General features: G+C 71.8%; 70 protein-coding genes and 1 pseudogene (3 of these 71 only partly in view). 50 read left to right on the forward strand and 21 right to left on the reverse strand.

Going from position 1 to position 115,343, the window contains the following annotated elements; genetic code table 11:
• Positions 1-9, forward strand: the final stretch of a protein-coding gene (locus tag CG740_RS16925) for a phosphopantetheine-binding protein (RefSeq protein WP_159030314.1). Its footprint begins 249 nt before the window's first position; only the last 9 of its 258 coding nucleotides appear in the window; its start codon lies beyond the left edge, outside the window; it ends in the stop codon at positions 7-9.
• On the forward strand, positions 1-1,556 hold the 3' portion of the coding sequence (locus tag CG740_RS16930; RefSeq protein WP_100575970.1) for an AMP-binding protein. It extends 31 nt beyond the left edge of the window; the window shows 1,556 of its 1,587 coding nt (coding positions 32-1,587); its start codon lies beyond the left edge, outside the window; the stop codon is at positions 1,554-1,556. The genes CG740_RS16925 and CG740_RS16930 overlap by 40 nt, the downstream gene beginning before the upstream one ends.
• Before the next feature lie 97 nt (positions 1,557-1,653).
• Complete coding sequence (locus tag CG740_RS16935; RefSeq protein WP_100575971.1) at positions 1,654-22,704, forward strand: SDR family NAD(P)-dependent oxidoreductase; 21,051 nt, start codon at positions 1,654-1,656, stop codon at positions 22,702-22,704.
• Positions 22,701-23,957 carry a hydroxymethylglutaryl-CoA synthase family protein gene (locus tag CG740_RS16940; RefSeq protein WP_100575972.1) on the forward strand — a complete coding sequence of 419 codons (1,257 nt, stop codon included), beginning with the start codon at positions 22,701-22,703 and terminating at the stop codon, positions 23,955-23,957. Before CG740_RS16935 ends, CG740_RS16940 begins: the two co-directional genes overlap by 4 nt.
• A 61-nt stretch (positions 23,958-24,018) precedes the next feature.
• Positions 24,019-24,312 carry a phosphopantetheine-binding protein gene (locus CG740_RS16945; RefSeq protein ID WP_199846479.1) on the forward strand — a complete coding sequence of 98 codons (294 nt, stop codon included), beginning with the start codon at positions 24,019-24,021 and terminating at the stop codon, positions 24,310-24,312.
• Positions 24,309-25,610, forward strand: a complete 1,302-nt coding sequence (locus CG740_RS16950; protein ID WP_199846480.1) for a beta-ketoacyl synthase N-terminal-like domain-containing protein — start codon at positions 24,309-24,311, stop codon at positions 25,608-25,610. The genes CG740_RS16945 and CG740_RS16950 overlap by 4 nt, the downstream gene beginning before the upstream one ends.
• Before the next feature lie 101 nt (positions 25,611-25,711).
• Complete coding sequence (locus CG740_RS16955) at positions 25,712-26,950, forward strand: cytochrome P450 (RefSeq protein ID WP_100575973.1); 1,239 nt, start codon at positions 25,712-25,714, stop codon at positions 26,948-26,950.
• Positions 26,951-27,028: 78 nt separating this feature from the next.
• Positions 27,029-28,345 (forward strand): MalY/PatB family protein, encoded by a 1,317-nt coding sequence (locus CG740_RS16960; RefSeq protein ID WP_100575974.1) that lies wholly within the window; start codon positions 27,029-27,031, stop codon positions 28,343-28,345.
• Between the two features lie 280 nt (positions 28,346-28,625).
• On the opposite strand, the gene CG740_RS16965 is transcribed toward CG740_RS16960, so the two are convergent.
• A complete protein-coding gene (locus CG740_RS16965; RefSeq protein ID WP_100575975.1) occupies positions 28,626-29,315 on the reverse strand; it encodes a Crp/Fnr family transcriptional regulator in 690 nt (229 codons plus the stop codon).
• Positions 29,316-30,144: 829 nt separating this feature from the next.
• On the opposite strand from CG740_RS16965, the gene mtnA reads away from it, so the two are divergent.
• The 3 genes from mtnA to mtnC are packed head-to-tail and all read left to right on the forward strand — an operon-like array spanning position 30,145 to position 33,164.
• Positions 30,145-31,854, forward strand: coding sequence for an S-methyl-5-thioribose-1-phosphate isomerase (gene mtnA, locus CG740_RS16970; RefSeq protein WP_100576084.1), 1,710 nt, complete (start codon positions 30,145-30,147; stop codon positions 31,852-31,854).
• A 12-nt stretch (positions 31,855-31,866) separates the two neighbouring features.
• Positions 31,867-32,445 carry a 1,2-dihydroxy-3-keto-5-methylthiopentene dioxygenase gene (locus tag CG740_RS16975; RefSeq protein WP_100575976.1) on the forward strand — a complete coding sequence of 193 codons (579 nt, stop codon included), beginning with the start codon at positions 31,867-31,869 and terminating at the stop codon, positions 32,443-32,445.
• Complete coding sequence (gene mtnC, locus CG740_RS16980; protein WP_100575977.1) at positions 32,442-33,164, forward strand: acireductone synthase; 723 nt, start codon at positions 32,442-32,444, stop codon at positions 33,162-33,164. The genes CG740_RS16975 and mtnC overlap by 4 nt, the downstream gene beginning before the upstream one ends.
• 107 nt (positions 33,165-33,271) lie before the next feature.
• Here the strand turns inward: mtnC and CG740_RS40975 are convergent.
• Positions 33,272-33,469: pseudogene (locus CG740_RS40975) on the reverse strand (DUF1203 domain-containing protein); the annotation flags it as partial.
• Positions 33,470-34,534: 1,065 nt separating this feature from the next.
• Here CG740_RS40975 and CG740_RS16995 point away from each other — a divergent pair.
• The 5 genes from CG740_RS16995 to CG740_RS17015 all read left to right on the forward strand — a co-directional run bounded on the left by CG740_RS16995 (position 34,535) and on the right by CG740_RS17015 (position 40,180).
• Positions 34,535-34,942, forward strand: a complete 408-nt coding sequence (locus CG740_RS16995; protein ID WP_159030315.1) for a DUF6507 family protein — start codon at positions 34,535-34,537, stop codon at positions 34,940-34,942.
• Positions 34,939-37,227: a hypothetical protein gene (locus tag CG740_RS17000; protein WP_100575980.1), complete on the forward strand. Its 2,289-nt coding sequence runs from the start codon at positions 34,939-34,941 to the stop codon at positions 37,225-37,227. Before CG740_RS16995 ends, CG740_RS17000 begins: the two co-directional genes overlap by 4 nt.
• A complete protein-coding gene (locus tag CG740_RS17005; RefSeq protein WP_234376302.1) occupies positions 37,224-38,243 on the forward strand; it encodes a hypothetical protein in 1,020 nt (339 codons plus the stop codon). The genes CG740_RS17000 and CG740_RS17005 overlap by 4 nt, the downstream gene beginning before the upstream one ends.
• 106 nt (positions 38,244-38,349) lie before the next feature.
• Positions 38,350-38,691, forward strand: coding sequence for a hypothetical protein (locus CG740_RS17010; protein WP_199846481.1), 342 nt, complete (start codon positions 38,350-38,352; stop codon positions 38,689-38,691).
• A 58-nt stretch (positions 38,692-38,749) separates the two neighbouring features.
• The gene (locus tag CG740_RS17015; protein WP_199846482.1) at positions 38,750-40,180 is read left to right on the forward strand and encodes a DUF6177 family protein; all 1,431 of its coding nucleotides are present in this window, start codon (positions 38,750-38,752) and stop codon (positions 40,178-40,180) included.
• A 91-nt stretch (positions 40,181-40,271) separates the two neighbouring features.
• Here the strand turns inward: CG740_RS17015 and CG740_RS41895 are convergent, their stop codons facing one another.
• Positions 40,272-40,526: a type I restriction enzyme endonuclease domain-containing protein gene (locus tag CG740_RS41895; RefSeq protein ID WP_100575981.1), complete on the reverse strand. Its 255-nt coding sequence runs from the start codon at positions 40,524-40,526 to the stop codon at positions 40,272-40,274.
• Between the two features lie 215 nt (positions 40,527-40,741).
• Here CG740_RS41895 and CG740_RS17025 point away from each other — a divergent pair, with 215 nt between their 5' ends.
• From CG740_RS17025 to CG740_RS17040, 4 genes are all read left to right on the forward strand, one after another.
• Positions 40,742-41,137, forward strand: coding sequence for an immunity 7 family protein (locus CG740_RS17025; RefSeq protein WP_100575982.1), 396 nt, complete (start codon positions 40,742-40,744; stop codon positions 41,135-41,137).
• Between the two features lie 526 nt (positions 41,138-41,663).
• Positions 41,664-43,826 carry a HelD family protein gene (locus CG740_RS17030; RefSeq protein WP_199846487.1) on the forward strand — a complete coding sequence of 721 codons (2,163 nt, stop codon included), beginning with the start codon at positions 41,664-41,666 and terminating at the stop codon, positions 43,824-43,826.
• A gap of 471 nt (positions 43,827-44,297) precedes the next feature.
• Positions 44,298-45,143: a metallophosphoesterase family protein gene (locus CG740_RS17035; RefSeq protein ID WP_100575984.1), complete on the forward strand. Its 846-nt coding sequence runs from the start codon at positions 44,298-44,300 to the stop codon at positions 45,141-45,143.
• Entirely contained in the window at positions 45,140-45,916 is a 777-nt protein-coding gene (locus CG740_RS17040; RefSeq protein ID WP_100575985.1) for a 4'-phosphopantetheinyl transferase family protein, read from the forward strand. Before CG740_RS17035 ends, CG740_RS17040 begins: the two co-directional genes overlap by 4 nt.
• A gap of 117 nt (positions 45,917-46,033) precedes the next feature.
• Here CG740_RS17040 and katG read toward each other — a convergent pair whose 3' ends face one another.
• The gene (katG, locus tag CG740_RS17045) at positions 46,034-48,265 is read right to left on the reverse strand and encodes a catalase/peroxidase HPI (protein ID WP_100575986.1); all 2,232 of its coding nucleotides are present in this window, start codon (positions 48,263-48,265) and stop codon (positions 46,034-46,036) included.
• Positions 48,266-48,930: 665 nt separating this feature from the next.
• On the opposite strand from katG, the gene CG740_RS17050 reads away from it, so the two are divergent.
• The 5 genes from CG740_RS17050 (at position 48,931) to CG740_RS17070 (ending at position 52,154) form a co-directional block, all read left to right on the forward strand.
• On the forward strand, positions 48,931-49,383 hold the full coding sequence (locus tag CG740_RS17050; RefSeq protein WP_100575987.1) for a Fur family transcriptional regulator: 453 nt from the start codon (positions 48,931-48,933) through the stop codon (positions 49,381-49,383).
• Between the two features lie 94 nt (positions 49,384-49,477).
• Entirely contained in the window at positions 49,478-49,867 is a 390-nt protein-coding gene (locus CG740_RS17055; protein ID WP_100575988.1) for a cell division protein SepF, read from the forward strand.
• Positions 49,868-49,978: 111 nt separating this feature from the next.
• The gene (locus CG740_RS17060) at positions 49,979-51,145 is read left to right on the forward strand and encodes an AAA family ATPase (protein ID WP_100575989.1); all 1,167 of its coding nucleotides are present in this window, start codon (positions 49,979-49,981) and stop codon (positions 51,143-51,145) included.
• Positions 51,142-51,537 carry a nucleotide pyrophosphohydrolase gene (locus CG740_RS17065; RefSeq protein WP_100575990.1) on the forward strand — a complete coding sequence of 132 codons (396 nt, stop codon included), beginning with the start codon at positions 51,142-51,144 and terminating at the stop codon, positions 51,535-51,537. Before CG740_RS17060 ends, CG740_RS17065 begins: the two co-directional genes overlap by 4 nt.
• 125 nt (positions 51,538-51,662) lie before the next feature.
• The gene (locus CG740_RS17070; protein ID WP_100575991.1) at positions 51,663-52,154 is read left to right on the forward strand and encodes a DUF6099 family protein; all 492 of its coding nucleotides are present in this window, start codon (positions 51,663-51,665) and stop codon (positions 52,152-52,154) included.
• A gap of 155 nt (positions 52,155-52,309) precedes the next feature.
• On the opposite strand, the gene CG740_RS17075 is transcribed toward CG740_RS17070, so the two are convergent.
• Positions 52,310-52,675 carry a hypothetical protein gene (locus tag CG740_RS17075; RefSeq protein ID WP_100575992.1) on the reverse strand — a complete coding sequence of 122 codons (366 nt, stop codon included), beginning with the start codon at positions 52,673-52,675 and terminating at the stop codon, positions 52,310-52,312.
• A 249-nt stretch (positions 52,676-52,924) separates the two neighbouring features.
• Between CG740_RS17075 and CG740_RS17080 the strand changes: the two genes are divergently transcribed.
• From CG740_RS17080 to CG740_RS17110, 7 genes are all read left to right on the forward strand, one after another.
• The gene (locus tag CG740_RS17080; RefSeq protein WP_100575993.1) at positions 52,925-53,854 is read left to right on the forward strand and encodes an LLM class F420-dependent oxidoreductase; all 930 of its coding nucleotides are present in this window, start codon (positions 52,925-52,927) and stop codon (positions 53,852-53,854) included.
• A 2-nt stretch (positions 53,855-53,856) separates the two neighbouring features.
• A complete protein-coding gene (gene mmuM / locus CG740_RS17085) occupies positions 53,857-54,849 on the forward strand; it encodes a homocysteine S-methyltransferase (RefSeq protein WP_100575994.1) in 993 nt (330 codons plus the stop codon).
• Between the two features lie 411 nt (positions 54,850-55,260).
• A complete protein-coding gene (locus CG740_RS17090) occupies positions 55,261-56,841 on the forward strand; it encodes a 3' terminal RNA ribose 2'-O-methyltransferase Hen1 (protein ID WP_100575995.1) in 1,581 nt (526 codons plus the stop codon).
• The gene (locus tag CG740_RS17095) at positions 56,838-59,507 is read left to right on the forward strand and encodes a polynucleotide kinase-phosphatase (protein WP_100575996.1); all 2,670 of its coding nucleotides are present in this window, start codon (positions 56,838-56,840) and stop codon (positions 59,505-59,507) included. The genes CG740_RS17090 and CG740_RS17095 overlap by 4 nt, the downstream gene beginning before the upstream one ends.
• A gap of 233 nt (positions 59,508-59,740) precedes the next feature.
• Entirely contained in the window at positions 59,741-60,973 is a 1,233-nt protein-coding gene (locus CG740_RS17100; RefSeq protein ID WP_100575997.1) for an arginine deiminase, read from the forward strand.
• A gap of 102 nt (positions 60,974-61,075) precedes the next feature.
• On the forward strand, positions 61,076-62,095 hold the full coding sequence (gene argF, locus CG740_RS17105) for an ornithine carbamoyltransferase (protein ID WP_100575998.1): 1,020 nt from the start codon (positions 61,076-61,078) through the stop codon (positions 62,093-62,095).
• A 144-nt stretch (positions 62,096-62,239) separates the two neighbouring features.
• Positions 62,240-63,682, forward strand: coding sequence for an amino acid permease (locus CG740_RS17110; protein WP_100575999.1), 1,443 nt, complete (start codon positions 62,240-62,242; stop codon positions 63,680-63,682).
• Between the two features lie 36 nt (positions 63,683-63,718).
• On the opposite strand, the gene CG740_RS17115 is transcribed toward CG740_RS17110, so the two are convergent.
• Positions 63,719-64,159, reverse strand: a complete 441-nt coding sequence (locus CG740_RS17115) for an ATP-binding protein (RefSeq protein WP_100576000.1) — start codon at positions 64,157-64,159, stop codon at positions 63,719-63,721.
• A gap of 269 nt (positions 64,160-64,428) precedes the next feature.
• On the opposite strand from CG740_RS17115, the gene CG740_RS17120 reads away from it, so the two are divergent.
• The gene (locus tag CG740_RS17120) at positions 64,429-65,256 is read left to right on the forward strand and encodes an enoyl-CoA hydratase family protein (protein ID WP_100576001.1); all 828 of its coding nucleotides are present in this window, start codon (positions 64,429-64,431) and stop codon (positions 65,254-65,256) included.
• The gene (locus CG740_RS17125) at positions 65,241-67,556 is read left to right on the forward strand and encodes a bifunctional salicylyl-CoA 5-hydroxylase/oxidoreductase (RefSeq protein WP_100576002.1); all 2,316 of its coding nucleotides are present in this window, start codon (positions 65,241-65,243) and stop codon (positions 67,554-67,556) included. Before CG740_RS17120 ends, CG740_RS17125 begins: the two co-directional genes overlap by 16 nt.
• 24 nt (positions 67,557-67,580) lie before the next feature.
• Here the strand turns inward: CG740_RS17125 and CG740_RS17130 are convergent, their stop codons facing one another.
• Both CG740_RS17130 and CG740_RS17135 read right to left on the reverse strand, forming a co-directional pair.
• Positions 67,581-68,414, reverse strand: a complete 834-nt coding sequence (locus tag CG740_RS17130) for a PaaX family transcriptional regulator (protein WP_100576003.1) — start codon at positions 68,412-68,414, stop codon at positions 67,581-67,583.
• A 4-nt stretch (positions 68,415-68,418) separates the two neighbouring features.
• On the reverse strand, positions 68,419-70,035 hold the full coding sequence (locus tag CG740_RS17135) for an AMP-binding protein (protein WP_100576004.1): 1,617 nt from the start codon (positions 70,033-70,035) through the stop codon (positions 68,419-68,421).
• Between the two features lie 132 nt (positions 70,036-70,167).
• On the opposite strand from CG740_RS17135, the gene CG740_RS17140 reads away from it, so the two are divergent.
• Both CG740_RS17140 and CG740_RS17145 read left to right on the forward strand, forming a co-directional pair.
• The gene (locus CG740_RS17140; RefSeq protein ID WP_100576087.1) at positions 70,168-71,277 is read left to right on the forward strand and encodes an acyl-CoA dehydrogenase family protein; all 1,110 of its coding nucleotides are present in this window, start codon (positions 70,168-70,170) and stop codon (positions 71,275-71,277) included.
• Positions 71,274-71,672 (forward strand): RidA family protein, encoded by a 399-nt coding sequence (locus CG740_RS17145; protein ID WP_100576005.1) that lies wholly within the window; start codon positions 71,274-71,276, stop codon positions 71,670-71,672. The genes CG740_RS17140 and CG740_RS17145 overlap by 4 nt, the downstream gene beginning before the upstream one ends.
• Before the next feature lie 52 nt (positions 71,673-71,724).
• Here the strand turns inward: CG740_RS17145 and CG740_RS17150 are convergent, their stop codons facing one another.
• Positions 71,725-73,113: an aminopeptidase P family protein gene (locus tag CG740_RS17150; protein ID WP_100576006.1), complete on the reverse strand. Its 1,389-nt coding sequence runs from the start codon at positions 73,111-73,113 to the stop codon at positions 71,725-71,727.
• 191 nt (positions 73,114-73,304) lie between these two features.
• On the opposite strand from CG740_RS17150, the gene CG740_RS17155 reads away from it, so the two are divergent.
• A complete protein-coding gene (locus CG740_RS17155) occupies positions 73,305-74,213 on the forward strand; it encodes a dihydrodipicolinate synthase family protein (RefSeq protein WP_100576007.1) in 909 nt (302 codons plus the stop codon).
• 20 nt (positions 74,214-74,233) lie between these two features.
• Positions 74,234-75,235, forward strand: a complete 1,002-nt coding sequence (locus tag CG740_RS17160) for a proline racemase family protein (RefSeq protein WP_100576008.1) — start codon at positions 74,234-74,236, stop codon at positions 75,233-75,235.
• A gap of 13 nt (positions 75,236-75,248) precedes the next feature.
• On the opposite strand, the gene CG740_RS17165 is transcribed toward CG740_RS17160, so the two are convergent.
• On the reverse strand, positions 75,249-76,196 hold the full coding sequence (locus CG740_RS17165) for a methionyl-tRNA formyltransferase (protein WP_100576009.1): 948 nt from the start codon (positions 76,194-76,196) through the stop codon (positions 75,249-75,251).
• A 263-nt stretch (positions 76,197-76,459) separates the two neighbouring features.
• Here CG740_RS17165 and CG740_RS17170 point away from each other — a divergent pair, with 263 nt between their 5' ends.
• From CG740_RS17170 to CG740_RS17205, 8 genes are all read left to right on the forward strand, one after another.
• Positions 76,460-77,824, forward strand: coding sequence for a lysine N(6)-hydroxylase/L-ornithine N(5)-oxygenase family protein (locus CG740_RS17170; RefSeq protein ID WP_100576010.1), 1,365 nt, complete (start codon positions 76,460-76,462; stop codon positions 77,822-77,824).
• A 195-nt stretch (positions 77,825-78,019) separates the two neighbouring features.
• The gene (locus CG740_RS17175; RefSeq protein WP_234376317.1) at positions 78,020-79,078 is read left to right on the forward strand and encodes a FecCD family ABC transporter permease; all 1,059 of its coding nucleotides are present in this window, start codon (positions 78,020-78,022) and stop codon (positions 79,076-79,078) included.
• 14 nt (positions 79,079-79,092) lie between these two features.
• Positions 79,093-80,154: a FecCD family ABC transporter permease gene (locus tag CG740_RS17180; protein ID WP_199846484.1), complete on the forward strand. Its 1,062-nt coding sequence runs from the start codon at positions 79,093-79,095 to the stop codon at positions 80,152-80,154.
• 40 nt (positions 80,155-80,194) lie between these two features.
• Positions 80,195-81,040 carry an ABC transporter ATP-binding protein gene (locus tag CG740_RS17185; RefSeq protein WP_100576012.1) on the forward strand — a complete coding sequence of 282 codons (846 nt, stop codon included), beginning with the start codon at positions 80,195-80,197 and terminating at the stop codon, positions 81,038-81,040.
• Positions 81,041-81,149: 109 nt separating this feature from the next.
• On the forward strand, positions 81,150-82,205 hold the full coding sequence (locus CG740_RS17190; RefSeq protein WP_100576013.1) for an iron-siderophore ABC transporter substrate-binding protein: 1,056 nt from the start codon (positions 81,150-81,152) through the stop codon (positions 82,203-82,205).
• A gap of 2 nt (positions 82,206-82,207) precedes the next feature.
• Positions 82,208-83,995: an ABC transporter ATP-binding protein gene (locus tag CG740_RS17195; RefSeq protein WP_100576014.1), complete on the forward strand. Its 1,788-nt coding sequence runs from the start codon at positions 82,208-82,210 to the stop codon at positions 83,993-83,995.
• Between the two features lie 57 nt (positions 83,996-84,052).
• Positions 84,053-94,978, forward strand: a complete 10,926-nt coding sequence (locus CG740_RS17200) for a non-ribosomal peptide synthetase (RefSeq protein ID WP_100576015.1) — start codon at positions 84,053-84,055, stop codon at positions 94,976-94,978.
• A complete protein-coding gene (locus tag CG740_RS17205; protein ID WP_100576016.1) occupies positions 94,965-96,665 on the forward strand; it encodes an ABC transporter ATP-binding protein in 1,701 nt (566 codons plus the stop codon). The genes CG740_RS17200 and CG740_RS17205 overlap by 14 nt, the downstream gene beginning before the upstream one ends.
• An 82-nt stretch (positions 96,666-96,747) precedes the next feature.
• On the opposite strand, the gene CG740_RS17210 is transcribed toward CG740_RS17205, so the two are convergent.
• Positions 96,748-97,890: an alpha/beta hydrolase-fold protein gene (locus CG740_RS17210; protein ID WP_100576017.1), complete on the reverse strand. Its 1,143-nt coding sequence runs from the start codon at positions 97,888-97,890 to the stop codon at positions 96,748-96,750.
• Between the two features lie 193 nt (positions 97,891-98,083).
• On the opposite strand from CG740_RS17210, the gene CG740_RS17215 reads away from it, so the two are divergent.
• The 3 genes from CG740_RS17215 (at position 98,084) to CG740_RS17225 (ending at position 99,462) form a co-directional block, all read left to right on the forward strand.
• Positions 98,084-98,296: an MbtH family protein gene (locus CG740_RS17215; RefSeq protein ID WP_100576018.1), complete on the forward strand. Its 213-nt coding sequence runs from the start codon at positions 98,084-98,086 to the stop codon at positions 98,294-98,296.
• A gap of 111 nt (positions 98,297-98,407) precedes the next feature.
• On the forward strand, positions 98,408-98,650 hold the full coding sequence (locus CG740_RS17220; protein WP_100576019.1) for a hypothetical protein: 243 nt from the start codon (positions 98,408-98,410) through the stop codon (positions 98,648-98,650).
• A 287-nt stretch (positions 98,651-98,937) separates the two neighbouring features.
• On the forward strand, positions 98,938-99,462 hold the full coding sequence (locus tag CG740_RS17225) for a GNAT family N-acetyltransferase (protein WP_107488366.1): 525 nt from the start codon (positions 98,938-98,940) through the stop codon (positions 99,460-99,462).
• A 63-nt stretch (positions 99,463-99,525) separates the two neighbouring features.
• On the opposite strand, the gene CG740_RS17230 is transcribed toward CG740_RS17225, so the two are convergent.
• The 7 genes from CG740_RS17230 to CG740_RS17260 form a co-directional block, all read right to left on the reverse strand.
• Positions 99,526-100,680, reverse strand: coding sequence for an acetylornithine transaminase (locus CG740_RS17230; protein WP_100576089.1), 1,155 nt, complete (start codon positions 100,678-100,680; stop codon positions 99,526-99,528).
• Between the two features lie 44 nt (positions 100,681-100,724).
• The gene (argB, locus tag CG740_RS17235; RefSeq protein ID WP_234376319.1) at positions 100,725-101,537 is read right to left on the reverse strand and encodes an acetylglutamate kinase; all 813 of its coding nucleotides are present in this window, start codon (positions 101,535-101,537) and stop codon (positions 100,725-100,727) included.
• 158 nt (positions 101,538-101,695) lie between these two features.
• On the reverse strand, positions 101,696-102,847 hold the full coding sequence (argJ, locus tag CG740_RS17240; protein WP_100576020.1) for a bifunctional glutamate N-acetyltransferase/amino-acid acetyltransferase ArgJ: 1,152 nt from the start codon (positions 102,845-102,847) through the stop codon (positions 101,696-101,698).
• Entirely contained in the window at positions 102,844-103,884 is a 1,041-nt protein-coding gene (argC, locus tag CG740_RS17245; protein ID WP_100576021.1) for an N-acetyl-gamma-glutamyl-phosphate reductase, read from the reverse strand. Before argC ends, argJ begins: the two co-directional genes overlap by 4 nt.
• 158 nt (positions 103,885-104,042) lie before the next feature.
• Positions 104,043-104,825 carry a DUF2470 domain-containing protein gene (locus CG740_RS17250; protein ID WP_100576022.1) on the reverse strand — a complete coding sequence of 261 codons (783 nt, stop codon included), beginning with the start codon at positions 104,823-104,825 and terminating at the stop codon, positions 104,043-104,045.
• 160 nt (positions 104,826-104,985) lie between these two features.
• Positions 104,986-106,512, reverse strand: coding sequence for a helix-turn-helix domain-containing protein (locus CG740_RS17255; protein WP_100576023.1), 1,527 nt, complete (start codon positions 106,510-106,512; stop codon positions 104,986-104,988).
• 816 nt (positions 106,513-107,328) lie between these two features.
• Entirely contained in the window at positions 107,329-108,315 is a 987-nt protein-coding gene (locus tag CG740_RS17260; RefSeq protein WP_100576024.1) for an NAD-dependent epimerase/dehydratase family protein, read from the reverse strand.
• 455 nt (positions 108,316-108,770) lie between these two features.
• Here CG740_RS17260 and acnA point away from each other — a divergent pair, with 455 nt between their 5' ends.
• Entirely contained in the window at positions 108,771-111,500 is a 2,730-nt protein-coding gene (gene acnA, locus CG740_RS17265) for an aconitate hydratase AcnA (RefSeq protein WP_100576025.1), read from the forward strand.
• A gap of 87 nt (positions 111,501-111,587) precedes the next feature.
• Here acnA and CG740_RS17270 read toward each other — a convergent pair whose 3' ends face one another.
• From CG740_RS17270 to CG740_RS17280, 3 genes are all read right to left on the reverse strand, one after another.
• Positions 111,588-112,523: an FG-GAP repeat domain-containing protein gene (locus CG740_RS17270; RefSeq protein WP_100576026.1), complete on the reverse strand. Its 936-nt coding sequence runs from the start codon at positions 112,521-112,523 to the stop codon at positions 111,588-111,590.
• 253 nt (positions 112,524-112,776) lie between these two features.
• Positions 112,777-113,718, reverse strand: coding sequence for an FG-GAP repeat domain-containing protein (locus CG740_RS17275; RefSeq protein WP_100576027.1), 942 nt, complete (start codon positions 113,716-113,718; stop codon positions 112,777-112,779).
• 160 nt (positions 113,719-113,878) lie between these two features.
• A protein-coding gene (locus tag CG740_RS17280; RefSeq protein ID WP_100576028.1) for a GH92 family glycosyl hydrolase crosses the window boundary here: on the reverse strand, positions 113,879-115,343 show its final stretch. The gene runs 2,363 nt beyond the window's last position; the window shows 1,465 of its 3,828 coding nt (coding positions 2,364-3,828); its start codon lies beyond the right edge, outside the window — the gene reads right to left on this strand; it ends in the stop codon at positions 113,879-113,881.

Raw genomic sequence — 115,343 nt, forward strand, 5'->3', positions numbered from 1 at the left:
ACGCCGTGACCGGCAAGCCGCTGGAGGGCTGGTTCCAGGACGGCCTGGCGCTCAACCCGCACGGGCCGGCGCTCCGCATACTCGACCGCAGCTGGACCTACACCGAGGTGGACCGTACGGCGCGGTCCTGGGCGGCGGCGCTCAGCGCGCGGCACGGGCCGCCCCGATCCGTGGCCGTGCTGGCCGCGAAGACGCCCGAGGCGTACATCGGCCTGCTGGCGGCGCTCTACGCGGGCGCGACCGCCGTGCCGCTCAACCCGGAGAACCCGCCCGCCCGCAACGGCGCCGTACTGCGGGCCGCCGGGTGCGAGGCGGTCGTCGCCGACCCGGCCGGCGCGGCCGGGCTGGCGGAGGTGATCGCCGGGGCCGCGGTGCACTCGGTCCTGGCGCCGGAGGAGCTGCCCGGCGCACTCCCGTCCCTGCGGGTCACCCCCAACGACGCGGAGGCGGCCGGGTTCGTCACGCCGCCGCGCGCGCCCGACGACATCGCCTACACCCTCTTCACCTCCGGCTCGACCGGGACACCCAAGGGCGTGCCCATCAGCCACGCCAACGTCTCGTCCTTCCTGCGCTCGTCGCTGCCCCGCTACGGCGTGCGGACGGACGACTGCTTCAGCCAGGTGCACGAGACCACGTTCGACCTGGCATTGGCCGACATCTTCCCGGCCTGGGCGGGCGGGGCCTGTGTGTGCGTGCTCTCCCGCCTCCAGGCGCTGGACCCGGCGCGCTGGGTGCGCCGTTACGGTCTCACCGTCTGGCACAGCACCCCCAGCCTGGCACGCGGCCTGCAGCGCAAGAGACTGCTCGCGCCCGGCAGCCTCGCTGGACTGCGGCAGTCGGTGTTCGCGGGCGAAGCCCTGATGACCGACACCGCCAGGTACTGGCAGCGGGCCGCGCCCGACGGGGTGATCGACAACATCTACGGTCCCACCGAACTCACCATCGCCTGCTCGGCGTTCCGCTTCGACCCCGCCGTCCCGGACGCCCAGTACGGCGCGACCGTGCCCATCGGCACGCCCAACGACGGCATGGAGGCAATCCTGCTGGGCGCCGACGGCGAGACCACCTCAGGGCTCGGGGAACTGTGCCTCACCGGCGGGCAGATGTTCGCCGGCTACCTCGACCCGGCCCAGAACGAGGGCCGTTTCCTCCAACGCGCGGGACGGCGCTGGTACCGGACGGGCGACCAGGTGCGCGCCGACGACGCGGTGGGTTTCGTCCACCTCGGTCGCGGCGACTCACAGGTGAAGATCAACGGCTACCGGGTCGAGGTCGGCGAGGTGGAGGCCGCGCTGCGCGAAGTCTCCGGCGCGGACGCGGCCACGTTCGCCGTCGACGCCCCGTCGGGAGCGGTGCTCGCCGCCTACGTCCTGTGCGACGCGGAACCCGACCTGAAGGCGCTGGTGGAGCAGATGGCCACCCGGTTGCCGGCCTACATGCTGCCCCGGTACGTGTGGTGGCGCCCGGAGGCGCCGCTGAACGCCCACGGCAAGACGGACCGGAACCGGTTGCGCGAGGAGGCGGCCCGCGAGGTCGCCGACCGCGCTCAATTCTGAGCAGGCGGGTCCGGGCCGGCTGCCTAGGGTCGGACCCCGCACGATCGCGATGTGACCACTGCCCGCGGGCGTGGGGTGAACGAGGGGATGTGCGGTCATGAACGACAGCCCGATCGAGTGCCAGTTCTTCCTGCCCCACGACGACTTCGTCATGCGGCACCACCGCATCCACGGGGTGTCGGTGATGCCGGGTGCCACCTTCCTCGACATCGTCTACCGCATCCTGCGGACGCAGGGGTACGACCCGGCGCGCGCGGTGCTCAGGAACATCCTGTTCACCGCCCCGATGGCCACAGAACCCGGGCACGACCTCGAGGTCCGGATCACCGTCGGAAGCCCCGACGGGGACGGGTCGCGGCCGGTCGCCGCCGACAGCAAGGTGGCGGGGGAAGCCGGCGCGGTTCGGGACGGCGGCTGGCGTCACCACTTCTCGTGCCGGCTGGAGTTCACCGACGAGCCCGCTCCCGGGCCCATCGACCCGCGGGCGCTGCTGGCGGGCCGCACCGGCGGCAAGGACATGGCGGACCTGTACCGCCAGGCCAGGGACGAGCACATCGAGCACGGGGCGCCGATGATGGGCTTCGGCCCGATCCACCAGGTCGGCCCCGGCCTGCTCGCCCGGTTGGAACTCGACCCCGGATACCGCGCACAGGAGGGCGAGTTCCACATCCACCCCGCGAAGCTGGACGCCGCCACCCTGGTCGCGTTCGGGCAGCTTCCGCCACCGGACGGCAATCCGTTCATCCCCGTGCACCTGGAGGAGTTCCGGGCGCCGCGCGCACTACAGGGCCCGTGCTGGATCCACGTGCCGGGGCCCGAGACCACCGCCCCGTCCGGCGACGTCATGCACAGCGACTGCCTGATCTACGACGAGCAGGGCAGGTTCGTCGCCCGCTTCCTGAAGCTGACGTGCAAGCGGGTGCGGAACGCCACGCTGATCACGCGGCTGCTCCACGACCCCGAAGGCACCGGAACGGAGTCGCGGGCGGTGTCCGCCGCGGCCGCGTCCCCGGCTTCCGCTGCCCCGGCCGCCGTCGCCTCACCTTCCGCCGCGCCGGTCGCCGATTCCGCAGCGCGCATGGGGGCGCACCTCCAGGCGATGATCGGCCGACTGCTCGGCAGGCCGCCCGGATCCGTCGACACCACCACGGGCTTCTACGAGCTCGGTCTCGACTCCATCACCATGCTCTCCATCAGCGCGGACCTGGAGAAACTGGTCGGCAGCCGGTTGTACCCCACCCTGCTGTTCGAGTACAGCGACATCGCCGGTCTCGCCCGGCACCTCGATGAGACCTACCCCTCCGCCGTCCTCCCCGAGCCGCCGGAGCAGGCCGGGAACACCCCGTCCGACGGACCTGCCTCGCGGGGCGAACTCCGGTGCTTCCGCGCCGAATGGGCGCCGCGCCCGTTCGGACCGTCGCCGTCGGACGTTCCCGGCGACCTGCTGGTCGTCACGGCCGACCCGGCCCTGCCCGCCGAGCTGCGCCGGCGTGCCGGGGCGGGACGCCGTACCGTCCAGGTGAGTTCAGGACCGGAATACACCAGGACCGGCCCCGACGCGTACCGCCTGCGCACCGGTAGCCGCGCCGACTTTGGGCGGCTGCTCACCGAACTGCGCGCCGACGGGGTCGAACCGGCGCTGCTCGCGGTGTTCCCGGCCCCGGCAGCACACCCCTCGACCCGGACCGAGGACGGTTACGACGCCGTCTGGGCCCTGGCGGCGGCCGTCTCGGAGAACCGCCCCGCGCACGACTGCCGGCTGCTGGTCCTGCACACCCGCCCCGACGGCGAGGAGGTGCCGCAGCACTCGGCGCTCGCCGCGCTGGCCCGCGGCATCACCGCGGAGACCCCCTGGCTGCGCTGCCGCAGCAGTTGTGTGGACGGCACGGCGTCGGTCGGTGAGCTCGCCGCGCTCCTGCTGGCCGAGGCGGCGGACGGCCGGGACGACAGCGAGACGTTCCACCGGCGCGGCGGTGCGGATGGTGGATTCACCAGGACGACGCGGCAGCTCGTCCCCTACCGGCCCGCCGATCCCGACGGGACGGAACTCGCCGAGGGCGCCGTCTGCCTGATACCCGGCGGCGCGGGCGGCGTCGGCGCGCTGCTCGCCGAACACCTGGCCGCCACCCGCCGGGCCCGGATCCTGCTCTGCGGGCGCCGCCCGGCCGACGCGGCCGTCACCGGACTCCTGGACCGGTGCACGGCGCTCGGCGCGCAGGCCCACTACGTCCAGGCCGACATCACGCAACGCGCGGGCGCCGACGCGGCCGTCGCGCGCTGCCGTGAACTCTTCGGGCGCGTCGACGCCGTACTGCACTGCGCGGGAACCACCGCTGACGGCGTCTACTTCCGGAAGGATCCCGCAGAGACCTTGCCCGTCCTCGCGGCGAAGCTGGCCGGCACCCTGCACCTCGACGGCGCCACCGCCGACTGCGGCCTGCGGCTGTTCCTGCTGTTCTCCTCCCTGTCAGCCGTTGTGCCCAACCCCGGCCAGTGCGACTACTCCTACGCCAACGCGTTCCTCGACGGCTTCGCCGAATGGCGCGCGGCCAGGAGCGACCGCGAGGGTGTCTCCCGGTCCGTCGCGTGGCCCTACTGGGCCGACGGCGGGATGCGGGTCGACCCCGCCGCACTCGACCGCGCCGCGGCCTCCGGAGTGCACCCCATGCCCGGCCGCGACGCCCTCGCGCTGTTCGAACGATGTCTTGGCGACGGGCCGTCGCGGGTGGTGGCGGTGTACGCGGAGCCCGGTGCCGTCCGTACCGGGCTGCTCGCCCCCGCCGATGCCCCGGACCTCGTCGCGACGCCTACGCATTCCGGTGCCGGTGCCGGTGCCGGTGTGCCGCCAGGGGAGGCCCGTGCGACCACCGCGCACCGCGCCGTCGGCGGTGACGTCGCGATCATCGGCCTGGCCGGACGCTACCCCCAGGCCCCTGACCTGGAGACGTTCTGGGCGAACCTCGCCGCGGGCCGGGACTGCGTCACCGAGGTGCCGGCCGAGCGGTGGGACCACGAGGAGATCTTCGATCCGGAAGTCGGGAAACCCGGCAGGACTTACGGCCGCTGGGGCGGGTTCCTCGACGGTGTGGACCGCTTCGATCCGCTCTTCTTCGGGATCTCCCGCCGCGAGGCCGAGCGGATGGACCCCCAGGAGCGGCTGTTCCTGACCATCGCCTGGCAGTGCCTGGAAGACGCCGGCTACCCGCCCGCCGCGCTCGCGTCCGAACAGATCGGCGTCTTCGCCGGGGTGATGTGGAACGACTTCCAGTTCGTACGGGACGCCGGGGACGGGGTCGCGCCCGTCGCGATGCACTCCTCCATCGCGAACCGCGTCTCCTACACCTTCGACCTGTCCGGCCCCAGCATGGCCGTCGACACCGCGTGTTCGTCCTCGCTGACGGCGGTGCACCTGGCGGTCGAGAGCATACGCAGGGGCGAGAGCACCCTCGCGCTCGCCGGTGGTGTGAACGCCATCCTGCACCCGCAGAAGTTCCTGCAACTCGCGCAGGGCCAGTGGCTCTCGCGTGACGGCCGGTGCCGGGCCTTCGGCGCCGGGGGCACAGGCTACGTGCCGGGCGAAGGCGTCGGAGCCGTCCTGCTCAAGCCGCTGGACCGGGCGCTGGCGGACGGTGACCACATCCACGGTGTCATCAAGGCGAGCCGGCTCAACCACAGCGGCCGCACCAGCGGATTCACCGTGCCCAGCCCCGTCGCCCAGGCGGCCCTGGTCCGCTCCGCGATCGAGAACGCCGGAGTGGACACGGCGACCATCGGCTACGTCGAGGCGCACGGCACCGGGACCTCACTCGGCGACCCCGTCGAACTGGAGGGGCTGCGGCGGGCGTTCGCGGCGCTCGAACCCGCTCCCGTCCACCGCACCTTCGGCTCGGTCAAGACCAACATCGGACATCTGGAGAGCGCGGCGGGCGTCGCTGGCCTGACCAAGGTGCTGCTCCAGTTCCGCCACCAGGCCCTCGCCCCCTCCCTGCACGCCGACGATCTCAACCCGCAACTGGACTTCCGCGACGCCTCCTTGAGCGTGCAGCGCGAGGCGTCGCCCTGGCCGCGTCCCGCGTCCGGGCCGCGCAGGGCCGGTCTCAGCGCGTTCGGCGCCGGCGGCTCCAACGCCCACCTGGTACTGGAGGAGGCTCCCGGCGACGCCGGACCCCGGCCGCCGGCTGCGGGACCGGAGCTGTTCGTCCTGTCGGCACGTGACGAGGAGGCGCTGCGCGCCCGGGCCCGCGCGTTGCTGGCCTTCCTGACCCCGGTACGCGACGACGCGGCCCGTGCCGAGCGGCACGCCGACGCGGTACGCACCCGCGTACGGTCGACGGTCGCCGAGCGGCTCGGCGTCGACGCCGGTTCCCTCGGCGGCGGCGAGACCCTGGAGGACCTGGGTCTCGACCCGGCGGGGCTGCTGGCCCTGGCCGTCGCGGTGGCGGGTGGGGTCGACGGGGGACCGGCGGACCGGTTCCACGCGTTCCTCGCCCCCGGAACCACCGTGGCCGGCTTCGCCGACGCGTGCGCGGCCGAGGCCGCCGCCGACTCGCAGGGGCAGCTGCCCCGCATCGACGATCTGGCGCACACCCTGAGGGTCGGCCGGGCGGCGATGCGCACCCGCTTCGCCGTGGTGACCGACGGACTGCCCGGCCTGCGGGCCGCCCTGGAACGCCTCGTGTCAGGAGAGGACGCCGGGCCTGCCGAGTTCCGGGGTACGGCGACCACGACGGGCACGGGCGTGGAATGGGACGGCGGGGGCCAAGGCCCGGTCGGCCGCGAGGAGTTGGAGAAGCTGGCCGAACTGTGGGTCGCGGGGGCCGCGACCGACTGGTCGGGCCTGGGCGCGCGGGCGGGGCAGAGCGAGCCGCGGCGTGTCGTGCTGCCGGGCTATCCGTTCCGCGAGGAGCGGTGCTGGCCGGGCGGCTGGCAGGCGTCGGCCGCCCTTGAGGCGCAGTCGGAACAGCGGCCGCAACAACAGCCACGGCCACAGCCGCAACCGCGGCCGCAGGTGGCGGCAGCCGGGACCGACGGGCTCGTGAGCGACGGAGAGGGCAGCGGCGACATGCGGGACGACGACGGTGTGGAACTGTGCGAGCTGGAGCACGGTGTGGCCCTGGTACGCCTGGCGGCGCCCATGTTCACCGACCGGTTGCTGCGTCAGCTGCGGGATGCATTCGCGACGATCGACCGGCGTCCCGGCATCCGTGCCGTGGTCGTGACCGGCACGGATGCCGTGTTCAGTATGGGGGCCACGCCCGAGGCGCTCGAAGGGCTGGCCGGCGGCCGGGGCAGCTTCACCGACCAGGCCTTCCTCTACGAAGGGCTGCTGCGCTGCGAACGGCCGGTCGTCGCCGCGATCCAGGGCCATGCGTCGGGGGGCGGGCTGGCCTTCGGGCTGTACGCGGATCTCGTCGTCATGGCCGAGGAGGGCGTCTACAGCGCCAACTTCGTGAACTACGGGTTCACTCCCGGCATGGGCGCCACCTACATCCTGGAACGCAGGTTCGGTGCCGCGCTCGCCGCCGAAATGATGCTGACGGGCGCCGCGATGAGCGGCGGAGAGCTGCGCGGCCACGGAGCGATGGTCACCGTACTGCCGCGCCAGGAGGTGCTCGCCGCGGCGCTGGACCGCGCCAGGGCGCTGGCGGACAAGCCCGAGGCGGCGGTCCGCCGTCTGAAGAAGGAGCTGGCGGGACGTGTGCTCGCCCGGCTCGGAGATGTCGTCGCGAGTGAAGTCCGCATGCACGAGGAGGTGTTGGGCAGCGAGGCCAGTGAGCTGGTCCGCGGCCATTTCGCCCGCGTCGAGGCGTTCCGCGCCCCGGCTCCGCGCGTCGCCTCCGCCCCGGTGAGCCCGCAGGAGCTGGCACCGGAGCGCGCGGCCGCCCTGGATCCGCCGCTTCCGGAGCCGGTCCCGCAAACAGAGCCGGAAGCGGAAACGGAGCGGGAACCGGAAACGATGGCCGCGGAGGTCGACGAGGCCATCGTCACCGCCCTCACCCAGGTGCTCTACCTGCAACCCGACGAGATCGACCGGGAGCTCACCTTCTCCGAGATGGGCCTGGACTCCATCGGAGCCGTGGAGGTCGTGCGTGACCTCAACCAGCGCTTCGGCACCGGGCTCGACGCGGTCGCCGTCTACGATCACCCGACGGTCCCCTCGCTCGCGGCGGCGCTGCTGGCTGCCTCACGCCAGTCGCGCGCGCTGCACCGGAAAGCGGTGCGCCGACAGCCGCCGACGCCTTCCCCAGCGCCAGCTCCAACGCCCGCACCGGCTTCCGTTCCGGCCCCCGCCCCCCGGCCGGCAGCCGTGGCGCCACCCGCCCCGCCCCCGGCCGTGTCCGCACCCGCCCTCCCAGCCGCGCCCTCCGCGCCTCCCGGCATGGTGACGCTCCGCCCGGTCGAGGCCCCCGTGACGGTGGCGGCGCCGTCTGCCGTCGCACCGCCCGCCGACCCGCCGCGCACCGGCGGCACACGCACGGGGGACATCGCGGTCATCGGCATGTCGGGCCGCTTCCCCGGCGCTCCCGACCTGGACGCCTTCTGGCGGAACCTGGCCGCCGGACGCCGCGACATCACCGAGATCCCCGCCGACCGCTGGGACGCGGACCGCTGGTACGACCCCGACCGCTCCGTGGCGGACAGGTCCGACAGCCGGTGGGCGGCGCTGCTGGACGGCGTCGACGCGTTCGACCCGGCGTTCTTCAAGCTGTCGCCCCTGGAAGCCGAGGCGATGGACCCGCAGCAGCGCCTGTTCCTCCAGGAGGCGTGGAAGAGCCTGGAGGACGCGGGCCACGCGGCCGGACAAGAACCCCTCCCGCGCTGCGGTGTCTTCGTCGGCTGCGGGACCGGGGACTACGACACGGTGCTCGCCGAAGCGGGCCGCGCCGACACCACCCACGCCTTCCTGGGCACGTCGCCCTCGATCCTTGCCGCCAGGATCGCGTACCTCCTCGATCTGCGCGGACCGACGCTGGCCGTGGACACCGCCTGCTCGTCCTCGCTGACCGCCGTTCACCTGGCCTGCGAGAGCATCCGGCGCGGTGAGTGCGAGACGGCACTCGCCGGCGGCGTCGCCGTGATGCTGACCCCTCGACTGCACATCAGGTCGAGCAACGCCGGAATGCTCTCGCCGACCGGCTCCAGCGCCCCCTTCGACGCCTCCGCGGACGGCATCGTCCTGGGCGAGGGGGTGGGTGTGGTGGTCCTGAAACCGCTGGAGCGGGCGGTCGCCGACGGCGACCACATCCACGGTGTCATCCGCGCCTCCGGCGTCAACGGCGACGGCCGGACGAACGGCATCACCGCGCCCAGCGCGGCCTCCCAGGCCGACCTGATCCGTCGCGTCCACAGTGCGGCCGGGGTGACCCCGGCGGACATCGGCTACGTGGAGGCCCACGGCACCGGCACACCGCTGGGCGATCCCATCGAGGTCAAGGCGCTGCAGCAGGTGTTCGGCGACGGCGAGTCGCGCACCGGCTTCTGCGGGCTCGGATCGGTCAAGGGCAACATCGGCCACACCACCATGGCCGCGGGTGTCGCCGGCCTGATCAAGGTACTGCTGGCACTGCGTCACGGACAGCTGCCGCCGTCCGTCGCGTTCACGACGGCCAATCCCGAGATCGACTTCGAACGGGGCCCGCTGCGGGTCGTGACCGAACTCACCGACTGGCGGCCGGGTCCTTCGGGTCTGCGGGTGGCCGGGCTCAGCAGCTTCGGCTTCAGCGGCACCAACGCCCACCTCGTGGTCGCCGAAGCCCCGGCTGCCGGCACGTCCCGCACCGGTGGCACGGCCGAGGAGGCAGCCCAGGACACGACGGAGAGCTGGCACCTGGTCCCGGTGTCCGCCCGCACCCGGGGCGCGCTGGCCCGCGGGCTGGTCCAACTCGCCGACGCGCTCGGCGAGGGCTCCGCCGTCCCGAGCGGCGCCACGCTCGCGGACGTGGCCTACACCCTCGCTACCGGGCGTACCCACTTCCCGGTCCGCGCCGCCTTCGTCGTCCGAGACCGGGCGGAGCTGGTACGCGAGCTGCGCCGCGCGGCCGCCGGCGCCGACGACGGCGCGGGTCCCGAGCGGCCCGGCGAGCTCCTGCGGCTGGCGGAGGCGTACGTACGGGGCGACGACATCGACTGGCCCGCGCCGCACGCGCACACAGCCGTGCGCCGAGTGCCGCTGCCCACGTACTCGTTCGAACGCGGCCGCCACTGGGCCGTGCCCGAGACACCGGCCGTCGGCACGGTGCGCCGCCGGGTGGACCCCTCGGACTGGATGGTCGACGACCACCAGGTGGGAGGGCTGCCCGTACTGCCGGGTGTCGCGAGCCTCGAACTGGCGGCGGAGGCTGCCGCCGCGCACGGCATCACGGGCCCGGTCCGTGTCTCCGCCGTACGGTGGCTCCGGCCCGTGGAGGTCACCGCGCCCCGCGAACTCGTTTGCACGGCGACCTTCCATCCCGCCGGGGGCCTGCGCTTCGAGGTCACCGACGGCGTCGACCCGAAGGTGCCCTGCGTCCAGGGGCGCGTCGCGGCGATGCCCCCCGGGGAGCCGCCCGCACCCCTCGACATCCGCGCCTTACAGGAGCGGTGCTCCCGTCGGCTGACCGCCGACCGGCTCTACGCGGCCTTCGAGGCCGCCGGGATCAGCTACGGCCCGGCGTTCCGGGTGCTCGGCGAGGTCTCCGTCGCCGAGGGCGAGGACGGCACCGGGACCGGGGACGATGCGCTGGGAACGCTGCTCGCCCCGGCCGGACGCCTCCTGCACCCGGCCCTGCTCGACGGCGCACTCCAGACGATCACCGCGGTCACGCCCGCGGACGGCGAAGGACCTCTCGTCCCCTTCGCGCTGGAGTCACTGGAGGTCTTCGGACCGGTCGGCACACCCGCGTACGCGGTGGCGGCCCGGGACGGGCAGCGACGTTTCACGGTGCGGGTGACGGACGCCGAGGGACGGATCGCGCTGCGCTTCACCGGCGTGGCCCTGCGCCGGCTGTCCACCACCCCGTCACGCCCGCTGCCCGTCAGCGATCTCGTCTTCGTCCCCGCGCTACGGGATGCCGCCCCGCTGCCCGTCGAGGTCACCGGGGCGGGCGGCGGAGCGCGGGTATGGGTGTTCGGCGCGGACGGGGCCCGGCCGCTGGCCGACGCGCTGGCCGCGGTGCACGCGACGGCGGGGGACAACGTCGAAGTCCTGCCCCCGGGCGCTGTCCTGGACGGTGCCGGGCTGCCGGACATCGTGTACTGGTGCGGCGGGGAAGCTGGACCCGAACCGTCTCCGGTCGGGCTGTTCCGGCTGTGCAAGGCCCTGATCGCCCAGGGCGCCGGAAGCCGCGGCCTCACGCTGAAGGTGGTGCTCAACGGGGCGGTGCCCACCGGCGACGGAGAGGAGGTCCGGCCGCACGACGCGGGACTCCTGGGCCTCGCGCGGACCGCGGCGGCCGAGTATCCCGGGTGGCGGGTCGGCTGCGTGGACCTCGGGCTGACCTCCAACGACCCCCGAGCGATGGCCGCACGGCTCCTGCTCGAACCCTGTGCCGAACCGCTCGTCGTGCTGCGCGGGGAGCGTCGTGCGGTGCGCGTGCTGGAACCGCTGGCCGACGACCCGCGGACGTCCGCCCGGACCGAGCGCCCCCAGCCCTTCCAGGACAACGGCGTGTACCTCCTCGTCGGCGGCACCGGCGGCATCGGGACGGTCCTCGCCCGCCACCTGGCGAGCGGCTTCAGGGCACGGCTCGCGCTCGTCGGCCGGCGGCCACTCGACGCCGCCGTCCAGGCGCAGCTCGACGAGATCGAGGCGCTCGGCGGGCAGGGCGTCTACCTGCGCGGCGACATCACGGACGCCGCCGCGACGCGACGCGTGGTCACCGAGGCGCGCGAGCGTTTCGGCCACATCGACGGCGCCTTCCACAGCGCGCTGGTCCTGCGCGACCGCACCCTGACGAGCATGGACGAGGCCACTTTCCTCGACGTGCTCGGCCCCAAGACCACGGGCGCGGTCACCCTCGCCGAGGCGCTGGAGGACCAGCCCCCGCGCTTCCTCACCTACTTCTCCTCCGCTATCTCCTTCACCGACGCGGCCGGACAGGCCAACTACGCCGCGGCCAGCACCTACGAGGACGCCTGCGCGGCCGCACTGCGCCGTCGGCTGCCCTTCCCCGTGTCCGTCGTCAACTGGGGTTTCTGGGGGAGCGTGGGCGCCGTGGCCGACGCGCGCTACACCGAGCGGCTCGGCGCGTTCGGTATCGCGTCCCTCGAACCGGCGGAGGCCATGGCGGCGCTCGGCCTCCTGCTCCGCGACGACATCCCACAGGCCGTCGTCGCGAAGGGCAGTCCCGAGGGGCTGGCCCGGCTCGGCGTGGTCCACGGTGCGGCCGACGGTCCCGCCACCATCGGCACCGGATCCACCGCGGAGCCCGGCCTCGCCTCGGCGAGGGAAGGGTTCGCGGCGCTGGAACGGCTCGCCCCGGTCCTGCTCCGGCACGCACTCGTCCGGCGGGAGGTCCTTCCCGAACCCGGAACGACAAGCACCGTCGCGCAGTTGAGGACCCGGCTGGGTTGTGTCCCCGCCAACGAACGGCTCTTCCAGGCGTTGCTGGAACTGCTCAGGCGCGCCGGGACACTCTGGGTGGACGGCGAGAACGTCGGGCTCGCGGCCGAGGCCCCGGCCGGCGCCACCGAGGACGGGGCCACGTCCCCACTGCTCGCGGCGCACCCCGCCATGCGCCCCCACGTGGAGCTCCTGCGGCGGTGCGTGGAGGCCCTGCCGTACGTTCTGGACGGCTCGCGCAATCCGGCGGAGGTGCTCTTCCCCAAGGGCTCCATGGCCTCCGTCGAGCAGGTCTACCGGGGCCAGCCGATCTCCGACCACTACCACCGGGTGCTGGCGAGGCAAGCCGTCGAAGCGGTGGAACGGTTCGCCCTCGCGGGGGCTCCAGCGGTCCGCGTCCTGGAGGTCGGCGCCGGCACGGGCGCGGGCACGAGCTTCGTCCTCGAGGCGCTTGCCGCCTGCGGGCGGCAGATCGAGTACTGCTACACCGACATCTCGACCGCGTTCCTGCGCCACGGCGAACGCGAGTTCGGCGCCCGCTTCCCCTTCGTCACCTTCCGTCCCCTGGACATCGAACGGCCGCCGACCGCGCAGGGCTTCGGGGAGAATGGGTACGACCTGGTCCTCGCCACCAACGTCCTGCACGCCACCCAGGACATCGGCCGGACCCTGCACCACGTCCGCGGCCTGCTCAAGCCGGGCGGGGCGGCGCTGGTCAACGAGGTCACCCGCGCTTCCGACTTCCTGACCCTCACTTTCGGCCTGACTCCCGGCTGGTGGGCCTACCAGGACACGGACCTGAGGCTGCGTGACGCACCGCTGCTGGGCCCGGACCAGTGGGGCAGCGCCCTGGCGGCTGCCGGATTCGGCCCCGTGCGCACCCTCGGCATCGCGGGGACACCGGAGCGTGAACTCGAGCAGTGCCTCTTCGTCGCCGAGGCGGCACCGGTGCCCGCGGCGGAACGCGCGACGGGACCGGCCCCCGCGCCGCAGCCGGCAGGCGAACGTGAGACGCCCGCCAGGGATCAGGTGCGCACCTATGTGCGCCGGGTCTTCGCGGAGGTACTCAAGTTCGGGGAGGAAGACCTCGACGATCGGGTCACCTTCGAGAACTACGGTGTCGACTCCCTCGTCAGCCTGACCGTCATCAGCCGCTTCGAGCAGGATCTGGGCGACCTTCCCGCCACGCTCCTGTTCGAACGCCTGACATTGGCCCAGCTGACCGACTACTTCATGACGGAACGTCAGAACGAGCTCGCCGAACTGATGCGGCCCGAGCCCGGACTCCGAACCGAGCCCGCACTCCGGACAGAGCCCGTCGTAACCGCGCCCGCCGTAACGACACCCGTTCCCCTGCCCGCCGCCGTGAGCCGCCCCGGCGACATCGCCGTCATCGGGGTCAGCGGCCGCTACCCCGGTGCCCCCGACCTCGACAGCTTCTGGCGCAATCTCGCATCCGGCACGGTCAGCGTCACCGAGGTGCCCGCCGACCGCTGGGACTGGCGGCCGACCTTCGACGCGGAGCGCGGCATCCCGCAGCGCAGCTACAGCCGGTGGGGAGCGTTCCTCGACGGCGTCGACCGCTTCGACCCCGCCTTCTTCGGCATCCTCGCCCGCGACGCCGCGAACATCGACCCGCAGGAGCGGCTGTTCCTGGAGACCACCTGGAACCTCCTGGAGGAGGCGGGGCACCTGGGGGAGCACACCCGCGAGACCAGCACTGGCGTCTTCGTGGGACTGATGTACGGGACCTACGGCCAGCTCGCCGCCACCGGATGGCCGAGCGGAAAGCTCTCCGGGGCGCACTCGGCCCATTGGTCCGTCGCCAACCGCGTCTCCTACTTCTTCGACTTCCAGGGCCCCAGCCTAGCGATCGACAGCGCCTGTTCGTCCTCGCTGAGCGCCGTCCACCTCGCCTGCGAGAGCATCCGCCGCGGTGAGTGCAGGACCGCCGTCGCGGGCGGAGTGAACCTGGTCCTGCACCCCGCCCACCATGTGTCCCTCAGCGCGCTCAACATGCTCTCCGCGGACGGCACCTGCAAGGTGTTCGACGCGCGCGCCGACGGCATCGTCCCGGGCGAGGGGGTCGGCGCGGTCCTGCTGAAGCCGCTGGAGCGGGCGGTCGCTGACGGTGACCGGATCTGGGGCGTCATCAAGGGCGGCTCGATGAACGCGGGCGGCAAGACGGGCGGTTACACCGTGCCCAACCCCAACGCCCAGACATCGCTGATCAAGGACGCGCTGACGCGGGCCGGGGTGGATCCGCGCACCGTTTCGTACGTCGAGGCCCACGGCACGGGCACCTCGCTGGGAGACCCGATCGAGACCGCCGCCCTCGCGCAGGCGTTCGGCACCGGCCCCGAGGACCACGCGTGCGCCGTCGGTTCCGTCAAGGCCAACATCGGCCACCTGGAGGGCGCGGCGGGCATCGCCGGCCTGACGAAAGTGCTCCTCCAGCTGCGTCACGGCAAGCTCGCGCCCTGCGCCAACCTGGAACACGACAACCCCAAGATCGACTTCGGGCCGCTGCGCCCGGTCCGACGGCTCACGGACTGGCCGGCGCCCTCCGCCGGCGCTCCGCGCCGCGCGGGCATCAGCTCCTTCGGCGCCGGCGGGGCCAACGCCCATCTCGTCGTCGAGGAGTACGTGACGCCGCAGGCGCCGCCTGCACCAGCACACCCCGGGCCCCACCTGTTCCTGCTGTCGGCCCGGTCCCCGGAGCAGCTGCGCCACCACGCGCGTCGGGTAGCCCGCCATCTCACGGACACGCACGGGGAGTTCGACGTACTGGCCGCCCTCGCCTGGACCAGCCAGACCGGACGCAAGGACTTCGCGGAGCGACTGGCGGTCGTCGCCCGGGACACCGCCGCACTCGCCGCGGAACTGCGGGCCTTCGCCGACGGCGGACCGGAGCGTGCGCCCACGACGGTGACGGGGCACGCGGCCCGTTCGGCGGCCGGCGGCGGCCACGACCGCGCCGAGGCGCTGCTGCGGGACGCGTGGACGCAGACGGACATGTCCAGGGAGCGGGCCCTCGCCGGACTCGCGGCGCTGTGGACCGAGGGCGTCAGGATCGGCTGGCGCGACCTGTGGTCCGCACACCCGCCGCAGCGCGTTCCCTTCCCCACCTACCCCTTCGAGCGCACCCGGCACTGGCTCGACACCGGCGTGGTGGATCCCACCCTGGGCGGCGATCGGACCCCGGCCGCCCACCGGTATCTGGTCCCGGTCCACGAGCCGGCGCCGCTGAGCGGGCCCGAGGACGCGCCGGCCACGGTGCTCCTGCTGGCGGCCGATCCTTCCGTACGCCGGGCGACTGCCGAGGCATTCGCGGCACGGGGCGTGCGATGCGTCCACGCGATCCCGGGCGAGGCGTTCGAGGAGCGCGAGACCGACGCGTTCACCCTGGTGCCGGGAGACCGGGAACACTTCCGGCGTCTGACCGACGCGCTCGCCGCCCGCGACCGGCTTCCCGACGCGCTCGTGCTCGCCTGCCCCTCCTCCCCGGGCGGAGACGGCCTTCCCGGGCCGGGGTCGCTCGCCGACGACCTCGCCGCAGGGCCGTATTCGCTGCTTTGGGCAGCGGCCGCGGTGCTGGAGCGCGGCAGGAAGGTTCCGCTGCGGGTGGCGGTGCTGCACGGTCCGGCCGAGCGCCGGCCGCAGTTCTCGGCGCTCGGCGGACTGCTGAAGTCCCTGGCGCTGGAGCACAGCACCTTCCGCGCCGTGCGCGTGGAGCACGACGACAGCGGCGGCGGCTCTACCGCCGCGCTCGGCGCCCTGCTCGCCGACGAGACCGTCCGCGTCGGCGAGGGTGTCACCGAGGTGACGTACCGTCACGGTGTCCGCTCCGTAAAGCGGCTGGTCGACCGCACCGAGGACGCGGAGGGCCCGGGGGACGGCCCTGATCGCTCCGGCGACGCCCGGGTGCGGGCCGGCGGGACCTATCTGGTCACCGGCGGAGCGGGGGGGCTCGGGCTGTTGTCCGCGGCATTCCTGGCCGACCAGCAGCCCGTCAACCTGGTTCTGGTGGGGCGCTCGCCGCTGGACGCCGAGATCGAACGACGGACGGCCGCGCTGTGGCGTGGCGGCTCCACGGCCTGGTACCGCCCGACCGACCTGCGCGACGCGGACGACGTCACCGGGCTGGTCGACGACATCCGCGCCCGCTACGGCGCGCTCAACGGCGTCCTGCACGCCGCAGGCGTGCGCCACGACAGCCGGGCCGTGCGCAAGACGGCGGTGGAGGTGGCGGAGGTGCTCGGCCCCAAGGTCGCCGGTACGCTCCTGCTCGACCTCGCCACCCGCGGGGAACCGCTCGACTTCTTCGCCGTCTTCGCCTCGCTCGCGGGGGAGACCGGCAACCTGGGCCAGACCGACTACGCCTACGCGAACGCCTTCCAGTTGGACTTCGCCGCTGCCCGCGAGCGGCTCAGGCGCTCCGGTGCCCGGCCGGGCCGCACCTTCGCGATCGGCTGGCCGCTGTGGGCGGAGGGCGGTATGGCGGTCGACGACGCCACACGGCGGCTCTTCGCACGGCGCTGGTCGATGGTCCCGATGCGTACGGAGACCGGCCTGCGGGTCTTCCAGGAGGCCCTTTCCGGTACGCACACCCGGTACCTGGTCGTGGAGGGCGCCACGGACCAGGAGCCGCCCGACGACATCCCGCAAGGCATGACAGCGACAGCACCGGCAGCCATGCCCGTGACAGCGACGGAGAGGACGGCCGTGGAACAGGAGCAGAGCGTGGAGGAGATCCGCGAGGAGCCGGTTCTCCCCTTGGCCGAGGCCCGGCTCCGTTCCTTCGCCGCCGAGTTCCTGATGGTGGCCGAGGACGAGGTGGACCTGGAGGCCGAACTGATGGACCTCGGGTTCGACTCGATCTCCCTGGGCCAACTGATCGAGCAGGTCAACGACGTCTACGGGTTGGACCTGCTGCCCACCGTGCTGTTCGAGAACCCGACCCTGGGCGACCTCGCCCGCTACCTCGACGACCGGCACGGCGAAGCGGTACGGCGCACGCACCGCCCGACTCCCCAGACCACTGCCGAGGCGGCGGTCACGGAGGCCGCGGTCACCGAGGAGGACCCGCGCCCCGTGATCCTGTCCGAGGCACCGTCCAGCTCCGTACGCAGGGACGTCGCCGTCATCGGCATGGCGGCCAGGCTGCCGGGCTCCCCAGACCTGGAGGCGTTCTGGCGCCACCTGGTGGCGGGCGATGACCTGGTCACCGGTCCCCCCGCCGACCGTACGGAGCTGCTGGCACATCCCGACGCGGCCTCGATGCGCGGCGGTTTCCTGGAGGGCGTCGGCGACTTCGACGCGGCGTTCTTCCGTATCTCACCGACCGAGGCCCGGCAGATGGACCCCCAGCACCGGATCTTCCTGGAGACCGTCTGGCGGACCCTGGAGGACGCCGGCTACCGGCCCGACGAGTTGAGCGGTACCTCGACGGGAGTGTTCGCGGGTGTGGCCACCGCGGACTACGCCGAACTCGTCGCGCGTTCCGGTGCCCCCATGCAGGCCCACATGGCGACGGGTATCGCCAGGTCGCTGCTGGCCAACCGGATATCCCACCAGCTCGACCTGCACGGCCCCAGCGAGACCGTGGACACGGCGTGCTCCAGCTCGCTGGTCGCCCTGCACCGGGCGGCCCGCTCCGTGGCCGAGGGCGAGTGCTCCATGGCCCTGGCCGGAGGGGTCAGCCTCCAGCTCAGCCCGGGGTTGTTCACCGTGTTCACCCAGGCCGGAATGCTCAGCCCCACGGGACGCTGCCGCACGTTCGACAAGGACGCCGACGGATACGTACGGGGCGAGGGCGCGGGCGCGGTCCTGCTCAAGCCGCTCGACCGGGCCGAGGCGGACGGCGACCGGATCATCGCGGTGATCCGCGGCAGCGCGGTCAACCACTGCGGCAAGTCGCCGTCGCTGACCGCCCCCAACCCGCGCGCCCAGGCCGACGTGCTCGTCCGCGCCCATCAGGCGGCGGGCATCTCACCGTCCACCGTCACCTGCCTCGAAACGCACGGCACCGGCACCTGGCTCGGCGACCCGATCGAGGTCGAGGGGGCGAAGGACGCGTTCGCGCGGCTGTACGCGGAGGCGGGGGACGACGTACGGGAGGCGCCGGGCATCGCGATCGGCTCGGTGAAGACGAACATTGGCCACCTGGAGGCCGCCTCGGGGATCGCGGGCGTGCTCAAGGTGCTGCTGAGCATGGTGCACCGCACGCTCCCCGCCCACCTGCACCTGCGCGAACCCAATCCGTACCTGCGCCTGGCCGACACTCCGTTCCGCATCAACGACCGGACCACCGAGTGGGAGGGCGCCAAGGACGAGAACGGCCGGCGCACCTGGCGCGCGGGCGTCAGCTCCTTCGGATTCGGCGGGACCAACGCCCATGTGGTGCTGGAGGCGTGGAACCCGCCCGTGGACGACCCCACGGACGAGCGGACGCGCAGGCAACCGCTGCCCGCCGCGCGCTTCAGGCCCCAGCGCCACTGGTTCAGTGAGACGCCCGGTGACGCCCAGGACTCCGCGCGCTTCGCGGACGCTGGCGCTCCCGCGCCGACGGGTGAGCGACCCAAGGTGAAGCTCGCCCCCCTCGCGCAGGCCGATCCCACTCCCGCCCCCGCTCCTGCCACGGGACCGACGCCGCCCGCACCACCCGCGCCGGCGGGGGAAGGACCGGGGGAAGTACTGCCGGTCGTCCGCGCGCTGCTGGCGAACATCCTGGGCCTGCCCGTGGACGAGGTGACCGATCAGGCGGCCTTCGCCGACCTCGGTCTCGACTCCATCTTCCGTATGGACCTGGCCCGCGCACTCAACGACCGGTACGGACTCGACCTGAAAGGCGCGGACCTCTACGAGTACGACTCCAGCGGCCGCCTGGCGGCCCACGTCGCGACGCTGACAAGGCCCCCGGCGCCCCCGGCCGCCGCAGCTGCTCCCGTGGTCCCGGCGGCCCCCGTGCATGCCGTCCCGTCCGCCGCGGACGAATCACCGTCCAGTGCGGACGAACCCCAGGAGGCACTGGTCCGGCTGCTGACAGACGTCGTCGGGCACGACCTCGACCCGGAACTCACCTTCGAGGCGAACGGCCTCTCCTCCTTCGACATGCTCCGGGTGGTGAGCGCGCTGGAGAAGAATCTCGGGACCCTGCGCAAGACACTGCTGTACGACCAGCCCACCGTCGCGGCCCTCACCGAGCACCTGAGCGACGTGTACGGTGCGGAGGCGCTGGCAAGGGTCCGGGTCGCCGACGCGCACCCGCACGCCGCGGACGAGGCACCGCCCGGCCCCGCCCACGACTCCGATGGCGGCGGCGGACTCGCCGACACCGCGCTGCTGCCCCGCGACGAGGCCCTGACCGACCCGGAGCTCGGTCCGGTCATCGCCCGCCTCGAAGCCGCGCACGGCAAGGAGAGCGGCCTGGCCGGCCGCGACATAGCCCCGCTCGTCTTCGTGGGCGCGGAGCGGCGCGGCTTCTACGCCTGCTCCCGCAAGGGCCCGGCCATGCTCGTGTGGGTCTACACCGGTCCGGGAGAGCACTTCACGGAGTTGGCCGCCGAATACTTCGCCTACGCACGCCGCCACGGCCTGCGGGCCAACCTGCTGTCGCTGGTCCGACTCGACGAGGTCGGCGGGGCGCCGGTGACTTCGACCCCGTTCGGCGCGCTCCAGCGCATCGAGGACGTCGGCTCCTTCTCCCTCAGCGGCGGGCGGATGAGCCGGTTGAGGTACATGGTCAAGCGGTTCGAGCGGGCCGGTGCCTGCCGCACCGACGAGTACCGCAGTGGAGCCGATCCGGCCGTCGACGCCGAGCTGGCCCGTCTCGTCGACCGCTGGGCAGCCACGAAGCAGATGGTCAACCCGTACGTCGGCAGGGTCCGCGCGGAACTGGCCGGCGGGGTGCTGGACGCGCGCCACCGGATCTTCCTGACGCACGTGGACGACACGGTGGTGAACGCCGTCGTCGTCACGAAGATCCCGTCGGAGAACGGCTATCTGCTGGACGTGGAGTTCTACGCCGACGACATGCCGCTCGGCGGTCTGGAGTACGCGATCGTGGCGATCCTGGAGCGGCTCGGCGCGGAGGGCTGCGAGGTCTTCAGCTTCGGCGCCAGCTTCGGCGGGGAGCAGGGGAGCTCGCCCAACGCCTCGGAACAGGCCGAGCGGGGCCTGGCCGAGCTCCGGTCGGCGGGTGTCTTCGGCGGCGGGAACTACCAGTTCAAGAGCAAGTTCCGGCCGGTGGCGCAGCCGCTGTACCTCTGCCAGCCGGCAGGTGAGGACGCCACCGAGGTGGGCGACGTCATCCTGATGATCGCCGATCCGCACCCCACGGCCACCACCGCGCCCGCCCCGGCGCCACTGCCCGCCCCCGCCCCGCACCGTCCCGTTGCCGCTCCCGACGCCGACGGACCCGCGGTCGCCCGCAGGACCGCCGCGCTCGCCGCCCACGGGCACAATCCGATCCGGATCGCCCACCCCGCCGTCGACACCGACCTGCTCACCGACTCCTGGGCGGAACGGTCCGACCCGTGGCAGCGGGACCGGCTGCGCGAGCTGGCCGACAGCGCGTCGTCCGGTGCGGCGGACACCGTCGCCACGGAGGCCGTCGGTGCCGACGGCGCCACCGCGTCCTGGCTGCCGTTCGCCCACGCCTTTCTCACCGCGTCCGGGCGCTCCGCGGAAGCACGGCTGTGCGCGTCCTGGCCGGCGCGTCGTGGCCTGGTACTGCACAACGACCTGTTCCCCACCTGGCTGTACAACCTCGCGGACGAGGGATTCGACCCGTCCACCGTGCTGCGCGCGGAAGGCGGAACGGGGCCCTTCACCGCGGACCTGGACACGGCGTACCTGGAGGAGACCCTGCGACGCCTCGGGGAGAAGGTCTCCTTCGTCGCCGTGGAGACGGCGGGCAACGCCCGTGGGGGCGCCCCGCTCTCCCTCGGCAACCTCAAGGCGGTCGCGGCGTGTGCCGCCGCCCACCGCGTCCCCCTGGTCCTCGACGCCACCCGGCTGCTCGACAACGCGGTGCTCATCACCGCCCATGAGCCGGGTCAGAGCGGGCGGGACCCGTGGGACGTCGCCGAGGAGATCCTCGCGCTGGCCGCCGCCGCGACCTTCAGCCTCTCGAAGGACTTCGGCGTCGACGCCGGAGGCCTGGTCGCCGTGCGCGACCGGGAATTGGCCGTGAACCTGGACGAGCAGCTGCTGCGGCGGGGACGCGAACCGGGGCTGTCCGCCCGCCGGTCCCTCGCCGTCGCCCTCGGCGACCGGCGGGCCGTCATGGACCTCGTACGCACCCGCGTGGACCAGGTGGCCGAGCTGCGCGCCCGCCTGGAGGCGGGCGGCGTGCCGCTCGTCGCCGGCACGTCGGCGCACTGCGTGCTGCTCGACGTGGACCGGCTGCCCCGCTTCGACGGGTTCCGGCATCCCGTGCAGGCGTGCCTGGCCTGGCTGTACCGCCACACCGGCGTCCGCGGCGGCCCGCACCTGTCGCCGTACGGTCCTGACCTGCCCGGCACCGGGGCCGAGCGCCCGACGCGGCGGCTCGTCCGGCTCGCTGTGCCGGTCGGCATGGACCAGCAGACCCTCCTCACGACCGCCGACCGGCTCGTCGCACTGATCGCCGGACCCGTTCCCGGCACCGACCTCGTCGAGGTCGGCGGCCCCTCCGACGCACTGGGAGCGGCCCGCGCGCACTACCACCCGGCGGAGGAACTGCCGACGGACGTCCGCGAGGCGCTGGCGGAAGGACGTCCGAGCGGCTCGGGGACCGGCAACTTCGACGTGCTGCACGAGCGCGTCCCGGCCGCCGAACGGCATCTGCTGCGCCTGCCCGATGGCGAGGTGGAGGTCTTCGACTGCGGCACCGGCCCCACCGTCCTGATGATGCCGCCCTTCAACATGGGCGGCGGAGTCTTCGCGGGCCAGTTCGCCGGCCTGGCCGACCGGTACCGGATGCTCGTGGTGCACCACCCGGGGGTCGGGACCACGACGAGCGCGAGCGACATCTCGCTGGAAGGCATCGCGGGGTTGTACCGGACGGTCCTGGACCACCTGGGGTTGGCCGATCCGGTGCACGTGGTGGGCACTTCGTTCGGCGGGCTGCTGGCCCAGAGCTTCGTGCTCGCCCACCCCGGGCGCGCCGCCTCCCTGACGCTGCTGTGCAGCTCGTACAAGTACGCCAACCGGGCGGGCGAGGTGAACCGGCTGGAGACCATCATCGAGGAGGACCTAGACCGGCACGCCGCGGCCGACGTCCCCGGCATCGGGCAGCGCCGGGCGGAGTACGCCGACGTGCTGAGCCGCTGCGAGAGCATGGCACCGCACATCGGGCTGCGCTACCTCGACGTCTTCGCCGAGCAGCCCGACCTGCTCGGCAGGCTCGGCGACATCGCGGTCCCGGCCCTGATCGTCGCCGGGGGCCTGGACGCGGTCGTGCCGCTGAAGACCTCGCACTTGATGCACGGAGCCATCCCGGACGCCCGCTACCGGGAACTGCCCCATGCCGGCCACTTCCCGACGGTGACCGACTCCGACGCGGTGAACGCCGTGCTGGCCGAATTCCTCGACGCGTGCGAGACACGGAGGGCACAGCGATGAACGACGCCGGAGACAACCGCGGGAGCTTCGGCATCGAGGCGATGGACGTCTATGGCGGCTCCGCGTCGATCAGTGCGCAGGCGCTGTTCGCGGGCCGGGGCCTGGATCCGCAGCGATTCGACAACGTCGTCCTCAACCGCCGCGCGGTGGCCCTGCCCTTCGAGGACCCGGTCACGCACGCGGTCAACGCCGCCCGCCCGCTGCTCGACCGCATTCCGCAACGTGACCGGAACCGCATCGAACTCCTGGTCACCACCACCGAGTCGGGCATCGACTACAGCAAGTCGGTCTCCACGTACGTCCACGAGCACCTGGGACTCGGCCGCAACTGCCGTCTGCTGGAGATGAAGCAGGCCTGTTACTCCGCCACCGGCGCGTTGCAGCTGGCCGTCGGCCACCTCGCCGCCGGGATCTCCCCGGGAGCCAAGGCCCTGATCATCTCGACCGACATCTCGCTGGCCGACGAGCGCGCCCAGTACGCCGAACCGGCCACCGGCACCGGGGCGGTGGCCCTGCTCGTCGGCGACCGACCCCGGGTCCTCGCGGTGGATCTCGGCGCCTTCGGGCTCTACAGCTTCGAGACCCTCGACTCGGCCCGGCCGTTGCCCGACCTCGACATCGCGGACGCCGACCGCTCGCTGCTCGCCTACCTGGAGTGCCTCAGCCACAGCTTCGCCGACTACCGGACCCGCGTCGAGGGCGCCGACTTCGCCACCACCTTCGACCAGCTGGCCCTGCACACACCGTTCTCCGGCATGGTCAGGGCGGGCCACCGCCGGCTGATGCGGGAGCTGTACGCGACCTCGCCCAAGGACATCCAGAACGACTACGAACGGCGCGTCGAGCCGTCGCTCACCTATCCGGGCGAGGTCGGCAACCTCTTCTCCGGCTCCCTCTACCTCGCGCTGGCCAGCCTCATCGACCACGCTCCGCTGGAGGGGCCGGCCCGGGTGGGTCTGTTTTCCTACGGATCGGGCTGCTCCTCGGAGTTCTTCAGCGGAGTCGTGGGCCCGGATTCTGCGGCCGAGGTCGGGCGGGCCGGGATCAAGGAGCGACTCGCCAACCGCGCCGAGCTGACCTTCGCCGAGTACACCGAGCTGCTGTCGCACACGCTGGGCTGCCTGCGCCCGGTCAGCGACCGGACGGTGGACCCCGCCGGATACGGCCGGTACCTCGACCGGGTCGTGGACCGGCCCAAGATGCTCGCGCTGACCGGCGTCGAGGGCTACCACCGGCACTACGAGTGGATCTGACAAGACCCTCCGGAGCCATCGGCCCGGATCCGGCACACCCCGCCCCCAGAAGGAGTTCACCGTGACCCGTCCGTCCTTCGGCCCCGAGCGCACCCCCGACACCCGCGGCACCGACGACGCCGGTGAGCGCGTACTGGCCACCTTGCGGCAGAACACCGCCGAGGTCGTCCCCGAGCTGGACCTCGCCCTGTTCACCCCGGACCGCACCCTCTCGGAACTGGGCTGCAACAGCATCGACCGCGCCGACATCGTCACGATGACCATGGAGGCGCTCGGCATCGTCGTGCCCGTCCACGAGTTCCACCAGGGACTGGACATCGGCACCCTGGTGGAGATCATGCGGAAGCAGCTGTGAGTCCGGCCCCACGGATCGCGGTCACCGGGCTGGGTGTGCTGTGCTCCGTCGGCGACGGCGTCACGGAGTTCGCCGAGTCCCTGCGCGCCGGCCGCAGCGGTCTGTCCGCACCCGGGCCGACGCCCGCATCCGGACCGGCGCCCACACCCGGCCCGGCGTTCACCGCGTCGCTGCGCGACTTCGCCCTCGACCGGTCCCTGGACGCCCTGCCACAGCTCCCCGCAGCTCTGCGCGACCTCGCGCTGCGCACCGCGCGGCGGTCGCCCCTGCCGGTCCAGGCGGCCGTCACCGTGGCCCTGCAGGCGTGGGGGCAGGCGGGGCTGCACGAGGCCGCGGAGGCCAGGGAGCGGACGGGGGTCGTCGTGGCGGGCAGCAACCTCACCGAGCGCTACACCGAGAACAGCCGCGCCCGCGCCGCCCCCAACCCCGCCTATCTTCCGGCCCGTTACGCACTGCACCATCAGGACACCGACCACGTGGCCACGCTGAGCCGCGTCCTGGGGATCACCGGTGAGGGCTTCACGGTCGGCGGCGCCTCGGCCAGCGGCAACGTGGGCCTGGTCAACGGCGCGCGGATGCTGGCTGTCGGCGCGGCCGACGTCTGTCTCGTGGTGGGCGCGCTCAGCGACCTCTCCGAGTTGCAGACCCGTGGCTTCCTCACGCTGGGCGCGATGGCGGTGGCCGGCGCCGGGGACGAAGACGACCCGGCCGAGCGCCCCGCCGCCCCGTTCGACATCCGCCACCGGGGGTTCCACCCCGGCCAGGGCGCGGCCTGCCTGGTGCTGGAGACGGAGGACTCGGCGCTACGCCGCGGCGCAGCGGTCCTGGGCCGCTTGGCCGGCCACGCCATCGCGCTGGACGGCAACCACCTGGCCGCCCCCTCGGCCGACGGCGAGGCCCGGGCGATGCGGGGAGCCCTCGCGGCGGCCGGTCTGGCACCGCGGGAGGTCGCCTACGTCAGCGCCCACGGCACCGGCTCGCCCCTCGGTGACGCCACGGAGACGGCCGCGCTGCGCGACGTCTTCGGTGCGGCGGGAGGCGGGCCGTGGGTCAACGCGACCAAAGGCCTGACGGGTCACTGCCTGGCCGCCGCCGGCGTCGTCGAGGCGGTCGCGGTCATGCTCCAGATCCAGGGCGGCTTCGTACACCCCAACCCCGGCCTCGACAAGCCGGCCGATTCGGGGTGCCGTTTCTCCGGAACGGCGGCTGCACCGGCCGGCATCGCCTTCGCCCTGTCCAATGGCTTCGGCTTCGGCGGTATCAACACGTCGGTGGCGCTGGCACATCCGGACGCGTGACCGCGCGGGGCAATGCTCAGTAGTGAACAGACGCCCGCTCCGGCGCCCGTTAGCGTCCGGTGCGGTGCCGGGCGCCGCGCCCGGCCGGACCGGAGGGGACCATGACCAAGACCACGGGGGAGCGACGCGGGCTGAGCGCCAGCCCCGACGGACCGGCCTTCCCGCAGGAGAAGGCGCCGGGCTGTCCCTTCGACCCGCCGCCCGGCTACCGCCTGATGCGCGCGGAGGAGCCGGTGGCCCGAGCCACCCTGCCCAGCGGCCAGCAGGCGTGGATCCTGACCGCGCACGAGGACGTGCGCGCCGTGTTGGAGGATCCGCGCTTCAGCGCGGACAGCTCCCACCCCGGCTTCCCCCGGATGTACCGGCAGGCCGTGCCGCAGGTTCTCAAGGGCACCTTCCTGCGCATGGACGGCGCCGAGCACCTGCGCTATCGGAGGATGCTCGCCAAGGACTTCACCGGCCGTCGCGCCGCGGAGATGCGCCCTCGGATCGAGGCGGTGGTCGAGGACCGCCTCGACCGGATGACGGCGGCGGGCGACAGCGCCGACCTCATGGAGACACTGGCCTACCCGGTGCCGTCGATCGTGGTGTGCGAACTGCTGGGCGTGCCGCAGGAGATCAGCGAGTTCCTGGAGTCCGGAACCAGGGTGCTGATCAGCGGCCGCAGCACACCGGAGGAGATGGGGCAGGCGAAGGCCGACATCCTCGGTCACCTCGAGGCGGTGGTCGCGGCCAAGGAGAAGCAGCCGGGCGACGACCTGATCAGCCGCCTGCTCGCCGAACAGGTCGCCCCCGGGCATCTCGACCGCGAGGAAGTGGCCGTCCTGGCCTGGCTGCTGCTCGCCGCCGGACACCACACCACCGCGACGATGATCGGTACCGGAACCCTCGCCCTGCTCCAGCACCCGGACCAGCTCGCCGCCCTGCGGGCCGATCCCTCCGGCTACCCGGACGCGGTGGACGAGCTGCTGCGGCACCAGACGGCCATGCAGATCGGTATGAACCGCGTCGCTGTCGAGGACGCGGTGATCGGCGGCCGTGAGATCCTGGCGGGGGAGGGGGTGGTCTGCCAGCTGGCGGCCGCCAACCGTGACCCGGACGTCTTCAGCGATCCCGACCGGCTCGACGTCACCCGCACCACACGCGGCCACGTCGCGTTCGGCCACGGCCCGCACCAGTGCCTGGGGCAGACCCTGGCCCGGGTGGAGCTCCAGATCACGTTGTCGAAGCTCTTCGAGCGCTGCCCCGGACTGCGGCTCGCCGTGCCGCTGGAGGAAGTGCCGTTCTGGCACCACCTGTTCGGGATCAACGGCGTCCAGCGGCTGCCCGTCACCTGGTAGCGCCGGACAGCCGCCGACCCGTCCAATTCGTCGCATCGGCCGCAGGGGGTTTCGTTGTCGCAGATCCAGAGTGGGCTGTTGCGTCAGTTCGACGTGCTGGAGGTCCCCGCGCTGGCGGAGAGACAGAGCGAGAAGTGGAACCGCCACCCCGTCGACGTACTGCCCGCGTACATCGCGGAGATGGACCTGCCGGTGGCCGAGCCTGTCCTCGACGCCGTCCGCGCCATGCTGGAGCGTGGCGGGGACCTGGGCTACGCCTACGCCTACACGACCGACGCGCCCGTGCAGGCCGCGTTCGCGCGGTGGGCGCGGACCAGGTTCGGGTGGCGGGTCGCGCCGGAGCGGGTCGTGCTCTTCCCCGACACCATGCGGGTGATGGAGGTGGCGCTGGAGCGGTTCACCGAACCCGGTGACGCCGTCGTGGTGGACGTGCCGGCCTATCCGCCGTACTTCGACGCGATCCCGGCGGCCGGCCGCGAACTGGTGCTCAACCCCATGCGGCTGCGCGGGGGAGTGTGGCGGCTGGACCTGGAGGGCCTGGCGAGGGCGTTCCGCGATGGGGCGTCCGCCTACTTCCTGTGCAATCCGCACAATCCCACCGGCCGGGTCTTCACCGTGGCGGAGCTGCGGGAGGTGGTGCGGCTGGCCGCCGACCACGGCGTGGCGGTGATCGCGGACGAGGTGCACGGACCGCTGGTCCACCCCGGGTGCCGCCACGTGCCGATCGGCTCGCTTCCCGAGTCGTCCCGTACACCGCTGGTGACCGCCGCGTCGGCGAGCAAGGGGTGGAACGTCTCCGGGCTGAAGTGCGCCATGGCGGTGCCCGGTTCGGCCGCCGACTTCGAGCGGCTCATGGGCATGCGGCCCAGGGACCGGGACGGGGTGGGGATCCTCGGTGTGGCGGCGAGCGTCGCGGCCTTCACCCACGGCGGCCCGTGGCTGGAGACGGCCGCGCACTACCTCAAGGGGAACCGGCGGATGCTCAGCGAACTGCTGGAGTGTTTCGGCGGCGACGTCGAGCTCGTCCCTCCGGAAGCCAGCTACCTGGCCTGGCTCGACTGCCGTGGTCTCGGCGACCGGCTCGGCTGCGACGATCTGGCCAAGTTCTTCCTGACCCGGGCCAAAGTGGCGGTGAGCGACGGCCGGGAGTACGGGCAGGAGGGATTCGTACGGCTGAACTTCGGCACGTCACGCCAGTTGCTGGAGGAGATGGTCAGGCGGATGGAGAAGGCGGTGCGGGAAGCCGGAACCAGCAGCGCGGGGGCCTCGTTCTCCGGTGCGCGCCGCTCCGCTCGTCCGCAGATCGGCCCCTGGGGCAGGAGTGGCGTGTTCGCACCTGGTGGCCGTTCGGCTGAGGTGACGGGCTTTCAGGCTGTCGCCGGCGGCTGGGGGTGAGAGCGGGCCGAATGACGACACCGGTAGTGAAGAACTTGCGGGATGCCGTGAATTACCGGCCCCCGCCCGCTCACGCGACATGTCTCAGGTCTGATGACCACGAGGCGAATGGGTTCCCGGATGTTCGCCGAACAGCGCGCGCATTCCCGCGGTGCGTGGTGACCACGGGAATATGGCGCACGGGAACAGCGGCTCCGGGCCAGGGACGGGAACCCTTCCGGAAACGATGAACGGCCACTGCCCGCTGCTGCCCGGACACGGTGGCCACCTCGTCCTCCGGTTATATGTCGACGAGTCTTGAACTGTCCAGGTAGTCGGTCAATTCTGGTACGTGAATGCAGAGGTAAGATTCATCGGTGCGATGCACGGCACCTGCGAGGGTGAATCTCTTCAGGAAGTAGCCGATACGTGAGCGGGTGGTGCCGACCATCTCGGCGAGCTCCTCCTGAGTGAAGCGCTCCCGGACCAGTATTGTGGTGTCGCGCCGTTTTCCGAATTTGTTGCCCAGCGTGACGAGCAGGGCGGCGAGCCGGTGTTCGCTGTCCATGGTCACCAGGTTCGCTATCGCCTCCTGCTGTTCGAGCAGCCGGGCTGCCATGTGGTTGACCAGGGCGTCACGCAGCGACGGGTCGGGAGCGTTCATGATCCGGGCGACCGGTATTCGAATCAGCGTCGTGGCCTGCATGGCCTGCGCCGTTTCGGTACGGGCCGCCAGGAGGACGCTCGACTCACCGAAGACGTTGCCCGCGCCGTGGATGGAGAGTATGCACTGCTTGCCGTTGCGGGTGTATGTCAGGGTTTTCACCTGACCGCTCTCGATGAGATAGACGTTGCCGTCCGACTGGCCGCAGTTGTACACATGATCATGCCGGGAGATGTGGACTCGGGTGGCGCTCGTGCTCAAGCCGTCGTCGGCGGCTTCTCGTAACCTGTACGCGAAGATCTTTTCAGCCTCACAGAAGGGTTCCATTCTGCTCCACTAGTGCCGTGTCCACGTCCCGGATGGGGGAGTAGAGCGGGGCTGTCCACTGCCTGTCTTTGCCCGTGTGCGGATACTTAACCGGAAGGTATGCCATTGGTTTGTGGCGGCGGGTGGTTGGTGGCTTCGGGCGGGCCGGCGGTGCCTAATTGGTTTGATCAATAGGTGAACTCGTGCTGCCGGCGCCTCACTTGCGGCTGTTACCGAATCTACACTGTTCCGTCATCGAAGCCACAAGTCCGACGTGGACTGACGCGATCGCTCGCTTAATGACTAAAATCGGCGCCCATGAATGGGTGTTATACGCGGAATGGCGTGCACCCTGTCGATATCTGATCGCTGCTTTCCGGCCATGATCGACCGGCTGTGGTTCCCTACCGGCGGGTAGCGGAATAGTCACAGGTGCCGCTGTGCTCGCCGGCGCCGCGAGCCGGGGTCGCCCGCGCCCCGTCCCCTCCGGCGCGAAGACCTGCCCCGATCGTGATTCTGGTCGCCGCCGCGACGGCCCCCGGCTCCGGCACCCCTGGCGAGCGCACTGCCCAGCGCCTCGGCGAGGAGGTGATGGAGCCGCACCGCAGAGGAGGATTCCTGGCCAACCTCACTACCGCGACCCTGGTTGGCGGGCGAGCGGGTTACGTTTGCCCATGTCCACCACCCCCGTCTCCGACGCCTCGGTCGCCGCGTCCACCGACCGCGCCCCGGGCGCTCCAGCGGCAGAACACTGAGCCCAGTCCTCCGCGCGCCGCGGGTAACACCGACCGTGACGGCGGGAGTTGCCGTCCTGATGGCCCCGCACCGCACTCTGATCGCGAGGAACCTCATGTCAGCAGATACCGCACCTCCCGCCCCGCACAGCGGTACCGGCCTCGTGGGCGCCGCGCCCCTCCCCGCTCCGCGCTCGTCCATCAGCTGGGAGGACGGCGCCATCGTCACCCTCGACCAGCGCGCCCTGCCCCACGACCGCCGCGCCCTGACACTCCGTTCGGTCGACGAGGTCATCGCGGCGATCGACTCCCTCGCGGTGCGCGGCGCTCCCACGATCGGCCTCATCGGCGCGTTGGGTGTGGCCCTGTCCGCCCGGCTGCACAGCAGCGCCGGCTTCCTGGACGAGGGCGCGGTACACGCGGACGCCCGGCGGATCGTGCGGACCAGGCCCACCGCTGTGAACCTGGCCCGGGCCGTGGACCGCACTCTGCAACAGCTGCCGAACGGCCCGGAGGCCGTGCTGTCCTGCGCCCGCGACCTGCTCGCCGAGGACGCGGCCACCAACCAGGCCGCGGTCGAACGTGCCGCACAGCTGGTGAGCGAGCTCTGCCCGTCAGGCCGGCTCCGTGTCCTCACCCACTGCAACACCGGCAGCCTCGCGACATCGGCCGTGGGCACCGCCCTGGGCGTGATACTCCACCTCGCCGCCAGGGGCCAAGTACGCGAGGTCCTGGTGGGGGAGACCCGGCCGCTGCTGCAGGGCGCCCGGCTGACCGCGTGGGAACTCGGCGAGGCGTCCGTGCCCTACCGGCTGTGCACCGACTCCGCCGGTCCCGCCGCGATGGCCCGCGGCATGGTGGACTGCGTTCTCGTCGGCGCCGACCGCATTGCCGCCAACGGGGATGCCGCCAACAAGATAGGCACCTACGCGCTGGCGGTCGCCGCCGCCCGGCACAAGATCCCCTTCATCGTCGTCGTCCCCGAATCCACCTGGGACCGCACACTGGCGGACGGCTCGGGCATCGTCATCGAGGAGCGTGACCCGGCCGAGGTCACCGGATGCGGCGGCGTGAGCACCGCACCTGCCGGAGCCGCCGCCTACAACCCCGCGTTCGACGTGACGCCGGCAGAGCTGATCACCGCGATCGTCTCGGAGCGCCGGACGGTGCGGCCCCCCGGCGGAGGAGAACGCGACTGCATCGGCGACCAGTTGGCCGTCATGTCAGCCGCGTTGTACGAACGCGGCTGGATGCCCGGAACAGCCGGGAATCTCTCGGTCCGGATCCCCGGACCGGACGGCACCGCGCTGATCACGCCCAGTGGGCGCGACAAGGGCGACCTGTCGTGCACGGACATGGTCGAGGTGGCCGCGGCCACAGGGGCCGCGGTGCGGCCCGGCTCGCCGCGGCCCTCCGCCGAGACTGCCATCCACGCAGCCGTCTACCGGCACACACCGGCCCGAGCGGTGATCCACGTCCACTCGCCGTACGCCACCACCGTCGCGTCGCTCCAAGGGCGCGACGCCGACATCCCCCCGGTGCTCCTGGAACGGTTCGAATTGATCAAAGGGCTGGGCCGCGCAGAGCCGGACGGCGTCCTGGTTCCCGTCTTCGCCAACTGGCCCGAGGTGCCGCGCATCGCGGACGAAGTGGCAGCACATCTGCGACGCGAGAGCGACGCCGTGTGCGGTCTGCTGATCGTGGACCACGGCATCACGGTCTGGGGGGAGGACCTCGCCCAGGCCAAGAACCGCCTGGAGTGCTTCGAAGCGATGTTCCAGCTGCTTCTGCTGGCCGGTGCCCACCCTGCGATACCCGCTCTGTGAAAGGACCTCACCATGACACTGCTTCAGGTCATGTCCGCCGAGGATGCCGGAACCGTCGTGCTGCGGACCCGGGACGAAGCTGACATCGTTCGCGCCCTGCAACCCCGGGGCGTCGCCTTCGAGCGCTGGCCGCTGCGCATCCAGGTCGCCGCGGACGTCGACTCGGACGCGCTCGTGGCCGCCTACCGGGCGGAGATCGACGGACTGTGCGCGCAGCAGGGACTCCAACTGGTCGACGTCGCGCGCATCCACGCCGAGGACACCCCCGAGGCGCGGGAGAAGGCCGCCACTGCCCGCTCCACCTTCCTGGAGGAACACCGGCACGCGGAGGACGAGGTGCGTTTCTTCGCCCACGGCACCGGCTGCTTCTACCTGCACCTGGACGGACAGGTCTTCGCGGTGGTCTGCGAGGCGGGTGATCTGCTGTCGGTACCCGCCGGCACCCCGCACTGGTTCGACATGGGGCTGCGCCCGGAGTTCGCCGCCATCCGCTTCTTCGAGAAGCAGGACGGCTGGGTCGGGGACTTCACCGGCGAGCCGATCGCCCAGCACTTTCCCCGTCTGGACGCACTGCTCGCGGACAGCCGGTGAGCGGGGTCTCACACGCGGCGCGGGCCGTCGTCCTCGACATCGAAGGCACCACTGGCTCCATCTCCCATGTGCACCGCGTGCTCTTCCCCTACGCCCGGAGCCGTCTCGCCGACTGGTTGGCGCGTCACGCGGAGAGCGACGACGGGCGCGCGATAGTGGCCTCCGTGCAGGAGTTCACCGGGGCACCGCAGCTGACGACCGGCCAGGCCGTCGTCGTCCTGCAGGAGTGGTCCGATCGCGATGTGAAGGCCCCGCCGCTGAAGACTCTCCAGGCGCTGATCTGGGCGGACGGATACCAGACGGGCCGGCTGACGGGCCACGTCTACCCCGATGTACCGGTCGCGCTCGCGCGCTGGAAGGCGTCCGGCATCGCGCGGTACGTCTACTCGTCCGGCGCCGTAGCCGCGCAGCGTGACTGGTTCGCCCACACCGCGTTCGGTGATCTGACCCCGCTGCTGGACGGATACTTCGACCTCACCACCGCGGGTGGCAAGACCCACCCCGCCTCCTTCGAGGCCATCGAGAAGAGCATCGGGACGACGGCCGAGAGCATAGTGTTCGCCAGCGACGTCGCCGAGGAACTCGATGCCGCCGCAGCAGCCGGCTGGCAGACGGTGGCGGTCCGGCGGGACGACGACCCCCGAGGCCCGACCGTCCCCGGCTACCGAAACGTCGACTCGCTCGACGGGCTGCTCGCGCCCCACCACGCCGCGGACTGACCCTCACCCCGACCGGGGTAGGTCGGCAGCCGGCCTTCGGCGCAGTTCACCTGCCGGAGATCTCGTGGACGACGGTGTCCGCGGGCCGGGTCGCCGGAGCCGGCCCCTCATGGGCGCCGGACCTCGAAATGGAAGCATCCGTATTCCAAGGCCCTGACATGGACCAGAGCCACCTCAGGAGCGGCGAACGCGTCGTCGAAGGCTTGCTCGAACCCGGCTGGGGCGTCATCGGGGATCACGAAGAGCCCGCCCCCGGCGATGTGCCCCCGAGCGTTGTGGCGGCGGATTTCTCTGAGTCCCGGTTTGTCTGTGCGGGCGCATTGACCGCGATCAACGCCTGGTCGTAGGAGGCGGCAGTACAGCCGGTGGTCGATGGCCGACAGCCCAATTGGCCGCACAGTCGCAACGCGGGCGGCTTCGCACCGTCGATGGTGAGGTGCAGTGAGGTGCACGGAGCGGCCGACGATCACGTCGTGTTGGTCCAGCAGACCTGTTAGTCGCACCTCTGAGGTGGCCGTACTCTCCCCGGTGCACCCGGAGCGTCTGTCCATCGACGGTGAGGAGAAGGTGATCTGGACCAGCACGGTGCCCTGCACGGGGCCAGTGAGTACCGCCCTGAGGTCCCGCACACAGGGGTGCTCGCCACTGGGCACCTGTGCGTCGAGGACAAGCGTGCCGCGGTCGTCGGCGAGGCGGGCTCCGGTGGCTGTGGAGGGCTCCCTAGTGGTCCATGGGATCGGCCCGCCACCTGCGTTCCACACCCGCCGGGCAACAGGACGGCGACAGCGCAGAACGGAAGCGGCCGCGGCTCTTCCGCGCGTTCTACCTGACCTCACAATCCCCCAATCCCCCAATCCCCCAATCCCCCCACTCTGCGCCGACGTTGCCGCCGGCCAAGGCGAGCACGTTCCAGTCGGGGACATCTCTTGCGAGGACGGTCAAGCCGTCGGCGATGGCCGCGATCTGCCGCACTGTCAGATCGAATAGATCGAACCAGGGGAGGACGCCCTTGAGGGCCTCCGCCTCCCTGGCATGGAGATCTCTCGGGTGCCGTTGTTGAGAGCGGACTCCCTGCCGTCCCATGATCTTCCGCCGCCCGGCATCACAGGACCACGCCACCGCAAGGGTTGGAAACGCCGCCGCAACCAGGCCGTCTCGTGATCTGCCGCAGCAGCTGGGCGCTGGCACCGGAGGGCCGTCCTCGTCCTTCGGCCTGCGCCAAGGGAGGGTTGGAAAGCGCCCATGCATGGCCTGATTTGCATTGCATGTGCAACGAGCCCGTTGATAATCATGGGCATCGGTGTGTGTCAGTGGTGTGTGTGAGGATGCATACCGACTACGGGGCTACAGGGTTACGGGGGGTTGCGCTGATGACGGGGTGGGACATAACGCCGAGCGGGGTTGCGTCGGTGCTGTCGCTGGTTGGGCTTGCGGCGGATGACCTGAGCAAGGACATCAAGGGCTACGGCGAGAGCACGGTGGATGCGGCGCGGTTCGTGGGGACGATCAGTGGTCCGTACTGCGGTGACGTGCCGATTGGGCCGGTGGGTGTAGCGGTGGCGGACTTCGCGTCCGACACCAAGGGAAGCATCACGTTCATGGCAGCCCGCACGAGGAAGACGATGGACGGCACGGTCAAGGCCACGACCGAGTACATCGGGGGCGATGTGGAGATGGCAGCGCAGGCGCAGCGTGAGGCGGCCAAGGCACCCACTCCGGAAGAGCTCGCCGCGGTGGGCAAGGAGCCCGGCGGCAAGGGCGGGAAGCAGTCGGGATGATCGAGCCGGGTGGGATCCCGCAGTACACCGGCGACTTCGACAAACTGGCGACCGCGGTCTCGCAGCTGCGTACGTATGCGACGGGGATCCGTAACAACGGGCAGGACGTGCACTCGCGTTTCCAGGCGACGGCCGGCTACTACAAGGCGCCGGAAGCCGAGCAGTTGTTCTCCTCGACGCGGCCGGTGATGGACACCGCCGACACGTTCGCCACGCACATCGAGTCCCTCGCCGACGCGCTGGACATCTTCGCCGCCGAGGCCAGGCCGCACGCGGATCGGCTCAAGCAGCTGAAGCTGGACGCGATCGCGTTCGTCGCCGAGGTCCAGCGGGACGACGGCTGGACCAAGGACCAGGACAAGGTCGATCGCGATCGGGAACTGGTCGACGGTGTGAGCGAGGCGCGCGTGGCGTTCCAGGACGCGGAGCGCCGTGCCGCCAACAAGATCGAGGCGATTGCCCCGGCGGAGTGCCGGCCGACGTGGATCGCGGACGACGGCACGCACGCGAAGGGCATGTACGGCGAGAGTGCCGCCACGCTCAAGGACATGGAGAGTTTGCCGTGGGGCAGCCCGGACGAGCGGACGTACGAGCGCTGGAGCCTGGACTGGTGGCGGCATGGCGCCAAGAGCTGGGTGTGGGACGGTCTGGCCAAGGACAGCATCTGGGGCAGCATCGACGGTATCGGCACTCTGCTCGGCTACCACGGTCTGGACGCTCAGAGCCAGGCATGGAACGGGTTGCGCCGTACCTTTGTCGGCGGTTATGCGTACGGCATGGACCTGCTCGGTGAGGGCGAGCACCTGTCCAGCTGGCAGCGTGACAGCGAGGCGTACGCGAAAGAGTTCGGCAAGCAGTTCGTCGCCTACGACATGCAGAAGAAAGATCCCGCGCGTGCGCATGCGGTGGTCTTCTTCAACCTGATCACGCTGGCTTCCGGACCTGCCGCCGGCGTCGCGAGACTGGGCAAGGGGGGTGCCATCGCGAAGGCGGCCGGCACCGTGGCGAAGATCGGCGATGTGCTCGATCCGCTCTCCGGCAGCCTCAAGGCGGTCAAGGCCCTGTCGGACCTGCCCAAGGTCTCCGAAGTCCTGGCCAACGTGACCGACCACTTCCAGATACCGAAGTCGAAGTTCCCCGGCGGCATCCTCGACCTGGACCACCGCTACCGGATCGACAAGGACAGCCGGCTCGTCCCGATCAACGCGGACGGCACACCCAACCTGGCACCGGCGCCGCGCGGGCACGAGGGGGACCTCGCGACGGGGACGGGGCGTGGCGAGCGGCAGCTCGCGGGTGTGGGGGTGTCAGGCCACGGGCAGGGGGCGGCCGGCCGTGCGGGGGAGGGGGTGCCGCCAGGGGGCAGTCACGAAACGCACGGGGGGAGTGGCAAGGACACCGGTCCCGCGGCGAACGGCCACGACTGGCGAGAGACCGACCACCCGACTGGGCATAGCGAGCACGGGGAAGGTGCCGCGAGTCATCACGGTCCGGACGATGGTGGCAGCCGGGGTGCGGCCGTCGATGGCCCGCACACACCGCACGGTCCCGGCGACGGCGGGTCCGGGGGTGGCGACACCTCTGGTGGACATGGTGCGGCTTCGCCCGGGGGCGAGGGGCAGCCGATGGTCCGTGGAGGAGAGACGGAGCAACGGCTGCGGGATGCCGTCAAGGGCATCCCCGGAAAAGTGCGGCCGAATCCCAAGCTTCTTGAGAAGGTGATCGACCGGCTCACCACGGAAGCCGATGGACAGAGGGTCGCCGACATCATCGCTTCGGGCCAGTTCAATCAGAGCGACGAATTCGCCACGGTGGTGAAATCGCTCGGAGCAGGCAAGAAGCAGATGTTCCAGCCGGGCGCGGATCAACTCATCTTCGCCGACGACTTGGTGAAGAGCGGTGTGCCCGCGCATTCCATAGACTTCGAGCTCAAGCACCCACCCGGCGCCGATGTCGACGTCCGTATCGCAGACGAGTCCGGCAAGGTCTACGCCTATCAGATGAAGCACCTCAACGACCCTGCTGACCAGGTTGGTGAGATCACCCGGCCGAAGTACCTGAACCAGTTGGCGATCGCCGAAGCGGACTATCGTGTGCTGCTTGTGGACGGCGGCCGGGGAACGCGCGCCGAATGGATGGCCAACGGTTCGTATGATGAACTCATGGCTGTCCGTCGTGACGTAGACCACCCGGAGAACCTAAAAATCACGTTCGTCATACGCCTTGAGGACGGACCCCTCGTCGTCCCACCCGGCAGCAAAATCGACCCCAAGGACATGCTGTGATCAACTCGTCAATGCCTGTGGGCGATTGGACTTGGGAAGTCGCGCCGGCCTCCGGCGAGGTCCGGCCTGCTGCCCGGGCGGCGGAAGTCGCCCTCGGAATCTGGAACATTCTGGCCGAGCGGGATTTGGCGACCCCCGTCGGCAAGGTGGGTGTCTCCGTTCGATCCGCGGGCGATGTGCGAGACGTACTGATCGACGCCGACGGTATGAACCTGGAGCCGGAGCCACTCGCCCCCGGAACCGCATTCGCGAGGGCCATGGACCAGGCGGAGTCGGTCGAGGAGGACTGCGTCGTCACCATCAGGGTCGAGTGCCCCGGATATTGGCTGGAGCCCGACGGAAAGTACCGAGCGGAGAAGCTGTTCACCATCCGGGTGACCCTTTGGGCACGACGCTCTCTGATGGTGACACTTGAGACCTATTCCGACGCGTGGTTGACCATCGACACCCGGAACCGGGAGCAGCCCCAGGTACACGCTCTGAACGCGCCCAGACTCGCTGCTGCTCTGGAGGAGATTTCGGCTCTGTTCGGTAGCGCGCCCGACCCCGGCGACGAGAACTATTTCGCGAAACCCACTCCGGACGGATTCGAAGACGTCAGGATCGAAGGGCCCGCCTACGACGATTCCTGGGGGACGTTCGAAGTCCCGGACCAGGACCGAAGGTTGCGCTCTGCCCTCCCGGATTCCGAGGACGAGTACGAGTGCATCACGGATCACCCGGTGCGCTATCTCGCCGTCGAGCACGCCGGGCACCTGGTGGGGTACCTGTGGGCCTCGGTAGCCGATGATGCCGCAGGCTTCGCGCCGCGAGTCGCCGTCGGTGACATTGCCTTCCAAGCGGGTGCCGAATGGCTGTTGGCCCTGCGGGAAGCCCATGGCCAGGGCCTGACGCCGCTCGCCGCACTGGACTGGCTGGCCCGGCGACCGCCGCGGCCGGAGACCGGTCTCATCCCCGGGGCCGTCCGGGAGCTCACGTCTCTGGACGCGCTGGAAGAGTTGTCGGGCCGGTACTGATGCCTGTGCGGTCTCGCCCTTTCCAGTCTGAAAGCTCTCGGTCCACACTGCTCCGTACTGCTCCGTACTGCTCCGTGCGCCAAAGAAATGCGGTGCCACCATCAAGGTGCTCGGCACAGGCACCTGGATCGACGCGCACGGACAGCCCCGGGCCGAACACGGACTTGTCGATCTGTCTCTCTCCACCGCCCCTACCGGTCTCTCGGCCGAACTGTCCGTGCACCATGACATCTGGGGCTGGTTCGACTTCTCGGGGCGCCCGCATCCTGAGGTATTCCGGAACAATGCACCACGGCTCGCAGCGGCTTTGGACGAACTCACCACGGTGCTCGGGATGCCTCCGGAGATTGGCGACCCGACCTATTTCGGAAGAGCTACTGCCGATGGGCTCGCCACCCCGGATGCCGATGACGACGGCATGGGGCCCGACCTGACCAGCAGGCTCTGACTCCTCCAGCGCATCAACGGCGCTCGCCCCTCGTGCCACGCCACCCAGAAAGCGCTACATGACCCACGACGTCATCGCCCTCACCCCCGCCATGCCGGACACCAAGACGCTCCTCGCCGCGCTGCACGCGGGCGGTCCGGACCTGAGGGTGAACGGGGCGGCCGGTGGCGCGGTCGCGGAGCTGTGCCGTGCCGACGGACGGCCCCTCGTCTCGATAGAGGCGCCTCGCTTCCTCCAACTCCCCGGTGAAGCAGCACGGTTGTTGGGCCGGATGACCGACATGGATCCCGCTGCTCCGGTGTGGTGGACCGAGGTGCGCGGCGCGAGCGCCATCAAGGAGGCTCGGCGGCTGGCAGGCTCCGTGGCGGGGCGGCTGACGGCATTGCTCGGCGGCACCACCTGGCCTCGCGAGGCTGCCCATACCGACGTGGTCACCGTCCTCGAAACCGACCACGTAGGTCAGGGATTGCCCGGGCCGACGGGCATCGACATACTCACCGGCAAAGCCGCCCTCGTCATCCACGACCGCCCCATCGCAGCCGCCACCACCTGGTTGACCGACGTCATCCGCTTCTCCACCGGCACCGGTCGCGAACTCCACCTCATCACCCCGCCGAGCACCCGACTCACCTTCCCGCTGCGCACCCTCTTGGACCACATGCCCGGCCGATGGGTCGTGCAGGACCCCGAGCACGGTTACCGGGACGGCCTCACCGGATCCGAACTTGCTTGGAGCGACGGGCACTTCACTCCGACCGTCGAAGGCGAGGGGCGACCGCGCATCGCACTGCCCTTCCAGCACCCCCGGGCAGACGGGGTGGGCGAACGGCAATTGGTGCTGTCGCTGCGGACCATCCACCCCGCCACCGACCAGCTCGTCCTCGGCGGCGCGCTGGAATGCGCCTGGCAGCTACTCACCGGCGCCGCACCCGCCGGATGGTCCACCGCGGAGCCTGTCAACCTGCCTTGGTCACGAGCCCAGTTGACGGCCCTGGCCCGTGACAGGGCACGCAGCTCCCTGCCCACCTGGCTCGTCGTCGTCGGCGCTCCCGAGAGACCGGCCATCGCCACCACCCGCATCGTCCACACCCACGCCGGCATCGAGGAACACATCACCCTGGCCCTCGGTCACGCCGCCGACCAACGTCCTCCCGTGGACGTGCTGCCGACACTGGCGGAGGCCCTCGCCGACCGGCACAACCTCGCCACGATGGTCACCGAGCTACGCCCGGCCCGAGCCGACCTGACGGCGCCGGCGCACCACGAACCGGCGTCCACCCCCATCTCGTTCACCCTCGGCCCCCATGCCACGGCGGACCTCTGCTTCGACCGTACGCGCCGCGCCCTGGCCGACCTGGCCCCCGTGCAACTCGGCCCAACTGCTCGCCCGGCCCTGTACTTCGCTTTGGGCGACGGCACCGATCCTTCTGCCTGGCAGCGCTTGCACCGGGTCAGCGCGTATGTGAACGCCAGCCGCAGTCCGGCCTGAATGACCTGAATGAGCGGCCGAGCAGGCATGGGCGCCCGACGGGCATGCCCCTGGAACACCAGGACCCCCGGCTGGCGGACGTGATGGTTCCTCAGCCGTGGAAACGGCAGCGTGCGTCAGAACCACGCACGTAACGCGTCCACCCCCGGGCGAAATACTCCGGGTGCTTGGTGATGAGCTCGACCGCGTCAAAGACCTCCGCGGGTGGGTATCCGTGCCGGGCGGGCAGTCGTTTGATGGTGCTGCGCAGTCTGGCGCGGACCGGTTCGGGGGCGACCCAGTCCGCAGTCGGATGCCGACGCACAGTCGTCACCAGCGCGCGGGCGATGTCGAAACCCGAGAGAATTCAAAAAATGGAAGCGCCCTCCGTAAGCAGGCCTGGGCGACGTTGGAACGCTCGGTGGATAGCGCCCGTACCCTGCACTCCGTACTTCCACTGCGAGGGTGAAACGCCGCTGAGGCCATCAACAAGCTCCGGGACCGCGGCGGACGTTACGCGGTCGAACCCGTCATTGGCGTCAGCCCTTTGTGACGCATCGTGTGACGCATCGAAAGAGGACCATGTACGAGTTTCACGGCTGGTTCGGTATCGCGGAGTCGCCCGAGGAAGCTGACACCGGCACCTTGCAGCGGGGTATCGACGAGTTGCGCGAGCGGGTCGAGGCGCTCGACTGGTCGACGGGCGAGGCGGTGCTTCGCGCCCACAACGGGGAGTGGTTCGTGCGGGCTGACGGGCTGGTCAACCGGCGGCGCGACGAGGCCGAGGAGCTGGACGCCCTGATTGCCTTCATCGCGCGCCGCTTCCCCGGCGCGTGGGGTCTTCTGTACGAGCGCTCGGACAGCCTCCCGGCGCCGCCCGGGCCGGGTGCCTTCAGGGTGCGGGTGCTGGCGCGCGGCGAGGTAACGACGCGTCTCGACCCCTTTCTGTCGCCGGTGCGGCCGATCATCGAGGATTGACCTGCCGCGGCGCCCGACCTTACTCGTCAACTCGGAAGATCCGGAGAGTAGTTGCCCACGTCGTCCAGCCGCGCGGCATCGGTACGGCCCGTCCTCGCTCCGGTTCACGACGGCGTACGGCGACCGCGCCACCGCTAGGTCGCAGGAAACCGCCCCCCGCCTGCCGGGAGCCTGGTCAATTCGGGTTGCACCCACACGTGACCCCGCCCGCTCGGCGCCGGGCAACTCGGGCCGTTCCCTGGACGCCCGTCCCTCGGACAACGGGGGCTCGCCGTGGCGCAAAATCATCGATTGGAAATTCATCAGAGACACAAAACTAGTCGGTCCGCAAATTCGACGAGGCGTGTCATTCGATCAATCGCCATGGCGACGCCGGGGAGTTCTGCGATTGGCGCCTGTCGGTCATGGGCCGGGCGCTGCGTCCGGCATCGGAGACAAGCTTCGCCGAGTAAGTCAAGACTTATCTTTCCAGGGGCATTGACCGTATGGTGCGGGTCGAACCCGAAGGAGCCTCGCGTTGTCGAAAATGAACGATCCCGCTGTGCGTGCCCTTGACTCGGAGCGGGATTACGTATCTTCCCTGTATGAATTGCTCACCGAGCGGATTTCCGAGGCACGAGCAAACCGGGCGAGCGTGCTGAAGGCCCCGACGGACAGCGCCGGTGAGGCGTACGAGAGAGAAATCGCCGCCGAGCGGCTGGCCAAGGAAATCGGGCGGCTGGAGGGCGCCGAACAGGGGCTGGTCTTCGGGCGCATCGACCGGACCGATGGCACGGCTCTGCGCATCGGGCGGATCGGCCTGCACACGGAGGACGACGACCTGCCTCTGCTCGTGGACTGGCGCGCGAACGCGGCGCGGCCCTTCTACGAGGCGACCCCGGTCCACCCGATGGGCCTGCGGCGGCGCCGGCACCTGCGCCTGGAGGAGCGCACCGTCGTCTCGGTGAGCGACGAACTCCTCGACGGGACCGCCCCGACCGACGAGGACGTCGTGGGGGACGGCCCGTTGGCCGAGGCGCTGTCGGCACGCCGTACGGGCAGGATGCACGCGGCCGTCGCCACGTTGCAGTCGGAGCAGGACGAGATCGTCCGCTCCGCCCACCGCGGGGTGACCGTGGTGCAGGGCGGGCCCGGCACCGGCAAGACGGTGGTCGCCCTGCACCGGGCGGCCTACGTCCTGTACGCGTTCCCGCGCGCCGCGGAGGAGGGCGTCCTGGTGGTCGGTCCGAACGCCCGGTTCCTCGACTACATCTCCCAGGTGCTTCCCTCGCTCGGAGAGAACGACGTCGACCTGGCGACCTGCCGGGAACTGGCCGGAGTTTCGACGGACCCGGCGGACCCCTCCGGTACTACGGACCCGTTCGTCACAGCGGAAACGTCCGGTACTGCGGACCCGTTCGTCACAGCGGAAACGTCCGGTACAGCGGACCCGTTCGACACCGCACGCCTGGAGGGCCGCTCCGACCTCGCCGACGCCCTGGCCGACCTGCTGCGCGTCCACCAGGCCCCCGCCGGTGACTTCACCGTGCGGGTCGGACGCGAATCGGTCCACGTGTCCGGCGAGGAAGTCGCCACGGCCCGCGACGCCGCCCTGGCGGCCGCCCAGGGGCACAACCCCGCGCGCCAGGCGTTCAAAGAGTTCTTGGTCGATGCCGTCACCGACGCGATGCAACGGGACATGGGCGACCTCCTGGAGCAGATCGACGCCGATGCCGAACGGATGACGGGCATCAACCTCGACCGGTTCACGGGAGTCGTGCGGGGCCGTGCCGAAGGCGCGGCCGACCCGGGCCCGGTCCACGAGCTGGATCTGGACGCCATCCGAGCCGATCTCCTCGACGACGCCGGCGTAGACCGGGCCGTCGAGGAGCTGTGGCCGCGGCTGGTTCCCGGGGACCTCGTGAAGGCGCTCCTGACGGACGCCGACGCTCTCGCCGAGCACCTGCCCTGCCTGACCGCCGAGGAGCGGTCCCTGCTGCTGCGCGGCCAGGACGTCCCGTGGACCGAGGCCGATGTGCCGTTGCTGGACGAGGCGGCGAGCCTGGTCGACGGGCCTCCCGAGCGGACGTACGGGCACGTCGTCGTCGACGAGGCGCAGGAACTGACCGCCATGCAGTGGCGGATGATCGTCCGCCGCTGCCCGGCGAGGGCGATGACGCTGGTGGGCGACTTCGCCCAGGCGGGCCCGGTCGCGACAGCACGCGACTGGAAGGAGGCACTGAGCCCGCATGTCGGACCGCGGTTCAAACTGCACAACCTCACCGTCAGCTACCGCACCACGCAGGAGATCCTGGAGAACGTCCGGGACCTGCTCGCACGGATCGCCCCGGAGCAGCACCCCACACGGTCACTGCGAAACGGTGAACGCCCTCGCACCGTGACCACGCCCGCGGACGAGTTGGTCACCGCCGTCGCCCAGGAACTCCGGGCCCAGAGCGCCGCGCACCCGGGCGAGCTGCTGGGAGTGATCTGCGCGGACACCAGGGTGAGCGAGCTGACGTCCCAGGGCATCGGGCATTACGCACGCATTGTGCCGGCGTCCGAAGCGCGCGGTCTGGAATTCGACGGGGTCGTCGTGCTCAGCCCAGAGGAAATCATCACGTGCCGCCCCGGCGGGGAGCGGGACTTGTACGTGGCCCTGACCCGGGCCACCAAGCGCCTCTGCACCATCACCGGCCGGCCCGCCTGACGCCGTACCCGGCCGGAACTTCCACGTCGGAGGTGCCTTGTCGATCGCGCGTGAGGGAAACGGAGGAGTTCCCGCAGGCGCCGTTCGGAAGGCACCTCTTGCTATTCCTCAGCTGCTAACAGCCCAGTGTACAAAGGCTAGTTAGGGGTGGACAGTTCCCGTGGCTCCGTGACATCCTCCTCTATCAAAGATCGAACGGTATCGATTTGAACGTGAGTTAACGGGGGATCGGTTTTATGGGGGACGGGAGATTGCGCGCCGATTTGGGCAGCGCGAAGAACGGGTTGACGGGCCAGTCAATTTCGGACCGCGGAAATCGCGACGAATGCAGCCGCCGCGCCGGGCATTTGGTGCCCGCGGGAAGGGTGCCCGCGGGAAGGCCCGCCTGCCGCACACAGGGGGCGGCAGCACCAGCCGCGCGGCCGGGCCTCACGCGCGGAAGACGTTCACGCACAGAACGGAAGGCATGACATGAGCGGAGGAGGGGGGCGGCTGCTGGCCATCAGCGACCTGCACGTCGCACACCAGGAGAACCGGGCGATCGTCGAGGGCCTCCGGCCGACGTCCGACGACGACTGGCTGCTCGTCGCCGGCGATGTCGGCGAGCTGTCCGAGGACATCGAATGGGCCCTGTCCCTCCTGAGCCGGCGCTTCGCGCAGGTCGTCTGGGCGCCGGGCAACCACGAGCTGTGGACAACGAGCCAGGACCCGCTGCGCCTGCGCGGACAGGAACGGTACGAGGCCCTCGTCGCGCTGTGCCGCGGCCTCGGCGTGCTCACCCCCGAAGACCCGTACGCCGTGTGGCGCGGGCCCGGCGGGCCGGTCACCGTGGCGCCGCTCTTCGTGCTGTACGACTACTCGTTCCGGGTGCCCGGCGCCACCACCAAGGAGCGCTCCCTCGCCCTCGCCGAGGCGAACGGCATCGTCTGCACGGACGAGTTCTTCCTCCACCCGGATCCCCATCCCAGCCGGGAGGCATGGTGCGAGACCAGGGTCGCGGTGACCGAGGCGCGGCTGGCGGCCTGTGATCCGGAGCTGCCGACGATCCTCGTCAACCACTATCCACTGGTCCGCGAACCGACCCGGATCCTGCGGTATCCCGACTTCGCGCAGTGGTGCGGAACGGTGCGGACCGCGGACTGGCACCGCCGTTTCCGCGCCCGCGCGGTCGTGTACGGCCATCTGCACATTCCCCGGACGACCTGGCACGACGGCGTCCGCTTCGAGGAGGTGTCGGTGGGCTACCCGCGCGAGTGGCGCAGACCCGGCCACCCCCGTCCGGGGCTCCGCTCGATCCTTCCGGAGGAGGGCCGATGATCGAGCGGCTGGTGGCGTCCGGCGTCTGCGCGGTGGACACGTCCGAGGACGTGGCCGAGCCCGGGGACCTGTACCCGGCCGAGGCCGCGCTGATCGCGAACGCCGTGGATGTCCGCCGGCGTGAGTTCACCACCGCCCGCTGGTGCGCCCGGCGGGCCCTGACGGACCTCGGGGAGCGTGCCGCGCCGATCCTGCCCGGCCGCCACGGAGCACCGGGCTGGCCCGCGGGGGTCCTCGGCAGCATCACCCACTGCGCGGGCTTCCGGGCGGCGGCGGTCGCCCGAACCTCCGCGGTGGCGGCCCTCGGCATCGACGCCGAACCGAACGCGCCGGTCCCGGACGGCGTCCTGGACTCGATCGCCGTCCCCGGCGAACTGCGGCACGTGCGCGAACTGTCGCGTGTCGCGCCCCGAATCCACTGGGACCGGCTGCTGTTCAGCGCCAAAGAGGCCGCGTACAAGACCTGGTATCCCTGGACGGGGCAGCGGCTGGACTTCGCGGACGCCGAACTCTCGTTCGCGCTCGAACGGGAGGAAGGCGCGGGCGCGTTCACCGCACACATCCGTCCGCCGCGTACCTCCTCCGCGCTTCCGCCGATCCGCCGGCTCGACGGACGATGGCTGGCGGAGCGCGGCCTTCTGCTGTGCGCCATCACGATCACTGCGTCCACCGGGTCCACCGGGTCCGCCACGTCCACCGGGTCCGCCGCGCCCGCCACGTCCAGCGGGTCCGCCGCGCCCGGTGCTTTCCAGCGGTGCTCGCCACGCTCGTGATCCGCCGCCTTCCCCAGGGAGACGCCAATGACCCCTGACGCATCGTCAGGGGCCATCAGGGAAAGCGCAGTTCGCCCGGGCCGGCCGCACGACCGGCCCGGGGGTGGGGCAGGCGGATCAGACGAGGTCGAACCGGTCCAGGTTCATGACCTTCGTCCACGCCGCCACGAAGTCCCGCACGAACTTCTCCTTCGCGTCGTCGCTCGCGTACACCTCGGCGACCGCGCGCAGCTCCGAGTTGGAGCCGAAGACCAGGTCGGCGCGGGTACCGGTCCACTTGACGTCGGACGAGCCGGCCTCGCGGGCCTCGAAGGTGTTCTGGTCGGCCGACGTGGACTTCCACGTCGTGCCCAGGTCGAGCAGGTTGACGAAGAAGTCGTTGGTCAGCGTCCCCGGCCGGTCCGTGAACACGCCGTGCGCGGACTGCTGGTGGTTGGCGCCGAGCACGCGCAGACCGCCGACGAGGACGGTGAGTTCAGGGGCGCTCAGGGTCAGCAGGTTCGCCTTGTCGAGCAGCAGGAACTCGGCCGGAAGCCGGTTGCCCTTGCCCAGGTAGTTGCGGAACCCGTCGGCCGTCGGCTCCAGGGCGGCGAAGGACTCCACGTCGGTCTGCTCCTGCGAGGCGTCGACGCGGCCCGGCGTGAAGGGCACCTCGACGCTGACCCCGCCGTCCTTGGCGGCCTTCTCCACGCCCACCGAGCCGGCCAGCACGATCAGGTCGGCGAGCGAGACCTGCTTGCCGCCGGACTGCGCCGAGTTGAACGCCGAGCGCACACCCTCCAGCGCGCGCAGGACCGTCGCCAGCTCGTCGGGCTCGTTGACCTCCCAGCCGCTCTGCGGCTGGAGACGCAGGCGCGCGCCGTTGGCGCCGCCGCGCTTGTCGCTGCCGCGGAACGAGGACGCCGACGCCCACGCCGTGGACACCAGCTGGGGGACGGTCAGGCCCGAGGCGAGGATCTGCTCCTTGAGGGAGGGGATGTCCTGCGCGTCGACCAGCTCGTACGTCCGCGTCGGCAGCGGGTCCTGCCACAGCAGCTCCTCGGCCGGGACCTCCGGGCCGAGGTAGCGCACGACGGGGCCCATGTCGCGGTGGGTCAGCTTGTACCAGGCGCGGGCGAACGCGTCGGCGAACGCCTCGGGGTTCTCCAGGAAGCGCCGCGAGATCTGCTCGTACGCCGGGTCGACGCGCAGCGAGAGGTCGGTCGTCAGCATCGTCGGGGCGTGCTTCTTCGACGCGTCGAACGCGTCCGGCACGGTGTCCGAGCCCGCGCCGTCCTTCGGCCGCCACTGGTGGGCGCCCGCGGGGCTCTTGAACAGCTCCCACTCGTAGCCGAAGAGGATCTCGAAGAAGCTGTTGTCCCACGCGGTCGGCGTGTTCGTCCAGATGCCTTCCAGGCCACTGGTGATCGCGTCGGCGCCCACGCCGGTGCCGTGCGTGTTCTTCCAGCCGAGGCCCTGCTGTTCGAGCCCGGCGGCCTCGGGGTCGTCGCCGACGGCCTCGGAGGGGCCCGCGCCATGGGTCTTGCCGAAGGTGTGGCCGCCGGCGATCAGGGCGACGGTCTCCTCGTCGTTCATCGCCATGCGGCGGAACGTCTCACGGATGTCGCGCGCGGCGGCGAGCGGGTCCGGAGTGCCGTTGGGGCCCTCGGGGTTGACGTAGATGAGGCCCATCTGGACCGCGCCGAGCGGGTTCTCCAGCTCACGGTCGCCGGTGTAGCGCTGGTCGTCGAGCCAGTTGGTCTCGGGACCCCAGTACACGTCCTCGTCGGGCTCCCAGACATCGGCGCGGCCGCCGCCGAAGCCGAAGGTCTTGAAGCCCATCGTCTCCAGGGCGACATTGCCGGTGAGGATCAGGAGGTCGGCCCACGAGATGCTCTGGCCGTACTTCTTCTTGACCGGCCACAGCAGTCGGCGGGCCTTGTCGAGGCTCACGTTGTCCGGCCAGCTGTTGAGCGGCGCGAACCGCTGCTGCCCGGCCCCGGCGCCGCCCCGGCCGTCGCTGATCCGGTAGGTGCCCGCGCTGTGCCACGCCATGCGGATCATCAGCGGGCCGTAGTTGCCGAAGTCGGCCGGCCACCAGTCCTGCGAGGTGGTGAGCACCTGAGCGATGTCCCGCTTGACCGCCGGGAGGTCGAGGGCCTTGAACGCCTCGGCGTAGTCGAACTCCTCGCCGAGCGGGTTCGCCACGGCGGGGTTCTTGGCGAGGATCTTCAGGTTCAGCCGCTCCGGCCACCACTGGCGGTTTCCGCCGCCCTGGGTCGGGTGCGGCGCGCGCTCGTGCGCGACCGGGCAGCCGCCCGTGCCCTCCGTCTTGGGGTCGGTGACGATTGCATCGGGATTCTCGGACATGGCAATCCTTCTTGACTCGGTGGATCACGGTGCTGAGGAACTGCGGGCGGTGAAACGGCCGGCACGCGGGCCCCGCCGGACGTCCACGGCCTCGTTACGGTCACGGGCCGAAGGCGGTCAAGTAGCGGGCCGCGCGGACGACTTGGCAGGACAATACGGCCCACGCGATCACACGTCCCGGAAGGCGACGCGATGGCGGCGGGGCGGTCGTCGACCCGGGTGGCCGTGGTCGTGGGCGGGCCGGCGCAAGGGCGCGGGCCGACGCCCGGCACCTTCGCGGCGGCGATCCCCCATGACGTCTCTGTCTCCCGGGTGGGTGGGTCCTGTTGCGGATGGGATCGGAGTCTCCCGATCCCTAGGCTAGCGGCGCCATCGATCCTACGATGGACCTAATCCAAGTCAAGAAGTACACCAAACTCGTATCCCTTCGCGGCCCTGGAAGTGCCGGAGACGCCGGAAGCGCCGCAGGCTCAGGAAGGTCAGGAGGCTCCGGAATCCCCCGCGGGGCCGGGGGGAATCTCGTAGGGATCCGGGGGAACTCCTTGACTGTTGACCGATCCACAGTCCCGATCCACAGTCCTAATCCACAGCCCTGTGGCCCGATGACTCCATCCACCCCGCAACCCCATCCACTCCTGAACTGAACCGCGGACAGGTGAACCGATATGAGTGACCTGCTCGAACGGCTGCGAGGGCGCGGCTGGCGGATGACCTCCCAGCGGCGCGTCGTCGCGGAGGTCCTGGCCGGCGACCATGTGCACCTGACCGCCGACGAGGTGCACGGCCGTGCGGCCCAGCGGCTGCCCGAGATCTCCCGGGCGACCGTCTACAACACCCTCGGTGAACTGGTCTCCCTCGGGGAGGTCCTGGAGGTCTCCACCGACGGCCGGGCCAAGCGCTACGACCCCAACGCCCACCACCCCCACCAGCACCTGGTCTGCTCCCACTGCGGCACCATCCGCGACGTCCACCCCGTCGGCGACCCGCTGGACGACCTCCCGGACGGGGAACGCTTCGGCTTCACGCTCGCCCGGGCGGACGTCACCTACCGCGGACTGTGCCCGGCCTGCGCGCAGGACGTGTCCCCCGGCCGGGTCCCGTCCGGAAATGAGTCGTAGCCGACACCCCGCGAGCCGTGTCGAAGTTGGGCTGAACGGGTGAGCGGCGTCATCATGGCCGGATGCAGATACAGCACGTGGGCGAGGTGGTCCGGTGAGCAGGTACGACGTCACCGACGAACAGTGGGAGGGGCTCGCCCAGGTCGTGCCGCTGCGCGGCCGCAACGAATGGCCGTCCAGAGCGGATCACACCACGATCCCCGGCGATTACGCGACCGTCGAACAGCGGCGCTTCATCGTCCTGCGCGTACAGATCTTCGCGGACGCCCGTGAAGTGGCCGAATACCTCATCGCCCAGATCCCGGTCCTGCTCGACCTGACCGGGGCCGACCCCGAAGTCGCCAAGCGGATACTCGACTTCAGCACCGGTGTCGTCTTCGGCCTCGGCAGTGGAATGCACCGAGTCGACCGCAATGTCTTCCTGCTCGCCCCGGCCGGCACCGAAGTGGAAGGCATCGCCGCCGCAGCCGTCCCGCATCCCTGACCGCCCCGGCCCGCCCAGGACCGTCCCGCAGCGCCGCGCCGTCCCTCATTCGTAGGAAGGTCAACGAGGCGGAACGGTTCGTCAGTTTTCGGGCTGCGTACGGTCCCGGTCATGACCCTCGCGACCACCAACAGTGACCGAACCGGCCGCCCCGATCGACCCACCGTCACCGAATTACGGCTCTCCGCGTTCCGGACCCACCGCGGCGCGGCCATCCCGCTCGGCCCGCTCACGCTGATCACCGGGCCCAGCGGCAGCGGCAAGTCCAGTGTCCTGGAAGCGTTCGAGGCCCTCGCGAGACTCGGCTCCGGCGCGGCCCTCGGCCAGATCTTCCGCGACCCCGCCGGCTGCGTACCCGAACGCGCCGAGGCCGACGCGCAGGGCCGGCGCGGATTCCGGATCGGTTGCACGGTCGACGGGCCGGCCGGACCCGTACGTCTCGACCTCGCCGTGCAGGCCGAACCGGAACTCCGTGTCGTCGGCGAACGTTTGACGAGCGAAGGGCAGACCCTGCTCAGCACCGCACTGCGCGATCCGGGCCGCTCCACCGTCCAGGCGGCCTGGCACACCGCGGGCGCGGTCCCGGTCACGCGCGCCCCGCTGCCCGACGACCGGCTGGGCACCGCGCTGCTGCCGTTGCGCGTCGCGGGCAAGACCGAAGGGCAGCGACGCGTCCTGGCCGCCGCCGAACAGGTCGTCGTGGCCCTGCGCTCGGTGTTCCCCTGCGACCCCCAGCCGCAGCGGATGCGGGCCCCCGTCGTGCCCGGCCAGGGCGAGGGAGGCGGCCGGCTGCGGCGCGGCTGCGACAACCTCGCCGAAATCCTGCGCCGCACCCGCACCGAATGCGGTATCCGGCACGGCCGCCTCGTCGCCGCGGCCCGGGCCGGCTGCGTCGGCCCCGTCACCGGCCTCACCACCGAAGAACTCACCGACGGCACGCTGCGCGCCGTCCTCGCCCGCGGCGCCGCCCGGCACGGCACCCCCGTGGACCGGCTCGGCGAGGGCGAACTGCGCTACCTCGCCCTCGCGCTCGTGCTGCTCACCGGACCGGGCGTCCTCGCCGTCGACACCGTCGCCGAAGTACCGCCCGCCATGCAGACCCTGACCGTCGTCGCCGACGGCCTCGACCGCGCGCTCGACCCGCGTCAGAGCCGCGAACTGATCGCGCTGGCCGCCGAGATGTGTGCCCGCGGCCACATCCGGCTGCTCGCGGCCGTGGGCGACGGCGTGAGCGCCCCGAAGACCGACGGCACGACGGTGGTAGACCTGGGGCCGTGAACCAGGAACTCGACGTACCGGCCCTGCAACGCAGACTCGCGGCCTTCGCCGCCGCCCGCGACTGGCAGCCTTACCACAACCCCAAGAACCTCGCCGCGGCCCTCAGCGTCGAGGCCTCCGAACTGCTCGAAATCTTCCAGTGGCTGACCCCGGAGCAGTCCGCCGGGGTGATGGCCGACCCGGACACGGCCCACCGCGTCACCGACGAGGTGGCCGACGTCCTCGCCTACCTGCTCCAGCTGTGCGAGGTGCTCGGCATCGACGCCCTCGCCGCCCTCTCCGCCAAGATCGACCGCAATGAACTCCGGTTCCCCGCAACGAAATCGCCCACGACGCCGAACGGCTCTGCGAACAACTCGCCGACGGATACGGAGAGTCACCCTTCCGAGTGACCGAGATACTCACAATCGGCTTGCTGTGCACAGATTTCCGATTTCCTCTGGCTTTCCGGGCCGCTCGCGCTCACGCTAGGTAGTGGACACGAAGCCCGGGTCCGACAGACGAACGGGGAAAGCGGATGGATGCGGTACGGCTCCTGAAAGTCAGCCAACACGCCCTGGCCCAGAGCCGGGCCGTGCTCGACATCGTGGCCGAGGCCTGGCAGGCACAAGCCCTGGCCCAGGCCATCGGCGGCCACCTCGCGGCGACCGGCCCGCCGGAACTGAGGGGTGAGGCCCGCGGCCTCAGCGAGGCCGGCAGCCGGGGCTGTGCCGTCCTCGATCACCCGGGGCTGCGCCGCGACGGCGTGCGCGCTGCCCAGCTCTCCGAAGTGACGGATGCGGCAAGCGCGTTGACCTCTCTGGGGGCCCTGCTCGGGGATGTCGCGATGGCGCTCGTCTCGGTGGCCTGCGCGACGGACGAGGAGGGGCTGTACTGGCAGTGCATAGAGGCCATCGACGCCGCCGACGAATCGAGCGACCGGGTCCGCGGGATGCTGCGGCGGCTCACCTTACGAGACCGGGACAGGCCTGCCGAGGTGCTGCGCGACTCGACCGCGGGGCCACCATGACGCGGGGCGGCTGCGTGCGCTGCCGGGTCGCGCCCGCGGCGGTGGCGAAGGAGCACCGGGCCCCCACCCGAACCCCGCTCAGCCGCCGCCACCCTCCCCGGCCCCCTGATTGCCCGAGGGCCACCCCGGGCCCGGCTCTGCTAGCGACTCTCGCTCTAGCGCTGCTCGGGGTCGACGTTCCGATCCGTCTGCGTCTGGGGCTGCGTCTGCGTCTGAATCTGGGTCTGAATCTGGGTCTGTGCCGGTGCCTGTGCCTGCACCTGCGAAGCCGGTGCCTGCGGGGGAGTCTGTGCGTGTGCCTGGGCCTCCGTCCGCGGCGACTCGGCCGAGTCCTTGTCGGACGAGGCACGGTCGGCGGTGGACTGGAGATCCGCGTCGAGCTGCGTCAGATCGGCGCTCAGCGCGGCCATCAGCTCTTCCATCTGCTGCAACAGCCCCTTCGGCGCACCCTCCCGCCCGGCTGCGGACTGCGGCGTCGACTGCTGCGGCACCGTCTGTTCGGGCACGGCTTCCTGGGACATGGCGGCCTCCTCGGCCCAAGCCCTCCCGCGGGGCGGGCGGGGCGGAGAATCGGTCGACGCACCGGCCAAGGCCGCCGACACGCGGGCCGGGCGGTCCGGCTCCGCCCGAGCCAACGACCGCTCGGCGCCAACGTCACTGGTCAGAGGGGTCGCGACGGTCCATTGCAACGAATATTCACCCGACCGGGCTTTCACGGGGCGGGTGGCGCGGACGGGGTTGACGGCGGTCCGACGGTGCAGGATGGAGGCATGGATCTTCGCATCTTCACCGAGCCCCAGCAGGGCGCCGGCTACGACACCCTCCTCACCGTCGCCAAGGCCACCGAAGACCTCGGCTTCGACGCCTTCTTCCGCTCCGACCACTACCTGCGCATGGGGTCCGCCGACGGGCTCCCGGGCCCGACCGACGCCTGGATCACGTTGGCCGGCCTCGCCCGCGAGACCAAGCGGATCCGCCTCGGCACCCTCATGACGGCCGGCACCTTCCGGCTGCCGGGCGTACTCGCCATCCAGGTCGCCCAGGTCGACCAGATGTCGGGCGGCCGGGTCGAACTCGGCCTGGGCGCAGGGTGGTTCGAGGACGAGCACAAGGCGTACGGCATCCCCTTCCCGAAGGAGAAGTTCGCCAGGCTGGAGGAGCAACTGGCCATCGTCACCGGACTCTGGGCCACCGAGGTGGGCCACACCTTCGACTTCAACGGAACCTACTACCAGCTCAGCGACTCGCCCGCGCTGCCCAAGCCCGCGCAGACCAAGGTGCCCGTCCTGGTCGGCGGACACGGTGCGACCCGAACGCCACGCCTCGCGGCGCAGTACGCGGACGAGTTCAACATCCCGTTCGCCTCCATCGAGGACAGCGAACGGCAGTTCACCAGGGTGCGGGCGGCCGCCGAGGCCGCCGGCCGCCGGGCGGACGACCTCGTGTACTCCAACGCGCTGGTCGTCTGCGTGGGACGGAACGACGCGGAGGTGGCCCGGCGGGCCGCCGTCATCGGACGGGAGGTGGAGGAACTCAAGGCCAACGGACTCGCGGGCTCCCCTGCCGAGGTCGTGGAGAAGATCGGCAAGTACGAGGCGACCGGCTCGTCCCGGATCTACCTCCAACTGCTCGACCTCGACGACCTGGACCAGCTGGAGCTCATCTCCTCCCAGGTGCTGCCCCAGCTGACCAGGGCCTGATCGTGCGACCCGCCCGGACACTCGCGGCGGCCCTCGCGGAGGGGCCGGTCGTCCTGGACGGCGGGCTCTCCAATCAACTGGAGAGCCAGCGCTGCGACTTGAGTGACGAGCTGTGGTCGGCCCGGCTGCTCGCGGACGACCCGCGGCAGATCCAGGCCGCGCACGCGGCCTATGTCCGGGCGGGCGCCCAGGTCCTGACCACGGCCGGCTATCAGGCCACGTTCGAGGGCTTCGCCCGACGAGGACTGAGCCATGGCGCGGCGGCGCGGCTCCTGACGAGGAGTGTCGAACTGGCGCGTGGGGTAGGCCGGTTGGCCGGTGCGGAGACCGGTGCGGAGGCGGAGGCGGCCGTGGAGGCGGGGGTGGGGTGGGGGAGGGGGGAGGGGGGAGGCCCCCCGGCCCCCCAGTTCTGGGTAGCCGCCTCCATCGGCCCCTACGGCGCCTTCCTCGCCGACGGCAGCGAGTACCGGGGGCGGTACGGGCTGAGTGTGCGGGAGTTGGAGCGCTTCCATCGGCCGCGCATCGAGACGCTCGTGGCTGCGGGGCCCGATGTGCTGGCGCTGGAGACGGTGCCGGATGCCGACGAGGCGGAGGCGCTGTTGCGGGTGGTCGACGGGTGCGGGGTGCCGGTGTGGCTCTCGTACAGCATCGAGGGCGGGCGCACCCGGGCCGGGCAGGATCTGGCGGCGGCGTTCGCGATGGTCGCGGGGCTCGATCAGGTCATCGCGGTCGGCGTGAACTGCTGCACCCCCGCCGACGCCGACCGGGCGGTGCCGCTCGCAGCATCGGTCACCGGTAAGCCGGTGGTGGTCTATCCGAACAGTGGCGAGCGGTGGGATGCGGAGGGGCGGCGCTGGGCGGGTGGGTCGACGTTCGACGCGGGGCGTGTGGGGGAGTGGGTGGCGTCGGGTGCGCGGCTCGTCGGAGGGTGCTGCCGGGTGGGGCCTGCGGAGATCGCCCAGTTGGCGGCCCAGGTGCGCGGGGCAGCGGCGTAGAACTGCGCGGTACGGCACCAAGAGCCCGACCGGGTCCCCGGGCCCGACCAGGACCCGGGCTCAGCTCCAACCGTCGCCCGGACCGCACCGGGTCCCCGAACCCCAATCGTTCCCCGAGCTCAACCGGGTCCCCAAGCTCCAACCGTCGCCCGGACCGGACCGGGTCCCCAAGCTCCAACCGTCGCCCGGACCGGACCGGGTCCCCGAACTCCAATCGTTCCCCGAGCTCAACCGGGTCCCCAAGCTCCAACCGTCGCCCGGACCGGACCGGGTCCCCAAGCTCCAACCGTCGCCCGGGCCGCACCGGGTCCCCGAACCCCAATCGTTCCCCGAGCCCAACCGGATCCCCGCTCGGTCGGGCTCGGGGAAAACCGCTGGTGAGGGCGGGGGAAGCCACGTGATACTCGTGGGGTGTTCCTGACAATAACGACCACCGGCACCCCTGAAAGCCCTGCGACCGACCTCGGTTTCCTGCTGCACAAGCATCCCGACAACGCGCAGCGCTTCTCCACCTCCCACGGCACGGCGCACGTCTTCTATCCCGAGGCGACCGTCGAGCGCTGCACTGCCGCGCTGCTCTTGGAGGTGGATCCCGTCGCCCTCGTGCGACGGGGGCAGGGCAAGGGCCGGGGCGGTGCGCCCGACGCGGCGCTCGCGCAGTACGTCAACGACCGCCCGTATGCGGCGTCCTCGCTGATGTCCGTCGCGCTGTCCAGCGTCTTCAAGAGCGCGCTGCGCGGGGTGTGTGCCGCGCTGCCGGAGCGGGCGGCGGCGTCCCTGCCGCTGCGCGTCGAGGTGCCCGCGCTGCCCGCCCGGGGTGGACCGGAACTGGTGCACAAGCTGTTCGGGCCGCTCGGCTGGAGCTCGGTGAGTGCCGAGCCGATCGTGCTTGACGAGCGGTTCCCCGAGTGGGGCGACTCGCGATACGTACGCCTCGTGCTCGAAGGCGAGCTCCGACTGGCCGACGTGCTGCGGCAGTTGTACGTCCTGCTGCCCGTGCTCGACGACGCCAAGCACTACTGGGTCGCGCCGGACGAGGTGGACAAGCTGTTGCGGGCGGGCGAGGGCTGGCTGGCCGAGCACCCCGAGCAGAAGCTGATCACCAGCCGGTATCTGTCGCGCCGTCGGGGCCTGGCCCGTGAGGCGATGGAACGGCTTGAGCTGGTACGGCTCGCGGAGGCGGACGGTCTGGACGTCGAGGAGGTCGACAACGCCGTCGACGAGAGCAGCGACACGGCCGAGAAGCCGGTGCCGCTCGCCGTACAGCGACGGGCCGCGATCGTCGCGGCCCTGGAGGCGGCGGGTGCGAGCCGCGTGCTCGACCTCGGCTGTGGCCAGGGCCAGTTGGTGCAGGAGCTCCTCAAGGACGCGCGCTTCACCGAGATCGTCGGGGTCGACGTCTCCATGCGCGCGCTGACCATCGCCGCACGGCGGCTCCGCGTCGAGCGGATGACGGAGCGTCAGTCGGAGCGGGTGACCTTGTTCCAGGGCTCGTTGGCGTACACGGACAAGCGGCTCAAGGGATACGACGCGGCGGTGCTCAGCGAGGTGATCGAGCACCTGGATCTGCCGAGGCTGCCGGCCCTTGAGTACGCGGTGTTCGGCTCGGCCCGGCCGCGTACCGTGGTCGTGACGACGCCGAACGTCGAGTACAACGTCCGCTGGGAGTCGCTGCCCGCCGGGCATGTTCGCCATGGGGACCACCGGTTCGAGTGGAGCCGCGCCGAGTTCGCGGTGTGGGCGGGTGCGGTGGCCGAACGGCACGGCTACGCAGTCGAGTTCGGGCCTGTCGGGCCGGACGACCCGGAGGTGGGACCGCCCACCCAGATGGCGGTGTTCACCCGGATCGGTGAGGACCGCCAGGAAACCGGCGCCCCCAGCGCGGCGGACCGCACCCCGTCCACGCCACCCGCCCGAACCACCTCACCCGACCCGACCATCCCGACCGCCCCGACCACCCCGACCACCCCGAAGGAGGCGACCGCAGCATGAGCTCCGAGAACAAGAACGAGAACGAGAACGAGACCGGGATCAAGAACCAGACCGGGATCAAGAACGAGAACGAGTCCGAGAGTCAGACTCGGAATCAGATCGGCAGCGCGGCGGTCCAGCCCACCCCGCACTCCCCGCACCCCCCGCGCACCCTCCCCGTCACCGACCTCTCGCTCGTCGTGCTCGTCGGGGCCACGGGTTCGGGCAAGTCGACGTTCGCACGGCGGCACTTCAAGGCGACCGAGGTCATCTCCTCGGACTTCTGCCGGGGGCTCGTCGCGGACGACGAGAACGACCAGGGTGCCTCTCGGGACGCCTTCGACGTGCTCCACTACATCGCGGGCAAGCGGCTGGCGGCGGGCCGGCTCACCGTGGTCGACGCCACGAACGTGCAGCCCGAGAGCCGCAAGCACCTGGTCCGGCTCGCCCGTGAGCACGACGTGCTGCCGATAGCGATCGTCCTGGACCTGCCGGAGGACGTCTGCGCCGAGCGGAACGCGCAGCGTCCCGACCGGGCCGGTATGCCCCGGCATGTGATCGGGCGCCACCGTCGTGAACTGCGGCGCGGCTTGCGCGGGTTGGAGCGCGAGGGCTTCCGCAAGGTGCACGTGCTGCGGAGCGTGGAGGAGGTGGAGCGCGTCGAGATCGCCATCGAGCGGCGCTACAACGACCTCACCCACCTCACCGGCCCCTTCGACATCATCGGTGACATCCATGGCTGCCGGTCCGAACTGGACGCGCTGCTGGCGAAGTTGGGGTACGTCGACGGCGTCCACCCCGAGGGGCGCACCGCGGTGTTCGTGGGGGACCTCGTCGACCGCGGGCCCGACAGCCCGGGGGTGCTGCGCCGGGTGATGCGCATGGTCGCCGCCGGCAACGCGCTGTGCGTGCCGGGGAACCATGAGAACAAGCTCGGGCGTTACCTGAAGGGACGCAACGTCCAGCACACGCACGGTCTCGCGGAGACCGTCGAGCAGTTGGAGAAGGAGGACGAAGGCTTCAGGGAGCAGGTCAGGGAGTTCATCGACGGGCTCGTCAGCCACTATGTGCTCGACGGCGGCAAGCTCGTCGTGTGTCACGCGGGTCTGCCCGAGAAGTATCACGGGCGCACTTCGGGCCGGGTCCGCTCGCACGCGCTGTACGGGGACACGACCGGGGAGACCGACGAGTTCGGCCTGCCGGTGCGCTACCCGTGGGCGGAGGACTACCGCGGACGCGCGGCGGTCGTGTACGGACACACTCCCGTGCCGAACACCTCGTGGATCAACAACACCATCTGTCTGGACACGGGTGCCGTGTTCGGCGGGAAGATGACGGCGTTGCGCTGGCCGGAGCGGGAGCTCGTCGACGTGCCGGCGGAGCGGGTCTGGTACGAGCCGGTCAAGCCGCTGGCGGCCGAGGCGCCCGGCGGGCACGAGGGCCGGCCGCTCGACCTCGCCGATGTGCACGGGCGGCGGGTCGTCGAGACCCGGCTGATGGGCAAGGTCGCGGTGCGCGAGGAGAACGCGGCGGCGGCCCTGGAGGTTATGAGCCGGTTCGCGGTCGACCCGAGGCTGCTCGCCTACCTTCCGCCCACGATGGCGCCGACCGCGGCCTCCGGTGCGGACGGCTATCTGGAGCACCCGGCGGAGGCGTTCGCGCAGTTCGCGAAGGACGGCGTCGCGAAGGTCGTGTGCGAGGAGAAGCACATGGGTTCGCGGGCGGTCGCCCTGGTGTGCCGGGACGCGGACGTGGCGCGGGAGCGGTTCGGGGCGTCCGGCGCGACGGGGGCCCTGCACACCCGCACCGGGCGGCCGTTCTTCGACGACGCCACCGTGACCGAGGAGGTCCTCGGGCGGCTGCGGTCGGCGGTGTCCGCGGCCGGGCTGTGGGACGAACTCGCCACGGACTGGCTGCTGTTGGACGCCGAGCTGATGCCGTGGTCGCTGAAGGCATCGGGCCTTCTGCGCTCGCAGTACGCCGCCGTGGGCGCGTCGTCCGGGGCCGCGCTTCCGGCCGCCCTGCTGGCGCTCGACGCGGCGTCGGGCCGGGGTGTCGAGGTGGCGGGGCTCGCGGAGCGGCAGCGGGAGCGGGCCGCGGACGCGGCGGCGTTCACCGAGGCCTACCGGCGATACTGCTGGACGACCGACGGTCTCGACGGGGTGCGCATCGCGCCGTTCCAGATCCTGGCCGTGCAGGGGCGCAGCCTGGCCGACGTGCCGCACGACGAGCAACTGGCCTGGCTGGACCGGCTGGTGGAGCACGACCCGTCGGGGCTGCTGCAAAGGACCGGGCGCCTCGTCGTCGACACCGGCGACGCGGCATCGGTGCGGGCCGGTGTCGACTGGTGGCTGGAGCTGACCGGCGCGGGCGGCGAGGGCATGGTCGTCAAGCCGCTCCAGGCGCTGGCCCGGGACGGCAAGGGACGGCTCGTGCAGCCCGGGATCAAGGTGCGCGGCCGGGAGTACCTGCGGATCATCTACGGTCCCGAGTACACCCGTCCGGACAACCTGGAGCGGCTGCGGCAGCGCTTCCTCGGGCACAAGCGCTCGCTCGCCCTGCGCGAGTACGCGCTTGGCCTGGAGGCGCTCGCCCGGCTGGCCGACGGGGAGCCGCTGTGGCGGGTGCACGAGGCGGTGTTCGCCGTACTCGCCCTGGAGTCGGAGCCGGTCGACCCCCGGCTCTGAGTCCGACCCGGCTCTGAGTCCGACCCGGCTCTGAGTCCGACCCGGTTCTGAGCCCGACCCGGCTCCGAGCCCGCCCCCGGTCCCGCTCACCCCGCCTGGCCCCGCCCCGGCCCCGCGCCGCACGGCTGCCCGCACGGCAGCCCCGCACGGGCAGCCCGTTTCGGCGGTCCGCCGTGTGGCGCGGCCGCTGTGTTCGCCGGGTGAGGGGGGCCGGAGCGGGACAGGATGGGGACATGGGATTCCATGTCGATTCCGAGACCGGGCGGCTGCGCCGCGTCATACTCCACCGGCCAGATCTGGAGCTGAAGCGGCTCACACCCGGCAACAAGGACGCGTTGCTCTTCGACGACGTGCTGTGGGTGCGCCGGGCCAGACAGGAGCACGACGGCTTCGCGGACGTGCTCCGCGACCGAGGCGTGGAGGTGCACCTCTTCGGTGATCTGCTGCGCGAGTCGCTGGAGATCGCGCAGGCCCGGGCACTCGTGCTCGACCGGGTCTTCGACGAGAAGGAGTACGGGCCGCTCGCCACGGACCATCTGCGGGCGGCCTTCGAGGAGCTGCCCGCCGCCGAGCTGGCGGAGGCGCTGGTCGGCGGGATGACCAAGCGGGAGTTCCTGGAGAGCCATCCGGAGCCGACGTCGGTGCGCTTCCACGCGATGGATCTGGACGACTTCCTGCTCGGCCCGCTGCCCAACCACCTGTTCACCCGGGACACCTCCGCCTGGATCTACGACGGCGTCTCGATCAACGCGATGCGCTGGCCGGCCCGGCAGCGCGAGACCGTGCACTTCGAGGCGATCTACCGCCACCATCCGCTGTTCAAGGGGCCCGGGGCGGGCCCGTTCAACATCTGGTCGCGCGGGCAGAGCGACTATCCCTCGACCATCGAGGGCGGTGACGTCCTGGTGATCGGGAACGGCGCCGTGCTGATCGGGATGAGCGAGCGGACCACCCCGCAGGCCGTGGAGATGCTGGCCCGCGGCCTGTTCGCGGCGGGCTCGGCGAAGACCATCGTGGCGCTGGACATGCCGAAGCGGCGGGCGTTCATGCACCTGGACACGGTGATGACGATGGTCGACGGCGAAACCTTCACCCAGTACGCGGGCCTCGGCATGCTGCGCTCGTACACGATCGAGCCGGGCGCCGGAGAGCAGGAGCTGAAGGTCACCGACCATCCGCCGGAGCACATGCACCGGGCGATCGCGGCGGCCCTCGGCCTCGACCGGATCCGGGTCCTGACCGCGACCCAGGACGTGCACTCGGCGCAGCGCGAGCAGTGGGACGACGGCTGCAACGTCCTCGCCGTGGAGCCGGGCGTGGTGGTGGCGTACGAGCGCAATGTCACGACCAACACGCATCTGCGCAAGGAGGGCATCGAGGTGATCGAGATCCGGGGCAGCGAGCTGGGCCGGGGGAGGGGAGGCCCACGCTGTATGAGCTGTCCCGTCGAACGCGATGCCGTATAGTGATGCGCTCTAACGTATAGACTTCCAGTACTGACTGGACGTCGTCGCCCACCGGACGCCGTCCCCGCCGCCGTCCCCCATCCGCACCCAGGAGCAGCCACCATGGCGATAGATCTCGCAGGCCGCCACTTCGTCAAGGAGCTGGACTTCACGGCTGAGGAGTTCCTCGGACTCGTCGAGCTCGCCGCCGAGCTCAAGGCTGCCAAGAAGGCGGGTGCCGAGGTCCAGCGGCTGCGCGGGCGCAACATCGCGCTGATCTTCGAGAAGTCGTCGACGCGCACCCGTTGCGCCTTCGAGGTGGCGGCCGCCGATCAGGGCGCGTCGACGACGTACATCGACCCGGCCGGTTCGCACATCGGCAAGAAGGAGTCCGCGCGCGACACGGCCCGGGTCCTGGGCCGGATGTTCGACGCGATCGAGTTCCGGGGCGACGGGCAGGAGATCGTCGAGACCCTCGCCGCGCACGCGGGCGTGCCGGTCTACAACGGGCTGACCGACGACTGGCACCCCACCCAGATGCTCGCCGACGTGCTGACCGTCACCGAGCACAGCGACAAGCCGCTGGGCGAGGTCTCCTTCGCCTATCTGGGGGACGCCCGCTTCAACATGGGCAACTCTTACCTGGTCACCGGCGCTCTGCTCGGCATGGACATCCGGATCGTGGCGCCCAAGGCGTACTGGCCGTCCGTGGAGGTCCAGGCGCAGGCGCGCGAGGCGGCGACGGCGAGCGGCGCCCGCATCACGCTCACCGAGTCCGTCGAGGAGGGCGTGGCGGGAGCGGACTTCGTCGCCACCGACGTCTGGGTCTCGATGGGCGAGCCCCAGGAGATCTGGGCCGAGCGCATCAAGGCGCTCGCCCCGTACGCCGTGACCATGGACGTGCTGCGCGCCACCGGCAAGCAGAACGTCAGGTTCCTGCACTGCCTGCCCGCCTTCCACGATCTGGGCACCCAGGTCGGCCGGGAGATCCACGAGCGGTACGGCCTGACCGAGCTGGAGGTGAGCGACGAGGTCTTCGAGTCCGCGCACTCGGTCGTCTTCGACGAGGCGGAGAACCGGATGCACACCATCAAGGCGATCATGGTCGCCACGCTCGGGGACACCTCCACGGTCGCCGGATAGGAATGCGCCCGATTGGGTGCACATACGGCGAGGTGGCTACTATGTCGCTTCTTGGTGGGGTCCGAGCTCGCACGCTCGGGCCCCGCTTTCTTTGTGCGCGGCCGCCGTCGGCCGCGCGGTACCACCAGGAATGAGAACCACCCCATGCGGCGCCCCCACCTCGCCTCCCGCCCCGCCCCCCACATGCGGATCAAGTCGCCGCGGCAGCTGATCGCCGAATCCGGCACGGACCTCGAAGGCCATGGCCTGCGCCGCACGATGGGGCTCTTCCAGCTCGTGTGCTTCGGCGTCGGCGCGATCGTGGGCACCGGCATCTTCGTCGGGCTCTCCGACAGCGTCGCCAAGGCGGGGCCCGCCGTGGTCCTGTCCTTCGTCCTCGCCGCCGTCACCTGTGTCTTCACCGCGTTCTCCTTCGCCGAGCTGGGCGGTGCGATCCCGGTCTCCGGCTCCTCGTACTCCTTCGCGTACGCCACGCTCGGCGAGCGCACCGCCTTCCTGGTCGGCTGGTGCCTGCTCCTGGAGTACGGCGTCTCGGTGTCCGCGGTCGCCGTCGGCTGGAGCCAGTACCTCAACGAGCTCCTGAACAGCCTCGTCGGATGGCAGCTTCCGGCGGCGCTCTCGGCGGGGCCGGCCGACGGCGGGGTGGTCAACCTGCCGGCCGTCGTCGTCATCCTGCTCGCCGCGACCCTGTTGGTGCGCGGGGTGCGGGAGAGCGCGCGGGCCACCGCCGCGATGGCCGTGCTCAAGATCGGGATCCTGCTGCTGTTCCTGGCGATCGCGTTCACCGCCTTCGAGGCCGGTCATCTCTCGCCGTTCGCGACCCATGGCGCGGGCGGGGTCACCGCGGGCGCCTCGCTCGCCTTCTTCTCGTACATCGGCTTCGACGCGATCACCACGGCCGGCGAGGAGGTGAAGGATCCGCGCAAGAACGTGCCCATAGCGATCATGATCTGCATCGGCCTGGTCACGCTGCTCTACTGCGCGGTCGCCGTCGCCGCGATCGGCGGGCTCGGCGCGGACGCGGTCGGCGACAAGCCCGCGGCTCTCTCGCTGATCGTCAACCAGGTCACCCACTCCACGGTCGGGGGCGGGGTCATCGCGTTCGGCGCGGTGGTCGCCATCGCGTCCGTGGTGCTCGCCGTGATGTACGGGCAGACCCGGATCCTGATGTCGATGTCCCGCGACGGCCTCGTTCCCCGCGTCTTCGAACGGGTCTCGCCGAAGACCGCGACACCGGCCGCCAACACCTGGATCGTCGCGCTGGTCTTCGCGGTCCCGGCCGCGTTCGCCTCCCTGGACGCGGTGGTCAACCTGACCACCATCGGCACGCTCGCCGTCATGGCCGCGGTCAACATCGCGGTCGTCGTCCTGCGCCGCGGCGAACCGGACCTGAAGCGCTCGTTCCGGGTGCCGCTGTACCCGGCGAGCCCGATCCTGGGCGTCGGCTTCTGTCTGTATCTGATGTACGGGACCGGCTGGGCGACCTGGCTCCAGTTCGCCGCCTTCCTGCTGGTCGGCTCGCTGGTCTACACCTGCTACGGCCGCAGCCGCTCGCGCCTGGCCGCTCCGGCGGGGCCGGAAGCGTGACCCGGGCCGCCCGGTCGCCCCGGCCGCCCGGCCGCGTCAGCTCGGCCGGCTCGGAAGGGTGAACCAGACCGCCTTGCCGTGGGCGGTGGGGCGGTGGCCGCAGGCCGAACTCAGGGTGCGGATGAGCAGCAGGCCCCGGCCGTGCTCCTGCCAGGGGTCGGGCGGGCCGCCCGCTCCCGGGGTCGAGAGGTCGCCCGGCGGCAGCGGCGAGCCGTCGTGCACCTCGACCTGGCAGCCGGAGGCGAGCAGCTCCACCACCAGCTCGATCGGCGCCCGGCCGGTTGTGTGCTCGACGGCGTTGGCGACCAGCTCGGCGGTGAGCAGCTCGGCCGTATCGGTGTCGGCGGGCGCGTCGATGTCCGCGAGGGCGGTACGCACCAGGGCGCGGGCGATGGGCACCGCCGCCGTGGTGTGGGGGAGCGGGATGCGCCACACGGAGGGCGTGGCGTTCCGGTCGGGGCCGGAGGGGTTCGGCAAGGCGACTGTTCCGTTCGGGGCGCGAGAGGCGTCGGGTTGCGTGGGGTCGTCCTGCTTTCAACCTTACGAAGCCGGCTCGCGGGCCAGTAGAGGACCCCGGCCGGAGCGGGCGGGGCCCTGGGGCACCGGCGCGCGGGACCTTGGGCCCTGGCGGGCTCCGCAGCCTTATCGCGTACTCGTGACGACAGTCACACATGAGTGATACCTTCGTCGGGAAGGCAGCGAAAGCAGTGGCGGCACCTGCCGCCCCGCCGTAGGAGGCCGCCCGGATGAGCCCCTTTCCCAGCTCCGCCTCGCGCACCGAGGACTGGCACCATCTGCGCCTGACGGTGTCCGACGGCGTCGCGACGGTCACGCTGGCCCGGCCGGAGAGACTCAACGCGCTGACCTTCGGCGCCTATGCCGACCTGCGCGATCTGCTCGCCGAGCTGTCCCGCGAGCGTGCGGTGCGCGCCCTGGTCCTCGGCGGCGAGGGGCGCGGCTTCTGCTCGGGCGGCGACGTGGACGACATCATCGGCGCCACCCTCGCGATGAACACCGCCGAGCTCCTCGACTTCAACCGGATGACCGGCCAGGTCGTCCGGGCGATCCGCGAGTGCCCCTTCCCGGTGATCGCCGCGCTGCACGGCGTCGCCGCGGGCGCCGGCGCGGTGCTCGCGCTCGCCGCCGACTTCCGCATCGCCGACCCCTCGGCCCGCTTCGCGTTCCTGTTCACCAAGGTGGGCCTGTCGGGCGGCGACATGGGGGCGGCCTATCTGCTGCCCCGCGTCGTCGGCCTCGGCCACGCCACCCGGCTGCTCATGCTCGGCGAGCCGGTACGTGCTCCCGAGGCCGAACGGATCGGCCTGCTCAGCGAGTTGACGGACGAGGGCCGCGCCGACGAGCGCGCCGCCGAACTCGCCCGCCACCTCGCCGACGGCCCGGCCCTCGCCCACGCCCAGACCAAGGCGCTGCTCACCGCCGAACTCGACATGCCGCTCGCGGCCTCGGTGGAGCTGGACGCGGCGACGCAGGCCCTGCTGATGAACGGCGCGGACTACGCCGAATTCCACGCGGCCTTCACCGAGAAGCGGCCCCCGAAGTGGCAGGGGCGCTAGCGGTGCCGGCCCCCGACGCCGCACGCGCCCCGCTCAGGATCGCCGTGATCGGCGGCGGCCCCGGCGGCCTGTACGCGGCGGCCCTGCTCAAGCGGCTCGACCCGGCCCGCGAGATCACGCTCTGGGAGCGGGGCGCCCGCGACGACACCTTCGGCTTCGGTGTCGTGCTCTCCGACGAGACCCTCGGCGGCATCGAGCACGCCGACCCCGCCGTCTACCAGGCGCTGCGCGCCGAGTTCGTCCGCTGGGACGACATCGACATCGTGCACCGGGGCCACACCCTGACCTCCGGCGGGCACGGCTTCGCCGCCCTCGGCCGGCGCCGGCTCCTGGAGATCCTGCACGAGCGCTGCCACGAACTCGGCGTCGATCTCCGCTTTCGCGCCGAGGCGCCGCCGGCCGCCGAACTCGCCGCCGCCCACGACCTGGTGATCGCCGCCGACGGCGTGCACAGCCCGACCCGCCAGGCGCACGCCGCGCACTTCGCGCCGCGGATCACCCGGCACCGCTGCCGCTACATCTGGCTCGCCGCCGACTTCGCGTTCGACGCCTTCCGCTTCGAGATCGCCGAGACCGGGCACGGCGTGATGCAGCTGCACGGCTACCCCTACGCCGCCGACGCCTCCACGGTCATCGTCGAGATGCGCGAGGAGGTCTGGGAGGCGGCCGGATTCGCCGCGCTCGACGAGCAGGCCTCGGCCGAGAGCTGCGCCAAGATCTTCTCCGACGCCCTCGGCGGGCGGCCCCTGCGCGGCAACAACTCCTCGTGGACCGCCTTCCGCACGGTCGTCAACGAACGCTGGTCGTACGGCAATACGGTGCTGCTCGGCGACGCGGCGCACACCGCCCACTTCTCGATCGGCTCGGGCACCAAGCTCGCCGTGGAGGACGCCCTGGCGCTCGCCGCCTGCATCGAGGAGCAGCCCGATCTGCCCGCGGCCCTCGGCGCGTACGAGCGCGAGCGCCGGCCCGTCGTCGCCTCCACGCAGCGCGCGGCCGCCGCCAGCCTGCGCTGGTTCGAGGACCTCGCGCGCTATCTCGACCAGCCCGCCCGGCAGTTCGCCTTCAACCTCCTCACCCGCAGCCGCCGGGTCACCCACGACAACCTCCGCCTGCGCGACCCCCGCTTCACCGACGCCGTGGAGCGCGAATTCGGCTGCCCGCCGGACACCCCGCCCATGTTCACCCCCTTCCGGCTGCGCGGCCTCGAACTGAAGAACCGCGTCGTGGTCTCGCCCATGGACATGTACTCCGCCGTGGACGGCGTCCCCGGCGACTTCCACCTCGTCCACCTCGGCGCCCGCGCGCTCGGCGGCGCGGGCCTGGTCATGACCGAGATGGTGTGCGTGAGCCCCGAAGGCCGCATCACACCGGGCTGCACCGGCCTCTACACCCCCGAACAGGCCCTCTCCTGGCGGCGGATCGTGGACTTCGTCCACCAGCAGGCCCCCGGCACCGCCTTCGGCGTCCAGCTCGGCCACTCCGGGCGCAAGGGCTCGACCAGGCTGATGTGGGACGGCATGGACCAGCCGCTCGACACCGGCAACTGGCCCCTCGCCGCCGCCTCCCCCATCCCGTACCTGCCCGGTATCAGCCAGGTCCCGCACGCCCTTGACCACGCCGAACTCACCGCGATCCGCGGGCAGTTCACGGCCTCGGCCCGCCGGGCCGCCGACTGCGGCTTCGACCTCCTCGAACTGCACTGCGCCCACGGCTACTTGCTGTCCGGTTTCCTCTCCCCCCTCACCAACCGACGGACGGACGAGTACGGCGGTTCCCTCGCGGCGCGCCTGCGCTTCCCCCTCGAAGTCTTCGACGCGGTGCGCGAGAGCTGGCCCGCCGAGCGGCCCCTGACCGTCCGCCTCTCCGCCACCGACTGGGCCGAGGGCGGCACCACCGCCGAGGACGCCGTCGAGATCGCCCGCGCCTTCGCCGCGCACGGCGCCGACGCCATCGACGTCTCCACCGGCCAGGTCGTCCCCGAGGAGCGCCCCGAGTTCGGCCGCTCCTACCAGACCCCGTACGCCGACCGGATCCGCAACGCGCTGTCCGTGCCCGTTGTCGCGGTGGGCGCCATCTCGTCCTGGGACGACGTCAACTCCCTGCTCCTGGCGGGCCGGACCGACCTGTGCGCGCTGGCCCGCCCGCACCTGTACGACCCGCACTGGACCCTGCACGCCGCCGCCGAGCAGGGCTACACCGGCCCCGGCGCGAGCTGGCCGCTGTCCTACCGCGCGGGCAGCCGCACCCCGCCGACCGGCCGCACGGACGCCCCCCGGCCGCGGCTCAGCCTGAACTGACCTCCCGCCGGGAGGCCGGGCCAGCTACCCCCGGGCGGGCAGCGCACCGCGGACGAAGGCGGCGCCCGCCTCGCGCAGCAGCCGGTGCAGCGCGCCGAAGACTTCGGCGGAGCGGGCACCGGGCCAGTCGCGGGGCAGGAGTTCGGCGGGCAGGCCCGGGTCGGCGTAGGGGAGCCGGCGCCAGGAGTCGAGGGCGAACAGGTAGTCGCGGTAGGCGGCCTCGGCGTCGGCCGCGGTGGCGTCCGGGCGGGACCGCCAGGTGCGCAGCACCGGTTCGTGGCGGCCCAGGAAGTCCTCGTGCTGCTTGGCGATAGCGGGCAGGTCCCACCAGCGGGCGACGGCCTCGGCGGTGGGCGCGAAGCCGAGGTGCTCGCCCCTGAACAGCTCGACGTACGGGGCGAGTTGGAGCCGCTCCAGGGTGTGCCGGGTCTCGTCGTACAGTCGGGCCGGGGCCAGCCACACACCCGGGGCCGCGGTGCCGAAGCCGAGCCCGGCCAGGCGCGAGCGCAGGACGTGCCGCTTGCTGCGCTCGGACTCGGGCACCGAGAACACCGCGAGGACCCAGCCGTCGCCGGCCCCCGTCGGCGGCCGCGCGTAGATGCGCCGGTCGCCGTCGTCCAGGAGCTGGCGGGCGTCGGCCGACAGGGCGTAGCCCGCCGCGCCCGCCGCGGTGGGCCGGGCTTCGAGGAGCCCGCGCCGTTTGAGCCGGGACACCGACGAACGCACGGAGGGGGCGTCCACGCCGACCGCCGCGAGCAACCGGATCAGTTCGGCCACCGCGAGGGAGCCGGAGGTCTCGCGCCCGTAGGCGCCGTACAGGGTCACGATCAGAGATCGGGGAGTGTGCTGCTCGGCCACCCGATCACTCTAGTTCCCGCAGCCGGAAGCGCTGGAGCTTGCCGGTGGGGGTACGCGGCAGGGCGTCCAGGAAGACGATCTCGCGCGGGCACTTGTAGGGCACGAGCTCCCGCTTGACGAAGTCGCGCAGCAGTTCCCCGGTGCCTTCGTCGCGCGGCGCGTTGGGGGTCAACACGCAGTAGGCGACGGCCACTTGGCCGCGCCGCTCGTCGGGGCGCCCGACCACGGCGGCCTCCGTGACGAGCGGATGGCGCAGCAGGGCGTCCTCGACCTCGGGGCCCGCGATGTTGAACCCGGCGGAAATGATCATGTCGTCGGCCCGTGCCACGTACCGGAACCAGCCGTCGCTGTCGCGCACATACGTGTCACCGGTGATGTTCCAGCCGTCGCGGACGTAGACCCGCTGGCGTTCGTCGGCGAGATAGCGGCAGCCGACCGGGCCGCGCACGGCGAGCAGCCCGGGCTCGCCGTCCGGCACCGGCTGCCCCAGGGCGTCGACCACCCGGGCCTGCCAGCCGGGAACGGGCCGCCCGGTGGTGCCGGGCCGGATGTCGTCGTCCGCCGCCGAGATGAAGATGTGCAGGAGTTCCGTGGCGCCGATCCCGTTGATGATGCGCAGCCCGGTGCGCTCCTCCCAGGCCCGCCAGATCGTCTCGGGGAGGTTCTCGCCGGCCGACACACAGCGGCGCAGGGCGCTCAGGTCGTACGCGTCGAGCTGGTCCAGCATCGTGCGGTAGGCGGTCGGCGCGGTGAACAGGACGGACGCCCGGTGCTCGGCCAGGGCGGGCAACAGCTGCTGGGGGCCCGCCTGTTCGAGCAGCAGGGACGATGCGCCGGCCCGCAGCGGGAAGATGACCAGGCCGCCGAGCCCGAAGGTGAAGCCGAGCGGGGGGCTGCCCGCGAAGAGGTCGTCGGGCGTGGCCTTGAGCACCTGCGCGGCGAAGGTGTCGGCGATGGCCAGGACATCGCGGTGGAAGTGCATACAGCCCTTGGGCCGTCCGGTGGTGCCCGAGGTGAACGCGATCAGGGCGACGTCGTCGGCCGAGGTGTCCACCGCCGCGAACCGCTCCGCGGGCGCGTCCTCGACCAGGTTCAGGAGGTCGCCGGGACCGTCGCCGCCGTACGCCGTGATGCCGAGGCCCGGCGCCTCGGCCCGCTCCAGGTCGGCCAGGACGCGGGCGTCGCACAAGGCGTGGCTGATCCGCGCGATCGAGCACATGACGCCCAGCTCGTGGGCGCGCTGCTGGGCCAGTACGGTGACGGCGACCGCGCCCGCCTTCATCACCGCGAGCCAGCACGCGGCCAGCCACGGCGTGGTGGGCCCGCGCAGCAGGACCCGGTTGCCGGGCACCACGCCGAGCGCCCCGGTCAGCACATGGGCGATCCGGTCGACCCGGTCGCGCAGCTCCCGGTAGGTCCAGACCTCGCCCGCGCCGGTGCGGAAGACGGGGCGGTCCGGGCCGAAGCGCTCGATCGTGGTGTCCAGGAGTTCGGCGCCGCAGTTGAGCCGCTCGGGGTAGTGCGGCCCCGGCGGCCCGAGGACCAGGCGCGGCCACTGGTCGGCGGGCGGCAGGTGGTCGCGGGGAAAGGTGTCGGCGTGCGCCGAGTTCTTCAGCTCCATACGGGATCGCCCCCTTGTCGCCTCTGGAGCGTATCGTTTGGATGACGACAGTCAACAGTTCGCGATAGGGCGGTCCCGGTGGTCGTCACGGCCGAGTGGGAGAGTCGGAACCCGAGTCGGAAAGGGGTGGTCATGCCCGGATTCGCGCTGGCGCCGGACCAGCTGGAGTGGTGCGGGGAACTGCGGGTGCTGGCGGGGGCGCGGCTGCGCCCCCTTGCGGACAAGGGTGAGCCAGGCCGGGTGAACCGGCCACTCGTCGAGGCGCTCGGCGAGCACGGTCTGCTGGCCCGGCTCTTCGAGTCCGGCGCGCTCGATCTGTGTCTGATGCGCGAGTCGCTGGCGTACGCGTGCACCGAGGCGGAGACCGCGCTCGCCCTCCAGGGTCTCGGCGCGCACCCGGTCGCCGCGTACGGGACGCCGGCGCAGCGCGAGCGCTGGCTGCCCGGGGTGGCGGCGGGCCGCACGGTCGCCGCCTTCGCGCTGAGCGAGCCGGACGCGGGCTCGGACGCGGCGGCGCTGAGCCTCAACGCCGCCCAGGAGGACGGGGGTTGGCGGCTGACCGGCGAGAAGTGCTGGATCTCCAACGCCCCCGGGGCCGACTTCTACACCGTCTTCGCCCGCACCACGCCGGACGCGGGCGCGCGCGGCGTCACCGCCTTCCTGGTCCCCGCCGACCGTCCGGGCCTGAGCGGCACCCCGCTCGACCTGCTCTGCCCGCACGCCATCGGCAGTCTCGACTTCGACGGCGTCCCGGTGGGCCCGGACGACATCCTGGGGGAGCGGGACCGCGGCTTCACGGTGGCCATGAACACGCTCAACCTGTTCCGGCCCAGCGTCGGCGCGTTCGCCGTCGGCATGGCGCAGGCGGCCCTCGACGCCACCGTCGCCCACACCGCGCAGCGCACCGCGTTCGGCGGCCCCCTCAAGGACCTCCAGGCCGTCGCCCACCGGGTCGCCGACATGGCGACCCGCACCGAGGCCGCCCGGCTCCTGGTCTACGCGGCGGCCGAGGCGTACGACCGGGGGGAGGCGGGCATCGCGCGCGGCTCGGCCATGGCGAAGCTGTTCGCCACCGAGGCGGCGCAGTACGTCGTGGACGCGGCGGTCCAGCTCCACGGGGCCCGCGCGCTGCAACGCGGGCACCTCCTCGAACACCTCTACCGCGAGGTCCGGGCGCCCCGCATCTACGAGGGCGCCAGCGAAGTGCAGCGCACGATCATCGCGAAGGAGCTGTACCGGTGAGCCTGGAGCGAGTGAACCCCGCCCGGCTGTCCCCGGCGACCGGCTTCAGCCACGCCGTCGTCGCCACGGGCTCGCGCCTGGTCTTCCTCGCCGGACAGACCGCGCTGGACGGGGACGGCAAGGTGGTGGGCACCACGCTGCCCGAGCAGTTCCGCACCGCGCTGACCAACCTCCTGGCGGCGCTGGCCGCGGCCGGGGGGACGCCGGCCGATCTGGCCCGGGTCACCGTGTACGCCACGGATGTCGGTGACTACCGGGAGCGGGCCCGCGAACTGGGCTCGATCTGGCGGGAGTTGGCGGGCCGGGACTATCCGGCGATGGCGGTGATCGGCGCGGTGCGGCTGTGGGACGCCGAGGCCCTGGTCGAGCTGGACGGGTTCGCGGTCCTGGAGTAGGTACTGGAGCGGCGAGCCGGTCCGAGGGGGGCCCGGTCCGTGGCGGCGCCGCTCACACCGCGCCCGGCGAGCCGCCCTCCCGCAGGCCTCCCATCCAGTCCTCGATCCCCGCCGCCGACCTCGGCAGCGCGCCGGACATCAGCCGCGCCCCGCTCGGCGTGATCACCAGGTCGTCCTCGATGCGTACGCCGAGACCGCGCAGTTCGGGCGGCAGGGTCTCGTCGTCCGCCTGGAGGTAGAGGCCGGGCTCGACGGTGAGGACCTGGCCCGCCTCCAGCACGCCGTCGAGATAGGTTCCGGCGCGGGCCTTCGCGCAGTCGTGCACGTCCAGGCCGAGCATGTGCCCGCTGCCGCACAGCGTGTAGCGGCGGTGCAGCTCGCCCGCGGCGCTCTTCAACACGCCCCACTCGGCGAGCCCTTCGGCGATCACGTTCATCGCGGCCCGGTGGAAGTCGCGGAAGGCGGCGCCCGGCCGCAGGGCCGCGATGCCCGCGTCCTGCGCCGCCAGGACCAGCTCGTACACCTGGCGCTGGACGGGGGAGAAGCGGCCGGACAGCGGGAGCGTGCGGGTGATGTCGGCCGTGTACAGGGTGTCGGTCTCCACGCCCGCGTCGAGCAGGAGCAGCTCGCGCGGGTCGAGCCGCCCGTCGTTGCGGATCCAGTGCAGCACACAGGCATGGGCCCCGGACGCGGCGATCGTCTCGTACCCGGTGCCGTTGCCCTCGGCGCGGGCCCGCGCCCCGAAGACGCCTTCGAGCAGCCGCTCGCCCCGCGCATGGCCGAGGGCGCGGGGCAGGGCGCGTACGACGTCCTCGAAGCCCGCCGCGGTGTGGTCGACGGCCAGCTGGAGCTGTGCCACTTCCCAGGCGTCCTTGATGAGCCTCAACTCGCTGAGACAGGATGCCAGTTCGGGGTCGACGGCGGCGTTGCGGCCCGGCGGGAGGCCGGCCGGTTCGTCCAGGTGGACGCAGCGGATGCCCGTGAGGCGCTCGGTCTCGGCGAGGTCGGGGCGCCGGCCCACCCAGAACTCGCCGTGGCGGCGGTCGCGGTAGAACGCGTCGTCGCCCTCGCCGCGCGGCGAGCGCGGCCGCGCGTGGAGGACGGCCTCGTGGCCGGAGCCCGAGGGCTCCAGGACCAGGAAGTGCCCCGGCTGGTCCTCGCCGGTGAGGCCGGTCAGCCAGGCGTACGCGCTGTGCGGGCGGAAGCGGTGGTCGCAGTCGTTGGAGCGGACCCTCAACTCACCCGCCGGCACGATCAGTCGCTCGCCCGGGAAGCGCGCGGAAAGGCGTGCCCGGCGGGCTTCCATGACACCGAACCCGGGCACCCGGGTGTCCTCGGGCAGCGGCGTCGGGGCCCAGCCGCCGCTCATGAAGGCGGCCAGCTCGGGGCCGACCGGCAGATCATGGCTGCCGGTGTTGAGGCGTGCGGGGCGCTCGGCCATCGGGTCTCCCGGGGTGAGTGCAGTGCAATTTCACATTACTATGTCACGCTCCACAAGCCGCCGGACAGTCGCCGGCCCCCAACTGGATCCGCCGTCATGGCTGTTGGCGTCGCAGGGCCCCTGGCCGCAACCCTTGTGGGGCGCCACGACACCTCAGTAAAATGTCACACACCACACTAAGGAGTCCTGCCATGCCGTCCACAGCACCCCGGCGCGTCCGCCCCTGGCACGGAATGCTCGTCGCCACCGCGCTGCCCCTGCGCTCCGACCTCTCCGTCGACCTCAACTCCTATGCCCAGCACGTGCGGTGGCTGATCGACAGCGGCTGTGACGGTGTCGTGCCGAACGGCTCGCTCGGCGAATACCAGACCCTGTCCGACGAGGAGCGGGCCCGCGTCCTGCACACCGCCGTCGAGGCGGCCGGCGACGGCGACCGCGTGATGGCGGGCGTCGCGGCCTACGGCAGCGCGGAGTCCCGCCGCTGGGCGGAACAGGCGGCCGACGCGGGCGCGGGCTCGGTGCTGCTGCTCCCGCCGAACGCCTACCGCGCCGACGAGCGCTCGGTGCGCGCCCACTATGCCGAGGTCGCCAGGGCGGGGCTGCCCGTCGTCGCCTACAACAACCCGTACGACACCAAGGTCGACCTGACCCCCGCACTGCTGGCCCAGCTCTACGCCGACGGCAGCATCGTCGCCGTCAAGGAGTTCAGCGGCGATGTCCGACGGGCCTACGAGATCGCCGAACTCGCCCCGGAACTGGACCTGTTGGCGGGCGCCGACGATGTGCTCCTGGAGCTGGCCCTGGCCGGTGCGGTCGGCTGGATCGCCGGGTACCCCAACGCGCTGCCCGTCGCCTGCGCCCAGCTCTACCGGGCCGCCGTCGCCGGTGACCTGGCGACCGCCCGGCCCCTCTACCGCGCGCTGCACCCGCTGCTGCGCTGGGACTCCAAGACCGAGTTCATCCAGGCCATCAAGCTCTCCATGGACCTGGCGGGCCGCCCCGGCGGTCCCGTGCGGCCGCCCCGCCAGCCGCTCACCGCGGACCAGGACGCCGTGGTGCGCGCCGCCACCGAGAAGGCACTCGCCGAAGGCCACAAGTAGCCCGCCAGAAAGGGAAGTCCATGCGGACCCGACACGTCTACCACGCGGTCGACTCGCACACCGAGGGCATGCCGACCCGCGTCATCACCGGCGGCCTGGGCATCATTCCGGGCGCCACCATGGCCGAGCGGCGGCTGTACTTCATGGAGCACCTCGACCACGTCCGTACGCTCCTGATGTACGAGCCGCGCGGCCACGCCTCCATGAGCGGCGCGATCCTCCAGCCGCCGACCCGCCCCGACGCGGACTACGGCGTGCTCTACATCGAGGTCTCCGGCGTGCTCCCGATGTGCGGGCACGGCACGATCGGCGTGGCCACGGTGCTGGTGGAGACCGGCATGGTCGAGGTCGCCGAGCCCGTCACCACCGTGCGTCTGGACACCCCGGCGGGCCTGGTGAGCGTGGACGTACGGGTCGAGGACGGCGAGGCCCGCGCGGTCACCCTGACCAACGTCCCGGCGTTCTGCCTGGCGCTGGACCGCAAGGTGACCGTGCCCGGACTCGGCACGGTCACCTACGACTTGGCCTACGGCGGCAACTTCTACGCCTTCGTCGAACTGGACGCGCTCGGCCTGCCGTTCGCGCGCGAGCGCAAGGACGAGCTGCTCGCCGCCGGGCTCTCGATCATGGACGCCATCAACGCGGCCGAGCCGCCCGTGCACCCCGAGAACCCGGAGATCGCCGGGGTGAAGCACGTCTATCTCGCGGCCCCGGGCTCGGACGCGACGCACTCGCGGCACGCCATGGCCATCCATCCGGGCTGGTTCGACCGCTCGCCGTGCGGCACCGGCACCTCCGCGCGGATGGCGCAGCTGCACGCCCGCGGTGAACTGCCCCTGCACCGCGACTTCACCAACGAGTCGTTCATCGGGACGGAGTTCACCGGCCGGCTCGTCGCCGGAGCGCGAGTCGGCCGGCTTCCCGCGGTGATTCCCACGGTCACCGGGCGGGCCTGGATCACGGGCACGGCCCAGTACTTCCTGGACCCGGCCGACCCGTTCCCGGCGGGGTTCCTGCTGTGACCGGAAGGGTCGGTCAGGGGCGTTCGGTGAGGTAGCCGCCCATCGACGTGAAGTACTCGGCCGCCGGCAGTTCCCGGCCGTCCTCGGTCCGTACCCGGGTGACGGCCAGGCCGTGGTTGCGGCCGGTGCGGGCGTCGGCCCCGGCGACGATCACCACGCCGTCGCCCTCGCGGTAGAAGATCCGGCCCGGGGTGCCGCCGTACCGGCCCTCGGACACGACGGCGGTGAGCACCTCCAGGCGCCTGCCCCGGTGGAAGGTGAAGGCCGCCGGGTACGGGGCGGACTGGGCGCGCACCAGGCGCTCCAAGTCCTCGGCGGACCAGGACCAGTTGATCCGGATGTCCTCCTCGGCCCGCTTGTGGAAGAAGGTGGCCTGCGACCGGTCCTGCTTCGTGAACTCGGCGCGGCCCGAGGCGATCAGGTCGAGGGCGCCGACGGTGACCGGGGCGATGAGGTCGACCGTCTTGTGGAACAGGTCGGTCGCGGTGTCCGTCGGACCGACGGCGACCGACTCCTGCCGCACGATGTCCCCGGCGTCGAGGACCTCGTCCATCATGTGCGCGGTGACCCCGACTTCGGATTCGCCGTTGATGAGCGCCCAGATCAGCGGCGAGAAGCCGGCGTACTTGGGCAGCAGCGAGTCGTGCACGTTGAGGGTGCCGTGCGGGGGCAGGGTGTAGATGCGCGGCGGTATCCAGGTGCGCCAGTTGTTGGCGACGATGATGTCCGGGTCCGCCTCCTTGAGCAGCTGGAACAGCTCCTCGTCGTCGGGGCGGTTGCGGATGACGACCGGAACGCCGTGTTCTTCGGCGAGTTCGGCGACCGAGTCGCTCCAGATCTTCTCGTAGGCGTGCTCGCTCCGGGGGTGGGTCACGACCATCACGACGTCGTGCTCGGAGTCCAGGAGCGCCTTCAGGGTGCGATGGCCCCAGGTCTGATAGCCGAACATGACGACCCGCATCGGGGTTCCTCCTCAGAAGAGCGAAACAATCAGGGGCAAGTAAAGCAAGGCTTACCTAACATCGCAACGAGGCCGATTCCGGGGCCGATTGACCCGGAGGTGGGCCCCGTGCCCCTTTTGTCCGGTCGACAGCTTCGCCGACATCAGGTTAGCCTCACCTAAGTTCCACTCGGCTGCCGGTCACCGGTGCGCCTGGACTCCCCCTTTTCCTCACCTCCGACACGACGCCTCACCGGCGGCTGTCCCGCACGAACGGGAGTGACATGTCACAGGCTCTTCCTGGCGACGCACCAGTGATCCACGATCTGATCGGCATCGGCTTCGGCCCGTCGAACGTGGCCATGGCGATCGCGCTGAGCGAGCACAACGCGCGCGTCGGGAGGCAGGAGGCGGTCACCGCTCACTTCTTCGAGCAGCAGCCGGGCTTCGGATGGCACCGGGGGATGCTCATCGACGACGCGACGATGCAAGTGTCCTTCATGAAGGACCTGGTGACGCTGCGGAACCCGACCAGTGAGTACAGCTTCCTCTGCTACTTGCAGAGCAAGGGACGCCTGATCGACTTCGTCAACCACAAGAACCTCTTCCCGCTCCGGGTCGAGTTCCACGACTACTTCGAGTGGGCCGCGGCCAAGGTCGACGACCTGGTCTCCTACGGCCACCAGGTCGTCTCCGTCGAACCCGTCGTGCGCGACGGCGTGGTGGAGTACGTCGACGTGACGGCCCGGTCCGGCGGCGAGGTCGTCACGCACCGCGCCCGCAATCTCATCGTCGGCACCGGACTGCGCCCGGTCATGCCCGAGGGCGTCGAGCGGACCGACCGGGTCTGGCACAACTCCGACCTCCTGAAGAAGATCGACGCCCTGGAGGGCACCGACCCCCGGCGATTCGTCGTCGTCGGCGCCGGCCAGAGCGCCGCCGAGAACGTCGCCTATCTGCACCGCCGCTTCCCCGAGGCCGAGATCTGCGCGGTCTTCTCGCGCTACGGCTACAGCCCGGCGGACGACAGCAGCTTCGCCAACCGCATCTTCGACCCGCAGGCCGTCGACGAGTACTTCACGGCGCCGGAGGACGTCAAGCGCCGGCTGATGGGCTACCACGGGAACACCAACTACTCCGTGGTGGACATCGACCTCATCGACGACCTGTACCGGCAGGCGTACCAGGAGAAGGTCCTCGGGGCCGAGCGGCTGCGGTTCCTGAACATCTCGCGCCTCACCGGCGTGGCGGAGACCCCCGACGGGGTCCGCGCCACCGTCACGTCCCTGGTCACCGGCGAGGAGAGCGTGGTGGACGCCGACGTCGTCGTGTGCGCCACCGGATATCTCCAGGCCGACGGCCTGGGCCTGCTCGGCGAGGTGGCCGATCGGTGCCACCGCGACGAGCAGGGGCGCGTCCGTGTCGAGCGCGACTACCGGGTGGCGACCGACCCCGCGGTGCGCTGCGGCATCTACCTCCAGGGCGGCACCGAGCACACCCACGGGATCACCTCGTCCCTGCTGTCCAACACCGCGATACGCGTCGGCGAGATCCTGGACTCGATCCTCGACCGCGACCTCGCGGAAGCCGTCGGCGGGGCGCGGCCCGTGGCCGGAGCGTCCGGCGGCGTGCCCCAGCCGGCCCGCTGACCGGACCTCCCCAACCGTTGCCGTGCCCGGCGGTGTGTTCCCCACCGCCGGGCACGGCACCGGTGTGTACGCACCCCGTATGAGAAAGGAACGCCCGTGCCCCCACGTACGCGCCGCCAAGCCGCCGGCCCGGCCACCGGCAGGGACGAGGTGCCCGAGCGGCCCGGCGTCCGCGTCGGCCAGGACACAACTGCCGTGGCTGCCCAGCCGGTTGGGCGATCGCCCCTGGCCGGGATCGTCGGGGTCCGGCGCCGGCGCATCGTGGGCCTGGCCGTCGTCGTCGCGGTCCTCGTGGCCGCCTCGGTGGTCTCCATCGCCGTGGGCGCACGCGCGTTGAGCCCGGCCGAGGTGTGGCACGGGCTGTTCTCGGGAGCGGACGCCGACCAGAAGGCCACCGACATCCGGCTCATCGTGCAGACCGTGCGGATACCCCGCACGGTGCTCGCCGTCGTGGCGGGCATCGCGCTGGGCGTCGGCGGCGCGCTGATCCAGGGGTTCACCCGCAACCCCATCGCCGACACCGGCCTGTTGGGGGTCAACACCGGCGCCTCGTTCGCCGTCGTCACGGCGATCTCCCTGCTCGGGCTCACCGACCCGTTCCAGTACCTCTGGTTCGCCTTCCTGGGGGCCGCGCTCGCCGGTGTCGTCGTGTTCGGGCTCTCCAGCATCGGCCGGGGCGCCGGGAATCCGCTGACGCTCGCCCTGGCCGGGCAGGGCGTCACGGTGTTCCTGGCGGCGATGACGACCGCGGTCGCCCTGTCGGACAAGGCGGCCCTGAACGCCCTGCGGTTCTGGAACGCCGGCTCGGTGGCCGGAGTTCCGTTCCGCGTCATCTGGCCGGTGACCGCCTTCGTCGTGGTCGGTCTCGTGCTGGCCCTGGCCGTGCTGCCCTCCGTGAACCTGCTCAACCTGGGCGACGACGTGGCGCGCGGCCTCGGCGTGAACATCGCCCTCATCCGGACCGTCGGGATCCTCGCCATCACCCTGCTCGCGGGCGCGGCCACCGCGGCGTGCGGGCCCATCGCCTTCCTCGGGCTCATGGTGGCCCACGTGGCCCGGTACCTGGCCGGGCCCGACTACCGCTGGCTGGTGCCGTACGCGGGTCTGCTCGGCGCGGTCGTCCTGCTGGTCTGCGACATCGTGGGACGCGTCGTGGTGCGCCCGGGCGAGCTGGACGCCGGCGTCCTCGTCGCCCTCCTGGGTGCCCCGTTCTTCGCGGCCCTGGTCCTGCGAGGAAAGTTCAAGAGCGCATGAACACACAACAGCGCATGGACACAACCGCGGTGAAGCCGGCGGTGACGCCGGGAGTGCGGCTCGGCCGCATCTCGTTCGTCTGGCGGCCCCGGGTCGCGCTGGTCACGCTGCTCCTCGCGGCGGCGGCGTTCCTGGTCTTCTGCGTCTCCATCGCCGTGGGGGACTTCCCCATCGGGCTGCCCAAGGTCGTCGCCTCGCTCTTCGGCGGGGGCGAGCAGGTGGACCGGTTCGTGATCATGGACCTGCGGATGCCGCGGGCCCTGGCCGGGCTGGTCGTGGGGATCGCGCTCGGCGTGTCCGGAGCACTCACTCAGTCCATCGCCCGCAATCCGCTGGCCAGTCCGGACATCCTGGGCATCACCGGCGGTGCGAGTGCCGTCGCGGTGGGCCTGGTGACGGTGTCGGGCGGAGCCGCGAGCGCGGTGACCGGGTCCCTCGGGCTGTCCGGGGCGGCGCTCGCCGGCGGGCTGCTCACCGGCCTCCTGGTGTACTTCCTGGCGTGGCGGCGCGGAGTCGACGGCTTCCGGCTCATCCTCATCGGCATCTCGGTCAGCGCCGTCGCGCAGGCGATCACGACCTGGCTCCTGGTCACCGCCGACATCAAGGACGTGGCGCGGGCCCAGGCGTGGCTGGTCGGCTCGTTGGACAACCGGTCCTGGAGCGAGGTGGGGGTGGCCCTGTGGGGGACCCTCGCCGTGCTGGCCGTCGTGGCGTGCGTCGCCTTCCAGTTCAAGCCCCTGCACTTCGGCGACGACGTGGCCGCGGGTCTCGGCGTCCGGTACTCCCTGGTACGCGCGGTCCTGTTGCTGTGCGCGGTGCTGCTCGCCGGGTTCGCGGTGAGCGCGGCGGGTCCGGTGCCGTTCGTGGCCATGGTGGCCCCGCAGGTGGCGATGCGCCTGACGCGGCATCCGACACCGCCGGTGGTGGCCTCGGGCACGGTGGGGGCGCTGCTGTTGATCGGCTCGGACCTCGTCGCGCGCACCGCGCTGCCGATCACCCTGCCGGTCGGCGTGGTCACCGCCGCGATCGGCGGGCCCTTCCTCATCCACCTCCTGGTGCGGGCCAACCGCCGCTAGATGGTAGAAAGGTTAGGCAAGCCTAATTAGAGGGGGAGTCATGGCCGTTGAGTACATCACCGCGATCGAGCCCGGGGTTGCCGCCGTACCGCGTCTCGCGGCCAGGGGCGTCACCGTCGGGTACGGCGACCGGACCGTCATCGACGCCCTCGACGTGACGATCCCGCCGGGCGTGGTGACCACGATCATCGGGCCCAACGGGTGTGGGAAGTCGACCCTGTTGAGGACCCTGACGCGCCTTCTCAAGCCCACCTCGGGATCGGTCGTCCTGGACGGTGAGGACATCGCCCGGCTGAAGACCCGGGACGTGGCCAGGAAGCTCGGACTGCTGCCGCAGTCGCCGGTGGCGCCGGAGGGCCTGACCGTGGCCGACCTGGTCGCCAGGGGCCGCCACCCGCACCAGAGCTGGCTGCGCCAGTGGTCCTCCGACGACGTCTCCGTCGTCGAGCGCGCATTGGCCCTCACCGGCGTCTCCGACCTGGCCGACCGCCCGGTCGACTCGCTCTCCGGGGGGCAGCGCCAGCGCGCCTGGATCTCGATGACGCTGGCTCAGGGCACCGACCTGCTGCTGCTCGACGAGCCCACCACCTACCTGGACCTGGCACACGCCATCGACGTGCTCGACCTGGTGGACGACCTGCACGAGTCGGGCTGCACGGTCGTCATGGTGCTGCACGACCTGAACCTGGCCACGCGCTACAGCGACAACCTCATCGTGATGAAGGCGGGTTCCGTCCTCGCGCAGGGCCACCCGCGGGACGTGGTGACCCCCGAGCTGCTCCACGAGGCATTCGGCCTGCGGGCTCAGGTGGTTGAGGATCCGGTGGGCGACCGGCCGCTGATCGTGCCGATCGGCCGCACCCATGTGCCGGGTCTGGCCGACTGACGTCCACCCTTCCCTAGACTTAGGCTAGGCTTACCTTACTTAGGTAGGTCAAGGTCTCCCTGCCCCGCTGTGGGGCCGCGGTGGACCGTACGAAAGCAAGGGATTCCGGATGCTCCTCGACCGAACGACCCGTATGAAGTCCTGGCGGCGGCTGGCGGCGACCGTGTCCGTCGCGGCCCTCGGCGCGGGGGTGCTGGCGGGCTGCGGTTCCGATGCGAAGGACAAGAGCGCGGGGGACGGCTCCAACACCCCCGCCGCCTCCGGTGCGTTCCCGGTCACCGTGGAGCACGCGTTCGGATCCACGAAGGTCGACAAGGCGCCCAAGCGGGTCGTGACCGTCGGCTACACCGACGACCAGGACGTCCTCGCGCTCGGCGTCAAGCCCGTCGGCATGGTCGACCAGTACCCCAACCCGGCCGGCCGGAGCCCCGACATCAACACGCAGTGGCCCTGGGTGAAGGACCAGTGGGGGAGCACCAAGCCCGACGTCATCATGAACAACGGTGACGCCGGCCCCAACTTCGAGAAGATCGCGGCCCTGCGGCCCGACCTGATCGTCGCGGTCTACTCCGAGATCGACAAGACCGCCTACGACAAGCTCTCCAAGATCGCCCCGACGGTCGCCCGTACGAAGACCGAGAAGGAGCCGTTCAGCGCTCCGTGGCAGGACAACGCCCTCCACATCGCCAAGGCGCTCGGCAAGGCCGACGAGGGCAAGCAGCTGGTCCAGGGCATCCAGGACAAGCTCGCCGGGGTCAAGAAGGCGCACCCCGAGTTCGCCAACCAGACCGCTGTCGCCCTGTCCTGGTACAAGAACTCGGTCACGCCGTTCACCACCAAGGACGTACGCGGCCAGCTCCTGAGCGGCATGGGCTTCAAGGGCCAGACCGGGATCGACAAGATCGCCGGGTCCGACTTCTCCACGCAGCTCTCCCCGGAGCGCATGGACCTGGTCGACGTGGACCGTGTCTTCGCCATCAACGACAAGGCCGACACCGAAGCGCTCAAGAAGGACAAGCTCTTCTCCAACCTGAAGGTCGCCAAGGCCAACAAGGTCTCCTACCTGCTCGACAGCGAGGGCCCGGCGGCCGGCGCGGCGATGTCGCAGGCGACCCTGCTCTCCCTGCCGTACGCGATCGACCAGCTCGTCAAGTCGGTCGGCTAGGCGTGAGCGCCACCGACACCCGCCCCGCCCCGGCCACCTTGCGCACGACGGGCGGCCGTGAGGCGGCCCGGTGGGTCGTGGCCAACTGCCGCGACATGCCCTGGCTGACGGCCGCCACCGTGTTCAGCACGGTGGCGGGGGCGGCGCTCCAGATGCTCCCGGTACTCCTGCTCGGCCGGGTGGTCGACGGAGTGGTCGGGGGGCAGCCGCGCTCGGCCCTGGTCACGACGGGGGTGGTGATGGTGGCCGCCGCGCTCCTCGGCGCGGCGGCCACCGCCGCGTCCACCTATCTGATCGGCCGGCTCGGCGCCGATCTCCTCGCCCAGCTGCGCGAAGGCGCCGTCCGGGCCGTCCTCGGGATGCCCATCGCCCGGGTCGAACAGGTGGGCCGCGGCGATGTCCTGTCCCGGGTCGGCGACGATGTCGCGGTCCTGTCCAAGGGCATCCGTTCGGCCATCCCCACGGTGTTCTCGGCGGGCATCCTGGTGGCCGTCGCCACCCTCGGCATGTTCGGGCTCGACTGGCGCCTCGGCCTCGCGGGCGCGTGCGCCCTGCCCGCCTACGCGCTCGCCCTGCGCTGGTACCTGCCGCGCTCGGCCCCGCTCTACCGCAGACAGCGGCTCGCCCAGGCCGATCGCGCCCAGGCGCTGATCAGCGGCCTGAACGGCATCGACACGGTGCGGGCGTACCGCCTGGAGGGTGCGTTCCGCGAGAAGGTGGCCGACGACTCGCAGCGGGTACGGGACTACGGGATCGAGGTGTTCCGCTTCTTCGGCCGGTTCGTCGGCCGGGAGAACCGGGCCGAGTTCATCGGCCTGGTGCTGATCCTCGTGGTGGGCTTCGCCCTCCTGGAGACCGGTTCCGCGAGCCTCGGTGACGTATCGGCGGCCCCGCTGGTGTTCCACCGCCTGTTCACCCCGCTCGGCGCGATCATGTTCACGTTCGACGAGGCGCAGAAGTCGGGCGCGAGCCTGACCCGGCTCGTCGGAGTGCTGACCGAACCGGCGGCCCAGCGGCTCGTGGGGGAGGCCAACTCCCCTTCGCGGCAGGGAGCTTCGTATCCGGTGACGGTGGAGGGTCTGACGTTCTCCTATCCCGGCAGCGATGAACCGGTGCTGCGGGACGTCGGGTTGACGATCCCGGCGGGCGGCTCCCTGGCCCTGGTGGGGGCGACCGGCGCGGGCAAGACGACGCTGGCCGCGCTCATCGCCGGCATCGAGACCCCGGGGTCCGGTTCGGTGCGGATCGGCTCGACCGATCTCGCCGAGCTGGACGAGGTCGGGGCGCGGGCGCTGGTGAGCGTCCTGACCCAGGAGACCCATGTCTTCTCCGGGCCGCTCGCCGACGACCTGAGGCTCGCCGCTCCGGCGGCGAGCGACGCCGAACTCCTCGAAGCGCTGCGCACGGTGGGTGCCGACGGATGGGTCGAAGCGCTCCCCGACGGCCTCTACACGACGGTCGGCGAGGGCGGTGAGCGCCTGGACGGCATGAAGGTCGCCCATGTGGCCCTCGCCCGGCTCGTGTTGGGCCGGGCGCCGGTGGTGGTGCTCGACGAGTCGACCGCCGAGGCGGGCAGCGAGGGTGCCGCCGAACTGGAGCGGGCGGTCCAGGCGGCCTGTGCGGGCCGCACCACGCTGTTCGTGGCCCACCGTCTGACCCAGGCGATGGCCGCCGACCGGATCGCCGTCCTGGATGCGGGACAGGTCGTGGAGCTGGGCACACACGACGAGTTGGTGGCTCTGGGCGGCCGTTACGCGCGGCTCTGGCGGGCCTGGAGGGAGGGTAGTTAGGTAACCCTAATTTAGGTTAGGGTTACCTTCGTGCCTTGGAAGGGTGTTGAGTCTTCGATGATGGAACCGAGCGCTCGTCTCGTGCTGTTCTCTCCCACGCGGCTGGCCGATGCGCGCCGGCGCCTGGGCGGCCACTCCGACCGGACCGTCGCCGAGGCGGCCGCCATCGGCCTCGCCCACTGGGCGTCGGGCCGGAGCCCGGACGGCATCGACCTGACGCCCGGCACCCTGTTCGCGGACGTCCTCGGCTGGGTCGACAACGGCGGTACCGCGAGCGGTGGTTGGCAGGTCGGCGAAGCCGCCCCGGACGGCATCCGCATCACCGTGCCCGACGGCGTCGACGTGTCCGACGCGCAGCGCGCGCTCGACGACCTGGCCGACTTCCCGGACCGGCCCCTCGGCACCATCGCCCCCTGCGGTGCGCCGGAGCGCCTGGCCGCGCTGGCCGAGTGGAACGACACCGGGGCCGACCGGGTCCGCCCGACCGTCGTGGAGATGTTCCGCGAGCAGGTGCGGCTCAGGCCGGACGCGGTCGCCATCGTGGACGAGCACCGCTCGCTGACCTACCGCGAGGCGGCCGAGAAGTCGGCCCAACTGGCCCACCGCATCAGGGGACTCGGGCTCGGCGCCGAGCAGGTCGTCGGCATCTCGCTCGGCCGCTCGGCCGAGATGGTGGTCGGCCTGCTCGGCGTGCTCCAGGCCGGCTGTGCGTTCGTGCCGCTCGATCCCCAGTGGCCGGCCGCACGCCGCGCCGTCGTCATCGACGACGCGCGGGTCGCGGTCCAGCTCAACGGCTCCGGCGAGCACGACCCGGCCGAACCGGCCGCCGTCGCCGTCGACCTCGACGACTGGCAGCACGGCTCCCACCCCGTCGACTGCCCCCAAGTCGCCTTCCACGGCGATGCGTTGGCCTACGTGATCTTCACGTCCGGCTCGACCGGCCGGCCCAAGGGCGCCATGATCCGGCACGAGGCGATCAGCGAGCGCCTGCTGTGGCAGGTCGAGGAGATCCTGCACTTCGGCCACGACGACGCCTCCCTCTTCAAGGCGCCGCTGTCCTTCGACATATCCATCAACGAGATCTTCCTGCCGCTGGTGTGCGGAGCCCGCCTCGTGATCCTGCGCCCCGGCGGCGAGCGCGACCCGCACCACATGCTGAGCGTGATCGCCGAGCAGCGCGTCACCTTCACCTACCTCGTGTCGTCCATGCTCGATGTCCTCCTGGAGATCGCGGGCGACTCCGGGCGCCTGGACAGCCTGCGGCACGTGTGGTGCGGCGGCGAGGTGCTCACCCCCGAGCTGTACGAGCGGTTCCGCACCCGGCTCGGCATCCCCATGTACCACGGCTACGGCCCGGCCGAGACGACCATCGGCGTCTCCCACGTCATCTACCGGGGCGAGGCGGAACGCCTGTCCACCTCCATCGGCCGGGCCAACCCCAACACCCAGCTCTACGTCCTGGACGACGAGCTGCGCCCGGTCCCCACCGGCGTCGGCGGCGAACTCTACGTGGGCGGCTTCCTGCTGGGGCGCGGCTATGTGGGCGCGCCGGGCCTGACCGCCGCACGGTTCGTGGCCAACCCCTTCGCGGACGACGGGTCGCGGCTCTACCGCACCGGCGACCTGGCCCGCTACGCCCCCGACGGCTCCCTCGACTTCCTGGGCCGGGCCGACAACCAGGTCAAGATCCGCGGCATGCGGCTCGAACTCGAAGACGTCGAGGCCGGTCTGGCCGAGCACCCCGAGGTGCGGCACACCTGTGTCGTCGCCAAGAAGAACAGCGCGGGCGGCACCTACCTCGTCGGGTACGTGATCCCGGCCGCCGGCCACGAAGGGCTGCGGGCGGACGAGGTCAGGGACTGGGCCGCCGGCCACCTGGTGGAGTACATGGTGCCCGCCCATGTCGTCGTGATGCGGGAGTTCCCGCTCACCGCCAACGGCAAGCTGGACCGGCGCGCGCTGCCCGAGCCCGAGATCGTGACGGGCTCCTTCGTGCGGCCCGCCACCGACGACGAGCGAATTGTGTGCCAGGCCGTCGCCGCCGTCCTGCGCCTCGACGAAGTCGGCGTCGACCAGGACTTCTTCCAGCTCGGCGGGGACAGCATCCTCGCGATCTCGCTGCTGAGCGCGCTGCGCGAGGCGGGTCTCTACGTCAGCGCGGGCCAGATCTTCGCCAACAGCGTGCTCGGCGCGCTGGCGGCGGTCGCGAGCCGCGAGGACACGACCGGGGTGGACCACGGCGACATCGCCACCGGCCCGGTCACCGGCTCGCCCATCGTCCAGTGGCTCGGCGAGAACACCGACGCCATCGACGGCTTCGTCCAGTCGGTCGTCCTGAACACCCCGGCGGACCTCACCGCCGACACCCTCGGCGCCGTGCTCGGCGCCGTCGTGGCCCGCCACGACATGCTGCGCGCCCGGCTGGTGCGCGGGGACCGCTGGAGCTTCGACATCCCCGAGGCCGGCCAGGACACGGCCGACTGGCAGCAGAGCGATCTGCCGCTCGACGCCTGCGTGGCCCTCGCCACCGAAGGACTCGACCCGGACAACGGCGTGATGCTGCGGGCCGTCTGGCGCCGCGAGGCCCGCCAACTCGTCGTCGTCATCCACCACGTGGTGATCGACGGAGTGTCCTGGCGCGTCCTGATGGACGACCTGGCCACGGCCTGGCGCCGGGCGTCCGCGGGCGAAACGGTCGAACTGCCGCCCGTGGGAACGTCGTTCAGGCGCTGGACCCAGCTCCTTCAGAGCGCGGACTTCACCGCGGACCGTGCCCACTTCGAGCGCCCCCTGCCGGGGCCGGACGCGCCGCTGGGCAGGCGCGCGCCGTCGGCGGCGGACACCGTGGAGCGGGAACGGCAGCGGACCTTCACGGTCGGCCCCGAGCTCACGGCCGCGCTGCTCGGCGAGGTCCCGGCGAGGTTCCACGCGGGCGTCAACGACGTCCTGCTGACCGCGCTCGCCGTCACCCTCGCCCGCCTGCGCCGCGACCGGGGGCAGAACCAGACCTTCGCGCACATCGAACTGGAGGGCCACGGGCGCGAAGCCCGCCACGTGGCGGCCGCCGCCGGTGTCGAGCCGGACCTCTCGCGCACCGTCGGCTGGTTCACCACCCTGTTCCCGGTCACCGTGGACCCCGGCACGGCGGACGACTTCACCGACCCCCGCTACCTCGCCGCCGCGCTCAAGGCCGTCAAGGAGGACCTCGCCCGCGTACCGGGCAACGGCCTCTCGTACGGCGCCCTGCGCCACCTCGCCGACGCGTCCTTCACCGCCCCCGCACCCCAGGTCCTCTTCAACTACCTGGGCCGGTTCGACGCGGGCGCCGCCGGAGACTGGCAACTGGCCGCTACCACGGGGCAGTTGGGGGAGAAGCGCGACCCGAGGATGCGCCTGCCGCGCGCCCTGGAGTTCAACGCGATCGCCGAACCCGCCGCCAGTGGCGCCTACGAACTCGTCACCACCGTCTCCTGGCCCGACGGGATGTTCACCGACGAGGACATGGAGACGCTCGGCGCGTACTTCCGCGGCGCCCTCGCCGGACTCGCCGCGCTCGACCAGGGCGGCCACTCGCCGAGCGACTTCCCGCTGGTGCGCCTGACCCAGGCCGACGTCGACGAACTGGACGGCCCCGGGCTGCGCGACATCCTGCCGCTGACCCCGCTCCAGGAGGGCCTGTACTTCCACTCGGTCTTCGACGACGACTCCGCGGGCAACTACGTGGAGCAGCAACTCCTCACGCTGGAAGGCGAGTTGGACGCCGACCGGCTCAAGGCGGCGGCGACCCGGCTCTTCACCCTGTACCCGAACCTGGCCGCGCGGTTCACCGCGCCGGCCGACGGCCGCGTCGTCTCCGTCCTGGAAGGCGCCGTCGAGGCGCCCTTCACCACCATCGAGCGCCCCGGCATCACCGACGCGGAGATCCGCGAACACGCCGAGCGCGACCGCAGGGCCGGCTTCGACCTGGCCACCGGCCCGCTGATGCGTTTCACGCTGTTCCGCGACCCGGAATCGGGCCGCGCCGTCCTGGTGCAGACCGTGCACCACCTCATCGCCGACGGCTGGTCGGTGCCGCCGATGCTGCGCGCCCTGCTCGCCGAGTACCACGCGCCGGGGACCGTATATCCGGCGGGCGGCTTCGCGGACTACGTCGGCTGGCTCGCCGGGCGGGACGCCGACGAGAGCGACCGGGTGTGGGCCGGCGAGCTGGCCGGACTTCCCGGCCCCTCCCTCGTGGCCAAGGAGCACACCCCCTCCGGCCGCTTCGCCGACACCCTCGTGGAGCCGGCCGACGGCCTCGACGCGGCCGTCCGGGCGGCCGGTGTGACGCTGAGCGTGGCCGTGCACAGCGCCTGGGCGCTGACCCTGGGCGACATCCTGAAGTCCGCGGACGTGGTGTTCGGCTCCACCGTCTCCGGCCGCGACGCCGACGTGCCCGGCATCGGTGACATGGTCGGCCTGTTCATCAACACCGTTCCCCTGCGCGCCCGTTGGGGCGCAGGGACCACGGCGCGCGAGCTGCTCGCCGCGGTGCGCGAACACCAGGGCGCGGTCCTGCCGCACCAGCACGTCTCGCTCGCCCGGATCGGCCGCCAGGCAGGCGTCGGCCCCCTCTTCGACACCCTCGTGGTGTTCGATGTGGCGACCGACGTCACCGCCCTGCGCAGCCCCGGCGACACCCTCGCCGTCACCGGACTCGTCAACGAGGGAGCCCCGCACTACCCGCTGACGCTGGTCGTGGAGCGCGCCCTGGACGGGCGCCCCCGCTTCAACCTGATCTACGACGCCGAACTGCTGCGGGAGAGCAGCGCACAGGACATCCTGCGCCGCTTCTCCGGCACCCTCACCGCCCTCCTGGGCCGGCCCGACGCCCCGGTCGCCGCCCTGGTGCCCCAGGCGGCCGAGACCCCGGCGCCGATCACCCCCGCCACCCTCGGCGCCCTCTTCGACGCCGCGGCGCGCCGCGACCCGGCCGCCACCGCCGTCACCCAGTGCGCCCTCGACGGCACCACCCGCTCCCTGACCTACGGTGAACTGGCCTCGGCCAAGGACGAGTTGGCCGCCACTCTGCGCGCGGCCGGGGTCCGGCCCGGCCGGCGGGTCGCCGTCGCGGTCCCGCGCACCATCGAGCAGGTCGTCGCCCTCGTCGCGATCGTCAGCGCGGGCGGCGCGTACGTACCGCTCGACACGGCGTACCCGGACGAGCGCCTCGCCTACGTCCTCGCCGACGCGGCGCCCCAGGTCGTCCTCGTCGACCCGGAGCAGCGGGAGCGCTTCACGGCGCTCCTGGCGAAGGCCGGCGTCCCGGCCCGGGTCCTCGTGCAGGGCGACGAACCGCCGCAGGACGCCGCGGGGACGCAGGCCCCGGCAGCCCCCGTCACCTGGCACGACCCCGCGTACGTGATCTACACCTCCGGCTCGACCGGCCGGCCCAAGGGCGTCGTCGTCCCGCACTCCAGTGTGGTGACCCTGCTCGCCAACACCCGGCCGGACATGGACTTCGGCCCGGCCGACGTGTGGGTGCAGTTCCACTCGTACTCCTTCGACTTCGCGGTCTGGGAGCTGTGGGGCGCCCTGGTCCACGGCGGCGAACTCCTCGTCCCCGACTACGGGTTGACGCGCTCCCCGGTCGACTTCCGCCGTCTCGTCCACGAGCGCGGGGTGACCGTCCTCAACCAGACCCCCTCGGCCTTCTACCAGTTCATCGAGGCCGACCGGCTCGCGTCCGAGCCCCTCAGGCGGCTGCGCCGCGTCGTCTTCGGCGGCGAGGCCCTCGACCTCGGGCGGCTGCGCGGCTGGGTCGAGCGCTACGGCACCGGCACGCCCGAGCTGGTCAACATGTACGGGATCACCGAGACCACCGTGCATGTGACCCACCGGGTGCTGACCGACGACGACTTCGGACCCGGCGACGACGTCAGCCCCATCGGCGGCGCCCTGCCCGGCCTGGTCACCCATCTGCTCGACGACCGGCTCGCTCCGGTGCCGCCGGGCCAGGAGGGCGCCATCTATGTCGCCGGCGACCAGGTGTCGCTCGGCTACCTGGGCCGGCCGGGACTGACCGCCGGCCGGTTCGTCGCGAACCCGTTCACCAACGACGGCACCCGGATGTACCACACGGGCGACCTCGCCCGCCGCACCCTGGACGGGGAGCTGGAGTTCACCGGCCGCGCCGACGACCAGGTCCAGCTCAAGGGCTTCCGCATCGAGCTCGGCGAGGTCGAATCCGCGATCCGTGACCTGCCGGGCGTCACCGACGTGGCCGTCACCGTCGCGGACAGCGGCGACCACCTGGTCGCGCACGTCGTGGGCGAGGTGCCCGGCACACTCTCCGCGCTCCTCGCGGACAAGCTGCCCGTGCACATGGTGCCGGGCCGGGTCCTGCCGGTGGACGCGCTGCCGCTGACCGTCAACGGCAAGCTCGACCGCAAGGCCCTGATCGCGCGGGCCGCACACGACGAGACCCCCGCCGCCGTCACCGACTCCGCCCTCTCCTCGCTCGTCGCGCTCTTCGCCGAGACGCTCAACCACCCGGACGCGGACGCCGACACCGACTTCTTCGGCGCCGGCGGCGACAGCATCGTCGCCATCACCGTGGTCAACCGGGCCCGGGCGCTCGGCCTGCCGATCGCGCCCCGCGACGTGTTCCTGCACAAGACCCCGCGGGCGCTCGCCGCACTCCTCGCCACCCGCGCCCCGCGGACCCCCGCGGCCCCGCCCGCCGCCGGGCCCGCGCCCCGCGAGGACGGCCCGCTGCCGGCCACCCCGATCATCCTGCGCCAGCGCGAACTGGGCGGCTCCCTGGATCGGTTCGCCCAGGCGCGGACGCTGGAGGTGGCCGAAGGCACCCCGCCCGCCGCCATCGAGCGCGCCGCCTCCGCGCTGCTCGCCGCCCACCCCGCCCTGCGGATGCGGCTGACCACCGAACACGGCGTGTGGTCCCTGGCGACCGAACCCGCCCGCGAGGCCGTCCTGCTGCGCCCGGACACGGCGGACGCCGAGGCCGCCGCGAACGAGGCCGCGGGATCGCTCGACCCGGAGGCGGGCAACGTCGCCGCGTTCTCCTGGCTCGCAGGGAGGAGCACCCTGGTGCTCACCGTGCACCACATCGCGGTGGACGCGGTGTCCTGGCTGATCCTGCTCGACGACCTGGCCGCCGCCCTGCGCGGAGAGGCGCTCGCCCCGGCGACCACGTCCTACGCCCAGTACGCCGAGGCGCTGACCCTGCGCTCCGCCGTCGACGCCGAAGGCCTCGGCCACTGGATCGACACGCTCCAGGCGCCCCCGCTGCTGCCCGCGCTCAGCGGTCCGCCGCGCGAGACCACGGTGGTGCTCGGCCCCGACGCCAGCGACCGCGTGACACGGACCGCGCCCGCCGCCCTCGGCATCGCGCTGACCGAGCTGCTGTGCGGAGCCCTGCGCACCGCCCTGACCGAGGTCCAGGAGTCGCCCACCGATCTGGCGGTCGAACTGGAACGGCACGGCCGCTTCCCGGTGCTCCCGCACCACGACTACACCCGCACGGTCGGCTGGTTCACCGCCATCGCACCCGTCCGGCTCACCGCGCACACCGACCCCGTCGCCGCGGCCCGTGAACTCGCCGAGCGCCAGCCCGACGAGGCCGGACACCTCGCCTACGGGCGGCTGCGCCACCTCAACCCGCAGACGGCGCCGCTGCTTTCGGGCCGCCCGCAGGTGCTGTTCAACTACCTCGGCCGGGGCGGCGAATCACAGGTGCCGCACATCACCGGCGGCGACCAGGGCAGCCCGTACGCCGTGGAGGTCAACGCCTGGACGGACGCGGCCACCGGCAGCCTGCACGCCGCCTTCACGCTCGCCGAGGAGATCCCCGACGCGATCACCACGCACTGGCTGCGCGCCCTGGAGCGGATCGCGGACGCGGCCGCGACGGCCGAGCGCACCGCCCCGGTCACCCCGCTCCAGCGCGGCCTGTACTTCCAGGCCCAGCTGGCGGGCTCGGCCGGGCACTACGTCGCGCAGAGCTACTTCGCCTTCGACCGGCGCCTGGACACCGACGCGCTGGCCGAGGCCATGGCCTCGGTGATCGCCCGGCACCCGGTGGTCGGCGCCGGCTTCGCCACCGACGACGACGGCAACCCGGTCCAGGTCCTCAAGGCCGGCCGCCGGATCGACGTGCACACGGTCGAGCTGTCCACCGAGGCGGAGGTGGAGGCCCTGCGCGTCCGCGACCGCAACACCGGGTTCGACCCGGCCGAGCCGCCGCTGATCCGGCTCACCGTGGTCCGGCTGCCGGACGGCCGCGACGGCCTGCTCCTCAGCTACCACCTGCTGCTGTGGGACGGCTGGTCCCGCGAGATCGTGCTGCGCGACCTGTTCACCGCCTACGAGGCCGTCCGCAGCGGCGAACAGCCGGACACGCGTCCGGCCACGCCCGGGTTCGAGGACTGCGCCCGCGCGATCGCCGCCAAGGACCAGGCCGCGTCAGAGCGGTTCTGGGCCGAGCACCTGGCCGGGCTCCCGGGCCCGACCCTGCTCGCCGGACCGGCGCCCGCCCTCTCCGAGGACCTGCCGCCCGCACTCGTGCACACGCTCTCCCACGAGCGGTCGCAGCTGCTGCGGGAGGCGGCCAGGACCCACGGTGTCACCCTGAACTCCCTCCTGACCGGCGCGTTCGGGCTGCTGCTCGGAGCCCGCACGGGCCGCGGTGACGCGGTGTTCGGCGTCACCGTCTCGGGGCGCGAGGGCGAGGGCCTGTCCGACGTCGTCGGCGTGCTGCTCAACACCGTGCCGATGTGGACCCGGGCGCGGCCGGACGACACCGTCGGCGCCTATCTGGCGGCCGTGCAGAGCGACCGGGTCGCGGCCATGGAGCACGAGCACCTCGGGCTCGGCGAGATCCAGCGGGCCGGCGGGCACGACGCGCTGTTCGACAACCTCTTCGTGCTCCAGAACTTCCTGGACATGGACGCGTTCGCCGAGATGAACGCCCGCCACGGCATCACCGCGGTGAAGTCCGACGACTCCACGCACTACCCCTTCACCTGGGTCGTCACCCCCGGCGACCGCCTCACGGTCAAGCTGGAGCACCGCCACGGCGACAGCGCCGCTGCCCGGCGCCTCCTCGACGACTACGTACGTGTCCTCGCGGACCTCGCCGGCTCCACCGGACCGGTGGGCGCGCTGCGGGGCCTCGGCCCCGCGCCCGAGCCCGCCGGGCGGACCGGCATCGGCACCGACACCGTGGTCGACCGGTTCGACCTGGCGGCCGACCGGGCGCCCGGACGCACCGCACTGGTCTCGCACGGCCGGAGCATGACCTTCGCCGAACTCCAGCTCCGCAGCCGTGAGTTGGCGGGCGTGCTGGCCGCTCGGGGCATCGGCCCCGAGCGGACCGTGGGTCTCGCGATCCCGCGCTCCCTGGACTCCATCGTGGCGCTGTTCGCGGTGCTGCGCACCGGAGCCGCGTACGTACCGCTGGAGCTGGACCACCCCGACGAGCGGATCGCCGCGATCGTCGAGGACGCCCGCCCCGACGTGGTCCTCACCGTGAGGGCCGTCTCGCGGCGCCTGACCGGCGAGCTGATCGAGCTGGACCGCCCGCTGCCGCAGGCCGAGCCGTTCACGACGTTCGCGCCGCACGACCCGCAGCGCCTTCGCCACCCCGCGTACACGATCTACACCTCCGGTTCGACCGGGAAGCCCAAGGGCGTCGTGACCGAGTACGCCGGCCTCACCAACATGCTGATCAACCACCAGCGCCGGATCTTCGAGCCGGTCCTCGCCGAGCACGGACACCGGATCTTCAAGATCGCCCACACCGTGTCCTTCGCCTTCGACATGTCGTGGGAGGAGCTGCTGTGGCTCGCCGACGGCCACGAGGTGCACATCTGCGACGAGGAACTGCGCCGGGACGCGCCCGCCCTGGTCGAGTACTGCGGCGAGCACGGGGTCGACGTCGTCAACGTGACGCCGACCTACGCCCAGCAACTGGTGGCGGAGGGGCTGCTCGACAACCCGGCCCGGCGCCCCGCGCTGGTCCTCCTCGGCGGCGAGGCGGTCACCCCGGCCCTGTGGCGGCGGCTCGCCGACACCGAGGGGACGGTGGGCTACAACCTGTACGGCCCGACCGAGTACACCATCAACACCCTGGGCGTCGGCACCTTCGAGTGCCAGGACCCGGTGGTGGGCGTGGCCATCGACAACACCGACGTGTACGTCCTCGACCCGTGGCTGCGGCCGCTGCCCGACGGCGTCCCCGGCGAGCTCTACGTCGCGGGCCTCGGCATCGCCCGGGGCTATCTCGGCCAGCCGGCCCAGACCGCGCACCGGTTCGTGGCCTCCCCCTTCGGCGGGCCCGGCGAGCGGATGTACCGCACCGGGGACCTGGTGGTCCGCCGCCCCGACGGGAACCTGATGTACCTGGGCCGCACCGACCAGCAGGTCAAGATCCGCGGACACCGGGTCGAACTCGGCGAGGTCGAGGCCGCGTTCACCGCGCACCCGGCGGTGGCCTTCACCGCCGCCGTCGCCCAGCCCGACCCGCAGGTCGACGGCGCCCACCGGCTGGCCGCCTACCTCGTGCTCGACGAGGGCGCCGACCTGGCGGCGGTCGCCGCCGAGGTGGGCAAGCGCCTTCCGGACTTCCTGCGCCCGACGCACTACGCCCAGGTGGACAGCATCCCGCTCACCGTGAACGGGAAGGCCGACACGAAGGCCCTGCCCGAGCCGAAGCCGCTCGGTGCGCTGACCACTTCGGGTGAGCGCGGCCCGGAGACCGGGACCGAGGTGCTGGTCTGCGAGTACTTCGCGGAGACCCTGGACCTGGACGACGACGAGGTGAGCGCCGTGGGTGACTTCATGGCCCTCGGCGGACACTCCATGCTGGCCGTACGACTGGTCGGGCTCCTGCGCCGGGAGTTCGGCCCGGTGATCACGATCCGTGATCTCTTCACCCTGCGAACCCCGGAAGCGATGGCCCGTCACATCGATGAGCACTCCTGACGTCCAGCGATCCCGCCCGGGATCCGACATCCTTCGGACGGCGATACGCCGCAACGTCGGCGCGATGGTCTGGGGCACCGTCCTCATGGGCCTCTACCAGGCCGGTGAGACCGCCTTCCCCATCGCGCTCGGCCTGATCGTCGAGCACACGATGCGGGAGCGCAGCGCCGGAGCGCTCGCGCTGTCCGTCGCGGCGCTCGCCGTGATCATCACGACGGTGTCCCTGTCGTGGCGGTTCGGGATGCGCATCCTGCAGAAGGCCAACACGACCGAGGCCCACCGCTGGAGGGTGCGGGTCGCGGCCTGCGGCCTCCAGCCGGTGGCCCGCAGGACGGGCCTGAAGTCCGGCGAGGTGCTGACCATCGCCACCGAGGACGCCGACCAGACGGCCGACATCGTCGAGGTGGTGCCGATCCTGATCAGCTCGATGATCTCGCTGCTGATCGCGGCGGTCGCCCTCGGCATGGCCAGTCTCCGGCTCGGGCTGCTCGTCATGGCGGGAACCGTGGCGATCCTCTCGGTGCTCAGCCTGATGTCCCGGCGCATCGGCAGCAGCACCAAGGAGCAGCAGGCCCGGGTGGCGCGCGCGGGTGCGAAGGTCGCCGACCTGATCACCGGCCTGCGCCCGCTGCACGGCTTCGGCGGCAACCACGCGGCGTTCCGGTCCTACCGGAAGGTCAGCACGGAGGCCAAGGAGCAGTCGGTCACCGTCGCCCGGGTCAACGGCGTCTACGCGGGAACCGCGTTGGGCCTCAACGCGATCCTCGCGGTCTCGGTCACCCTGACGGCCGGCTGGCTGGCCTTCGACGGGCAGATCGACATCGGGCAGCTGGTCATGGCCGTGGGCCTCGCGCAGTTCATCATGGAGCCGCTCAAGCAGTTCTCGGACATGCCCAAGTACGTGATGATGGCCCGCGCCTCGGCCGAGCGGATGGCCCTGGTGCTCTCCGCCCCGGCGGTGGCGGACCCGGGTACCGGGCGTGCGGCCCCGGGCGGTGACCTGGAGATCGACTGCGTACGGTACGGGTCTCTCCAGGGGCTGAAGTTCCAGGTGCCGGCGGGGGAGTTCACGGCGATCGCGGCCTACCAGCCGCGGGCGGCGGCCGAACTCGCCTCCGTCCTCGCCCTCCAGGTCCCGCCGGAGGCCTACGGGGGAGTGGTACGGGTCGGCGGGCGTGAACTCGCCGGGCTCACGGTGGACTCGGTCCGCGAGCACATCCTGGTGAACCCGTACGACGGGGAGATCTTCGCCGGGACGCTGCGGTCGAACATCGACCCGTCGGGGACGAGCCGGACGCTGTCCGAGGCGGTCGAGGCGTCCTTGCTGACCGATGTCGTCGCCCTGCACCGCGAAGGGCTCGACTACGAGGTGCGCGACCGGGGCGCGAACCTGTCCGGGGGGCAGCGTCAACGGCTGTCCCTGGCAAGGGCGTTGGCCGCCGACACGGACGTGCTCGTGCTGCGCGATCCGACGACGGCGGTGGACGCCGTCACCGAGCAGCTCATCGCGCGCAACATCGCCGAGCTGCGCCGGGGCCGCACCACCCTCGTGATCACCAGCAGTCCGGCCCTGCTCGACGCGGCCGACCGGGTCCTGGTGGTCGACGACGGAGTCGTCACCGCCGAGGGCACCCACCGCAAGCTGCTGGCCACCGACCCGGCGTACAGCCTGGCCGTCACCAGATGACCTGGTGAACCACGGCGACGGCCCGGGGCCCGGCGCGCTCGCGCCGGGCCCCGGGCCGTCGCCGTCGGACGGCTCCCGCCCGTCAGGCCAGGGCCCAGGCCACGTCCCTGAGCAGGGCCTGCCGCCAGCCGGCCCGGTCGTGGCCCGCCGCCGACCGCGAAGTCCGCACGGTCGCGCCGGACTTCTCGGTGAGCGTCTCCACCGCCTCGCAGTGCGGCCGCATGCGCGTCTCGTGCTCGCCCAGGTCGAAGGCGATCCTCAGCCCGGCCGGCGCGGGGCGCTCCCGCAGCCGCGCCGCGATGGTCCCGCCGACCGGACCGCCCAGCGGATCGGGGCGGTCCTCCGCCCCCGGCTCCCACCAGAACGACCCCGACTGGCAGGCGACGCGGGACACCAGCTCCGGGAACTCCAGCGCCGCGTACAGCGCGCTCAGACCGCCCAGACTCTGCCCGGCGACCACCAACGTGCCCGTGTCGGCGGGCACTTCACCGCTCGCCACCAGCGGGAGCAGCTCGTCCCGTATCGCCTCCCACCATTGCGGACGGCAGCCGAACTCGCCGAGCCGGTCCTTGGCCGGCACGAAGACCAGCGTGGCCGGGGGCATGTCGCCCGCCGCGAACGCGGCGTCGAACGCGGTCATCGCCGGATGCAGATGGAGCCAGTCGTCCCCGTCGAGCAGCAGCACCACCGGCCCGCCGCCGCCCACCGGATGGACCCGCACGGTGCGCCGCCCGCCGAGGCGTTCACTGGCCCAGCGGATACGGGCCCGGGGCAGGGGCAGCACGTCGGAGGCGTCGACGGCCGGCCAGTGCGGCTGGGGCGGTGCGTCCGGGGTGGCGGCGATGGACCGCTCGCCGCCGGCCCCGACCGGGTTGTACGGATCGGCGTACGCCCCGTCGTCCGTGCGGAACCGATAGGTCACCCGCAGCCGCGCGGGCATGCACACCTCGGCGTACCAGCAGTCGGTGTCGTGCCACCGGACCAGCGGCACCGGATCCGACCAGCTCTCGAACTCGACGACCGCCGGGGCGCCCCGCCACCGGAACAAGGTGGTCCAACCTCCGTCGCCGGAGGGCACGCTGACCGGAGCCGCCGCCCAGAACTCGTCGGTGCCGGGCGCACCGGGCAGGCCGAACCTGCCGAACGGGCCGTCCGGGACGGCCGGGGAACCGGCGGGGACGTCGATCGGGACGAGGCTCCCCGGTCGTGGTCCGGATGCGTGCATCGGTGTCTCCTTGTGAGGACGAAGGGGAAACGTTAAGCTCGATGATTAGGTGAGCCTAACCTAAGCATGGCTCGCCGTATGGCCGATCCCATTCAGACCAACCACCCCCGCGGACACGGCTCCTGCCATCCGGTCGCGCTCCCGCGCCCCGGGCGTCCGGGCCGGCCCCGTCGGGCTCCAGGAGGAACCCCGCATGAGCACCAACCCGTTCGACGACGCCGACGGCCGCTTTCTGGTCCTGGTGAACGACGAGGGCCAGCACTCGCTCTGGCCGTCGTTCGTGGAGGTGCCGGGCGGATGGACGGTCGCGCTGGGGGAGTCGACCCGCGACGCGTGCCTGGAGTACATCGAGTCGAACTGGACCGACCTGCGCCCCCGTTCCCTCGCGGCGGCCGTGGACGCCTGACCGGCGCCACCGGGCGCAACGACCCGGGGCCGGCCGGCCTCCACGGAATCGGCGGCACCGGGTCGCCGCCACCTTCGGCGGCGGACGAGAAGCAACGGAGACGGGAAAGCTGTGAGCAGTCGGACGGACACCCTGGAACGCCTTGCCCCGCTGTGGGCTGAACCGGCGGCCTCGACGCGCTGGGTGATCTGGCACCGGGGTGCGGGCGAACCCCTCGTCTTCGACCGGGAGTTCAACATGCCGGTCGATGTGGAGCTCGACGTGGACGAGGCGGTCCTCCGAGAGGTGGTGCGCCGGATGCGCGCGGCCGGAGCGCCGGAGACGGACGCCTACCCCGGCCGCCCGTGCGGGTAGTGACGGGCCCCGCCGCCCCGCGAGCGGCCTGCCGCCTGACGGTGCATTAGCTGACGGACCATCAACTCGGCGAACCGGCGAACTGCCCGCAAGTCCACGGACTGGCGGGCCGTTCTTGCGTCGGCGGACTGTCGGGCCGCCCAGGAAGCTGGCGAGTTGGTCCAGTAAGTCAGGTAAGGCTAACCTTAGTTTCACCGTTCCGCGGGGGTCTCCCGGCGCGCTGCCGCCCCCGGCCCCGTCCGGGAGATCCCCGTGCCCCGCGAACGGCGACCCGAGGAAGGAACGCCTTGACCACGGCCACGCTGCCCCCTGCCGCCCTCGCCGCGCTGCCGCTCCGAGCCCCCGCCGCCCGACGGAGCGGAGCCCCCGGGTTCCTGGTGCGGCCGGCGCACGAGGGAGACGGCCCGGCGCTCGCCGCCCTCTCCCGCCCGTTCGCCCGGGCGGGCGCGCTCCGCGAGCGTCCCCTCTCCGCGTACCTCTCCCGGGCGTCCGACTTCCTCGTCGCCCAGGCCTTCGACGGAACGATCGAAGGCGGCCTCGGGCTGAGTGAACACGCCACGGACGGCGTGCTCTACAACTTCTGCGTCGCCGCCCACCGGCAGGGTTCGGGCATGGGCGGCCGCCTGTTGCAGGCGGCGCTCGCCCGGGCGCGCGGCCGCGCCCTGACGATGCTGTTCACCGCGACGACCGGCAGCGGCCGGCTCTTCCTCGGCCACGGCTTCGTCCCCAGCGGGCCGGAACTGGCCCCGCCCGCCTGGGCGCGCACCCTGGACCCCGGCCGCAACGCGCGCGTACTGGCCCGCACGCTCTAGCCCGCCGAAGGGGCGGGCCCCGTGCGGGACCCGCCCCCGAACCATCCGACCGTCAAGCCGGGTTCAGGCCGCGCCCCCGGTCCCGTACGAGGCGTCGAGGATCGCGGGCAGCGCCGACACCAGGGCATCGGCGCCTTCCTCGGGCACGTTCAGGGCGGGGGCCAGCCGTACGACTCCGGGCCCGGCCGCGTTCACGAGGAACCCGGCTTCCTGCGCGGCCCGTTGGACCCGCGCGGCGAGCGGCGCGCCGAGGACGATGCCCAACAGCAGCCCCGCGCCGCGCACTTCGCGGACCAGCGGATGCGCCGAGCCTTCGATGCCGTCCCTCAGCCGTGCGCCCACCCGCGTCACATGACGGAGCAGGGCCTCCTTCTCGATGGCCTCCAGGACGGCGAGCCCGGCCGCGCACGCGATCGGGTTGCCGCCGAAGGTGGAGCCGTGCTGGCCGGGGGTCAGCAGCCCGGCGGCCTGGCCGAAGGCGACCGTGGCACCGATCGGCAGGCCGCCGCCGAGGCCCTTGGCCAGGGTCACCACATCGGGCTCAAGGCCGGGCTCCGCCTGGTGCGCGAACCAGTGGCCGGTGCGGCCGATCCCGGTCTGCACCTCGTCGAGCACGAGCAGGCTGCCGGTGGCCCGGGTGATCTCGCGGGCGGCCCGCAGATAGCCCGCCGGGGCCGGGACGACCCCCGCCTCGCCCTGGAGGGGTTCCAGGACGACCGCCGCGGTGCGTTCCGTGACGGCGGCGCGCAAGGCCTCCGGGTCGCCGTAGGGAACATGGGTGACCTGTGGGGGCAGGGGCGCGAAGGGGGTCTGTTTGGCCGGCTGGCCGGTGAGGGCGAGGGCCCCCATCGTGCGTCCGTGGAAGCCGCCTTCGGCCGCGACCAGGTGCGGGCGTCCCGTCCGGCGGGCGATCTTGAAGGCGGCCTCGACCGCCTCGGCGCCCGAGTTCGCGAAGAAGACCCGGCCCGGCCTGCCGAGGAGGTCCACCAGGCGCTCCGCCAGCGCGACGGGGGGCTCCGCGACGAACAGGTTCGACACATGCCCCAGCCGGGCGGCCTGCTCTGTGACCGCCGCGAGCAGGCCCGGGTGGGCGTGCCCCAGGGCGTTGACGGCGATCCCGCCGGTGAAGTCCGTGTAGGCGCGGCCCGCCTCGTCCCACACCGTGCTGCCCTCGCCCCTGACCAGGGCCAGCGGGGGAGTGCCGTAGGTGTCCATCATCACCGCGCGCCAGCGGTCGCTGAGCCCGGTCGTGCTGTCGGCGGTCACGCGCCGTCCTCCTTGCCGCCCGGCCCCGCGGGCCCGGGCTCCTCGTCCGGCACCACCGTGGTGCCGGGTGCGTCCTCGGCGAACAGGCCGCGCAGCAGGGCGTGCGGCACCCGGCCGTCGAGCACCTGCGCCCGGCCGACCCCGCCCCGGACCGCCCGCAGGCAGCCCTCCATCTTGGGCAGCATCCCGCTCGCCAACTCCGGCAGCAGCGCGGCCAGTTCGGTGGCGCCGAGGCGGCCGATGACGTCGGTGCTGTGCGGCCAGTCCGCGTAGAGCCCCTCGACGTCGGTCATGACCATCAGCCGGTCCGCACCGAGGGCCACGGCGAGGGCCGAGGCCGCCAGGTCGGCGTTGACGTTGTAGATCTGGCCGTCCTCGCCCCGCGCGACGGGCGAGATCACGGGGATGCGGCCCCGTTCCAGCAGCGCGCCGATCGTGGAGGCCTCCACCGCCACGATGTCGCCGACCAGACCGATGTCCACCGGCCGGCCGTCCACCAGGGCGGCCCGGCGCACCGCGGTCATGGTGTGCGCGTCCTCGCCCGAGAGGCCCACGGCGAACGGCCCGTGGGCGTTGATGGCCCCGACCAGGTCCCGCTGGACCCGGCCGGTGAGCACCATGCGGACGACGTCCATCGTCTCGGGCGTGGTCACCCGCAGTCCGGCCTCGAAGCGGACCTCCAGGCCGAGCCGGTCGAGCAGGGCGCTGATCTGGGGCCCGCCGCCGTGCACGACGACGGGCCGCAGGCCCGCGTGCCACAGCTCCACCACGTCCTGGGCGAACGTCCGGTGCAGCGCCGGGTCCACCATGGCGTTGCCGCCGAACTTGACCACGACGGTGCGCCCCTGGAGCTCCTCCGACCACGGCACATCGGGGGCGTCCGCCACCGGCGCCGCGACCGCTACCGGCGCCGGGTGCGGTACCGGTGCCGCGTCCGGTGTCCTGGGACCGGCCGTGTCCGCCCCGCTCACGAGCTGTACGCGCTGTTCTCGTGGACGTACTCGGCCGTCAGGTCGTTGGTCCACAGCACTGCCGAACACCCGCCGGAGCGCAGGTCGACCGTGACCACGATATGACGGCCCGTCAGGTCGACCTGGTCGCGGGATTCGCCCTCGGCGCCGTCCCGGCACACCCACACGCCGTTGATCGCCACGTCGAGACGGTCCGGGTCGAAGGCGGCCGATGTCGTGCCGATGGCGGACAACACCCGCCCCCAGTTGGGGTCTTCGCCGTGCAGCGCACACTTGAGGAGGTTGTTGCGGGCCACCGAACGGCCCACTTCCACGGCGTCCGCCTCCGAGGCCGCGCCGACGACCACCACCTCGATCTCCTTGGACGCGCCCTCGGCGTCCGCGACCAGCTGCCGGGCCAGGTCCTGGCAGACGCTGTGCACGGCCGAGGTGAACGCGGCGGGCTCGGGCGCCACTTGGGAGGAGCCGGAGGCGAGCAGCAGCACGGTGTCGTTGGTGGACATGCAGCCGTCGGAGTCCACCCGGTCGAAGGTGGTGCGCACCGCCTCGCGCAGCGCCGCGTCCAGCACCTCGGCGTCGGCCTCGGCGTCCGTGGTCAGCACCACGAGCATGGTGGCGAGGCCCGGGGCAAGCATACCCGCGCCCTTGGCCATGCCACCCACCGTCCAGCCGTCGCCCGTGGCCACGGCGGTCTTGTGCACGGAGTCCGTCGTCTTGATGGCGACGGCCGCGTCCTGGCCGCCGTCGGCCGAGAGCCGCCCGGCGACGGCGGCGACGCCGGCCGTCACGCGGTCCATCGGAAGCCGCACCCCGATCAGGCCGGTGGAGCAGACCGCGACCTCGTCCGGGGCGATGCCCACGGCCCGCGCCGTCTCCTCGGCCGTCAGCCGGGTGTCCTCGGCGCCGCCGGGGCCCGTGCAGGCGTTGGCGCCACCGGAGTTGAGCACGACGGCGGATATCCGCCCGTCGCCGAGCACGCGGCGGGACCAGCGTACGGGCGCGGCCTGCACACGGTTGGCGGTGAAGACACCGGCGGCGGCGCGGGACGGCCCCCGGTTCACGACCAGGGCGAGGTCGAGGTCACCGGACTCCTTGAGGCCGGCGCTCACTGCGCCGGCGAGGAATCCCTGGGCGGCGGTCACACTCACGGTGCCACTCCATTCATGGGCAGGCCGAGCCGTTCCGGCAGGCCGAGGGCGATGTTCATGCTCTGCACCGCGCCGCCCGCGGTGCCCTTCGTCAGGTTGTCGATGGCGCTCACGCAGATCAGCCTGCGGGCGTCGCCGTCCACGGCGATCTGCACCTGGGCGCTGTTCGAGCCGAGGACGGCGGCGGTGGACGGCCATTGGCCCGGCGGCAGCAACCGCACGAACGGCTCGTCGGCGTACGCGGCCTCGAACGCCGCCCGAGCCTCGTCGTCCCGTCCGGCCGCCGCGATCCCCGGGCGCAGCCGGGCCGAGCAGGTGGCGAGGATGCCGCGGGGCATGGGCGCCAGGGTCGGGGTGAAGGACACCGTCACGTGCTCACCGGCCGCCAGCGACAGGTTCTGGACCAGCTCGGGGGTGTGCCGGTGGCCGCCGCCGACCCCGTACGGGCTCATGGAGCCCATCACTTCGGAGCCGAGGAGGCGCGGCGCGAGCGAGCGGCCGGCGCCGGAGGTGCCGCTGGCGGCGACGACGACGGCCTCCGGTTCGACCAGCGCGGCGACGTAGGCGGGGAACAGGGCGAGGGTGACCGCGGTGGGATAGCAGCCCGGCACCGCGATGCGGGTGACACCCCTCAACTCGGCTCGCACGCCCGGGAGTTCGGGCAGTCCGTACGGCCAGGTGCCGGCGTGGGGCGAGCCGTAGAACCGCTCCCAGGCGGCCGGGTCGCGCAGCCGGAAGTCGGCGCCGCAGTCCACCACGAGCGTTCCGGGCTCCAACTCGGCCGCCATGGCGGCGGATTGGCCGTGGGGCAGGGCGAGGAACACGACATCGTGCCCGCGCAGCGACGCGGCGGAGGTCTCCAGCAGAAGCCGGTCGGCCAGCTCCGGCAACTGCGGCTGTACGCAGCCGAGTCGGCGTCCCGCGCTGGTGTGCGCGGTCACCGCGCCGACCTCCACCCCGGGGTGCGAAGCGAGCAGGCGGAGCAGTTCGCCGCCCGCGTAGCCGCTGGCTCCGGCCACCGCGACCCGTACGGTCATGTTCTTCCATTCTCTGGACGCGCGGATCTCTGGATGCGCGGACGCGGAAGCGAGCGGCCCCGACCCGCCTTACTTAGCTAAGCCTAACCTAATGTATTGGCGCCCTGGCGGGACTCCCGGCCGCGACGGCGTCGAGCGCTCCGGCGGCCGTCGCCGGTTCAGTTGGCGGCGCGGCTGCGGGGGGAGGGCTGGTGCGGGTGCGCACACCGGGGCGCCGTGAGCAGCCGCCGGACCTGCTCGCCGGCCTCCGCGGGGTCGCGGACCTCGGCCGGGAAGGGGAAGCGCAGGTCGCAGTGGCCCCGGCGGTATTCGCAGCGCAGGGTGATGCCGTGGCGGTCCAGGGCGAAGGGGGCCGTGCGCAGGACGCCGGGCGGCAGCCGTGATCCGGCGCGCACGACCAGCTCGGCCATCAAGTCCCCGTGGGCGTCGGCCAGATGGGTCAGCATGGCGGCCTCCCCGACGGCGAGCGGATCCGGTTCGGCGAGGGCGACCTCGTCGAGCCCGACCTCCGCCGCTCCCGCCGCGGTCCGCAGCGTGACACGCGCGGTGTCGAGACGGAGCCGCCCGTCGATGCGGCCCGGCTCGTGCGGGGTCAGCCAGCCGGACACCGTCACCCGGGCCCGTACGCGGTCGCGGACCGCGGTCGCGGCGACATCGGTGAAGTCGAGCAGTGCCGCGAGGCTGCCGCGCGGAGCGGTGGCGATCTGGGCGGCCAACGGGCTGTCCGCCGGGGGGTGGAGGGAGATCCGGCCCCTGGAGTCGACCGTGTGCATGCCGATGAGGTCATAGCCCTGCGCCTGGGTGACGAGGGACAGGGAAGCGGCCCGGGCCAGTACGGACCGGACGCGCTCGGCGCCGGTCGGCTCGGCCGGTCCGGCTGGTCCCGTCGGCCCCGTCGGCCCCGTCGGTCCGGTCGGTCCGGCATCTGCGGCAGTACTCAAGGCAACTCCTCACGGCACAGGACCGAAGCCCCTCAACTCAGGTAAGGCTAACCTAACTTTTCGCTGGGAGTGCGGCCGAGGCCGGGAAATGCCGCCGCGCCCCTCCCCGTTCCGCTGGGCGGCGGCTCGGGGAGGGGCGCGGTTCGGCGGCGTCCGCGTCCTAGATGTCCCGGAAGATCTCGATCTGCGCACCCACCGAGTTGAGCCGCTCGGCCAGGTCCTCGTAGCCGCGGTTGATGACGTACACATTGCGCAGCACGGACGTGCCCTCGGCGGCCATCATGGCGAGGAGGACCACCACCGCGGGGCGCAGGGCCGGGGGGCACATCATTTCGGCGGCGCGCCAGCGGGTCGGACCCTCCACCAGAACCCGGTGCGGGTCGAGGAGTTGGAGGCGGCCGCCGAGGCGGTTGAGGTCCGTGAGGTAGATCGCGCGGTTGTCGTACACCCAGTCGTGGATGAGCGTCTGGCCCTGGGCCACCGCCGCGATCGCCGCGAAGAACGGCACGTTGTCGATGTTGAGGCCGGGGAACGGCATCGGGTGGATCTTGTCGATGGGCGCCTCCAGCTTGGAGGGGCGCACGGTGAGGTCGATCAGCCGGGTGCGGCCGTTGTCGGCGGCGTACTCGGCGGTGCGGTCGTGGTCCAGGCCCATCTCCTCCAGGACCGCGAGCTCGATCTCCAGGAACTCCACCGGCACCCGACGGATCGTCAGCTCGGACTCGGTGACGACGGCCGCGGCGAGCAGGCTCATCGCCTCGACCGGGTCCTCGGAGGGCGAGTAGTCGACGTCGACGTCGATGTCGGCCATGCCGTGCACGGTCAGGGTGGTCGTGCCGATGCCCTCGACCTTGACGCCGAGCGCCTCCAGGAAGAAGCACAGGTCCTGGACCATGTAGTTGGAGGAGGCGTTGCGGATGACGGTGACGCCGTCGTTGCGGGCGGCGGCGAGCAGCGCGTTCTCGGTGACGGTGTCGCCGCGTTCGGTCAGCACGATCGGGCGGTCGGGCGCGGTGCGCGACACCTCGGCGTGGTAGATCCCCTCGGTCGCCGTGATGTCCAGGCCGAACCGGCGCAGCGCGATCATGTGCGGCTCGATGGTGCGGGTGCCGAGGTCGCAGCCGCCGGCGTACGGCAGCCGGAAGCGGTCCATGCGGTGCAGCAGCGGGCCGAGGAACATGATGATGGAGCGGGTGCGGCGGGCGGCCGCGGCGTCCATGGCGTCCAGGTCGAGTTGGGCCGGCGGCACGATCTCCAGGTCGATGCCCTCGTTGATCCAACGGGTGCGCACGCCAATGGAGTTGAGGACTTCGAGGAGGCGGTAGACCTCTTCGATGCGGGCCACCCGGCGCAGCACGGTCCGGCCCTTGTTGAGCAGCGAGCCGCAGAGCAGCGCGACACAGGCGTTCTTGCTCGTCTTGACGTCGATCGAGCCGGAGAGACGGCGGCCGCCCACGACCCGCAGGTGCATGGGGCCGGAGTATCCGAGCGAGACGATTTCGCTGTCGAGCGCTTCCCCGATGCGCGCGATCATCTCAAGGCTGATGTTCTGGTTCCCCCGCTCGATGCGGTTCACGGCGCTCTGGCTGGTGCCCAGAGCCTCGGCCAACTGCGTCTGTGTCCAGCCCCGGTGCTGCCGGGCGTCACGGATGAGCTTGCCGATGCGTACGAGGTAGTCGTCTGCCATAGGGGCAGGTTATCTCAGATATGAGATGACGCTCGCGTCCAGGTGGGCCAACGGGGTGAAGAACCGTCAACTCCGATCCTGCGATTTCCCTCCGGTGGCCGCAAACGGAAGGGGTCCATCCGTGGATGAGGATGTTCCGGCCGCCGGGCGTGTCGCTCAGGGGGCCGGCCCCCCGCGTCCGGCCTTCGCACACGAACCCGCGCCGGGTGAGTCGGCTCCTGCGCGGGCGCATCCGAAGGCGCGGGGCGGCCGCGCCTGCCCGGGTGAATCCGGCGCCCCGGGAAGGCGGCCGGTGGCTTGGATGAACCAAGCACCCCGGGACGGCCGCCTGTGGCTCGGGCGGATCCCGTACCCCGCGACGGCGGCCTGTGGCTCGGATGAACCAAGCACCCCGGGACGGCCGCCTGTGGCTCGGGCGGATCCCGTACCCCGCGACGGCGGCCTGTGGCTCGGATGAACCAAGCACCCCGGGACGGCGGCCCGTCGCTCGGGCGGATCCCGTACCCCGGGACGGCGGCCTGTGGCTCGGGCGGATCCCGTACCCCGCGACGGCGGCCGTGGCTCGGGTGAACCAAGCACCCCGGGACGGCGGCCCGTCGCTCGGGCGGATCCCGTACCCCGGGACGGCCGCCCGTCGCTGGGGCGGATCCCGTACCCCGGGACGGCGGCCCGTCGCTCGGGCGGATCCCGTACCCCGGGACGGCCGCCCGTCGCTCGGGCGGATCCCGTACCCCGGGACGGCCGCCCGTCGCTCGGGCGGATCCCGCAGCCCGGGACGGATGGCCACCCCCTACCCCCCGCTCCCTCGCATGCTCGTCAGCCCAGCGCTTCCAGCAGTTCGCGTTCGCGCTCGCGGCTCAGGCCGGTCCGGCGGGGCCGGGTCAGGCCCTCTTCCCGCTCCCAGTGCAGGGTGTCCGCGAGGAGTTGCTCCCGGGGCCGGTGCCGCAGACCGGCCGCCCGCGCGGCGGTGTCGTCGCGGGCGCTGAAGCCGGCCCAGTCCGGGTCCGCCACCCACTGTGCGAGCGACTCGGGGCCCATGGCCTGGACCACCTTTCGGCCGAGCAGCCAGTCGTCGTCGGCCGCCACCACCGGGCCGGTGTGGCCGCCGGTCTCCCGCGCCAGCGCGATCCACTTCCCGAGCGGCAGGACCGGTCCGACCGCGTTGTAGATGCCGGTCGTTCGCCCCTGCGCACAGTCGAGCAGCCAGGCCGCGAGGTCCCGCACATCGACGAACTGGGTCCCCACGCCCTGGGAGGCCGGCACGAGCAGCGGAGCCTCGGGCTCGCGGGCCGCGCGGGCGACCCAGTACCCCGAGCGGTCCGTGTGGTCGCCGGGGCCGCCGATCAGCCCCGGCCGCACGACGAGGAGCCGGTCGTCCACCGCGGCCGCCGATGCCTCCTCGCAGGCCACCTTGGCCTCCCCGAACAGCGTGTGGTCGACCTCGTCCAACTCGGTCGCCGGAAGCAGTTCCGCCGACTCGTCCGCGTCGAGCCGTCCGTGCGAGGCGTACGCGCTGACCGACGACACGTACGTCCAGTGGGCCGCCCGCCCGCCGAGCGCCGCGAGTGCGGCCCGGACGAAGCCGGGTTGCGACGACAGCTCGACCACCGCGTCCCAGTCCCGCCCCCTCAGGCCCTCGTACGCCGCCGGGTCGCGCCGGTCCGCGACGACCAGCTCCGCGCCCTCGGCCACCCTTCCGCTCTCGCCGCGGGCCAGGCAGGTCACCCGGTGCCCGCGAGCCAGCGCCTGCCGCGAGAACTCGCGGCCCACCCATGCCGTTCCGCCCAATACCAAGATCTCCATCGGCCCACCCAAACACGGACCGCGGGGGTGTGCGGCCTTGCTTAGCCGTGGGCAGAGCGGCACCCGCCCACGCGTTGCCCGCCGGCCTCCGCGGGCGCCGCACCGGTGCGCGGACCTGTTCCTGTCCGGGGACCCGCTCGCCACCCGGCACGGGGCGGCGGCGGGCGGGATCTGAGCGGTCGGGCGGGGTCTGAGCGGTCGGGCGGTCTTCGGCGCGGAGGCCGAGCAGCCGTCGCCGTGCCGTGGCGGCCGTCAACCCGATGCGGGACATCACGAGGCATCGCGGGCGCCCGCGCATGACCCACCGGCGGCCATGTACTAGAGTTATCTCGACATCGAGATATCTACCGGGGCGCACCGCAGCCGACGCTCGGTAAGGTCTACCTAACTTAGCCTTACCTCAGCGGATCGACAACATGTCGTGGCGGCAGGATTGTGGTGGAACGCGCACACTTATGAAGGAGACTGTCGTGTCGGCGAACAGCTTCGACGCCCGCACCACGCTGAGCGTGGGCGACGAGTCGTACGAGATCTTCAAGCTGGACAAGGTCGAGGGCTCCGCGCGCCTCCCTTACAGCCTGAAGGTTCTCCTGGAGAACCTGCTCCGCACCGAGGACGGCGCGAACATCACCGCCGACCACATCCGGTCGCTCGGCAACTGGGACTCCCAGGCCCAGCCCAGCGAGGAGATCCAGTTCACGCCGGCCCGCGTGATCATGCAGGACTTCACCGGCGTGCCCTGCGTCGTGGACCTCGCCACCATGCGTGAGGCCGTCAAGGAGCTCGGCGGCGACCCGGCGAAGGTCAACCCGCTGTCCCCGGCCGAGCTGGTCATCGACCACTCCGTCATCGCCGACAAGTTCGGCACCAAGGACGCGTTCGCCCAGAACGTCGAGCTGGAGTACGGCCGCAACAAGGAGCGCTACCAGTTCCTGCGCTGGGGCCAGACCGCCTTCGACGACTTCAAGGTCGTCCCGCCGGGCACCGGCATCGTCCACCAGGTCAACATCGAGCACCTGGCCCGTACGGTCATGGTCCGGGGCGGCCAGGCCTACCCGGACACCCTGGTCGGCACCGACTCGCACACCACCATGGTCAACGGCCTCGGCGTGCTCGGCTGGGGCGTCGGCGGCATCGAGGCCGAGGCCGCGATGCTGGGCCAGCCGGTCTCGATGCTCATCCCGCGCGTCGTCGGCTTCAAGCTGACCGGCGAGCTGAACCCGGGCACCACCGCCACCGACCTCGTGCTCACGATCACCGAGATGCTGCGCAAGCACGGCGTCGTCGGCAAGTTCGTCGAGTTCTACGGCGAGGGTGTGGCGGCGACCAGCCTCGCCAACCGCGCCACCATCGGCAACATGTCCCCGGAGTTCGGCTCCACCGCCGCGATCTTCCCGATCGACGACGAGACGCTGAAGTACCTGCGCCTGACCGGCCGCGACGCCCAGCAGGTCGCGCTCGTCGAGGCGTACGCCAAGGAGCAGGGCCTCTGGCTCGACCCGGCCGCCGAGCCCGACTTCTCCGAGAAGCTGGAGCTCGACCTCTCCACGGTCGTCCCCTCCATCGCCGGCCCGAAGCGCCCGCAGGACCGCATCGTGCTCGCCAACGCCTCCCGGCAGTTCGCGCTCGACGTGCGCAACTACGTCGAGGACGACGACGAGGCGGGCAAGGAGTCCTTCCCGGCCTCCGACGCCCCGGCGTCCACCAACGGCGTGCCGACCCGGCCCACCCCGGTCACCCTCGCCGACGGCACCACCTTCGAGATCGACCACGGCGCCGTCACCGTCGCCGCGATCACCTCGTGCACCAACACCTCGAACCCGTACGTGATGGTCGCCGCGGCGCTCGTCGCGAAGAAGGCCGTGGACAAGGGCCTGACCCGCAAGCCGTGGGTCAAGACCACCCTCGCCCCGGGCTCGAAGGTCGTCACCGACTACTTCGACAAGGCCGGCCTCACCCCGTACCTCGACAAGATGGGCTTCAACCTCGTCGGGTACGGCTGCACCACCTGCATCGGCAACTCCGGTCCGCTGGACGAGGAGATCTCGAAGGCGATCAACGAGCACGACCTCGCGGTCACCTCGGTGCTCTCCGGCAACCGCAACTTCGAGGGCCGGATCAACCCCGACGTCAAGATGAACTACCTGGCGTCCCCGCCGCTGGTCGTCGCGTACGCCATCGCCGGTTCGATGAAGGTCGACATCACCACCGAGGCGATCGGCACCGACACCGAGGGCAACCCGGTCTTCCTCAAGGACATCTGGCCCACCGAGGCCGAGGTCAACGACGTCGTGGCCAACGCCATCGGCGAGGACATGTTCAACAAGTCCTACCAGGACGTCTTCGCGGGTGACGCGCAGTGGCAGTCGCTGCCGATCCCGACCGGCAACACCTTCGAGTGGGACGCCGAGTCCACCTACGTCCGCAAGCCCCCCTACTTCGAGGGCATGACGATGGAGACCACCCCGGTCTCCGACATCGAGGGCGCCCGCGTCCTGGCGAAGCTGGGCGATTCGGTCACCACCGACCACATCTCCCCGGCCGGCGCGATCAAGGCCGACACCCCGGCCGGCAAGTACCTCACGGAGCACGGCGTCGAGCGTCGCGACTTCAACTCCTACGGCTCGCGCCGTGGCAACCACGAGGTCATGATCCGCGGCACCTTCGCCAACATCCGTCTGCGCAACCAGATCGCGGAGGGCACCGAGGGCGGCTTCACGCGCGACTTCACGCAGGCCGACGCCCCGGTCTCGTTCATCTACGACGCCTCGCAGAACTACCAGGCCGCCGGCATCCCGCTGGTCATCCTGGCCGGCAAGGAGTACGGCTCGGGCTCGTCCCGCGACTGGGCCGCCAAGGGCACCGCGCTGCTCGGCGTCAAGGCCGTCATCGCCGAGTCGTACGAGCGCATCCACCGCTCGAACCTCATCGGCATGGGCGTCCTGCCGCTCCAGTTCCCGGAGGGCGCCACCGCCGCCTCGCTCGGCCTCACCGGCGAGGAGACCTTCTCCTTCACCGGCGTGACCGTCCTGAACGACGGCAGCACCCCGCGCACCGTCAAGGTCACCACCGACACCGGCGTCGAGTTCGACGCGGTCGTGCGCATCGACACCCCCGGCGAGGCGGACTACTACCGCAACGGCGGCATCATGCAGTACGTGCTGCGCAGCCTGATCCGCAACTAGGCGGCACCGGCACCAGGAACGACGGCAGGGCCGCACCTCCCTCACGGAGGTGCGGCCCTGCCGCTTGTGTGCTCGCGTGCCCGAGTGTCAGGACGTCATCAGGCGGTAGATGTCGTAGCCGTAGCCGATCTGCACCCGCGCCTGGTACGGGGCCGCCGCGTTGCCGGTGCCCCTGTACAGCCAGAGGTTGCCGTTGGGCTCGCGGGCGATGAGGTCGGTCTTCCCGTCCAGGTCCACGTCGCCGCTGGAGACCAGCGTGTCGAACATGTTCCAGCCCGCACCGATCCTGGTCCGGGGGGCGAAGGGCGCGTTGTAGTTGCCGGTGCCCTTGTAGAACCACAGCACGCCGGCCGTGTCGCGGGCCACGATGTCGGCCTTGCCGTCGCCGTCCAGGTCGCCCTTGCCGGCCAGTTGCGTATACGCGTCCCAGCCGGCGCCCACCTTGATGCGGCTGGTGACGGTGCCGTCGCCGTAGCCGAGGTACAGCCACAGGACGCCCGTCGCGTCGCGCGCGATGATGTCGTAGCCCTGGGCGCCGCCGAGGTTGCCGGGGGAGAGCACCTTGTCGTAGATGTTCCAGCCGCCGCCGATCGGCTTGTCGGTGTTGGCGTCGGGCCAGAAGTGCAGGTCCCCGGCGGGGCTCCACTGCCATTCCCCGTCGATGTACCCGTCCGCGTCGTTGTCGACGTACGCGTCGTTGGACAGGTTCGCGAGAGTGCCCTCGACCGCCTCGCGCGGGGTCAGGCCGCCGGTGCCGTTCGGGCCGTACAGCCAGCCCTGGTTGGCGTTGTCCACCCCGAGCAGGGGGAAGACCGGGTTCGCGGCATTGGTGGGAGTGGCGGCGGCCTTCGCGGCGGAGTTCCGGGCCGTCGGCACGTGCTTCGTGGTCGGGGGCAGGTGGCCCCAGGTCCCGGTGTCGGCCGAGGCCGCGCCGGCGCTCACGGCGACGAGGGCGCAGGCGATGGCCGCCACGGCGCAGCGGGACAACGATGTGCCGCTCTTACGGCAGTTGAATCTGGCCACGTATCGCTCCTGATGTCGGTGACAGTGGCGCGGGCGGGATGTCGGAGGACTGACGAGACGTCCAGCATCCCGCCGCGATAGTTCCACCGCATCTTTACATGTCAACTTGTTTGGTATGGGCGGAAGATGGGATTTTCCCCTCCCTCCAACGAGTGGACTTTCGCCGCGAGGAGGCGGCGCCGCGACCACGAACGACGGCAGGGCCGCACCCCCCTTCCGGGGAGTGCGGCCCTGCCGCTCGCGTGCCCGTGTGTCAGGACGTCATCAGGCGGTAGGCGTCGTAGCCGTAGCCGATCTTGACGCGCGACTGGTACGGGGCGGCCGCGTTGCCGGTGCCCTTGTACAGCCAGAGGTTGCCGTTCGGCTCGCGGGCGATGAGGTCGGTCTTCCCGTCCAGGTCCACGTCGCCGGTGGAGACCAGCGTGTTGTACGCGTTCCAGCCGGAGCCGATCCTGGTGCGCCCCGCGAAGGGTGCGCTGTAGCTGCCGGTGCCCTTGTAGAACCACAGCACGCCGGCCTTGTCGCGGGCCACGATGTCGGCCTTGCCGTCACCGTCCAGGTCGCCCTTGCCCGCGATCTGGGTGTACGCGTCCCAGCCGGCGCCGACCTTGATGCGGCTGGCCACGGTGCCGTTGCCGTAGCCGAGGTACAGCCACAGGACACCCGCCTTGTCGCGCGCGATGATGTCGTAGCCCTGGGCGCCGGCGAGGTTGCCGGGGGAGAACACCTTGTCGTAGATGTTCCAGCCGCCGCCGATCGGCTTGCCGGTGTCGGGGGTGGACTCGCTGAAGTAGCGCATGTCCCCGGCGCCGTTCCACTGCCACTCGCCGTCGATCTCGCCGTCGGCGTTGTCGTCGACGAACGTGTCGTTGGCGAGGTACGGGAAGGAGGCGACGAACGAGCGCGCACTCAGACCGCCGGTGCCGTTCGGGCCGTAGACCCAGCCGGCGTTCGCGTTGTCGACGGCGAACAGCGCGAAGATCGGGTTCGCGGCGTTGCCGGGCGTTGCCGCGGGGGCCGCTGCGGCGAAGTTCCTCGCCTTGGGGGCGTGCTTCGGTGCCGCGGGCGTGTGGCCCGGGTAGACACCGTCGGCCGAGGCCGCGCCGGCGCTGACGCCGACGAGGGCGGCGGCTATCGCCGCCACGGCGAGGCGGGAGAGCGCCTTGCCGGTCTTACGGCCACTGAAGTTGGCCACGTAGTGCTCCTGTTGTGATGGTGAGGCCACGATCGGGATGCCGGGCGACTCATGAGCCGTCCGGCATCCCGCCGTGATAGTTCCACCGCATCTTTACATGTCAACTCGCATGGAATGCCGCGGAGATGAGCACCGTCGGGTCGATACCGGTCAAAACCGGTCAGGAGAGCAGCTCGACCTCCGCGAGCGTCGCCGTCCCGCTGCCGCTCACCAGCCGGTAGTGCGCGTACGAGCCGGGGGCGCGCAGCGAGAAGACCCGGGTCTGGTGGTCCCAGGTGAACCGCTCGCCGGTGCGCCGGTCGACGTCCTTCCACGTCGTGCCGTCGGTCGAGGCCTGGAGCGTCCAGGACGTCGGCGCCTTGGCGCGGTCCGCCGAGGTGAGCGTGTACTGGAGCGCCCGCGTCGGGGCCGCCACCGGCAGCTCCAGCGAGGTCAACTCACCCGATGTGGCCGAGGAGTTGTCGAACAGCGGGCCGGAGCCGGTGATCGCGTCGCTCGGGGGAGCGGGCACCTTGCCGTCCTTGGTGATGGAGACCGGCGCCGCGTTCTTGGCCGTGCCCCACGACGAGGGCTTGGAGCCCATGGCGAAGTCGAGCGTGCCGCCCCGCGCCAGCAGGTCGTGCGGCAGGGCCGTGGAGTTCCACGCCTTCCCATTGACCTTCAGGGACTGGACGTACACGTTGGACGCGCTGTTCTTCGGCGCCTTCACGACCAGGTCGCGGCCGTTCTCCAGATGGATGGTCGCCCTGGTGAACAGGGGCGAGCCGATCGCGTACTCGCCGCTGCCCATCACCAGCGGGTAGAAGCCGAGCGCCGAGAACACGTACCAGGCCGACTGCTCGCCGTTGTCCTCGTCGCCGTGGTAGCCCTGCCCGATCTCACTGCCGTTGTAGAGGCGCCGCAGCACCTCGCGGATCTTCTCCTGTGCCTTGTAGGGCCGGCCGGCCGCGTCGTACATGTACGTGACGTGGTGCGCGACCTGGTTGGAGTGCCCGTACTGGCCCATCCGCACGTCCCGTGCCTCGGTCATCTCGTGGATGACGCTGCCGTACGAGCCGGCGAAGTCGGGCGAGGCCGTCTCCGGCGTCGAGAAGTAGCTGTCCAGCTTCTGGGCGAGCCCCGCCTGGCCGCCGTACAGGTTGGCCAGGCCCCGCGAGTCCTGCGGGGCGGTGAAGGCGTAGCCCCAGCCGTTGGTCTCGGTGAAGTCGTAGCCCCAGACGCGCGGGTCGAACTTGGCGCTGTCCACGCGCCATTGGCCGTTCGCGTCCTTGCCCTGGAAGAACCCGGCCTTGGAGTCGAAGAGCTTCACGTAGTTCTGGGCGCGGCCCATGAAGTACGCGGACTCCTCCCGGTAGCGGGGCTTCTTCGTCTTCTCGTACAGCGCCTGGCCCATCTTCGCCAGGCCGTAGTCGTTGACGTACCCCTCCATCGACCAGGACAGGCCCTCGGGGGTGGAGGTGGGGGTGTAGCCGAGGAAGGGGGAGGTGGTCATGCCCTTGCGGCCCACTCCGGAGGAGGGCGGGGCGACCGTGGCGTTCTTCAGGGCTGCCTCGTAGGCGGCCTCGGCGTCGAACTTCACGCCCTTCACATAGGCGTCCGCGAAGGCCACGTCCGAGCTGGTGCCG

It is taken from the genome of Streptomyces sp. CB01201, assembly GCF_002803085.1.
In the GTDB taxonomy this organism is placed as follows: domain Bacteria; phylum Actinomycetota; class Actinomycetes; order Streptomycetales; family Streptomycetaceae; genus Streptomyces; species Streptomyces hundungensis.

Bases quoted from the DNA above. Each gene is read 5' to 3' on its own strand.
- CG740_RS16935 (WP_100575971.1), top strand. From the start codon at position 1,654: ATGAACGACAGCCCGATCGAGTGCCAGTTCTTCCTGCCCCACGACGAC.
- CG740_RS16940 (WP_100575972.1), top strand. From the start codon at position 22,701: ATGAACGACGCCGGAGACAACCGCGGGAGCTTCGGCATCGAGGCGATG.
- CG740_RS16955 (WP_100575973.1), top strand. From the start codon at position 25,712: ATGACCAAGACCACGGGGGAGCGACGCGGGCTGAGCGCCAGCCCCGAC.
- CG740_RS16965 (WP_100575975.1), bottom strand. From the start codon at position 29,315: ATGGAACCCTTCTGTGAGGCTGAAAAGATCTTCGCGTACAGGTTACGA.
- mtnA (WP_100576084.1), top strand. From the start codon at position 30,145: ATGTCAGCAGATACCGCACCTCCCGCCCCGCACAGCGGTACCGGCCTC.
- CG740_RS16975 (WP_100575976.1), top strand. From the start codon at position 31,867: ATGACACTGCTTCAGGTCATGTCCGCCGAGGATGCCGGAACCGTCGTG.
- CG740_RS16995 (WP_159030315.1), top strand. From the start codon at position 34,535: ATGACGGGGTGGGACATAACGCCGAGCGGGGTTGCGTCGGTGCTGTCG.
- CG740_RS17000 (WP_100575980.1), top strand. From the start codon at position 34,939: ATGATCGAGCCGGGTGGGATCCCGCAGTACACCGGCGACTTCGACAAA.
- CG740_RS17015 (WP_199846482.1), top strand. From the start codon at position 38,750: ATGACCCACGACGTCATCGCCCTCACCCCCGCCATGCCGGACACCAAG.
- CG740_RS17025 (WP_100575982.1), top strand. From the start codon at position 40,742: ATGTACGAGTTTCACGGCTGGTTCGGTATCGCGGAGTCGCCCGAGGAA.
- CG740_RS17030 (WP_199846487.1), top strand. From the start codon at position 41,664: ATGAACGATCCCGCTGTGCGTGCCCTTGACTCGGAGCGGGATTACGTA.
- CG740_RS17035 (WP_100575984.1), top strand. From the start codon at position 44,298: ATGAGCGGAGGAGGGGGGCGGCTGCTGGCCATCAGCGACCTGCACGTC.
- CG740_RS17040 (WP_100575985.1), top strand. From the start codon at position 45,140: ATGATCGAGCGGCTGGTGGCGTCCGGCGTCTGCGCGGTGGACACGTCC.
- katG (WP_100575986.1), bottom strand. From the start codon at position 48,265: ATGTCCGAGAATCCCGATGCAATCGTCACCGACCCCAAGACGGAGGGC.
- CG740_RS17050 (WP_100575987.1), top strand. From the start codon at position 48,931: ATGAGTGACCTGCTCGAACGGCTGCGAGGGCGCGGCTGGCGGATGACC.
- CG740_RS17060 (WP_100575989.1), top strand. From the start codon at position 49,979: ATGACCCTCGCGACCACCAACAGTGACCGAACCGGCCGCCCCGATCGA.
- CG740_RS17070 (WP_100575991.1), top strand. From the start codon at position 51,663: ATGGATGCGGTACGGCTCCTGAAAGTCAGCCAACACGCCCTGGCCCAG.
- CG740_RS17075 (WP_100575992.1), bottom strand. From the start codon at position 52,675: ATGTCCCAGGAAGCCGTGCCCGAACAGACGGTGCCGCAGCAGTCGACG.
- CG740_RS17080 (WP_100575993.1), top strand. From the start codon at position 52,925: ATGGATCTTCGCATCTTCACCGAGCCCCAGCAGGGCGCCGGCTACGAC.
- CG740_RS17095 (WP_100575996.1), top strand. From the start codon at position 56,838: ATGAGCTCCGAGAACAAGAACGAGAACGAGAACGAGACCGGGATCAAG.
- CG740_RS17100 (WP_100575997.1), top strand. From the start codon at position 59,741: ATGGGATTCCATGTCGATTCCGAGACCGGGCGGCTGCGCCGCGTCATA.
- argF (WP_100575998.1), top strand. From the start codon at position 61,076: ATGGCGATAGATCTCGCAGGCCGCCACTTCGTCAAGGAGCTGGACTTC.
- CG740_RS17110 (WP_100575999.1), top strand. From the start codon at position 62,240: ATGCGGCGCCCCCACCTCGCCTCCCGCCCCGCCCCCCACATGCGGATC.
- CG740_RS17120 (WP_100576001.1), top strand. From the start codon at position 64,429: ATGAGCCCCTTTCCCAGCTCCGCCTCGCGCACCGAGGACTGGCACCAT.
- CG740_RS17135 (WP_100576004.1), bottom strand. From the start codon at position 70,035: ATGGAGCTGAAGAACTCGGCGCACGCCGACACCTTTCCCCGCGACCAC.
- CG740_RS17140 (WP_100576087.1), top strand. From the start codon at position 70,168: ATGCCCGGATTCGCGCTGGCGCCGGACCAGCTGGAGTGGTGCGGGGAA.
- CG740_RS17150 (WP_100576006.1), bottom strand. From the start codon at position 73,113: ATGGCCGAGCGCCCCGCACGCCTCAACACCGGCAGCCATGATCTGCCG.
- CG740_RS17155 (WP_100576007.1), top strand. From the start codon at position 73,305: ATGCCGTCCACAGCACCCCGGCGCGTCCGCCCCTGGCACGGAATGCTC.
- CG740_RS17160 (WP_100576008.1), top strand. From the start codon at position 74,234: ATGCGGACCCGACACGTCTACCACGCGGTCGACTCGCACACCGAGGGC.
- CG740_RS17165 (WP_100576009.1), bottom strand. From the start codon at position 76,196: ATGCGGGTCGTCATGTTCGGCTATCAGACCTGGGGCCATCGCACCCTG.
- CG740_RS17170 (WP_100576010.1), top strand. From the start codon at position 76,460: ATGTCACAGGCTCTTCCTGGCGACGCACCAGTGATCCACGATCTGATC.
- CG740_RS17180 (WP_199846484.1), top strand. From the start codon at position 79,093: ATGGACACAACCGCGGTGAAGCCGGCGGTGACGCCGGGAGTGCGGCTC.
- CG740_RS17185 (WP_100576012.1), top strand. From the start codon at position 80,195: ATGGCCGTTGAGTACATCACCGCGATCGAGCCCGGGGTTGCCGCCGTA.
- CG740_RS17190 (WP_100576013.1), top strand. From the start codon at position 81,150: ATGCTCCTCGACCGAACGACCCGTATGAAGTCCTGGCGGCGGCTGGCG.
- CG740_RS17200 (WP_100576015.1), top strand. From the start codon at position 84,053: ATGATGGAACCGAGCGCTCGTCTCGTGCTGTTCTCTCCCACGCGGCTG.
- CG740_RS17205 (WP_100576016.1), top strand. From the start codon at position 94,965: ATGAGCACTCCTGACGTCCAGCGATCCCGCCCGGGATCCGACATCCTT.
- CG740_RS17210 (WP_100576017.1), bottom strand. From the start codon at position 97,890: ATGCACGCATCCGGACCACGACCGGGGAGCCTCGTCCCGATCGACGTC.
- CG740_RS17215 (WP_100576018.1), top strand. From the start codon at position 98,084: ATGAGCACCAACCCGTTCGACGACGCCGACGGCCGCTTTCTGGTCCTG.
- CG740_RS17230 (WP_100576089.1), bottom strand. From the start codon at position 100,680: ATGATGGACACCTACGGCACTCCCCCGCTGGCCCTGGTCAGGGGCGAG.
- argB (WP_234376319.1), bottom strand. From the start codon at position 101,537: ATGGTGGACCCGGCGCTGCACCGGACGTTCGCCCAGGACGTGGTGGAG.
- argC (WP_100576021.1), bottom strand. From the start codon at position 103,884: ATGACCGTACGGGTCGCGGTGGCCGGAGCCAGCGGCTACGCGGGCGGC.
- CG740_RS17255 (WP_100576023.1), bottom strand. From the start codon at position 106,512: ATGGCAGACGACTACCTCGTACGCATCGGCAAGCTCATCCGTGACGCC.
- CG740_RS17260 (WP_100576024.1), bottom strand. From the start codon at position 108,315: ATGGAGATCTTGGTATTGGGCGGAACGGCATGGGTGGGCCGCGAGTTC.
- acnA (WP_100576025.1), top strand. From the start codon at position 108,771: ATGAAGGAGACTGTCGTGTCGGCGAACAGCTTCGACGCCCGCACCACG.